This window comes from Pseudomonas indica NBRC 103045 (assembly GCF_002091635.1).
Lineage (GTDB): Bacteria > Pseudomonadota > Gammaproteobacteria > Pseudomonadales > Pseudomonadaceae > Pseudomonas_M > Pseudomonas_M indica.
Genome location: NZ_BDAC01000020.1, coordinates 1 through 115343 on the forward strand (window position 1 = coordinate 1; position 115343 = coordinate 115343).

At 63.7% G+C, this 115343-nt stretch carries 94 protein-coding genes and 1 pseudogene (1 of these 95 running past the window's edge); 45 read left to right on the forward strand and 50 right to left on the reverse strand.

Annotated elements, in window-relative coordinates; all coding sequences use genetic code 11:
• On the forward strand, positions 1-267 hold a 267-nt coding region (locus PIN01S_RS27040), incomplete at its 5' end, for a hypothetical protein (RefSeq protein ID WP_218024720.1).
• Between the two features lie 124 nt (positions 268-391).
• On the opposite strand, the gene PIN01S_RS26525 is transcribed toward PIN01S_RS27040, so the two are convergent.
• The 3 genes from PIN01S_RS26525 to PIN01S_RS20285 all read right to left on the reverse strand — a co-directional run bounded on the left by PIN01S_RS26525 (position 392) and on the right by PIN01S_RS20285 (position 3324).
• Complete coding sequence (locus tag PIN01S_RS26525; protein ID WP_090257299.1) at positions 392-610, reverse strand: hypothetical protein; 219 nt, start codon at positions 608-610, stop codon at positions 392-394.
• Positions 611-671: 61 nt separating this feature from the next.
• Positions 672-1667, reverse strand: a complete 996-nt coding sequence (locus PIN01S_RS20280) for a sigma 54-interacting transcriptional regulator (protein WP_255251461.1) — start codon at positions 1665-1667, stop codon at positions 672-674.
• Between the two features lie 565 nt (positions 1668-2232).
• Positions 2233-3324 (reverse strand): extracellular solute-binding protein, encoded by a 1092-nt coding sequence (locus PIN01S_RS20285; protein ID WP_084338347.1) that lies wholly within the window; start codon positions 3322-3324, stop codon positions 2233-2235.
• 592 nt (positions 3325-3916) lie between these two features.
• Between PIN01S_RS20285 and PIN01S_RS27370 the strand changes: the two genes are divergently transcribed.
• Positions 3917-5794, forward strand: coding sequence for a cellulase family glycosylhydrolase (locus PIN01S_RS27370; RefSeq protein ID WP_084338349.1), 1878 nt, complete (start codon positions 3917-3919; stop codon positions 5792-5794).
• A gap of 61 nt (positions 5795-5855) precedes the next feature.
• On the opposite strand, the gene PIN01S_RS20295 is transcribed toward PIN01S_RS27370, so the two are convergent.
• The 21 genes from PIN01S_RS20295 to PIN01S_RS20395 all read right to left on the reverse strand — a co-directional run bounded on the left by PIN01S_RS20295 (position 5856) and on the right by PIN01S_RS20395 (position 41320).
• Positions 5856-6554 (reverse strand): chromo domain-containing protein, encoded by a 699-nt coding sequence (locus tag PIN01S_RS20295; protein ID WP_139198602.1) that lies wholly within the window; start codon positions 6552-6554, stop codon positions 5856-5858.
• 81 nt (positions 6555-6635) lie between these two features.
• Complete coding sequence (locus PIN01S_RS20300; RefSeq protein ID WP_139198601.1) at positions 6636-9017, reverse strand: protein kinase domain-containing protein; 2382 nt, start codon at positions 9015-9017, stop codon at positions 6636-6638.
• 162 nt (positions 9018-9179) lie between these two features.
• Positions 9180-10451: an OmpP1/FadL family transporter gene (locus PIN01S_RS20305; protein ID WP_084338355.1), complete on the reverse strand. Its 1272-nt coding sequence runs from the start codon at positions 10449-10451 to the stop codon at positions 9180-9182.
• A 19-nt stretch (positions 10452-10470) separates the two neighbouring features.
• Positions 10471-11742 (reverse strand): OmpP1/FadL family transporter, encoded by a 1272-nt coding sequence (locus tag PIN01S_RS20310; protein ID WP_084338357.1) that lies wholly within the window; start codon positions 11740-11742, stop codon positions 10471-10473.
• Positions 11743-11772: 30 nt separating this feature from the next.
• Complete coding sequence (locus tag PIN01S_RS20315) at positions 11773-13038, reverse strand: OmpP1/FadL family transporter (RefSeq protein ID WP_084338359.1); 1266 nt, start codon at positions 13036-13038, stop codon at positions 11773-11775.
• 31 nt (positions 13039-13069) lie between these two features.
• Positions 13070-14329 (reverse strand): OmpP1/FadL family transporter, encoded by a 1260-nt coding sequence (locus tag PIN01S_RS20320; RefSeq protein ID WP_084338361.1) that lies wholly within the window; start codon positions 14327-14329, stop codon positions 13070-13072.
• A 49-nt stretch (positions 14330-14378) separates the two neighbouring features.
• Positions 14379-15347, reverse strand: coding sequence for a response regulator (locus tag PIN01S_RS20325; RefSeq protein WP_084338363.1), 969 nt, complete (start codon positions 15345-15347; stop codon positions 14379-14381).
• Positions 15348-15349: 2 nt separating this feature from the next.
• Positions 15350-17095: a DAHL domain-containing sensor histidine kinase gene (locus PIN01S_RS20330; protein WP_169715857.1), complete on the reverse strand. Its 1746-nt coding sequence runs from the start codon at positions 17093-17095 to the stop codon at positions 15350-15352.
• A 693-nt stretch (positions 17096-17788) separates the two neighbouring features.
• Positions 17789-21460 carry a hypothetical protein gene (locus tag PIN01S_RS20335; RefSeq protein ID WP_084338368.1) on the reverse strand — a complete coding sequence of 1224 codons (3672 nt, stop codon included), beginning with the start codon at positions 21458-21460 and terminating at the stop codon, positions 17789-17791.
• Positions 21457-25695, reverse strand: a complete 4239-nt coding sequence (locus PIN01S_RS20340; protein ID WP_169715858.1) for an OmpA family protein — start codon at positions 25693-25695, stop codon at positions 21457-21459. Before PIN01S_RS20340 ends, PIN01S_RS20335 begins: the two co-directional genes overlap by 4 nt.
• A 468-nt stretch (positions 25696-26163) precedes the next feature.
• Positions 26164-27183 (reverse strand): HTH-type transcriptional regulator GntR, encoded by a 1020-nt coding sequence (gene gntR, locus PIN01S_RS20345; protein ID WP_084338372.1) that lies wholly within the window; start codon positions 27181-27183, stop codon positions 26164-26166.
• A 100-nt stretch (positions 27184-27283) separates the two neighbouring features.
• On the reverse strand, positions 27284-28297 hold the full coding sequence (locus PIN01S_RS20350) for a TRAP transporter substrate-binding protein (protein WP_084338375.1): 1014 nt from the start codon (positions 28295-28297) through the stop codon (positions 27284-27286).
• Between the two features lie 106 nt (positions 28298-28403).
• Complete coding sequence (locus tag PIN01S_RS20355) at positions 28404-29681, reverse strand: TRAP transporter large permease (protein WP_084338377.1); 1278 nt, start codon at positions 29679-29681, stop codon at positions 28404-28406.
• Between the two features lie 48 nt (positions 29682-29729).
• On the reverse strand, positions 29730-30878 hold the full coding sequence (locus tag PIN01S_RS20360; RefSeq protein WP_244506014.1) for a gluconokinase, GntK/IdnK-type: 1149 nt from the start codon (positions 30876-30878) through the stop codon (positions 29730-29732).
• 434 nt (positions 30879-31312) lie between these two features.
• A complete protein-coding gene (locus tag PIN01S_RS20365) occupies positions 31313-32989 on the reverse strand; it encodes an RICIN domain-containing protein (RefSeq protein WP_084338379.1) in 1677 nt (558 codons plus the stop codon).
• A gap of 663 nt (positions 32990-33652) precedes the next feature.
• Positions 33653-34780, reverse strand: coding sequence for an acyl-CoA dehydrogenase (locus PIN01S_RS20370; protein ID WP_084338382.1), 1128 nt, complete (start codon positions 34778-34780; stop codon positions 33653-33655).
• Between the two features lie 11 nt (positions 34781-34791).
• Positions 34792-35973 (reverse strand): acetyl-CoA C-acyltransferase, encoded by a 1182-nt coding sequence (locus PIN01S_RS20375; protein ID WP_084338384.1) that lies wholly within the window; start codon positions 35971-35973, stop codon positions 34792-34794.
• Positions 35974-35985: 12 nt separating this feature from the next.
• Positions 35986-36753 (reverse strand): 3-hydroxyacyl-CoA dehydrogenase, encoded by a 768-nt coding sequence (locus tag PIN01S_RS20380; protein ID WP_084338386.1) that lies wholly within the window; start codon positions 36751-36753, stop codon positions 35986-35988.
• 24 nt (positions 36754-36777) lie between these two features.
• Complete coding sequence (locus PIN01S_RS20385) at positions 36778-38439, reverse strand: acyl-CoA synthetase (RefSeq protein ID WP_084338388.1); 1662 nt, start codon at positions 38437-38439, stop codon at positions 36778-36780.
• Between the two features lie 117 nt (positions 38440-38556).
• Positions 38557-39579: an AraC family transcriptional regulator gene (locus PIN01S_RS20390; protein WP_084338390.1), complete on the reverse strand. Its 1023-nt coding sequence runs from the start codon at positions 39577-39579 to the stop codon at positions 38557-38559.
• A gap of 58 nt (positions 39580-39637) precedes the next feature.
• Positions 39638-41320, reverse strand: coding sequence for an AMP-binding protein (locus PIN01S_RS20395; RefSeq protein ID WP_084338392.1), 1683 nt, complete (start codon positions 41318-41320; stop codon positions 39638-39640).
• A 216-nt stretch (positions 41321-41536) separates the two neighbouring features.
• Here PIN01S_RS20395 and PIN01S_RS20400 point away from each other — a divergent pair, with 216 nt between their 5' ends.
• From PIN01S_RS20400 to PIN01S_RS20440, 9 genes are all read left to right on the forward strand, one after another.
• Complete coding sequence (locus PIN01S_RS20400) at positions 41537-41932, forward strand: MerR family transcriptional regulator (RefSeq protein WP_084338393.1); 396 nt, start codon at positions 41537-41539, stop codon at positions 41930-41932.
• A gap of 31 nt (positions 41933-41963) precedes the next feature.
• The gene (locus PIN01S_RS20405) at positions 41964-43127 is read left to right on the forward strand and encodes an isovaleryl-CoA dehydrogenase (protein ID WP_084338395.1); all 1164 of its coding nucleotides are present in this window, start codon (positions 41964-41966) and stop codon (positions 43125-43127) included.
• A 96-nt stretch (positions 43128-43223) separates the two neighbouring features.
• On the forward strand, positions 43224-44828 hold the full coding sequence (locus PIN01S_RS20410) for a carboxyl transferase domain-containing protein (RefSeq protein ID WP_084338397.1): 1605 nt from the start codon (positions 43224-43226) through the stop codon (positions 44826-44828).
• 5 nt (positions 44829-44833) lie between these two features.
• The gene (locus PIN01S_RS20415; RefSeq protein ID WP_084338526.1) at positions 44834-45631 is read left to right on the forward strand and encodes a gamma-carboxygeranoyl-CoA hydratase; all 798 of its coding nucleotides are present in this window, start codon (positions 44834-44836) and stop codon (positions 45629-45631) included.
• Between the two features lie 163 nt (positions 45632-45794).
• On the forward strand, positions 45795-47741 hold the full coding sequence (locus tag PIN01S_RS20420) for an acetyl/propionyl/methylcrotonyl-CoA carboxylase subunit alpha (RefSeq protein WP_084338399.1): 1947 nt from the start codon (positions 45795-45797) through the stop codon (positions 47739-47741).
• A 267-nt stretch (positions 47742-48008) separates the two neighbouring features.
• Positions 48009-48911, forward strand: a complete 903-nt coding sequence (locus PIN01S_RS20425; RefSeq protein ID WP_084338401.1) for a hydroxymethylglutaryl-CoA lyase — start codon at positions 48009-48011, stop codon at positions 48909-48911.
• Between the two features lie 111 nt (positions 48912-49022).
• Positions 49023-50363 (forward strand): short-chain fatty acid transporter, encoded by a 1341-nt coding sequence (locus PIN01S_RS20430; RefSeq protein WP_084338403.1) that lies wholly within the window; start codon positions 49023-49025, stop codon positions 50361-50363.
• A gap of 91 nt (positions 50364-50454) precedes the next feature.
• Positions 50455-52410 (forward strand): acetoacetate--CoA ligase, encoded by a 1956-nt coding sequence (locus tag PIN01S_RS20435; RefSeq protein WP_084338405.1) that lies wholly within the window; start codon positions 50455-50457, stop codon positions 52408-52410.
• A gap of 86 nt (positions 52411-52496) precedes the next feature.
• Positions 52497-53240 carry a substrate-binding periplasmic protein gene (locus tag PIN01S_RS20440; RefSeq protein WP_090257296.1) on the forward strand — a complete coding sequence of 248 codons (744 nt, stop codon included), beginning with the start codon at positions 52497-52499 and terminating at the stop codon, positions 53238-53240.
• Between the two features lie 221 nt (positions 53241-53461).
• Here the strand turns inward: PIN01S_RS20440 and ligD are convergent, their stop codons facing one another.
• The gene (ligD, locus tag PIN01S_RS20445) at positions 53462-56041 is read right to left on the reverse strand and encodes a DNA ligase D (protein ID WP_084338407.1); all 2580 of its coding nucleotides are present in this window, start codon (positions 56039-56041) and stop codon (positions 53462-53464) included.
• A gap of 70 nt (positions 56042-56111) precedes the next feature.
• Complete coding sequence (locus PIN01S_RS20450; protein ID WP_170837215.1) at positions 56112-57311, reverse strand: PilT/PilU family type 4a pilus ATPase; 1200 nt, start codon at positions 57309-57311, stop codon at positions 56112-56114.
• A gap of 134 nt (positions 57312-57445) precedes the next feature.
• On the opposite strand from PIN01S_RS20450, the gene PIN01S_RS20455 reads away from it, so the two are divergent.
• Both PIN01S_RS20455 and PIN01S_RS20460 read left to right on the forward strand, forming a co-directional pair.
• On the forward strand, positions 57446-57724 hold the full coding sequence (locus tag PIN01S_RS20455) for a peptidylprolyl isomerase (protein WP_084338409.1): 279 nt from the start codon (positions 57446-57448) through the stop codon (positions 57722-57724).
• A 200-nt stretch (positions 57725-57924) separates the two neighbouring features.
• Positions 57925-59952 carry a hybrid sensor histidine kinase/response regulator gene (locus PIN01S_RS20460; RefSeq protein WP_244506013.1) on the forward strand — a complete coding sequence of 676 codons (2028 nt, stop codon included), beginning with the start codon at positions 57925-57927 and terminating at the stop codon, positions 59950-59952.
• A 664-nt stretch (positions 59953-60616) separates the two neighbouring features.
• Here the strand turns inward: PIN01S_RS20460 and PIN01S_RS20465 are convergent.
• The 15 genes from PIN01S_RS20465 to PIN01S_RS20535 form a co-directional block, all read right to left on the reverse strand.
• Positions 60617-61165: a cytochrome b gene (locus tag PIN01S_RS20465; protein ID WP_084338411.1), complete on the reverse strand. Its 549-nt coding sequence runs from the start codon at positions 61163-61165 to the stop codon at positions 60617-60619.
• Positions 61166-61233: 68 nt separating this feature from the next.
• Entirely contained in the window at positions 61234-62640 is a 1407-nt protein-coding gene (locus tag PIN01S_RS20470; RefSeq protein WP_084338413.1) for an ATP-binding protein, read from the reverse strand.
• Positions 62640-63299, reverse strand: a complete 660-nt coding sequence (locus PIN01S_RS20475; protein WP_084338415.1) for a response regulator — start codon at positions 63297-63299, stop codon at positions 62640-62642. Before PIN01S_RS20475 ends, PIN01S_RS20470 begins: the two co-directional genes overlap by 1 nt.
• A gap of 60 nt (positions 63300-63359) precedes the next feature.
• Positions 63360-64010 (reverse strand): TRAP transporter TatT component family protein, encoded by a 651-nt coding sequence (locus PIN01S_RS20480; protein WP_084338417.1) that lies wholly within the window; start codon positions 64008-64010, stop codon positions 63360-63362.
• A gap of 13 nt (positions 64011-64023) precedes the next feature.
• Positions 64024-64815 (reverse strand): SDR family oxidoreductase, encoded by a 792-nt coding sequence (locus PIN01S_RS20485; RefSeq protein ID WP_084338419.1) that lies wholly within the window; start codon positions 64813-64815, stop codon positions 64024-64026.
• A 10-nt stretch (positions 64816-64825) separates the two neighbouring features.
• Positions 64826-65476 (reverse strand): iron-containing redox enzyme family protein, encoded by a 651-nt coding sequence (locus PIN01S_RS20490; RefSeq protein ID WP_084338421.1) that lies wholly within the window; start codon positions 65474-65476, stop codon positions 64826-64828.
• On the reverse strand, positions 65473-66933 hold the full coding sequence (locus PIN01S_RS20495) for an AMP-binding protein (RefSeq protein ID WP_084338423.1): 1461 nt from the start codon (positions 66931-66933) through the stop codon (positions 65473-65475). Before PIN01S_RS20495 ends, PIN01S_RS20490 begins: the two co-directional genes overlap by 4 nt.
• On the reverse strand, positions 66917-67606 hold the full coding sequence (locus tag PIN01S_RS20500; protein WP_084338425.1) for a thermostable hemolysin: 690 nt from the start codon (positions 67604-67606) through the stop codon (positions 66917-66919). The genes PIN01S_RS20495 and PIN01S_RS20500 overlap by 17 nt, the downstream gene beginning before the upstream one ends.
• Positions 67607-68034: 428 nt before the next feature.
• Entirely contained in the window at positions 68035-69174 is a 1140-nt protein-coding gene (gene zapE, locus PIN01S_RS20505; protein WP_084338426.1) for a cell division protein ZapE, read from the reverse strand.
• A gap of 1089 nt (positions 69175-70263) precedes the next feature.
• Positions 70264-70842, reverse strand: coding sequence for a toll/interleukin-1 receptor domain-containing protein (locus PIN01S_RS20510; protein ID WP_084338428.1), 579 nt, complete (start codon positions 70840-70842; stop codon positions 70264-70266).
• 4 nt (positions 70843-70846) lie between these two features.
• On the reverse strand, positions 70847-71326 hold the full coding sequence (locus PIN01S_RS20515; protein WP_084338430.1) for a TIR domain-containing protein: 480 nt from the start codon (positions 71324-71326) through the stop codon (positions 70847-70849).
• Positions 71327-71328: 2 nt separating this feature from the next.
• Positions 71329-72774 carry an SIR2 family protein gene (locus tag PIN01S_RS20520; RefSeq protein WP_084338432.1) on the reverse strand — a complete coding sequence of 482 codons (1446 nt, stop codon included), beginning with the start codon at positions 72772-72774 and terminating at the stop codon, positions 71329-71331.
• Between the two features lie 40 nt (positions 72775-72814).
• The gene (locus tag PIN01S_RS20525; protein WP_084338434.1) at positions 72815-73171 is read right to left on the reverse strand and encodes a hypothetical protein; all 357 of its coding nucleotides are present in this window, start codon (positions 73169-73171) and stop codon (positions 72815-72817) included.
• A 149-nt stretch (positions 73172-73320) separates the two neighbouring features.
• Positions 73321-74220: a hypothetical protein gene (locus PIN01S_RS20530; RefSeq protein ID WP_084338436.1), complete on the reverse strand. Its 900-nt coding sequence runs from the start codon at positions 74218-74220 to the stop codon at positions 73321-73323.
• 14 nt (positions 74221-74234) lie between these two features.
• The gene (locus PIN01S_RS20535; RefSeq protein ID WP_084338438.1) at positions 74235-74684 is read right to left on the reverse strand and encodes a CesT family type III secretion system chaperone; all 450 of its coding nucleotides are present in this window, start codon (positions 74682-74684) and stop codon (positions 74235-74237) included.
• 381 nt (positions 74685-75065) lie between these two features.
• On the opposite strand from PIN01S_RS20535, the gene PIN01S_RS20540 reads away from it, so the two are divergent.
• The 3 genes from PIN01S_RS20540 (at position 75066) to PIN01S_RS20550 (ending at position 78927) form a co-directional block, all read left to right on the forward strand.
• Positions 75066-75566 carry a BRO-N domain-containing protein gene (locus PIN01S_RS20540; RefSeq protein ID WP_084338440.1) on the forward strand — a complete coding sequence of 167 codons (501 nt, stop codon included), beginning with the start codon at positions 75066-75068 and terminating at the stop codon, positions 75564-75566.
• Positions 75567-76464: 898 nt separating this feature from the next.
• Complete coding sequence (locus PIN01S_RS26805) at positions 76465-76980, forward strand: putative pterin-binding protein (RefSeq protein ID WP_084338442.1); 516 nt, start codon at positions 76465-76467, stop codon at positions 76978-76980.
• 6 nt (positions 76981-76986) lie between these two features.
• Positions 76987-78927, forward strand: coding sequence for a putative bifunctional diguanylate cyclase/phosphodiesterase (locus tag PIN01S_RS20550; RefSeq protein WP_084338444.1), 1941 nt, complete (start codon positions 76987-76989; stop codon positions 78925-78927).
• Positions 78928-78966: 39 nt separating this feature from the next.
• Here the strand turns inward: PIN01S_RS20550 and PIN01S_RS20555 are convergent, their stop codons facing one another.
• Positions 78967-80172, reverse strand: a complete 1206-nt coding sequence (locus PIN01S_RS20555; protein ID WP_084338447.1) for a type II toxin-antitoxin system HipA family toxin — start codon at positions 80170-80172, stop codon at positions 78967-78969.
• Entirely contained in the window at positions 80169-80420 is a 252-nt protein-coding gene (locus PIN01S_RS20560) for a helix-turn-helix domain-containing protein (protein ID WP_084338449.1), read from the reverse strand. Before PIN01S_RS20560 ends, PIN01S_RS20555 begins: the two co-directional genes overlap by 4 nt.
• Positions 80421-80644: 224 nt before the next feature.
• Between PIN01S_RS20560 and PIN01S_RS20565 the strand changes: the two genes are divergently transcribed.
• Positions 80645-82234: an ABC-F family ATPase gene (locus tag PIN01S_RS20565; protein ID WP_084338452.1), complete on the forward strand. Its 1590-nt coding sequence runs from the start codon at positions 80645-80647 to the stop codon at positions 82232-82234.
• A 72-nt stretch (positions 82235-82306) separates the two neighbouring features.
• On the opposite strand, the gene PIN01S_RS20570 is transcribed toward PIN01S_RS20565, so the two are convergent.
• Together PIN01S_RS20570 and PIN01S_RS20575 are read right to left on the reverse strand one after the other, a co-directional pair.
• Positions 82307-82816, reverse strand: a complete 510-nt coding sequence (locus PIN01S_RS20570) for a DUF1993 domain-containing protein (protein ID WP_084338453.1) — start codon at positions 82814-82816, stop codon at positions 82307-82309.
• Positions 82817-82854: 38 nt separating this feature from the next.
• Entirely contained in the window at positions 82855-83298 is a 444-nt protein-coding gene (locus tag PIN01S_RS20575) for a DUF1294 domain-containing protein (RefSeq protein WP_084338455.1), read from the reverse strand.
• Between the two features lie 81 nt (positions 83299-83379).
• On the opposite strand from PIN01S_RS20575, the gene PIN01S_RS20580 reads away from it, so the two are divergent.
• Positions 83380-83727, forward strand: coding sequence for an MmcQ/YjbR family DNA-binding protein (locus PIN01S_RS20580; protein ID WP_084338457.1), 348 nt, complete (start codon positions 83380-83382; stop codon positions 83725-83727).
• A gap of 43 nt (positions 83728-83770) precedes the next feature.
• Here the strand turns inward: PIN01S_RS20580 and PIN01S_RS20585 are convergent, their stop codons facing one another.
• Positions 83771-84601: an undecaprenyl-diphosphate phosphatase gene (locus tag PIN01S_RS20585; RefSeq protein WP_084338459.1), complete on the reverse strand. Its 831-nt coding sequence runs from the start codon at positions 84599-84601 to the stop codon at positions 83771-83773.
• Between the two features lie 320 nt (positions 84602-84921).
• Between PIN01S_RS20585 and PIN01S_RS27655 the strand changes: the two are divergent.
• The 5 genes and pseudogenes from PIN01S_RS27655 to PIN01S_RS20605 form a co-directional block, all read left to right on the forward strand.
• A pseudogene (locus tag PIN01S_RS27655) lies at positions 84922-85608 on the forward strand (cache domain-containing protein); the annotation flags it as partial.
• Between the two features lie 123 nt (positions 85609-85731).
• Positions 85732-86466, forward strand: coding sequence for a methyl-accepting chemotaxis protein (locus PIN01S_RS27660; RefSeq protein ID WP_371916558.1), 735 nt, complete (start codon positions 85732-85734; stop codon positions 86464-86466).
• A 126-nt stretch (positions 86467-86592) separates the two neighbouring features.
• A complete protein-coding gene (locus PIN01S_RS20595; RefSeq protein ID WP_084338463.1) occupies positions 86593-87207 on the forward strand; it encodes a hypothetical protein in 615 nt (204 codons plus the stop codon).
• Between the two features lie 103 nt (positions 87208-87310).
• On the forward strand, positions 87311-87877 hold the full coding sequence (gene pnuC / locus PIN01S_RS20600) for a nicotinamide riboside transporter PnuC (RefSeq protein ID WP_084338465.1): 567 nt from the start codon (positions 87311-87313) through the stop codon (positions 87875-87877).
• A complete protein-coding gene (locus PIN01S_RS20605) occupies positions 87874-88401 on the forward strand; it encodes an AAA family ATPase (protein WP_084338467.1) in 528 nt (175 codons plus the stop codon). Before pnuC ends, PIN01S_RS20605 begins: the two co-directional genes overlap by 4 nt.
• Here the strand turns inward: PIN01S_RS20605 and PIN01S_RS20610 are convergent.
• The 3 genes from PIN01S_RS20610 to PIN01S_RS20620 form a co-directional block, all read right to left on the reverse strand.
• Entirely contained in the window at positions 88387-88860 is a 474-nt protein-coding gene (locus PIN01S_RS20610; protein ID WP_084338469.1) for a DUF3429 domain-containing protein, read from the reverse strand. The genes PIN01S_RS20605 and PIN01S_RS20610 overlap by 15 nt on opposite strands.
• Before the next feature lie 354 nt (positions 88861-89214).
• Positions 89215-90480, reverse strand: coding sequence for a sigma-54 dependent transcriptional regulator (locus tag PIN01S_RS20615; RefSeq protein ID WP_084338471.1), 1266 nt, complete (start codon positions 90478-90480; stop codon positions 89215-89217).
• Between the two features lie 105 nt (positions 90481-90585).
• Entirely contained in the window at positions 90586-92103 is a 1518-nt protein-coding gene (locus PIN01S_RS20620; protein ID WP_090257374.1) for a RimK family ATP-grasp domain-containing protein, read from the reverse strand.
• Positions 92104-92247: 144 nt separating this feature from the next.
• Between PIN01S_RS20620 and PIN01S_RS20625 the strand changes: the two genes are divergently transcribed.
• The 10 genes from PIN01S_RS20625 (at position 92248) to PIN01S_RS20665 (ending at position 99927) form a co-directional block, all read left to right on the forward strand.
• A complete protein-coding gene (locus PIN01S_RS20625; protein WP_084338475.1) occupies positions 92248-93375 on the forward strand; it encodes a GNAT family N-acetyltransferase/peptidase C39 family protein in 1128 nt (375 codons plus the stop codon).
• Positions 93376-93469: 94 nt separating this feature from the next.
• Entirely contained in the window at positions 93470-95344 is a 1875-nt protein-coding gene (locus tag PIN01S_RS20630) for a di-heme-cytochrome C peroxidase (protein WP_084338477.1), read from the forward strand.
• A 52-nt stretch (positions 95345-95396) separates the two neighbouring features.
• Positions 95397-96545: a catalase family protein gene (locus tag PIN01S_RS20635; protein WP_084338479.1), complete on the forward strand. Its 1149-nt coding sequence runs from the start codon at positions 95397-95399 to the stop codon at positions 96543-96545.
• A gap of 37 nt (positions 96546-96582) precedes the next feature.
• Positions 96583-96786, forward strand: coding sequence for a hypothetical protein (locus PIN01S_RS26535; RefSeq protein ID WP_139198635.1), 204 nt, complete (start codon positions 96583-96585; stop codon positions 96784-96786).
• Positions 96787-96932: 146 nt separating this feature from the next.
• Positions 96933-97157 (forward strand): DUF1652 domain-containing protein, encoded by a 225-nt coding sequence (locus PIN01S_RS20640; protein WP_497006645.1) that lies wholly within the window; start codon positions 96933-96935, stop codon positions 97155-97157.
• 190 nt (positions 97158-97347) lie between these two features.
• Positions 97348-97617 (forward strand): hypothetical protein, encoded by a 270-nt coding sequence (locus tag PIN01S_RS20645; protein WP_084338483.1) that lies wholly within the window; start codon positions 97348-97350, stop codon positions 97615-97617.
• Positions 97618-97747: 130 nt separating this feature from the next.
• The gene (locus PIN01S_RS20650; protein WP_084338485.1) at positions 97748-98032 is read left to right on the forward strand and encodes a hypothetical protein; all 285 of its coding nucleotides are present in this window, start codon (positions 97748-97750) and stop codon (positions 98030-98032) included.
• Between the two features lie 87 nt (positions 98033-98119).
• Positions 98120-98416 carry a DUF1652 domain-containing protein gene (locus tag PIN01S_RS20655; protein ID WP_084338487.1) on the forward strand — a complete coding sequence of 99 codons (297 nt, stop codon included), beginning with the start codon at positions 98120-98122 and terminating at the stop codon, positions 98414-98416.
• A 144-nt stretch (positions 98417-98560) separates the two neighbouring features.
• Positions 98561-98770 (forward strand): hypothetical protein, encoded by a 210-nt coding sequence (locus PIN01S_RS20660; RefSeq protein WP_084338489.1) that lies wholly within the window; start codon positions 98561-98563, stop codon positions 98768-98770.
• 59 nt (positions 98771-98829) lie between these two features.
• The gene (locus PIN01S_RS20665; protein WP_084338491.1) at positions 98830-99927 is read left to right on the forward strand and encodes a DNA topoisomerase IB; all 1098 of its coding nucleotides are present in this window, start codon (positions 98830-98832) and stop codon (positions 99925-99927) included.
• On the opposite strand, the gene PIN01S_RS20670 is transcribed toward PIN01S_RS20665, so the two are convergent.
• Positions 99915-101315, reverse strand: coding sequence for a pectin acetylesterase-family hydrolase (locus tag PIN01S_RS20670; protein WP_084338493.1), 1401 nt, complete (start codon positions 101313-101315; stop codon positions 99915-99917). The genes PIN01S_RS20665 and PIN01S_RS20670 overlap by 13 nt on opposite strands.
• A 407-nt stretch (positions 101316-101722) precedes the next feature.
• Here PIN01S_RS20670 and PIN01S_RS20675 point away from each other — a divergent pair, with 407 nt between their 5' ends.
• The 12 genes from PIN01S_RS20675 to nuoM all read left to right on the forward strand — a co-directional run.
• On the forward strand, positions 101723-102133 hold the full coding sequence (locus PIN01S_RS20675; RefSeq protein ID WP_084338494.1) for an NADH-quinone oxidoreductase subunit A: 411 nt from the start codon (positions 101723-101725) through the stop codon (positions 102131-102133).
• A 10-nt stretch (positions 102134-102143) separates the two neighbouring features.
• Complete coding sequence (locus tag PIN01S_RS20680) at positions 102144-102818, forward strand: NuoB/complex I 20 kDa subunit family protein (protein ID WP_084338496.1); 675 nt, start codon at positions 102144-102146, stop codon at positions 102816-102818.
• 43 nt (positions 102819-102861) lie between these two features.
• Positions 102862-104643 carry an NADH-quinone oxidoreductase subunit C/D gene (nuoC, locus tag PIN01S_RS20685; protein WP_084338498.1) on the forward strand — a complete coding sequence of 594 codons (1782 nt, stop codon included), beginning with the start codon at positions 102862-102864 and terminating at the stop codon, positions 104641-104643.
• A 2-nt stretch (positions 104644-104645) separates the two neighbouring features.
• A complete protein-coding gene (gene nuoE, locus PIN01S_RS20690; protein ID WP_084338500.1) occupies positions 104646-105146 on the forward strand; it encodes an NADH-quinone oxidoreductase subunit NuoE in 501 nt (166 codons plus the stop codon).
• Entirely contained in the window at positions 105143-106468 is a 1326-nt protein-coding gene (nuoF, locus tag PIN01S_RS20695) for an NADH-quinone oxidoreductase subunit NuoF (RefSeq protein ID WP_084338502.1), read from the forward strand. The genes nuoE and nuoF overlap by 4 nt, the downstream gene beginning before the upstream one ends.
• Positions 106469-106541: 73 nt before the next feature.
• Complete coding sequence (gene nuoG, locus PIN01S_RS20700; protein ID WP_084338504.1) at positions 106542-109247, forward strand: NADH-quinone oxidoreductase subunit NuoG; 2706 nt, start codon at positions 106542-106544, stop codon at positions 109245-109247.
• Positions 109244-110233 (forward strand): NADH-quinone oxidoreductase subunit NuoH, encoded by a 990-nt coding sequence (gene nuoH / locus PIN01S_RS20705; RefSeq protein WP_084338506.1) that lies wholly within the window; start codon positions 109244-109246, stop codon positions 110231-110233. Before nuoG ends, nuoH begins: the two co-directional genes overlap by 4 nt.
• Positions 110234-110243: 10 nt before the next feature.
• Entirely contained in the window at positions 110244-110789 is a 546-nt protein-coding gene (gene nuoI, locus PIN01S_RS20710; RefSeq protein WP_084338508.1) for an NADH-quinone oxidoreductase subunit NuoI, read from the forward strand.
• A 415-nt stretch (positions 110790-111204) separates the two neighbouring features.
• Positions 111205-111705 (forward strand): NADH-quinone oxidoreductase subunit J, encoded by a 501-nt coding sequence (gene nuoJ, locus PIN01S_RS20715; protein ID WP_084338510.1) that lies wholly within the window; start codon positions 111205-111207, stop codon positions 111703-111705.
• A 3-nt stretch (positions 111706-111708) separates the two neighbouring features.
• A complete protein-coding gene (gene nuoK, locus PIN01S_RS20720; RefSeq protein WP_084338512.1) occupies positions 111709-112017 on the forward strand; it encodes an NADH-quinone oxidoreductase subunit NuoK in 309 nt (102 codons plus the stop codon).
• Positions 112014-113855, forward strand: coding sequence for an NADH-quinone oxidoreductase subunit L (gene nuoL / locus PIN01S_RS20725; RefSeq protein ID WP_084338514.1), 1842 nt, complete (start codon positions 112014-112016; stop codon positions 113853-113855). The genes nuoK and nuoL overlap by 4 nt, the downstream gene beginning before the upstream one ends.
• Positions 113856-113920: 65 nt before the next feature.
• Positions 113921-115343, forward strand: the 5' portion of a protein-coding gene (gene nuoM / locus PIN01S_RS20730) for an NADH-quinone oxidoreductase subunit M (protein ID WP_084338516.1). It continues 110 nt past the right edge of the window; the window shows 1423 of its 1533 coding nt (coding positions 1-1423); its start codon is at positions 113921-113923; its stop codon lies beyond the right edge, outside the window.

Consider the following 115343-nt stretch of genomic DNA (forward strand, 5'->3'; position numbering starts at 1 on the left):
ACTTTTATTCTGCTCATTCACCATGGTTTGGTTGGCAGTGCTAGCAGTAGAGTTGATAGCCATGATTCGTCTCCGATGGTCAAAATTATGACATCTCGTTTGATGTCAGTTATTGAGTGGCGAACCCGCTCAATCAGTTCCACCCTCAGTGAAGAAATTTGCTGCGAAAACCAGGGCCAGAAAAAACAAAAAGCCACATGCCATTACCTCAAGAAAAAGGGAATGCGCAGCAGCATCAAGGAATATTCAGAAAATCAGCATTGCTGATTTTAGACAATGCAACTCCCGCAACCTTCACGGCATGGGCAGGATTGCTCAGGGTTGTTTGGCTACAAGCCGCGATTAACCATATTGCACCCCGCCCATCGGCGGGGTGCACAAGCATGACCGGTCAGTACTGAACACCTTTGGCGCCGTTGATCTGGGAGTTCAACGCCGTCTTGGTGTTCTCGGAAGCGACGGAGGCCATCGCACTCTTGTTCTGCGCATCCTGGGATTCACGGGTGAACTGGCCCATGTCCTTGAAATTCTGGGTCATGTTTTCCAGACTTTTATTCTGCTCATTCACCATGGTTTGGTTGGCAGTGCTAGCAGTAGAGTTGATAGCCATGATTCGTCTCCGATTATTGAGGAATTAAACATCATGTTGATGTTCGATTAATGAGTGGAAGCTACTGCAAAAAGGTTCCTTCCCCTCCCTGGATATTCAACACTTTCATGCGGTGATACAGCGTCCGCTTGGGAATACCCAGCTCGCAAACCATGGAATCGATGCACTTGGCGTGACGGTGCATACAATCCTGAATCAGAATCTTCTCGATATGGCGCAATTGGTCCTTGAGCAACATCCGTCCATCCCTGCCGCCCTGTCCGCCTCCCAAGGGAGGCAGGCCGAGCACGAAGCGTTCGGCGGCAGCGCGCAGCTCGCGGACGTTACCCGGCCAGCGATAGCTGAGCAGTTCCCCCATGCAGCCCGGATCGGCTTCGGGTGCGACCATTTTCATCCGCTTGGCCGCATCCTGGACAAACTGGCGGAACAAGGGAGCGATCAATTGCGGGCGGGAGCGCAGTGAGGGCAACTCCATCTTCACCACGTTCAGGCGGAAGAACAGATCGCGCCGGAATTTCCCCTGCTCGACCAATTGTTCCAACGGCGTCTGACAGGCCGCGATGATGCGCAAATCCAGCGGCAGGAACTCGGTCGAACCAAGCCGTTCGACGCCCCGCCCTTCGAGGACACGCAGGAGTTTCGCCTGCAGAGACAACGGCATGCTGTCGATCTCGTCGAGATACAGGGTGCCCTTGTCGGCCGCCTCGATGTAGCCAGCCCGGGCCCGGGTAGCGCTGGTGTAGGCGCCCGGCATGACGCCGAACAGTTCGCTTTCCGCCAGCGACTCGGGTACTGCCGCGCAGTTGACGGCGACCAACCGCCCTTTGCAACCCGACAATTCGTGGATGCGGCGGGCCAGCGTGTCCTTGCCGGTACCGGTCTCGCCGACCAGAACCATATCGATTCTCAACGGGGCTGCTGTTCGAATGAACGGCTCCAGTGACCCGAACAAATCCAATCCCTCTGGCTGGCCTTTGGGCAACTGACCAGTCGAGCACGGTTGGCTGCGTTCCAGAAAGCCAGAGGCAACTGTCGCTCCTTTCATCCCGTCACTCATATGCACTCCTGCCATCGCAAAACACGGTGTTTGTAATTGGACTGAAACAACTTGCTACGTGTTTTATCACGCTGCTGGAGCCATAACTTTCCGTCAACTGGATCGTTCAAGAAGCGGAAACATGTCACGTGAAGGCTTTATTTTGTGAAATTTGTTGCACTTGTTGAGCGCACGAATGTGACACTAAGTGGCCATCTGCGGCATAAGGAACAAGATGTAAATTTTCCGCTACGTACAAGTAAGAAAAACCAGACTTTCCTTACTTGCAACTCATCCGCCCCCGATAAGACCAGACAAAAATAATGGGAAATACAAATAGCCAATTAGACATTGGTATATATCCAATTGGTTATCTTGATAATAAAAAAACATCCGACCGCGGAACTATGCACACTCACGAATTGACCAACGCATCTCACGATGCTCATAAGCAGACTTCTGCCGGATGAGGCAATCACAAACGGTCAGATCGGGGAGGCAGGCCGAAGGAATGAGGAGAGGCGCAGCGGCAGATGAGACGGATGTCTCGGGAAGGAGGCGGGACCCGCCTCCTGACGGTGGTGATTCAGTCCTGGAAATGTTCCAGTTCGTGGGGCCCAATAGGGGGCAGTCCATCCCGGAAGTGCTCCCAAACCTTGTCGCGGTAGCCGGCTACCTTCTCCGGCAATGGGTCCAGCATGGAGAGTCGGCGCCTGGTGCTCCGGTCCGGATACAAGCCGGGCTGTGCCCGTAGTGCCTCATCGATGAACTCTCTGGAAGAGGCATTGCCGTTGGGATAGAAGGTCTCCGTAGTGATCAGCGCGGCGACCTTGGGCTCCAGGATGTAGTTGATGAACTGATGGGCCAAGGCCGAACGACCACCCGCCGGTATCACCATGCTGTCGATGAACGAGAACGAGCCCTCTTCGGGAATCATGAACACCACGGGCTGCCCGGCGTCTGCCGCGGCCAGCGCATCGCCCACCCAAGCCATGGCGACACAGATCTCCCCCGATTTCAGATCTTCGATGTAGCGTTCGCTGTCGACATAACGCAGGTTGGGACGCAGTAGGCCGAGTATCTCGGCGGCGCGCCCCAGTTGATGAGCGCCGCTGCGCGAAAGTGTCCGGCCGCGGTAGCTCATCAGGATCGACAGCGTTTCGTCGGGAGCATCGAGCACACTCATGCCGCATGTGCTCAACCGGTCGCTCTGCTCCGGGTCGAACAACAGGCTCCAACTGTTCGGCAGCGGCCCGCCGAATGCCTGCTCCGCTCTCGGCGTATTGATGGCCAGTCCCGCGGCCCCCCATAGATAGGGCACCGCATAACGGTTACCGGAATCGTAGGCAGCCAGCTTCTGTTGCAGCGTCCGATCGAGGTGCACGGCATTTGGCAAAAGCGTTTCATCGAGACGCTGCAGGCGTCCAGCCCCGATCAGGCCGGGCAATGAGTCATGGGAAGGCACCGCTACATCTATCGGCTCCCCGCTTTCGAGCAGCCTCTCCAGCTCTTCCGTCGAATCGTAGGTATGGTAGTCGACATGAACGCCCGTCAGCCGTTCGAAATCTTCCAGTACCTGGGGAGCGATGTAATCGTTCCAGTTATAGACATGCACGACCTCAGCCTGTGCAAACAACGGACTTGAACCAACCAACAGACCGAACAATAAACGACGCATCCAGGACACCCACACATTAGTTACAGCTTCATGAAGCGGGACGGCAGACTATTCGGAAGGGCATATAGCCACAATCGGGATAATCTGAATTAGCCGTAAGCGTGGATGACCCCACCATAAGAAACCCCTCATGGTGCGCTTCGTCAGGACATTATCGACTTCACCCCTTCTCCTTTCGAAGGATATGAGTCCGACGATAAAAATAAGAATATCCCTACCTTTACCAAGCCAATCCCCAGACTGGCTTACTGAATACCTCAAACTTGAACACTCGCCTTGTTAAGGCTGGTGAGGCTGAATTGGAAAACAACAGGAAAGATGAATGAACCGCTCGTCCGAATAGGCAAATGAATTTGCGACTGATATCGCAAGGCGGCGCCTAACCACCGATTACCTCATATATGTGGCAGAGAACTTTTCCGTATTACAACAATGCGTGCGGTGTACCACAGCAGATTGAAAACCTCGCTTGTTAAGGTCCGCCCCGCAAAATTCCGCGCTGCTCTTCTCCAGCGCCAGCGGGTCGCAGCTACGTCATCTGGCATGGACGAACAACAGCTCTCCATCGGGAAATTCAAAGGAGCTTTACCACATGAATCCCATCACCTTGCCAATCGGCTCCAGGCTGGCGCAATGGTCGCTCGCCGGCCTGGCCGGTCTCTATGCCATGAGCAGCCTTGCGGGCCCGATCGCCTCCGGCGAATACATGATCAAGTCGGTCCAGAGCAACAAATGCATCGACGTCGCCGGCGAACACAACGGCGCCAACGTCCAGCAGTACAACTGCTGGTCCGGAGCGAACAACCAACGTTTCCTGGTCACCGACCTGGGCAACGACGCCTATAGCATCCAGCCCCGCCACACCATGATGTCGCTGAGCGCTGCCGGTGCCGGCACGGTCAAGGGCACCAACCTGGAACAGGCATCCTGGTCCGGCGCTGCGCACCAGCAGTGGGAAGTCCGTTCTGTCAGCGGCGGCCATGAAATCCGCCCGCGACATGCCACGGGGCTCTGCGTGGACGTTGCCGGCGCCAGCATGAATGACGGGGCCAACCTGCTCCTCTGGACCTGCCACGGCGGCAATAACCAGAAGTGGGTCTTCACCCGCATGGATGACGGCGCCTCCACTGGCGGCACGGCGACCGGAGAAGGCCAGACGACCACGGTCAATGGCATCAGCTTCGCCAGCAAATCCACAGGCGGCGCCGGTGCGGAAGATAGCTGGAACATCTGGTCGGATGGCTACATCGAGCAGAGCTTCGCCTTCAGTAACCCCAGCAGCCTGAGCGTCATGGCCAGAGGTGAAGTGGCCGGCGGCGTCTGGCCGGCCATGACCGTCAGCGTCGGCGGCACCCAGGTAGCCAGCTTCACGGTCAACAGCAGCGAGTGGAAGAGCTACAACTTCGACGTCACCGGCAAGACCGGCAGCCAGGCGGTACGCGTCGCCTTTACCAATGACGCGATCGTCAATGGCGAAGACCGCAACCTGCTGGTCAAGTCAGTGAGCGTCACCACGTCGGGCGACACCGGAAGCGATGAAACCACCGAGACCACTACTCCGACCGCCAATGCACTGGTCGCCCAGAATGGCCAACTGCGGGTCAGCGGCGTCAATCTGGTCAACGCTGCCGGGCAACCGATCCAGTTGGCCGGCATGAGTTCCCATGGTCTGCAGTGGTTCGGTCATCTGATGAACGCCAGCAGCATCAAGTGGCTGCGCGACGACTGGAAAGCCAACGTCGTCCGGGCGGCGATGTACACCGCCGATGGCGGCTACATTTCCAACCCGTCGGTGAAGGACAAAGTGGTCGAAATCGTCGACGCGGCCATCCAGAACGACATGTACGTGATCATCGACTGGCACATCCTCAACGACAACGATCCCAACATCTACAAGACCCAGGCGATCGAGTTCTTCCGCGAAATGGCCACCCGCTATGGAAATCGTCCGAACGTGATCTATGAGATCGCCAACGAACCCAACGGCTACGCCAACTGGAACGACCATATCCGCCCCTATGCCGTGGACGTGATCAACGCGATCCGTCAGATCGATCCGGACAATGTGGTCCTGGTCGGCACCGGAACCTGGAGCCAGGATATCCATCAGGCGGCCGACAATCCGTTGAAGGACCCGAACGTCATGTACACGCTGCACTTCTATGCCGGCACGCACGGCCAGGAACTGCGTGACCGCATCGACTATGCCCGCAACAAAGGGGCCGCCATCCTCGTCAGCGAATGGGGCACCTCCCAGGCCAGCGGTGGCGGCGGCGTCTATGCCAACGAAACCCGTACCTGGATCAACTTCCTCAATCAGCGTGCCATCAGCTGGGTCAACTGGAACCTTTCCGACAAAGGTGAAAGCTCCGCAGCCCTGGCACCTGGCGCCAGCGCCACTGGCGGCTGGACGAGCCAGCAGCTCAGCGACTCGGGCCGCCTGGTTCGTGAACTGATGCGTAATCGCTAAATGAGTGAGCCCCCTGCTCCGTCACGCAGACAGGGGGCTATCTCACGAAAGGACTGCTCGTTCAGCGAACGACGCCCTGATCCATCAACTTGAGGAACTTGGGAGAGAACTGGTTTCGATCGATAACCAGGTTGGGGTCCGAAGAACGTGCGTTCGCCAGGCTGCTACGTACATCGGACAGGCTCTTTCCATTAGCCTCCCCGCCCAGGACATACAGGGTGTACTGGCTGGCTGCGCGATAGATCCAGGCTTGGCCACGGGAAGCCGGATCACCCAGCGTCATGGGGTCGAAATGAGCGACCTGTTCGTAAGAGCCATTGAAGAATGCATTGACGACTTCACGCAAAGCCGCGTCGTTCGTGTTGCCGTTGTCGGCGACACTCGCGCCAGGAACAGGCAGCTCCTTTCCGGCCTGAACCAATCGGGTCTCGCAATCCGCCTTGCCGCTGGCCATGTTCTCTGCGTTTTCGCCGGACAACACCTGGAAACGCGCCTCATCCGCCCAACTACTCAAGGCCTCTTCGCAGTTCCCCAACCGATAGTGCGCCAGCCCGAGGTAGTAATGCGGCGTATAGGAAGCGAAGCGCATGCCGTACAGGCGAATGCGGGGTAACGAAGCCGGTACTTCGCTGATCACTTCTTTCAGTAGCGGGATCGCCTTTTCATAGTTCTCCCGCTCGATCTGCAGAATGGCAGTGTCGTAGTCCTTTCCCAACGAAGCCCACACAGGGCTCGTGGCCGTCAGGGCCAGCAGAAACAACCATCGACGCCCGGCGTGCGGAGCACAGACAACAGCTCTCCTTCTCGCTCGTACAGTCATGCCAAACTCATCTCCAAACCGTTATCGATCGCCGCGCAGGTTCACGCTGACGTTGGTGCCCTGCCCAGACTGTACCCTGGCACGGATTTCACGCAACTGGCCATCATCCGGATTGCGGAGTTCGATCAAATAATCTCCTGCTGGAACCTTCAAGCGGAGCGGAGTCGTGGCATCGTCTTCGAGCGCGATTCGCTGGCGGCTCCCTACCCGCTTGACCGAATGGATATGCGCCCACGGAATGGCGTTGATCGCCAGGAATCCATCGGCAACCGCACTGTTGGTCGAGCGTTGCTCGAGTATGGAGGCCAGGGTCAGCTTGCGCCGTCCCAGTTCGGCATCGTTGGCAATGTGCTGGCGGGCACGCTCGACCAACGTCCCGGCGTCATCATAGCGACGCTGCGCCATCAGGCTGTCCACTTCCTTCAGTACGGCGGCCCGCAACCTGCGCAGGCCGTCGCGTACCTCCTCCTCCGCCTGCGGATAGGCCCCCGCCCTCTGGTAAAGATCCCAGGCGTTCCGGCTCTCAGGAGTGAAATAGTTACCGCGACGCAAAGCCAGGTCGGCCTGATCGAGCAATTTGCGTACTTCGGCGGACTGTTCCCGGGCTCCCTCGGCGATCCGTGCGTCCAGCGCCGCCAGGTCACTGTTCCTGGGCAGAGCACGGTAGCCCAGTGCGAGATAATTTCTCGCCTGCTCCCAGTCCTCCCTCTCGACCGCTCTGCGCGTACCGTTCAGGGCAACCTCACCCAACCCCTGCACGCGTTCCTTGGCCGTGGCATCGTCCGGCTCCAGCCGCAACGCCTGCAGATAGGCCTCCAGCGCGCGTCGCAATCCCGCCGGTCTGTCGACGCCAGCCTTTTCTGCCTCCGCCGCGTCCTTCAACAGCCTGGCCAGTTGCTTGCGGTGTGCTTCGGCTCCCAACAACCTGCGATATTGCGCCTCCAGCATGGCCAGGGAGGTGCTGGCGGGTGCCAGTTCGCGCAGTCGGTCCATGCTCTCCTTGGCCTGTTCCAGATGCTCGCCCTTCAGCTCGGCCCTGGCCTGCTCGGCAAGAACTTCTTCCAGCCGCAACCTGCGCTCTGCCACGCCAATGTTCTCGCCGGCCAAATCCTGCGCCCGCCGTAAAAGGGCGATAACCGAATCGGTTTTTTCGGGGGTATCCAGGTGCCCTGCCAGACGATCGTCGATCTTGGCGAAGAGACGATTCAGACGATCCCGCTCCTCTGTTTCTCGTCGTGCCTGCGCCAGGGTTCCCGACAAGGCCACCAGTTTCGGATCGTCGGGAAACGCCCGGATCGCACGGCTCAACGCCAGATCCGCCTCATCCAACCGGCCCTGGCGAAGCGCCTCCAGCACGGACTGGCCAGCCCCCTCCTCGACTCGCTCCGACAGCGCCGACAGTTTCGCGTTATCCGGATCGGCGATGCGCAAGGTGCGCAAGGTGTCCAGCGCGTTGTCCTCGGCGGGGAGCAACAACTTGCCCTCCTTGAGCTGGGTATCGGCGCGCAGCACCAGCTTCTCGATCAGACCCAACTCCTCCTCCGGCCGGGTCTGCAACCAGAACAGCAAGGCCACGCCGCAAATCACCGGAATGCCCAGGCCCAGCGACCACAGACTCCAGCGGGAGGTGCCGACGGAAACATCCCAGCGACTGGCCTCGATGCTGTCTACCTGCGCTCCCGCGCTAGCCGCCAGAGCAGGACGTTGCGACAAGGCGGACAGCGGGGTCAGCAAGCGCTCGAACGGCAATTCGCCGATATCCCGGTCGGCCTCCAGCCTTGCGGCCAGACGTGACGAACGCATCACCAGGGCATTGAGCTGGTCCAGCAACATGGTCACGCTGCTCGGCCGCTGCGTCGGCTGGTCCACCAGCATCAACGTCAGGAGCGGCTGCAGGTCGGCGAGACTGTCGGGCAAGACCGACAGCCGCGCAGCCTGTCCGACCCGGCTCCGGGCCGGCGGCGGCTCGCCCGTCAGCAGGTAATGCAGCAGGAGACCGAGGCTATAGATATCCGCCCGCGCATCCGGAACACGGTTGGAAAAACACTCCGGCGCACAGTAATCGAGCGCGTCCCCTCCTCCTCGAACCGAGCCCACCATCCAGGTCATGCCAAGGTCCAGCAGGACGGCCTCGCCATTGGCCCGGATGCCAATGCGGTCCGGATGCAGGACGCTGTACACGACACCGGCACGATGCAAACCGCCAACCGCCGAGGCGATTTCCGCGAACAGCCGCAAACGCTGGCGAAGCGACAACGTGGACAACCACCCTGCATCGCCAGGCCAGCAACCGCTCAAGGGTTCGGCTTTCCGATTGTGTTCGGCCCCCTCCTGAACGCCACGCAGCAGATTGGGGTGCCGGGCCTGGTGCAACAGTTCGGTTTCCCGGACGAAACGGGCCATGACGGTTCCCTTGCCCCGTCCGTAGGGAGAGAGCACGAACAACGAGCCGTCCGGTTCGTGTTGCAGGCTCACCAGGCGGCTGATGGATCGTTTCTCCAGGGATTGTTCAGTCACGGCGACACTCCAGAATCGGGGTGAGGAACGGCCATTCGTTCGGACGCGCTAGAAACGCGCTACCGCGGCCAGGGAGAAGGTGTCGTAGTACTTCGAGAAGTCCGCGCCGAAGTCGACGGAGAATTGTTCGAAAGCCAGGCCCAGACCGAAGGTGTAGTGGGTCTGGTCGCCCGTTCTGGCGGAGAAGACCAAGGCGTTCGCGTCTTCCAGGTTTTTGTCGCGGTAATGCAGGGTGTGCTCCGGATCCCGCCAGACGCCCGCACGCAAACTGACGGGCACAGGGAGTTCGAAGAAGACGTATTCGCCCCCGAAGCGGATTTCCGTCCCGTCGCGAAGCTTCAACTGCGAAAGGTCTCCATCCGAGTTCTGATCGTCGCCTTCGGCCGCGAATGCAGAGCTGATGTTGTGGGTCAGTTGCGAATACAGCACACGATTGACGTCGAGGCTCAACGTGAGGGCATCGTTGACGCGGTAGCTGAGGCCAACCCCCATCACATCGGGAATGTCGAAATCACTTCGCTTGCGCAACCAGGCGACCTGCTGCCCCGGGGTTTCGAAGTCGTCGCTGGCAACGACATCGTAATAGAGCCGTGGCGAGCGACGGTACACTGCGCCGAAGGCAAGTCGATCCGAGAGCAGGTAACGCAGACCCAGGGTATAGCCGAAGCCATGGTCCTTGCCTTTCTGCGATTGCCGGGTGACGGCACCGCCGCCCACGTCCCGAGTCGTTGCGGAGTCGATCTCGAATTCGTGCCAGGCGATACCCGCTCCCAAGCGTAAACGCTCGCCGATGACAAAACCCACGGAGGTGCCATAGCTGACGTCGCTCAGCTTGATGCGACTGGAGAAAGGGAACAACGCAAAGTCATCGGAGATGAAATCGAACCGGGTGTTGAAATCCATCTGCTCGTGACGGTAGAAGGCCACCGTCGCGGCTTCGAAAGGAAACACCGCCGAAAGGAAAGAGACGCCACGCGCACTGGAGTCCGATGTGTCATGAGAGAGTTGGTAGTTGGGCTCGAAGAAGTTCCCTCCGTCAGCAAATGACAGATCGCGCAGATAAGGCGTGGAATAGCGGTAATAACGCCCCTCGGCGGAAAACTCCCGACGTGTCAGTTGCACCAGGCCTGCCGGGTTGGCGTAGGCTGCTGTCGCATCGTCCGCCAGGGCCACGAAAGCGCCGCCCATCGACAGGCTACGCGCTCCCGGATTAGAAAAATTGAACTGGATGCCCGAGGTCCCTTCCTCATCCGTAATGGCATGAGCACTTCCCGAACTGCTCAATACCAGTGCAATGGCCAAGCGCAAGCGATTATTCATAATGGGCAGAGGTCATCGATCAGAAGCGGGCAACCGCAGCCAATGAGAAGGTGTCGTAGTACCTCGAGAAGTCCGCACCGAAGTCGACGGAGAACTGTTCGAAGGCCATCCCCATGCCGAAGGTGTAGTGGGTCTGGTCACCCGTTCTGGCGGAGAAAATCATGACATTCGGGCCCCGGGAGCCATCGTCGCGGTAGTGTATGGTGTGCTCCGGGTCCCGCCAGACACCCGCACGTAGACTGACGGGTACGGGGAGATTGAAGAAAACGTATTCACCCCCGAAGCGGATTTCCGTACCGTCGCGAAGCTTCATCCGCGAAAAGTCATCCCCTAATGAGCTCTGATCGACGTCCTCGGGCAAGAATGCAGAGCTGAGGTTGCGGGTCAGCTGCGAATACAGGATGCGATTGACATCGAGGTTCAACGTGAGGGCCTCGTTGACGCGATAGCTGAGGCCAACCCCCAACACATCGGGAATGTCGAAGTCGCTTTGCTTGCGCATCTGGACGACTTGTTCCCCCAAGTCATCCAAATTGTTGGAAAAAGTGGCCTCATAACGAAGCCGCGGTGAACGACGGTACACCGCACCAAGGGCCAGCTGATCCGAAAGCAGATAACGCAGCCCCAGGGTATAGCCGACGCCATGATCCTTGCCCTTTTGAGTTTGGCGGTTGAGCAGCCCGGGATTAGTTTGGCCGAAGTCCCGAGTCGTTACGGAGTCGATCTCGAATTCGTGCCAGGCGATCCCCGCGCCCAGGCGCAGACGCTCGCCGATGGCGAAGCCCACGGAGGCGCCATAGCTGACGTCGCTCAGGTCGATGCGGCTGGAGAAGGGACGCGCAACGTTACTATCGTCGGTAAAGAAATCGAACCGCGTATTGAAGTCCATCTGTTCGTGCCGATAGAGCGCCAGTGTCGCGAACTCGAACGGAAAGACCGCCGATAGGAACGACACACCACTGGCGCTGGACTCGGCAGTGTCATGCTCGAGCTGGTAATCCGCCATGAAGTCTCCATGCGCGTCACTCAAATGCGGCGTGGAATACCGGTAGTGGCGCCCTTCCACGGACAACTCCCGGCGCGATAACTGAGTCAACCCCGCCGGATTGGCATAAGCGGCGGTGGCATCGTCCGCCAGCGCCAAGAAAGCGCCGCCCATTGAAAGGCTACGTGCGCCAGGATTGGAGAAGTTGAACTGAATGCCCGAGGTACCTTCCTCATCAGTGAGGGCAAAGGCGCTGTTCGAACTCATCAATGCCAGCGCAATGGCCACGCGCAAACGAATAGTCATACCGGTACTGCCTATGTTTGAGTTTAAGGGTCAGAATCTGGCCACCGCAGCCAATGAGAAGGTGTCGTAGTACTTCGAGAGATCGGCGCCGAAGTCGACAGAGAACTGTTCGAAGGCAAGGCCGAGACCGAAGGTGTAGTGGGTCTGATCGCCCGTTCTCGCCGAGAACACTTCGGCGTTACCGTCGAACGGATCGTCGCCGCGGTAATGGAGCGTGTGCTCGGGGTCGCGCCAGACCCCGGCTCGGAGGCTCAGGGGGACCGGCATGTCGATGAAGACGTATTCGCCTCCGAAACGAACCTCGGTTCCGTCGCGCAGTTTGAGCAATGCCGGATCGCCATCCTCGGTCTGATCGGCACCTTCCGGTGCGAAGCGGGAACTGATGTTGTCGGTCAGTTGCGAATATCGAACCCTGTTCACATCGAAATTGAGTGTGAAAGCCGGGGTGATCCGATAGCTGACTCCCACGCCCAGTACGTCCGGGATGTCGAAATCGCTTTGCTTGTTCACGAACGCGACCTGTTCGCCGCCGGGGTTGGCTTCATCGGTGCTCGCGCTCACCTTGTAGTGGAAGCGTGGCGACCTCCGGTAAACCATGCCCAAGGACAGGTCGTCGGTGATGAGATAACGAAGGCCAAGGGTATAGCCGAAGCCATGATCCGACCCATTCTGGCGCTGCCGGGTCGTGACCCCGTTGTCGGCGTCGCGTGTGGTCAGCGAGTCGAGTTCGAAGTCATGCCAGGCAATGCCGGCGCCCAGACGCAAGCGCTCTCCCACGGCCCAGCCGACCGAAGCGCCATAGGCCACATCCTTCAGCTCGGCACGGCTGTGGAATGGGAACAGAAAGGCGTTTTCCGGCTGATAATCGAACCGCGTCTTGAAGTTCATCAGCTCATGACGGTACAGGGCGACCGTTGCGTGTTCGAACGGGAAGACGGCAGACAGGAAGGAGGCGCCGCTGGTGGACGACCGGGCCTCGTCGTGAAAGGACGTGGTTTCGAAGCTCCCGTCCGTGGACTCCTCGACATCGCTGAGGTGCGGCGTGGAATACCGGTTGTAGCGCCCCTCCACGGACAGCTCGCGACGCGATAGCTGCGTCAGGCCCGCAGGATTCGCATACGCAGCGGTGGCATCGTCCGCCAGAGCCACGAACGCGCCCCCCATCGACAGACTACGCGCGCCCGGATTGGCGAAATTGAACTGGACCGCCGAGGTACCCTCATCATCGGTGAGGGCGAAAGCGCTGTTCGAACTCATCAATGCCAGCGCAATGGCCAGGCGCAAACGAATAGTCATACCGGTACTGCTCACGTTTGAAGTTTAAAGATCAGAATCTGGCCACCGCAGCCAGGGAGTAGGTGTCGTAATACTTCGAAAGATCGGCGCCAAAATCGATGGAAAATTGCTCGAAGGCCAATCCCATGCCGAAGGTGTAGTGGGTCTGGTCACCCGTACTGGCGGAAAAGATCCTCGACTCGATGCTGCTGGGATCGTCGCCGTGGTAATGGATGATGTGTTCCGGATCGCGCCAGACGCCGGCACGGATGCTCAGGGGTACCGGAAGATCGACGAACACGTATTCGCCGCCGAGGCGGATTTCCGTACCGTCCGACAGTTTCAGCGTGGAAAGCAGAGCATCGCTTGCTGTGGTCGAATCGAACGCCGAAGTGATGTTCCGTGTCAGTTGCGAATAGAGGACCCGGTTGATATCCAGGTTGACCGTGAGGGCCTCGTTGAAGCGGTAGCTCACTCCGACACCCCAGACATCCGGTATGTCGAAATCGCTGTGCTTCCTCATGACCTCGATAGGTTCCGGCCCTTGGGAAACGGGGTCGAGGGAAAGGCTTCTCGCCTGGTAACGCAGACGTGGTGAACGTCGGTAGACAGCCCCCACCGACAGGTCGTCGGTAATCAGATAACGCATCCCCAGGATATAGCCGAGGCCACTATCCTTGCCTTTCTGCGTCTGGATGCTCGCGGTACCGAAATTGGTATCCCGTACAGTTTCCGAGTCGATAGAGAATTCGTGCCAGACGAGGCCCGCTCCCAGGCGCAAGCGCTCACCCAGCGCGACACCGGCCGATACGCCGTAACTCACATCCTTCAAATCTATATCGCTCTTGAACGCAGCGGGATTGACCCCCTCCGTTTCGAAAGCGAACTGCGTGTTGAAATCCATGACCTCGTGCCGATAGATCGCCAGGGTCGCCTGCTCGAAGGGGAAGACCATCGACAGGAAGGCCGCCCCGCTGGAGGAAGACTCGCTCGTACCGTAGGACAGCACGTCCATGAAGCTCCCGTCGGTGGGCAACCGACCATCGCTCAGGTGCGGCGTGGAGTAGTCGTAGTAGCGCCCTTCGGCCGAAAACTCCCGGCGGGACAATTGAGTAAGCCCGGCCGGGTTGGCATAGGCGGCCGTAGCATCGTCCGCCAACGCCACGAACGCGCCGGCCATGGACAGGCTCCGTGCCCCGGGATTGGAGAAATTGAACTGCATGCCGGCCGTGCCCTCCTCGTCGGTGATCGCGAAGGAAAGCGGGCTGAACAGAGCCATGGCGATGGCAAGGCGCAAACGAGGCGAAGACATAGGAAACCCCGGCAGGAAAGGTAATCGGTCTTATCGGAGGAAAGCTCCCTCAGGCGTCGGGAGCATCGCCTTTGCGGAACGGCCAATAGCGCGTGACCAGGCGTCTGAAGAGGCTCTGATCGCGAATCTGGCCGATGTCCTCGACCACATGTCGCTGTTGCAGCTCGGGTACGGCGCGCACGTTGCTGACATGGCGAGCGGCCGACATCAGGCTCAGCCGCATCATGCCTTTCTGCACGGGGCGTTTGAGGTAGCGATAGATCTGCCCCTCGTTGATGAGATTGATCGCGACGTTGGAGTCCAGATTGCGCGACGTGACGATGGTGGAAATCGCCGGGTGCATAGCCTTGAGCACTTTGACGAAATCGCTGACGTCCTGGCCTGCCACGCTGACGTCGGAAACCACCACATCGACGTTTTCCCGGTCCAGCACCCGCAAGGCGCTGTCCAGGTCGCGTACGACGAAACAGCGGGAGGAGTTTTCCATGACGTCTCGGCAGACGTCCGCCAGGTCTCCTTCGTCGTCGATCACCAGCACGCCCGCATCGATCGGCGAGACCTTTACCGGTGCAGCCTCGGCCAGCTCCTCTTCACCTTCCAGCGGTATGACGTTGACGGTGTTGCGCGCTATCTGGACGGCGCTGGCCACCAGCGTGCGCATTTCGTCGTTGGACCAGGGCTTGTTGATGAAGCGGAACACCTCGCCATCGTTGATGGAGCTGATGACGGAGGACATATCGGAATAGCCGGTCAGCAGGATGCGCATGGTCCCGGGAGACACCCGGCGAACCCGGCGCAGCAGCTCCGCACCGAGCATCTGGGGCATGCGCTGGTCGCTGACGATGACATCGACCTTTTCCCTGCGGACGATTTCCAGGGCCTCGTTCGGGTCCGTGGTACTCAGCACCCGGTAACTGCTGCGGAACAACGACGACAGGCTCATCAGGATGTAGCGCTCATCGTCGACGAACAGTACGGTCGCCCGTTCGGGAATTTCATACGCTGGGATGGCTGACATGTTCAGGTTACCGGCAAGCTGAGAGTGAAACAGGTTCCCGTGCCGGGCGTCGACTCAACCGTCAACGCGCCGCCATGGTCCTGGACGATCTGGTAAGCAATGGACAATCCCAGTCCGGTCCCCTTGCCTATTTCCTTGGTCGTGACGAATGGATCGAAGATTCTCGGCAACAGGTCGGCCGGGATACCGTGACCATCGTCTTCCACAGTGATCTCGATGAAACGCCCATTGACCCGCGTACCGATGGCGATGTTTCCCCCCTGTTCCGGGAGCGCCTGCGCCGCATTGACGATGAGGTTGAGCAGGACCTGGTTGATCTGCGAGGGAGCGCATTCCACCAGGGGGAGTTCGGCGTAATCGCGGTGCACCTGGGCATTGCGCTTGCGCAAGGTGTTGTTGGCGATACGCAGCACATCGTCGATCCCCTTGTTGAGATCGACGCGGTCGTTCTTGCTGCGGTCGAGGCGACTGAAGTCGCGCAGGCTCTTCACCAGCTCGCTGATCTGATTCAGCCCTTCCCCGGTAGCCAGAAGCAGCTCTTCCATTTCCTCCCGGCAATGCTCTTCCTGCAGTTGGCGGGCATGGTGAGCCGTTTCCGGATCGGTTGCCGCCAAGGTATCCGCCGTCACCTCGACGAAGCGATCGAAGACCTGCCCCATTTCGCCGAGGCGCTCCCGCACGATCTCGACGTTGCTGCGCGAGAAGCCGAGCGGTGTGTTGATCTCGTGGGCGACCCCGGCGACCATCTGCCCCAGCGATGCCATTTTCTCGGTCTGCATCATCTGCAGCTGAGACTGTTTCAGCTCGTCGTAGGCTTTCGCCAACTGCTGGGTGCGCTCGCCTACCTGATGTTCGAGGGTCGCATAGCTGTGGCGCAGGCGCAGCGCCAGGACCAGCAGCACGAGCAGCAGCATGGCCGCATAGGCGATCAGCGCCAGCCGGTAGGTCTCGGCACGCCGGAAGATGTCGGAGTAGCGTTGGGTATAGGCGTTGAGGATATCGCTGAGCGTGGACGTGGGCGCATTGACGATACCGAGCAGCGCGGCGTCCCGGTTGGGAAGTTGCTGGAGGATATAAAGGATATTGGTACCGAGCGCCTCGACCAGCTTGAAGGTGTCGCTGTCCGCACGTGCGGCCGAGTCCTGCAACAGGCCATCCAGGCGATCCTGCAACTTTTTCGCGGAATCCTCGCTGCCATCGTGCAGGTAGAGGAACAGCAACAGGCGCAGGGCATTGGCCTGGGTCTCCATCGCGGCCGAATGACCGGAGAGACGGTTCAGCTCGAAGACGGCCTGGTCCACCGTGTCCTTGAGCGTCGTGTTCAGGGAAAGGAACTGTTCGATGAGTTCCTGCTTCTTGCTCTTGGCGCCGTAATATTCCAGAACCAGTGCAGCCTCGTCGCCATGGCCGAGGCGAGCCGGGTCCGCCGGGCTGGTACCGCTGGCCTTGATGTCGCCGAACACGCGGTCTTCGGTCTCGCGGATACGGGCCTGGACGCCAGCGATCGCGTGCTCCTCCTGGGGGAGATCCTGGCGCGCCATGAGCAAGCGGACATTCAGTTGCATGTCCAGTTCCTGCAGTTCACGAATCGCGTCACGCATTTCATAGTGCTCACGCCAGTTGACCGCCTGGACCTGCGAAAGCAGGAAGACCAGTACTGCAACAGCCGCCGCGGCCAGCAATCCTCCCCATACGAGAGAAGAGCCGACCACCCCACGCATCAAGCGCCCGAACCCGTACTGCTGCATCTGAACTCCCGAACGGAACCCCACACTCCGCCAAGACCGCGTGATCAGCCGCATCCGGCGAAGACCGTGGCAGACATGAATATCCGGGCTTGGATTGCGATTAAAAGCGTACAGATCGTCGGGACAAGCAGTCGATCAGCCATACCCTATTTATCTCTCAACCTTTCCCTACCCCGAGTAGGGCAAAAATCAGACGAATCGTCCTCACCTCGGGCGGAATGCGCCCGCCACGTTGCCCACAGCGCCGCTCGCAATCTGGCGAGGCGTGGCAAGAAATGGGATGGTCGGCCTTAACACGGGGGAAAAACGGATTGCCGACCTCGTCGGCGAAACGGATGAACGGAGGCGAAGGGCCCCCGTGAAGCGGAAAAAATCAGGATATCCCTACCCTGAAGTAGTCCTTACCGGTCGATATTCACGATGGCATCGGGCCAGGAAGATGAAGAATGTCGCAAAACTCAGCGAAAGAAAGCAGCCAGGACGGCTCAACAGACGCTCTCGGCAAGAGACGATACTAACTTTCAGTTAAACAACCCGTTCGCAGTTCACAGAATGGCCAGTCAGCCGAAATCCCCGGTAATCCAGACCTCTGAACCCGGATGACAGCAGCAGAGAGACTCGCCTGAGCGACGGGGCGGAGGGTCGGTTACCCGCCTCCGCCCCGTTTCCAGTGCAGCGAACCGTGCTCGTGCCTCAATAGAAGCCGACGAAGTTGAGGAACCAGCCCTGGTAGCGATAATCCAGCCGGGTCAGGTCGTCACTGAAGTCGGTGAAGTTGTAGCCGGCACCAACCCGGAAGTTCTCGCCGACATCGCGATCGACGCCAACCAGCCAGCCCTGACGTGCCCCACCATCCTTCACCTCCAGCACCCGGTATTCGCCAAGGGCGCTCCAGGCGCCTTGCAGGCGGTAACGCATCTGAGCCGCCGCCAGGCTCGCCCGGCTGTCGAACCATTCGCCCTCCAACCGTCCCGCCCGGGCCTGCCCCAGCCGCTCGGCGAGCTTTCCGGCGAACTCCCAGCGCTGGTCGAAGCGGTAGGTGCCTTCCAGCGCGAGTACATGGGAGCGCTGGTCGAAACGGGACACATCGCCCTCCTGACCCAGGGTGGACAGGTCATAGAGGTAGGTGTACTTGCCGAGCAAGCCCCACCGCGTGTTGTCCGCCGGACGCCAGGAGAAGCCCAGGTTCGACTCGACGAAACGTGCGCCGGCCCGGGTGTCGATCTGGTCGCGGGTATCGGAGATATTCAGGCGACCGGCGATGCGCCAGGACTCGTCGAGCTTGTGCAGCATGCGATGGGTCGTCAGCCATTGACGGCGTTCCTCCGCGCCAGTGTCGCGACGGTACTCCAAGGCACTGCTCCAAGTGGTCTTCGCCGAGACATGGCCGCCGCGCACGCTGAGCGCATGGCGGTCGACGACACCGCTGACGGCCTCCAACTCGCCTTCCTGCACCGTGAAGCCGTAGTTCCAGCCTTCGACCGGGTAGAAGTCCATGCCGAAAGTGTGGGCGATGCCCTGCTCCTCTCCGGACTTGAGCCACTGGCTTTCGTTGAACAGGCTGGCCTGGTTCGACAGCCGCCAGCGCTGACCAAGGGTCAGCCCACCCGGTTTGCCGCCGAACAGCGGGTCGGTTTCCGCGCTGGAGTCAGTGGTCACCGTGTAACCGCCATACAGGCTGTGGTCCGCGGCAACCCGGTATTCGCCGTTGATGCTGGCGGCATTGCCGCGATCGCCGCCGGTCACTTCCGCGCCGACACTGGAGAGATCGCCGAACAGGTATTTGCCGCCGAGCGTCAGCGCATCGTTGTCGCGGTAACGGCCATTGTCATTGTCGAGGGTGAGCTGGCCGACGCCGTAGACCTCCAGCGATGGAGTGATCCGCCGGGTATAGCGCAGGGCGCCCAGCGTTCCCTCCACCGCATCCGATGAGCGCGTCTCGGTGGTCTGGCGCAGCTCGGCATCCAGTTGGTCGTCTTCGCTCAGTTGCCAGCCCGCGCCGATCTGGGCCTGGTCGAAGCGATCGATACCGCGCTCGGCACGGCTCGCCCGTCCGGATAGCTCCAGCGTCTCGCTCAGCTCGCCGGAGAACTCCGCCCCCTTCTCCATCACCGGCATGCCGATGTCGAAGCGGCTGATGGAATAGCCGGAATCCACCAGCCGGTACCAGCCGGCCAGCGCCCACTCGTTGTCGAGCAGCCCCAGCTCCTTCAGATTGGCCCTTGCTTCGAGTGCCTGTGCATCGCCTTCGCGGCGGCCGTTCGGGTTGAGCCGGGCGAAGCTCAGGCCGCCGTTGTCCGAATAGAACACCGGTGCGGAGGTGGACTCGCTGTGGGCCTGCTCCAGCTTGAGGTAGGTGCCGCGCCCCGCCTGCAGGGTGGTATCGACACCCATCAGGCGATAGTCGTCGCCGGCCCGGTTCTCATCGACGTAGGTGCCACCCAGAGCCAGGTGCTCGCCGAACCATTGCTTGCCACGCAGGCCACCGGTGACTTCGCCATAGCGGATGCCGCGGCTGATGTATTCGTAATCGACCAGCAGGACATTGGTGTAACCGCCCAGCGGCGTGTCGCGGGTCAGCGTCGGCGCATTCTCCCGGCTGATCTGCAGCAGCGGCCGGGTCAGGATCATGCGCCCCTGTAGCTCGTCCAGTTGGTAATCGACGTCGCGGACCAACACGGTGCGCGCCTCCACCCGGCCGGTGGTCGGGTCGCGCAGTTCCAGCACCACCTGCTCGGAGCCTCGGAGAATATCGGTATGCCGCAGGTAATAGAGGCTACCCCCGGTGCCGAGGAATTCGCTGTGCCCCAGCGACGTCTGCGCTTCCGAGCCGAACACCCGCACTTCGCTGCGTGCCTCGCCCAGCTCCGTGCTGTCGCGGCTACGCCATTTCAGCGCGGCACCATACAGGCTGCGCACGTACTGGGCGTACTCGGTGCCGGTCAGGCCGGTCTGGAAGTTGCCCCAGAGCGCCTGGTTCCGGTCCCAGTCGACCCGGACGTAGAGCTTGCCCTGGGTGTCGACGTCGCGTCGGGTGGTCGAGTCGTCGCCGTAGACCGGGTAATAGGCATCCGGGTCCAGGCGCCGGAAGACGTCCTGGGCATCGGCCCGGAAGAAGCCGCTGAACAGGTCGCCGGCCCGTTGCTCGCGGGTATCGGCCTGGGCCGTGATCAGATATTTGCCACGGATCTTGCCCTTCAGATAGAAGCCTAGCCGGCCATCCACCAGGAAGTCCTCATAGCGGTCGTCCGCGGACAACGCTTCCACCGCACCGCTGACGCGGTTTTCCGAGGCGGTGACATCGGCGATCGCTACCAGGAACAGATAGCGGCCGGTGACGTCCACCTGCAATTGCCGGTCGATTTCCTTGTCGCGGTTACGCAGACGCAGATCGAAGGTGTGGCTGCCCACCGGCAGCAGGTACTCCGCGACGAATTTGCGCTCCAGATCGACCGGCACCGGCTGGCCATTGATGCTCAGCTGGTAGCCGTCCGGAATGTCCTGGCCGGACACACGGACCCGCGAGCCATGGATCGGAATGTTCTGCTGGCGCAACGCACTGCCGCGCCCGTAGCTTTCGGACAGCAGTCGGCGGCTCTCCAGCGCCTCGGCGGAAAGGTCGCGCAATTCGCTGCCCGCCGAGAGGCGCTGCTGCTCGAGGCTGCGACGGCGATCTTCGGGGCGCACCAGTCGTATGCGCTGCGCCCAGGTCTCGTCGACGCTGCCGTCCGCACCGTAGGCCCGCAACACGTATTGCAACTCATCGCCCTGACGCAGGTGGGTACCTTCCGGCAGGTCGATGTTCCAGGCCAGCTCACGGGAAACACCCGGCTCTATGGCCTGCGTCGCCAGCGGCGTGACCCGGTCGATATCGCTGCCGCGATAGAGCACCAGCTCCATCCGCTCGATGAACCCGGCGTAGTTGCTGTAGACGTGGAAGCGCACCGGTTCGGTCAGTCGCCCTTGGGCGAACGCCGCCTGCGGGCTGCCCTGGACGTTCAGCACCGGCTCGGTCAGCGCCGGGTCCTCGGTGGCCCAGATCGAGCCGCCACCCGGCAACTCCAGGGTGAGCCGTGCCGACGCCTTCCCAGGCGGTAGCTGCTGCAGATCGACCGTTGCCCGGCGCTCGCGCGCCAAGCCGTCGGCATCCGGCAAGGAGCCGGCGGACAGGGGTTCGCTTTCCCCCTTGCTGATCACCCGGACCACCGGTTGACCATCGCTGGCGCAACCTTGCGCGTCGCAATCCAACGGGCCGCGGGTTTCCGCCTGCGCAGCGCCCATCGCCAGGGCGAAGAGGATCGCCGCATCCAATGGTTTCAACGGCAGGCCATGGGAGACACGGGATTTGCGAATGAGCTGGCTCATAGCGCGCCCTCCCGTACCGGATCGAGGCTTCCGTGATCCACCTCCACCCTGAGCCTCGCCCTCTCCCCGGGCGGCAGGCGTTCGGCGAGCGCGGCGAACAAGGCCTTCGCCCGGCGCAGACCCAGGGCCTGGTTGTAGGCCTGGGAACCGCGACGATCGGCATGCCCGACGATCACCAGGCGGCTGCCCATCCCGGCGGCCTGGCGGGCCAGCCATTGCTGCGCGAGCTGATCCAGCAGCGCCTGGTAGCGCGGGCGGACCTCGGCCTTGTCCGTTTCGAACAGCACTTCGCCCAGGCGCACCTGTTCACCGCTCAGCCGCAGAAGGCTGCGGGTTTCCGGCCGCACACGGATGCCAAGGCGTTCGCGCACCGTCGGAGAGACCCTGGCGAACAAGGCATCGCGCAACGCCTCGGCCCGGCGCAAGGCGAGCGCCGGTTGTTCGGCGTGCCCCACCACGTCCACATCGCCGCCCTGGTGTTCGCCAAGGATGCGCACCATGGTGTCGATGGCCGGCGTGTACTCGGGACGGATTTCCGCGCTGCCCGGCGCGAAGACCACCTCACCCAGCTCCAGCTCGACCCGCTCGGGTGCGTGCCAGGGTTGCTCCGGGGCCTGCACAGCGAAATCGAAACGGACCGGCATGCCCTGGGTGATGCGCTTGACCTTCGGATTGCCATCGACGAAGTGGCTGCCGGCCGGCAAGGTCGCCGTGTCCACCTTCATGATGAAGTTACGGCCCCGACCGATATGCTCGACGTCCAACCCTTCCAGATGGAAACGGCCGCGCGAATCGGTTTCCACCAGCAGCCCTTCTACCGTTCCCAGGCGCACGCCCGGCAGACCCGGCTCGTCGACGCCCGCGTTGACGATTTCGTAGGTCACCCAGTACTCGCCGCCGTCGGTCACAGCGACATGACGCGTTACGCGCAGATCCTGGGTTCCAAGCCCACGTGCGGCATCGCCCTCACGCGTCACCGTCTCACTGCCGTCGGCGCGCATCCGCAGCAGCGTGCCTTCGGCGCTGCGCAATTCGAAGTCATCGGTGAAGGTCGGACTGCGCAAGCGCTGGCTGATGGTGATCCGCCGCTGCCCTGCCGACTCGTCCGGCGAACGGCGCCCGAGCAGATCGCCCAGCACGATGCCATGCAGCAACGGTGCACTGGCATCCGGCTCCGGGTGCGGCCCGTCGCCACGGTCCACCAGGGTCGAACCGGGCACATAGGCGTCCGCTGCGAAACCGCCATGGACCTTCAGCCCGGTGGCCTTGGCGCTGTCCTGCCAGCCATCGCCGTCGCGATCCAAGAAGACCGTGCCGAGCACGCGGGCATCTTCGAACAGCGGATCGGCCTCGCGCTGGACCGAAGCCCGCGCCACGTTGCTGATGACGCTGCCGGCGAGCATCAGGCGGGCGCTGTTGACGTACTCGCCACGGGCGGCGACGCCGGCCCCGACGCGCAGGAAATAGCTGATGGTCAAGCGACCACCGGCGGCCATGGACAGGCCTTCGACCCGCAGCGGATCGAGGCCGGCGAGATGGGCGACGCCATCGCGGTCGCTCACGGCCAGCGAACCGTCGACATAGCTGAAGCCCGCCGGCGGTGTATCCACCAGCGATACGCCGGCCAGGTCGGTGCTGCCGGTGTTTTCCGCCACCAGGGTGTAGCGCACCAGATCGCCGATCTTCACCTTCTGCGGGCTGGCCTGCTTGCTCAGGCGCACAGGCATGCTGCCGGCCACCGCCACCGTTGCCCGGGCGGTGTCGCAGATGCTCGGATTGAGCGCATCGCAGATGCGGTAGTCGAGCGTGTAGGTTCCCGGCGAAGCGCTCGCGGCCACACGGATTGCCCCGGTCGCCGGATCGAGGCTGACATCCGGGCTGGAACTACCGATCTGCTCCAGGGTCACAGCGCCTTGTGCCAGCGCGATACCGTTCAGGGAGTCGTTGCCCAGGACGTTGCCCACCGCGCCGCCAGTCAGCGCTTCGATGGTCGAAGTGCTGTAGTCGTCGTCCAGCGCATCGATGATCGGCGGCGCGACCCGCACGGTGATGGTGGCGGTCGCGCAGTTATCCGGCACGGCGCGCTCGCAGATGCGGTAATCGACGCTGTAGTCGCCCGCCGGGGTGCCGGGATTGATTCCGACGACACCGGTCTGGGTATCGACCAGCAATGGCGACGGCGGCGTGCCGACCAGTGACAGGATGACCGTGGACGGATCGGCCACGGTTCCGTTCAGGCTGTCGTTATCGAACAGATTGCCCAGCGACGGATCGCCGGAGGCACCCGAACCGGTGACGAAGGTATCGTCCGTGGCAGTGATTTCCAGGGCCGTCACCACCACGGTCACGGTGGCCTCGTCACAGTTGACCGTGCTCGCCGATTCGCACAGCCGGTAGACGAAGCTGTAGGAACCCGCCGGGCTGTCCGGCTGCACGCCGACCTCGCCGGTCGCCGGGTCGAAGGTCAGCTCCGGCGGCAGATCGCCGACCAGGGTCGCGGTGACATCGGCCGGAGCCACCGTCCGGCTGTTCAGGCTGTCGTTGTCGAAGACATTGCCGGCACGGGTTTCACCGCGCGTCGGGGTATAGCGGTCGTCCACCGCATCGACGGTCGGCTCGCTGACCGTCACCGTTACGCTGCTCTGGTTGTCGTCCTGGCGCGATGTGGGCTCGCCAACGGTGGAGTCGTCCGTGGACAGCGCCACCGAGGCGTTGTTGGTGATATTCCCGGCGCTCGTCGGCGCAGTGGCCTGGACGGTCACGGTCACCGCACTGCCCGCCGAGCCGGCGCTGTTGGTGCCGGGCAACGACTGGATACGGCCGCTGAGCACGAACCCGCTCGTCGCATCGCCGCTGATGGTGATGCCCAGGTCACCACACACCGCTCCGCCGCTGGCACTGCCGCAAGTCACGCCGGCCGCGCTCAGGCCGCTGATGCCCACGGGCAGCCGGTCGGTGAAGGTCGCGTTGGTCGCGTCGTGGGTGCCGCGGTTGCCGATCCGCAGGCTGTAAGTGAACGCTTGCCCTGCCCTCACGGCAGTGGCGGAGGCACTCTTGGCGATAGACAGATCGACCAGGCGCGGTACGTTGCTGATCGTGCAATCCACCGTGTCGGCGAGTTGCAGCTCCAGGCTGGGCGGATCGGCCGGATCGTAGGTGCCGCTCGGCAACGGCGTGGTAGAGCCCGTATTGGTGTTGACACAAGCGATGCTGCGATCGTACTGGCGCAGCGTCGAAGCACTGCCGGGAGCCATCTCTTCGATCAGGCTCAGGGTGTTGCCGGGCATTACCTGGCCGCTGATATAGGGATAGTTGCCGGACGCGCTGCCGCTGGTGGTGCGGCTGGAAATGGTCGCGCCCACCACGTTCTCGATGCGGTAGACGAACTGGTCGGCCGGCTCCAGACGCCCGGCCGGCAGACGCTTGCGCAGGCGCGCACCACCCCAGCGCAGCCCATAGGCAAAACCCTGGGACGCCATGGAATGGATCTGCCCGACGATGCTGAATGGCTGGCTGCCAGCCACGTCCTTACGGGTGGCCAGTACCACGGCATTCGCGTCGCTACGGGTTTCGCCGCGGAAACGCACGCAGTCGATGGCCCCTTCGCAGACCGAGGTCGGGCCGCCGTCCTCCGGCAACGACAGCCGCGTCACCGCGCTTGCCGGCGCGTCGCCGAGAAACTCCACCGTCTGCCAGGCGGTACCGCCGGACACCACACCGAAGTCCAGACGTTCGCCACGGGTGAAACCGGGCAACCCGTTGCTGTTCAGGCGCTCGGCGTCCGCCACCACGATCTCGTAGGGCTCGATCACCTCGGCGCCGGCCGGGTTGAACAAGCGGATGTTCGTCAGGGTGACCACGGTCCCATTGGCGCTGCCGTTGGTTTCCGTGTAGAGCGCCGCGGCATTCGGCGTCAGCAGGCGATAGAAGTCGGTGTCGCCGCTGAAGTTCGAGCCGGTCCATGTCGGTGCCTGGGAGACCTGCAGCGTCCCGCCGTTGCTCACCGCCATGTGCAGGCGCAGGGTGGAGCCGTCCGGCAGGGTGAACAGGTAGTCGTCGTTGTAGCCGGACGCGAGCAGTTGCCCGGCACTGCCGAACTGCAGCCAGCAGATTTCATCGGTGTGCTCGCCCCGGGAGTTGGGGTCGGACAAGCGGCATTCACCCAGTACTTCCGCCGATGCCTGAGGCACGTGCGACAGGGCGAGCATCAACGAAAACAGCCAGGCGAATCCCATCCGCCGCCTGGAGAACCACCGATCGAACGACCATCCGAATCTGCGCCGATGCGCCCTGCTGTTTCGCTGCACCACAAACCCTCGCATGTCGAGCATGTGATACCCGCCGCCCTGGGGGCTGGCCGGTATCGGTTGAGAATGCGAATGCGGGGCGAAAGAAAAGGGAGGCTGGAGTCCGATCGGACCCATGCGCCCTCGACCGCCAGCACTCGCTGTCAGGCGGGGCGCAAATTGTCAGAGGGGCTGAGGTGCCACTATCAGACGATCTTGATTTGGTAGTAAGGCGCAGCCAGCGAGGCTCGGAAAATTCTGATATTTCCGGGCAATTCAGTCGTCTTTATGGCGAATTGCTCCATTGCCGAAGCCAATGTGCCAGCCAGGTCGCTAGGGAAAATCCTAAGTCGCGCCCGGCCGGCGTCGACCAACAATTTGTCTGACCTGTGCACCAATACGCTTTTGTCGAAACGCTCAGGCGCTGTCGCGCAGGACGACTTCGAACCCCACGTCGATCCGCCGTTGCGTGGGCGGCTCGCCGCGCATCAGGCCGAGCAGCATTTCCGCCGCCAGTTGCCCGATGCGGCCGCGTGCCGTACGCACGGTGGTCAGCGCCGGATGCACCCAGGCGGCGGCCGGCAGGTCGTTGAAGCCGGCGATGGCCAGCCGCTGCGGAACGGCGATCTCGAGCTGGCGCGCACGGAACAGTGCTCCCAGGGCCACGTCGTCGTTGTTGAAGAAGATCGCGTCGACCTGGGGATGCCGGGCCAACAGGCGATCCAGGAGATCGGCACCAAGGCCGATGGAGGACAACTCCGACGTCAGCAGCTCCATATTCGGGTCGTGGCGCCCCTGCTCGCGCATGGCCTGGCGATAGCCTTCGGCACGCTGCAGGGTACGCGGGTCGAGCTGCGTCGCGGCGAAGGCGATGTGCCGATAACCCCGCTCGATGAGTGCACGGGTCATGGCCGCACCCGCCTCCACCTGGGAGAAGCCGACGCAGTAGTCGTCCTCGGTGTCGCTCAATTCCATCAGGGTGACGACGGGGCCCCGGCAACTGCCGAGGATTTCCCGGGCCGCGTCGCTGCGCTCGAAGCCGGTGACCAGCAACCCGGCCGGCTGGTGCGCCAGGAAAGCCCGCAGCAGCCGCTCGTCCTCCTCGACGCGGTAGTGGCTGACGCCGATCATCATCTCGAAACCGGCCGGCATCAGGACCCGCTGGATGGCCTCGACGGTATCGACGAACACCGAGTTGGACAGCGACGGAATCACCACTGCCACCAGGTTCGACTTGGAACTGGCCAGCGCCCGTGCCGCCGGGTGCGGCACATAGCCGAGTGCCTTGACCGCCTTCATCACCTGCTCGCGCAACGCATCCGATACCCGCTCCGGCTGCGACAGCGCCCGCGAGGCGGACATCAGCGAACAACCGGCGGCCTGGGCCACATCGGACAGGGTGACACGTTCGGCGGAGCGGCGACGACGTTGGCTCATGACGGTTCCATGGCAAAAAGGCCCGCGATTCTAGCGCGACCGGCACACCGGCGGGCAGCGGTGGACGCCCGCCCCACCAAGGGCAGACGTCCATCGGGCATCACTGCGGTGCTTTCTCCAGCTCGGCCTGGACCTGCTGGAACAGCTCCTGGCCCACGGTGTCGATCACCTTCTGGATCGCCGGCTGCGCCTGCTCGCGCATGCGCTGGACTTCCTCGGCACTGATCTCGTTGACCTGCATGCCTTTCTCCTTGAGTTGGGCCAGGGCCTTGGCCGCTTCCTCGCGGGTGTCCTGGCGCTCGAAGTCACGGGCCTTCTTCGCCGCCTCCATGAGGATGTCCTTCTCGGTCTGCGACAAGCCGTCCCACCAGCGCTTGGACACGGTGACGATCCACGGGCTGTACACGTGGTTGGTCACGGTGAGGTACTTCTGCACCTCATAGAACTTCGACGAGAGGATGGTGTTGTAGGGGTTTTCCTGGCCATCCACGGCCTTGGTCTCCAGCGCGGTGAACAGCTCGGAGAACGGCAGCGGCACCGCGTTGGCGCCCATCCGGTTGAAGGTGTCGAGGAACACCGGGTTCTGCATCACGCGCAGCTTGATGCCCTGGAAGTCTTCCATCTTCGCGATCGGCCGCACGTTGTTGGTCATGTTGCGGAAGCCGTTTTCCCAATAGACCAGGCCGACCAGGCCCTTTTCTTCCAGCTTGTCCATGATCTGCCGGCCGACCGGACCATCGAGCACGGCGTCGGCCTGCTTCTCGCTGCTGAACAGGAACGGCGTGTCCCACACCGCCATTTCCTTGGTGATGCCCACCAGGGTGGCGGTGGAACCCACCATCATTTCCTGGGCGCCACCGATCAGCGCGTTCTGCATCTGGTCATCGGAACCCAGGCTGGCCGCGCCGAAGGTACGCACCTTCAGCTTGCCGTCGGAGGCCTTGGCCACTTCCTCGGCGAACAGCTTGGCCGCCCTGCCCTGGTTACTGTTCTCGTTAAGGCCGTAGCCGAAGCGGATCATGCGCGGACGGATGTCGTCGGCCTGCGCCGACAGGCTGGCGAGGGGGCTGAGCAGCACGGCGGCAGCCAGGGCAGCGATCAGTGAACGTCTCATGGGGCGATACCTTTGTTGTTGTGAGATGAGGACGGGTTGGGCCTTGCCGGAGCAAAGCGAGGGTTTACCCCGGCGCCGGAGCGCCGGGCGGAACAAGCGATGGCGATCAGCGCAGCCATGCCAGCGGCACCGTGACGATCTGCGGGAAGGCGATCAGCAACGCGACGATGGCCATGTACACCAGGAAGAACGGCATCACCCCACGCACCAGCACCTCCATGCGCAGGCGGCCGATGCCGCCGACCACGTTGAGCACCGTACCCACCGGCGGGGTGATCAGGCCGATGGAGCCGATCAGCACGAACATCACGCCGAAGTACACCGGGTCGACGCCGGCCTTGACCACGATGGGCGACAGCACCGGGGCGAGGATCAGGATGGTCGGGGTCAGGTCGAGCACCATGCCCACCGCGATCATCAACACCATGATCGCCAGCACTAGCAGCTGCGGATGATTGGCCAGCGGGCCGAGCATGGCGCCGATCTCGTCCGGCAGTTGCGCCAGGGTCACCATATAGGCGGACACCGTGGCGGCAGCGCAGAGGAACATCACCGAGGCCGTGGTGCGGCTAGCGCGGGTCAGCGCCTCCACCAGGGTGGTCCAGTTCAGCTCGCGATAGAGCAAGGTGGACACCGCCAGCGCGTAGACCGCCGCCACCACCGCCGCCTCGGTCGGGGTGAAGATGCCGAAGCGCAGGCCGCCGACGATGATCACCGGCAGCATCAGCGCCGCCGCGCCGTCCACCAGCGCGCGCCGTCGTTCGGCGGCGCTGGCCTTGGGCGGGGTCGGCTCAGTGAAGCCACGGGCGATCAGCGACCAGGCGATGATCAGGCCGACGCCCATGATCAGGCCAGGCACCAGGCCGGCCATGAACAACTGGCTGATCGAGGTGTTGGTCACCACCCCGTAGATCACGAAGGGCATCGACGGCGGAATGATCGGCGCGATGATCCCGCCGGCCGCGACCAGGCCCGACGAGGCATGCAGCGGGTAGCCGCGCTGGCGCATCATCGGCAGCAGCAAGGTGGCCAGCGCCGCGGTGTCCGCCAGCGCCGAGCCGGACATGCTGGCCAGCAGCACGGCGGCGGCGATGGCGACGAAGCCCAGCCCGCCGCGCAAATGGCCGACATAGGCCTGGGCCATGGCGATGATCCGCCGGGAAATCCCGCCGGCATTCATCAGCTCGCCGGCCAGGATGAAGAACGGCACGGCCAGCAGTGGGAAGCTGTCGGCACCGGCCAGCAGGTTCTGCGCCAGCAGTTGCACATCCCAGAAGTCCAGGTACCACATCAGCACCACGCCGGTGAGGATCAGGGCGAAGGCGATGGGCATCCCGAAGGCCATGAAACCCAGTAGTGAAGAAAGGAAGACGGCGACAGTCATCAGGTCCTCGTGGGCAATGCCCGATTCTTATTGGAGGTAAAGCGCGACTCAGTCGGCCGTGACATTGGCCAGCGGGCTGGCCAGCTCTTCGGGACGGCGCCAGACGTTGACCAGTTGGACCAGGGCCAGCAGCACCAGCACCGCCATGCAGGCCAGCACCGGGACCATCGCCAGCACCACCGGGTAGCCCACCACTGGGCTCGAATTGCTCCAGCCGAACTGCACCTGGTTCCAGGCGCCGAGGGTCGACAAGGCACTGGCGATCGCCACCAGCAGCCAACTGGCGGAATCCACCAGGCGCCGCGCCAGATGCGGGAAGCGGTCGCGGATCATGCTGAAGCGCATCAGTTCGCCGCGCCGCATGCTCGATGCGACGCCGACGAACACCAGCCAGACGAAGGCCAGCCGCGACAGTTCCTCGGCCCCGGCCCAGCCGGTACCAAAGGCATAGCGCGCCACCACGTTGCCGAATACCACCACCACCATGAAGGCCATCAGTACCGCCATCATCCCGTCGGTGAGACGGTCGAACAGCCGCGCCACACCGCCGGTGTAGATGGGCTCGCCGGTCAACTGGGGTTGCACGCCGGGGATATGGTTAGCGCTATCACCGGATTGCGCGGAAAAACCCACGCGCTCCTGAATCGCCTCACCCACGGTGACGTGGCGCACCCAGGCACACACCTCGGCGACCACCGCCTGGCGGGCCTGGGAGGCATCCACGCACAGCACGCCGGGCTCGCCTTCCGGCGACTCGAGGGTGGCGAACTGGCTGTCGACCAGGGAGGTCGGCATGAAGTGACCGGGACGGGCCCCAACCCGTTGCAACGCGGTGGGGTGATCGATGCTCAAGTGGGCGAAACGCAAGCCGGGAACGGCTGCACGCAGACGGTCGCGGTAGGCGCGCTTGAGCGCCGAACAGGCCAGCACGAAGCCTTCGCCAGACGCCAGCGCGGCCTGCATCTCGACGATCAGCGCGTCCAGCCAGTGGATGCGGTCTTCGTCGCCGAGGGGAATGCCGGCGCGCATGCGCTCGACGTTTTCGCGGGGGTGGAAATGATCGGCCTCGATATGCCGCCAGCCGAGTTCGGCGGCGACGGCCTGGCTGATGTCGCTCTTGCCGGAACCACTGACGCCCATCACCACCAGGGTGCGGCGTGCCGGCTCTTCGACGCGGGCAGGATGGACAGTAGACATGCGCTCTCCAGGGACCCCATCGGTGTGAGGTCGTTCATTGTTTGGCGCGATGGTAGCGCTAACAATTCTATCCGGCAAGCCAGCGAAAAGAGAGGTTTGGAAAAAGACGACGAATGAAATACCCACCCGCCAGCCCACAGGGGTAGCTCGAAAGGTGGCTGCAGAGTGGATTTATCGGCGAGTGAAAGGCATGCGCTCATACCGCGTCGGGCGTGTGAGCCGATGCCCACAACGATCCGTAGAGCGAGCTCTGCTCGCGAAGCAGAATATCGCCGAACGCACGAATAGCCAGCAGAGCTGGCTCGAAGAGCGCGCCTGCTCTGGGGCGTGTGACTGGCGGGATAGAAGAAAAGCAAATCCGCGGTCATCGATACAACCGCGGATAAAAACCGCTCGACAACGCGGAGAACGCGTTGCCGAGCGGGCGAAGTCAATCAGCGCAGCGATACGCCGCCCGACTTCCAATAGTTGTTGGTCTTCCTGATCAAGTTACCGCCATCGGTTTCCGGGTTGGTCTGTGGGTAATCTCCAGGACCGAACAGCAGGGCAACAACGTGTGCATTCGCGACATCGTTCATGCGCGAGAAGAAATAATCCACCTTGTTGTCTTTGTAGTGCTGGAACGTATTGTTCATGGCCATGTTACCCAGCGGAATCTGCCAGATGATCATGGGCTTGCCGATGGTCTCGGTGAGCGTCTTGATCTGATTCATGTAGGTGGCGAAGCCTTTGTCGTCCCACCAGTGGTAAGACTTCCCTTGCTCCTGGTACCAGCCCGCATCACGGTCCGAAGCATCGGTCACGAGGAAATCGCCTTTGCCGGCGCCGAGATCCTTAAAGAACTTGGCACATTCCTGCGATTTCCCCTCCATGGTGTAGTCCCAGCAGGAAACGTGGATGCCTACGGTGGAATTGCGCGCGTACTTGTGCGCCATCGAGATCAAGCAGCTTGCCAATCCGGCAGCATTGTTCTCGTCGTTGGCACAATCGGTCGAGTTAGCTGCCTTGACTTGCGCAGGGACAGCCCGGGGGTTGCTATTGATCGACCGCACGTAGCCCCAGAAGTCCGGCTCCAGGTGGATTGTGGTCTTCTCATCTCCGACCTGCTGGAGGAAGAAACGGTAGTCATCCATGTAGCGCTTGAGCAGCTTGGCGTCGTTGACGGCATTGACTTCGCCCGGGCCATCGGAATAGCCCGCCGCGTCCCCGAGATCCCTCAGCGAATACCATGTCCAGTGCTTCATCTGTGCGAGATTCTTCTGCCCAGCTACAAAGTTTTTACGCTCGCGCCACATCGAAACGAACAGGCCGGGCTTGGTGTTCCATTGCGACCGCGACCAGCAGGCCCACCAGCCAGTCAAATTGCCGCAGGCATTATCGCAGTTGTTATAACAAGCCTGGTTGGTCGCTGGCTGGCTATGCACATAGTGGTAACGTATATGGAACGGCGCCGCGTCAGAGGTTTTATCCTCCATCGCTCCGCCGATCAGTATTTTGTCGCTGCCCATGAAAGACTTGCTGAACGAGCCACCCTTCGAGACCGAAGCCCCACAATCGCCATCCACCGGGTTGAAATACCAACGCTGACTCGCCGACGACGTATCGGCATTCTGGTAGATCGCCGAACCACGGTCTTTATTGGCTACCGTCACGAGCTTTTTCGAATTTTCGCCAATGATCTTGAAGGCGCCGCTGCTGGTGCTAACCAATTGCCACTGCTGATTCGCGTAGCCGTAGTAGTCCCATTGCTTGATCGCGCCACCATCCACGGTGTACCAACCGTAGACGTCCATGGACTTATTGCTGTGCACGGGGCGAATCGACCATTCCTTATTACCCAGGTCGGTAACCAGCCAGCGCTGGTTGGCTGCCCCGTTCGCCGGCCACTGGATAATGCTTGCATTGTTTTCTTTGGAGCCTTTTGCGACATCCAGATACAGGCCGCTGGCTTCATTGACGATGTTATAGACCTTGCCGCTCACCGGCATATAGGTGCAGTTCGCCGCTTGCGCGGCGAATGACAGAAAACCACCGGCGACCACCGCTGCGACTTGTCCCGCAATGATGGCCGTCGATTTAACGAAGGAAAAACCATTTCCTAACATATCCATCGCCTTCCCAATTAGTTGTCGTAGGCATCAGAAAAAAATGCCGGCTGGCATTACCGAGTCTGGAACATGCATTGTCGGGGGGGTTCGTCTCGATCTACTTGGATTTGCCGACTCCCAATGAGGAAGGCCATCCGCCAGAAAGCAAGCGCAAGCGTTGCCCCGGCAGGTGACTGCCAAGCAATCCAAGTCAAACACGATTAGAACAGTGGCGAACCCCATACAATTGCCACTCGGCGACGCACTGAGGATTTATATTTCCCCAGCCCTCTTCAAATATATTCCGGCACTGCTGTCAGATATAAATCCAGATCACAGTCCCTATTATCGAGAGGTTTGGCGATTATATGTTTCGGAGATTGTTAGACAATTGGGCAAATCCCTACAAAGGCATCGGATTTCTCGGGAAATTCCGAATCTGCCAAGTCATAGTGCTCACGATCGCAAACCAGGTCTCATTTCACCGCGTACAAGCCGGGGGGACATTCACCGCGAATATGACTTCGGCCCATCGAGAATGAATTCGCTCCCGCGGCAAGGGCCGAACACGGCCCTTGTAGGAGCGAGCGAAGGGAGGCCACCTGTAGAGGCGAATTTATTCGCCCGAATCCGGCCTCGTCGGGCGAATGAATTCACCCCTACAAAAGCGAGGACGACAGCCTTCTTCTACAACCCGCGCGCAATCACCATCCGCTGCACGTCACTGGTGCCTTCGTAGATCTGACAGACCCGCACGTCGCGGTAGATGCGCTCCACCGGGAAGTCGCTCAGGTAGCCGTAGCCGCCCAGGGTCTGGATGGCAGCCGAACAGACCTTCTCGGCCATCTCCGAAGCGAACAGTTTGGCCATGGAGGCTTCGGTCAGGCAGGCCAGGCCAGCTTCGCGCAGGTTGGCGGCGTGGTGGACCATCTGCCGGGCCACGGCGATCTGCGTGGCCATGTCAGCCAGGCGGAAGGCCACGGCCTGGTGCTCGATCAGCGGCTTGCCGAAGGCGCTGCGCTCATGGGCGTAGTCGCGGGCGGCTTCGAAGGCGGCACGGGCCATGCCCACCGATTGAGCGGCGATGCCGATACGCCCACCCTCCAGGTTGGCCAAAGCGATTCGATAGCCCTCGCCCTCCTCGCCCAGGCGCAGCTCCGCCGGCACTCGCACATCGTTGAGGACGATCTGGCAGGTGTCCGACGCATGCTGGCCGAGCTTGTCCTCCACCCGCGCCACCTGATAGCCGGGGCTGTCGGTGGGCACGATGAAGGCGCTGATGCCCTTCTTGCCGGCCGCCGGATCGGTCACAGCGAAGACGATCACCATTCCGGCATGGGCACCCGAGGTGATGAACTGCTTGGTGCCGTTCAGTACGTAGTGCTCCCCGTCGCGCCTTGCGCGGGTTTTCAGCGCGCTGGCATCCGACCCGGCCTGGGGTTCGGTCAGGGCGAAGGCACCGAGCATCTCGCCACGTGCCAGCGGGATGAGAAAGTTGCGCTTCTGCGCCTCGCTGCCGAACTTGAGGATCGGCATGCAGCCCACCGAGTTGTGCACGCTCATGATGGTGGAACAGGCGCCGTCGCCAGCGGCGATTTCTTCCAACGCCATGGCATAGGCCAGATGACCGGTCTGGGCCCCACCCCACTCTTCCGGCACCAGCATGCCGAGAAAGCCGAGGTCGGCCATCTCGTGAATCGCCTCCGCGGGAAATCGGTGCTCGCGATCCCATTCGGCGGCGTTGGGTTTCAGCCGTTCCTGGGCGAACTGGCGAGCGACGTCGCGGATTTGCAGGGCTTCTTCGCTGGGTAGCATGACTTTTCTCCTTACAGTCGCTCGACCGCCACAGCCGTCGCCTCACCACCACCGATGCAGATGGCCGCGACGCCGCGTTTCAGGTCGTACTGCTTCAGCGCCGACAGAAGCGTGACCAGGATTCGCGCCCCGGACGCCCCGATGGGATGGCCGAGGGCGCAGGCGCCACCGTGTACGTTGAGCTTGTCGTGGGGCAGATCGAGGTCGCGCATGGCCGCCATGGCCACCACGGCGAAGGCTTCGTTGACTTCGAACAGATCGACCCCGCCCAGGGACCAGCCGGTGCGCTCCATCAGCCGCCGCACGGCGCCGATGGGCGCGGTGGGGTACAGGTTCGGCGCGTCGGCGAAAGAAGCATGTCCACGGATCGCCGCCAGCGGCATCAGCCCGCGCTTCTCCGCCTCCGACAGGCGCATCAGCACCAGGGCGGCGGCGCCGTCGGAAATGGAGCTGGAATTCGCCGCGGTGACGCTGCCACCCTCGCGGAAGGCCGGCTTGAGGGTCGGAATCTTGTCCAGTTTCGCCTTGGGCGGCTGCTCGTCGTGCTCGACGGTACGCAGTTCCCGACCGGCCTTGGCCTGTACCGGGACGATTTCGTCGGCGAAGCGGCCGGTGGCAATGGCCTGCTGCGCCCGGGTCAAGGAAGCGATGGCGAAACGGTCCTGGGCCTCGCGGCTGAAACCGTAGGCTTCGGCACAGTCCTCGGCGAACGCCCCCATCAGGCGGCCCTTGTCGTAGGCATCTTCCAGGCCGTCGAGGAACATGTGATCGAGCACCCGGCCATGCCCCATGCGATAGCCGGAACGCGCCCGCTCCAGCAGATAGGGGGCGTTGGACATGCTCTCCATACCACCGGCAATCACCACGTCGGCGCTGCCGGCGAGCAGCAGGTCATGCCCCAGCATCGCGGCCTTCATGCCCGATCCGCACATCTTGTTCAGGGTCGAGCAGACGGTCCCGCGCACCAGCCCGGCGCCCAGGGCGGCCTGGCGTGCCGGTGCCTGCCCCTGACCGGCGGGCAGCACGCAGCCCATCACCACTTCGTCCACCGCGTCGGCGGCCAGCCCCGCTCGCTCCACGGCGGCCCGGATGGCGGCGGCACCCAGTTCCGCCGCAGTGACGTCCTTGAAGTCGCCCAGGAAGCCACCCATTGGGGTGCGGGCGGCGCTGACGATGACGATTGAATCGTTCATGGCATTCACCTCTTATTTCGCGGCCATGCGGATGGCGCCGTCGAGACGGATCACCTCGCCGTTGAGCATGGGGTTCTCGATGATGTGGCGGACCAGCGCGGCGTACTCGGCCGGCCGGCCCAGGCGCGGCGGGAACGGCACGCTGGCGCCCAGGCCGTCGCGCACTTCCTGGGGCATCGCGGCCATCATCGGCGTCTCGAAGATGCCGGGGGCGATGCACATCACGCGGATGCCGGAGCGCGCCAGTTCGCGGGCGATCGGCAGGGTCATACCGACCACGCCGCTCTTCGACGCCGAATAGGCGGCCTGGCCGATCTGCCCGTCGAAGGCAGCCACCGAGGCCGTATTGACGATCACCCCGCGCTCGCCCTCCTCATTCGGCTCGCCGCGCGCCATGGCCTCGGCCGCCAGGCGCAGCATGTTGAAGGTGCCGATCAGGTTGATGGCGATCACCCGGTTGAAGCTCTCCAGGCCGTGTACGCCGTTGCGTCCGATGACCTTCTCCGCCGGCGCCACGCCAGCGCAATTGACCAGCCCGTGCAGCGCCCCGAAGGCATCGAGGGCCTGCTCCACCGCCTGGCGGCCGTCTTCTTCCTGGGTGATGTCGGCGCGCACGAAACGCGCGGCCGCACCCAGCTCCGTCGCCAAGGCCTGGCCGGCTTCGACGTTGACGTCCACCAGCACCACCTTGCCGCCGTTTTCCACCAGCAGGCGCGCGGTGGCGGCACCGAGGCCGGAGCCACCGCCGGTGATCAGGAATACGCGGTTGTCGATACGCACGTCGTCTCTCTCCTCAGTACTGATTCAATTCGCCGCCGCTTGCGGCATGGCCGCCTGCTGGCGGGCGATTTCCTGGTTGCGCAGCAGAAAGCGCTGGATCTTGCCGCTCGGGGTCTTCGGCAGTTCAGCGACGAATTCGATCTCCCGTGGGTAAGCATGGGCCGAAAGTCGCTTGCGTACATGCTGCTGCAGTTCCGTCGCCAGCTCCGGGGTGCCGGCGTAGCGGCCACCGAGCACCACGAACGCCTTGACGATCTCGGTGCGCTCAGGGTCCGGCTTGCCGATCACCGCCGCCTCCACCACCGCCGGGTGCTCGATCAGCGCGCTTTCCACGTCGAACGGACCGACCCGGTAGCCGGAGGTGGTGATGATGTCGTCCGAGCGGCCGACGAAGCTGATGCTGCCGTCCTCGTTCAATTCGACCGTATCGCCGCTCAGGTAGTAGTCGCCGACGAAGGCGCCGGTCGCCATGCCCTGATAGCCGGGGAACCAGAACAGCGGCGAGCGCGCGCGGTCCACCGCGAGGATGCCGGGTACGCCGGGCGGCAATTCCCGCGCCTGTTCGTCGATCACCACGACCCGATGGCCAGGCACCGGGAATCCGGCCGCGCCGAGGCGTACCGGATGCGCCAGCGCATGGTGATTGCACACCACCATGCCCAGTTCGGTCTGGCCGTAGTGATCGTGAATGGTCGTGTCCAGCCGGTCGGCGAACCAGCGGATCACCTCCGGCGTGAGCGGTTCACCGGCACTGCTCACCGCGCGCAGGCGGCCCTTGAGCGCCGGCTCCACCTCCTCCGCCGCTGCCAGTAGCAGCCGGTAGGCCGTGGGCGAGCCGGCAAGGTTGGTGATGGCGTATTTGTCGATGATCCGGCAGGTGCTCTCCACCGTGAACGGCCCTTCGTAGAAGGTGGTGGCATGGCCGAGGGCGAGCGGCCCGGTGACGGCGTAATAGAGCCCGTAGGCCCAGCCCGGGTCGGCGAGGTTCCAGAAGGCGTCGTCGGGACGCAGGCCAATGGCGTCGCGCATGTAGCCGACAAAGGCGAGGATCGCCTTGAGCGGGACCGGCACCGGCTTGGCCAGACCGGTGGTGCCCGAGGTGAACATCATCAGGAACGGGTCTTCGCCGCTGCGCAGCACCGGCTCGCAGTCGGCGGGCTGAAGCGCCACCTCGGCCCAGAAATCGAAGTCGCCGGGGCGCGCCGCCTCCCCCTCCGGCATGACGCAGACCACCGGCGGACAACCACTCACCTCGTCCAGCTTGGCCCGGTTCGCCGGGTCGGTGACCACCAGGCGCGTGCCGGCGGTGGCGACCCGATGCTCGATGGCCTTCGGCCCGAACGCGGTGAACAACGGTTGATAGACCGCACCGAGCCGCCAAGCGGCGAGGATGGTCACCAGCAGCGCCGGCGTGCGCGGCAGCATCCCGGCCACACAATCGCCAGGCTGGACGCCCTGCTGGCGCAGGAAATTGGCGAAGCGGGCGGACAGTTCGCGAAGCTGGCTGAAACGGTAGACGGCGCTGCTGCCGTCGCGGCCTTCCCAATGCAGGGCAATGGCGTCGCTGTCGGCGTGGCGGTCGCAGCATTCGACGCAGGCGTTCAGGGCGTCCAGGGAACCGGCCAGGGTGTCCCGGGCGGCGGCGGCAAGATCGAATCCGGCAACGGCGGCGGCATGGTCGCGCATGGCATGACTCCTCGGCTTGTTGTTATCGGAGCTGCCGGGATATTCGCGCCGTGGCCGGAATGGGGCAATGTCGAAAGGAATCGATCTGCCTGAGCGTTTTTGACAATCGGCCGCCTGCTAGGCGCTGTCATCCGGCCGCATCAGCCGGCGATACTGCCCTGGCGTCGAGCCGGTCCACTTCTTGAACGCCTTGTAGAAGGCGCTGATATCGGCGAAGCCCAGTTCGGCGGCCAGCGCGTCGAACTGGCTGTACCCATCCTGGTTCAGCCGGGCGATGGCCAGGTCGCGGCGCACCTGGTCCTTGAGCGACTGGTAGGACTGCCCCTCCTGGGCCAACTTGCGCCGCAATGTCGAGGCGGCCATGAAATAGTGCCCGGCGAGCGCTTCCAGGTCCGGCCAGCGGTCCGGCCGCAGGCTGCGCAGGTAGGCCTTGATCCGCGCCGCCAGGCTCTTCGGGTCGCGGTACTTGACCAGGATGTTGGCCGGCGCGCCGGCGAGGAACCGCTTCAGTTCCAGCTCGCTGCGGCGCACCGGCAGGTCGAGGCTCTCGGCGTTGAACAGCAGGCGCGACACCGGCTGGTCGAAGCGCAGGTTGTCGCTGAACATCACCCGGTAGTCCTCGATGTAGTCCGGCTTCGGGCAGCGCAGGTCGACCGCGAGAATCGGGATGCGCCGCCCCACCAGCCAGCAGGCCAGGCCGTGGATGATCATCCAGCAGGTGAAATAGCTGAAGGCGCGACGCGGCGCAGCCTGTTCGAGCAACTGGATTTCCGCCATGCCGCCCTGGCGCACCAGCTTCGGCTGCAGGTCGTCGAAGACCAGGTCGAGGAACCTCGAGGCCAACCCCAGCGCCCTCTCCAGGTCCGGCTCCCCCACGGCGCAGCGGCACAGGAAGGCGAAGCTGCCGACCTTCATCCGCCGTGGGTTCATACCGAAGAACTCATCGTCCATGCACGCGGCAATGGATAGCCAGAGCCGCCCGTAGGCTTTCGCCGGCACCCGGGCGTATGGCTTGTCCAGCCACTCGGCGGCGATCCCGGCGCGGGCCAGCAGCCCGCGTTCGTCGTGCCCCTGCCGGCGCAGTTCGAGCAGCGCCTCGTTGACCAGCCGAATGGAAATGGTGCCCTTTTCTACCGACATGCCCGCCGTGCTTCCTCTGCGTCAGGCTGGAGAGTCTGCACGGCAGCCCGGCCGGCTTTCAACCGGCCACAGGCAATCGCAACGCTTCCACGCTGATCTCGCGCATGCGGAACTTCTGGATCTTGCCGGTCACGGTCATGGGAAATTCGTCGACGAAGCGGTAGTAGCGCGGCACCTTGAAATGGGCGATGCGGCCCTGGCAGAACGCACGCAGGTCCTGCTCGGTGGCGCTGTGCCCCGGATGCAGCTTGACCCAGGCGACGATCTCCTCGCCGTACTTGTCGTCGGGAATACCGATCACCTGCACGTCGGCCACTGCCGGGTGGGTATAGAAGAACTCCTCGATCTCCCGCGGATAGATGTTCTCGCCGCCGCGAATGATCATGTCCTTGTTGCGCCCGACGATCTTCAGGTAGCCGTCGTCGTCCATCACCGCCAGGTCGCCGGTGTGCATCCAGCGCGCCCCGTCGATGGCCTCGCGGGTCGCCTCCGGGTTGTTCCAGTAGCCGAGCATCACGCTGTAGCCACGGGTGCACAATTCGCCGATCTGCCCGCGCGGGACGATACGGCCGTGCTCGTCGATGATCTTGCTCTCCAGATGCGGCTGGGTGCGGCCCACGCTGCAGGTACGGCGCTCCAGGTCATCGTCGGGCGCGGTCTGGGTGGACACCGGGCTGGTCTCGGTCATGCCGTAGGCGATCTGCACCTCGCTCATGTGCATCTCGCCGATCACCCGTTTCATCACCTCGATCGGACAGGTGGCCCCGGCCATGATCCCGGTGCGCAGGCTGGAGAGGTCGAAGCGCGGGCGTTCCGGGTGATCCAGCTCGGCGATGAACATGGTCGGCACGCCGTACAGCGCGGTGGCCTTCTCCTCCGCCACCGCTTCCAGCACCGCCAGCGGCTCGAAGGCGGCACTCGGGTAGATCAGGGTCGAGCCATGGGTCAGGCAGCCGAGATTGGCCATCACCATGCCGAAGCAGTGGTACAGCGGCACCGGCACCACCAGGCGGTCCTGCTCGGTGAGTCTCAGGCTCTCGCCGACCATGAAGCCGTTGTTGAGGATGTTGTAGTGGCTGAGGGTGGCACCCTTGGGGAAGCCGGTGGTGCCGGAGGTGTACTGGATGTTGATCGGGTCGTCGAACTGCAGCAGTTCTCCGCGTGCCGCCAAGGCGTCGGCGGGGATTTGCTCGGCCCCGACCTGCAGCGCCTGCCAGCCGAGCATGCCGGGGGCCGGTTCGGCACCGAGGCTGACGATGCCGCGCAGCTCGGGCAAGCGCACGCAATCCAGCTGGCCCGGCGTCGAACCGGGCAGTTCCGGCAGCAGCTCGGCGAGCATGGCGTGGTAGTCGGACGTCTTGAAGGCATCGGCGCAGATCAGCCAACGGCAACCGGATTGCTTGAGCGCATACTCCAGCTCGTTGAGCCGATAGGCCGGGTTGATGTTGACCAGGATGGCGCCGACCTTGGCGCTGGCGAACTGGGTGATGCACCACTCCGCGCAATTCGGTGCCCAGATGCCCAGCCGGTCGCCCGGTTGCAGCCCCAGCGCCATCAGGCCACGTGCGCACCTGTCGACCGCCTCGGATAGCTCGGCCCAGCTGAACCTCAGCCCCTGGTGACGCACCACCAGGGCTTCGCGTTGCGGGAAGCGGCGCACGGTATCGTCGAACGCGGCACCGATGGTCATCGCCAGCAGGGGCTTGTCCTGCGGGCCACGGGTATAGCTGAGGTGGGTCATTGGCTTTCCCTTCTTGTGATTGTCGATGGGGATAGACAAGCGCTGGCCGGCTACCGCATCGGCCCATTACCTTTACGTAAACGTAAAACACCTGCGGTTGTCCAGTGACGCTTTGGTCTGATGGCGAATGAGCAGTACGGGTTCCCTGTTCTTCCCGATTGACAGCCGTTCAGCGCAAGTTTACGTTTACGTAAAGGTAATCCACACAGGCCCGCCATGACGACCTACTCCATCTCCGATCTCGCCCGCGAACTGGATGTCACCACCCGCGCCATCCGCTTCTACGAGGAGCAAGGCATGCTCAGCCCGGAGCGCCGTGGCCAGGAGCGCATCTACAGCCCGAAGGACCTGGTGGCCCTGAAACTGATCCTGCGCGGCAAGCGCATCGGCTTTTCGCTGGCCGAATGCAAGGAACTGATCGACCTCTACGACCCCAGCAGCGGCAACCGCAAGCAACTGGAGACCTTCATGGAGAAGATCGCCGCCCGCCGCGCCCAGCTCGAACAGCAGTTGCTGGACATCGAGCAGATGAAGCTGGAACTGGACACTGCCGAGGAGCGCTGCCTCGCCGCCCTCGCCGAAACCAAGCAGAAACAGGGCGCCAGCGCCTGATCCCCGACAACGACAATCACAGGTGGACCCCATGAGCTACCCGAGCCTCAACTTCGCCCTCGGCGAAACCATCGACATGCTGCGCGAGCAGATCCAGGCCTTCGTCGCCAGCGAGCTGACCCCGCGCGCCGCCGCCATCGACCAGGAAAACCAGTTCCCCATGGACATGTGGCGCAAGTTCGGCGACATGGGCCTGCTCGGCATTACCGTCGAGGAAGAGTACGGCGGCTCGGGCCTGGGCTATCTGGCCCATGTCATCGCCATGGAAGAAATCAGCCGCGGCTCGGCCTCGGTCGCCCTCTCCTACGGCGCCCATTCCAACCTGTGCGTCAACCAGATCAAGCGCAACGGCAATGCCGAGCAGAAAGCCAAGTACCTGCCCAAGCTGGTCTCCGGCGAGCACGTCGGCGCCCTGGCGATGAGCGAACCCAACGCCGGCTCCGACGTGGTTTCCATGAAGCTGCGCGCCGACCGCAAAGGCGACCGCTTCGTCCTCAACGGCAGCAAGACCTGGATCACCAACGGCCCGGATGCCAACACCTACGTGATCTATGCCAAGACCGACCTGGACAAGGGCCCGCACGGCATCACCGCGTTCATCGTCGAGCGCGACTGGAAGGGTTTCTCCCGCAGCCAGAAGTTCGACAAGCTCGGCATGCGCGGCTCCAACACCTGCGAGCTGTTCTTCGATGACGTCGAGGTCCCGGAAGAGAACGTCCTCGGCGCGGTCAACGGCGGTGTCAAGGTGCTGATGAGCGGGCTCGACTACGAGCGCGTGGTTCTCTCCGGCGGCCCGGTGGGCATCATGCAGGCGTGCATGGACGTGATCGTCCCCTACATCCACGACCGCAAGCAGTTCGGCCAGAGCATCGGCGAGTTCCAGCTGATCCAGGGCAAGGTGGCGGACATGTACACCCAGCTCAACGCCAGCCGCGCCTACCTCTATGCCGTGGCCCAGGCTTGCGACCGTGGCGAGACCACCCGCAAGGACGCCGCCGGGGTGATCCTCTATACCGCCGAGCGCGCCACCCAGATGGCCCTGGAAGCGATCCAGATCCTCGGCGGCAACGGCTACATCAACGAATTCCCCACCGGCCGCCTGCTGCGCGACGCCAAGCTCTACGAGATCGGCGCCGGCACCAGCGAAATCCGCCGCATGCTGATCGGCCGCGAGCTGTTCAACGAGACGAAATAACGGCAGCTACAAGCTGCAAGCTTCAAGCGGCAAGCACATGCGCCCGGCGCTCTTCTTGCAGCTTATAGCTTGAGGCTTGCCGCTCATGGAGAAGCCATGATCCTGAACACACAAATCAATCCCCGCTCGCCGGAGTTCGCCGCCAACCGCGAATCGATGCTGGCCCAGGTCAATGAGCTGCGCACGCTGCTCGGGCGCGTCCATGAAGGCGGCGGCGAGAAGGCGCAACTGCGCCACACGTCGCGCGGCAAGCTGCTGCCCCGCGAACGCATCAACCGCCTGCTCGACGCCGGCTCGCCGTTCCTCGAGGTCGGCCAGCTCGCCGCCCATGAGGTGTACGGCGAGGACGTGCCGGCCGCAGGCGTGGTGGCCGGTATCGGCCGGGTCGAAGGCGTCGAATGCATGATCATCGCCAACGACGCGACCGTGAAAGGCGGTAGCTACTACCCGCTCACCGTGAAGAAGCACCTGCGCGCCCAGGCCATCGCCCGGGAAAACCGCCTGCCCTGCATCTATCTGGTGGATTCCGGCGGCGCCAACCTGCCGCGCCAGGACGAGGTATTCCCCGACCGCGAGCACTTCGGCCGCATCTTCTTCAACCAGGCCACTATGAGCGCCATGGGCATCCCTCAGATCGCCGTGGTGATGGGCTCCTGCACCGCCGGCGGCGCCTACGTGCCGGCCATGGCCGACGAGACCATCATGGTGCGCAACCAGGCGACCATCTTCCTCGCCGGCCCGCCGCTGGTGAAGGCCGCCACCGGCGAGGTGGTGAGCGCCGAGGACCTGGGCGGCGCCGACGTGCACTGCAAGACCAGCGGCGTGGCCGACCACTACGCGGAGAGCGACGAACACGCCTTGGCCCTGGCCCGGCGATGCGTGGCCAACCTCAACTGGCGCAAGTTGGGCGAGCTGCAGAGCCTGCCGCCGAAGCCGCCGCGCTATGACGCCGAAGAGCTGTACGGTGTGATCCCGGCCGACAGCAAGCAGCCGTTCGATGTGCGCGAAGTGATCGCCCGCCTGGTGGACGACTCGGCCTTCGATGAATTCAAGGCGCTGTTCGGCACCACCCTGGTCTGCGGCTTCGCCCATCTGCATGGTTATCCCGTGGCGATCCTGGCGAACAACGGCATCCTCTTCGCCGAAGCCGCGCAGAAAGGCGCCCACTTCATCGAACTGGCCTGCCAGCGCGGCATCCCGCTGCTGTTCCTGCAGAACATCACCGGCTTCATGGTCGGCCAGAAATACGAAGCCGGCGGCATCGCCAAGCATGGCGCCAAGCTGGTTACCGCGGTGGCCTGCGCCCGTGTGCCGAAGTTCACCGTGATCATCGGCGGCAGCTTCGGCGCCGGCAACTACGGCATGTGCGGCCGCGCCTACGACCCGCGCTTCCTGTGGATGTGGCCGAACGCGCGAATCGGCGTGATGGGCGCACAGCAGGCGGCCGGCGTACTGGTGCAGGTCAAGCGCGAGCAGGCCGAGCGCAGCGGCCAGGCGTTCTCCGACGAGGACGAGGCGCGCCTCAAGCAGCCCATCGTCGAGCAGTACGAGCGCCAGGCCCATGCCTTCTACTCCAGCGCACGGCTGTGGGACGACGGCGTGATCGACCCGGCGCAGACCCGCGAGGTGTTGGCCCTGGCGATCTCCGCCAGCCTCAATGCCCCGATCGAGAAGACCACCTTTGGCGTATTCCGGATGTAATGGCCATGACCGACTTCACCACCGTCCAACTGGAAAAAGACCCGCGCGGTTTCGCCACCCTCTGGCTCAACCGTCCCGAGAAGAACAACGCCTTCAACGCCGAGATGATCCGCGAGCTGATCCTCGCCCTGGACGCGGTGCAGGACGACAAGTCGCTGCGCTTCCTGGTGGTGCGTGGACGTGGCAAGCACTTCTCGGCGGGCGCCGACCTGGCCTGGATGCAGCAGTCCGCCGCCCTCGACTACAACGCCAACCTCAACGATGCGCGTGAGCTGGCCGAGCTGATGTACAACCTCTACCACCTGAAAGTCCCGACGCTGGCAGTGGTCCAGGGCGCGGCTTTCGGCGGTGCCCTGGGCCTGATCGCCTGCTGCGACATGGCCATCGGCGCGGGCGATGCCCAGCTCAGCCTGTCCGAGGTGCGCATCGGCCTCGCCCCGGCGGTGATCAGCCCCTTCGTGGTCCAGGCCATCGGCGAACGCGCCGCGCGCCGCTATGCGCTGACCGCCGAACGCTTCAGCGGCGAACGCGCCCGCGAACTGGGCCTGCTCGCCGAAACCTACCCGGCCGACAGCCTGGACGAAGCCCTTGCCGGCTGGATCGACAACCTGCTGCTGAACAGCCCGCAGGCGATGCAGACCAGCAAGGAACTGTTCAAGGAAGTCGGCAGCGGCGTCCTCACCCCGGCGTTGCGCCGCTACACCGAAACCGCCATCGCCCGCATCCGCGTGAGCGCCGAAGGCCAGGAAGGGCTCCGCGCCTTCCTGGAGAAGCGTAAACCGGCCTGGCAGGAGCAAGCATGATGTCCGCCCGCATCTCCGCCCTCTCACCCCAGCCCTCTTCCCAAGGGAGAGAGGGTGTCGTTCGTGCCCGATTCTCAATTCCGAGTCTTCGCCCCATCTCGTCATCCCCTCGCCCCTCTAGGGTGAGGGGAGCGATCCGCCAGGCACCGCAGGAGCCAACGCCATGATCACCACCCTCCTCGTCGCCAACCGCGGCGAAATCGCCTGCCGAGTCATGCGTACCGCTCGGGCGCTGGGCCTGCGTACGGTCGCCGTGCACAGCGCCATCGACCGCAACGCCCGGCACGTCCAGGAAGCCGACATTGCCTATGACCTCGGCGGCGCCAAGCCGGCGGACAGCTACCTGCGTGCCGACCGGATCATCGCCGCCGCCAAGGCCTGCGGCGCCCAAGCGATCCACCCTGGCTACGGCTTCCTTTCGGAAAACGCCGGTTTCGCCCGCGCCATCGAAGAGGCCGGGCTGATCTTCCTCGGCCCGCCCGCGTCGGCCATCGACGCCATGGGCAGCAAGTCCGCCGCCAAGGCCCTGATGGAAGCGGCCGGCGTGCCCCTGGTGCCGGGCTACCACGGCGAAGCCCAGGACCTGGACACCTTCCGCCAGGCCGCCGAGCGGATCGGCTACCCGGTGCTGCTCAAGGCCGCTGCCGGTGGCGGTGGCAAGGGTATGAAGGTGGTGGAGCGCGAGACCGATCTCGCCGAAGCCCTGGCCTCGGCCCAGCGCGAAGCGCAATCCGCCTTCGGTGATGCGCGCATGCTGGTGGAAAAGTACGTACTCAAGCCGCGCCACGTGGAAATTCAGGTGTTCGCCGACCGCCACGGCAACTGCCTGTACCTCAACGAGCGCGACTGCTCGATCCAACGCCGTCACCAGAAAGTGGTGGAAGAAGCCCCCGCCCCCGGCCTGACGCCCGCGTTGCGCAAGGCCATGGGCGAAGCGGCGGTGAAGGCTGCCCAAGCCATCGGCTACGTCGGTGCCGGCACCGTGGAGTTCCTGCTCGACGAGCGCGGCGATTTCTTCTTCATGGAGATGAATACCCGCTTGCAGGTGGAGCATCCGGTCACCGAAGCCATCACCGGGCTCGACCTGGTGGCCTGGCAGATCCGCGTGGCCCGTGGCGAGCCGCTGCCGATCGGCCAGGAGCAGGTGCCGCTGAACGGCCACGCCATCGAGGTGCGGCTGTACGCGGAAGACCCGGACAACGACTTCCTGCCGGCCACCGGCACCCTCGACCTCTACCGCGAACCGGCCGCCGGGCCGGGCCGCCGCGTGGACACCGGCGTGCGCGAGGGCGATACGGTGTCGCCGTTCTACGACCCCATGCTCGGCAAGCTGATCGCCTGGGGCGAGAACCGCGAGGAAGCCCGCCAGCGCCTGCTGGCGATGCTCGACGAAACGCTGGTCGGCGGGGTGAAGACCAACCTCGCCTTCCTCCGCCGCGTGCTGGCCCACCCGGCCTTCGCCCGGGCCGAGCTGGACACCGGCTTCATCCCCCGCCACCAGGCGGACCTGCAACCGGTCGCCACGCCGCTCTCCGCCGAGTTCTGGCTGATCGCCGGGGAAGCCTTCCGCCAGAGCGAAGCCCAAGCCGCGCGCGATGACGACCCGCATTCGCCGTGGCGCCTGAACAGCGGCTGGCGCAGCGCCCTGCCCTATCAGACCGATCTGCACCTGAGCTGCGACGACGAGCGCCACGTGGTGCGCCTGCGCAGCACCAACGCCGCTTCGCCGGTGCGCCTGGAAGGCGAGCGCCTGTGTATCGAGCAGGACGGCAGCACGCACCGGGTCGCGGCGATCCGCCGTGGCGATGCCCTCCACCTGCATTGGAACGGCGAGCTGCGCAGCGTCCGACGGGTCGACCCGATCGCCGACGTCGAGGCCAGTCATCACCACCACGGCGGCTTGACCGCACCGATGAACGGCAGCATCGTCCGCGTGCTGGCGGAAACCGGGCAACGGGTCGAGGCCGGCGCCACCCTGGTGGTACTGGAAGCCATGAAGATGGAACACAGCATCCGCGCGCCCCATGCCGGTGTGGTCAAGGCGCTGTATTGCAACGAAGGCGAGCTGGTCAGCGAAGGCACCGCGCTGGTGGAGCTGGATGAGGCGTGATCACCGGGGCGATCCCTGTAGGGACGAATTCATTCGCCCGGCGAGGCTGAATTGGGCGAATGAATTCGCCCCTACAGGTGTGCTATCCGGACCTTGTAGGAGCGAGCTCTGCTCGCGAAAAGGCCTATCGGCCATCGCGAATGAATTCGCTCCCACACCAAAGGCTGAGGCTTTGTAGGGGCGAATTCATTCGCCCGCCAAGGTAACGTCGGGCAGACGACTCCGCCTACACGAATGCCCCTCCCGGCTGGAATGAGAGAGAAGACGATGGATATTCCGCAACAGGTCCGCCTGGTCGAAGTCGGTCCCCGCGATGGTTTGCAGAACGAGAAACAGCCCATCGAGGTGGCGGACAAGGTACGCCTGGTCGATGACCTCACCGAGGCCGGCCTGGGCTATATCGAGGTGGGCAGCTTCGTGTCGCCCAAATGGGTGCCGCAGATGGCGGGCAGCGCCGAGGTCTTCGCCGGCATCCGCCAGAAGCCCGGCGTCACCTACGCCGCGTTGGCGCCCAACCTGAAAGGCTTTGAAGCGGCACTGGAAAGCGGGGTGAAAGAAGTCGCAGTGTTCGCCGCCGCCTCGGAAGCCTTTTCCCAGCGCAACATCAACTGCTCCATCGCCGAAAGCCTGGAACGCTTCGTCCCGGTGATGGACGCGGCGCGCCAACACGGTATCCGTGTCCGCGGCTATGTCTCCTGCGTGCTCGGCTGCCCCTACGACGGCTTCATCGCCCCGGAACAGGTGGCCGGCGTCGCCCGCGAGCTGCATGCCATGGGTTGCTACGAAGTCTCCCTCGGCGACACCATCGGCACCGGCACCGCCGGCGACACGCGCCGGTTGTTCGAGGTGGTCGGCAAGGACATCCCCCGCGACAAGCTGGCCGGCCATTTCCACGACACCTACGGCCAGGCCCTGGCCAACATCTATGCGAGCCTGCTGGAAGGCATCGCCGTGTTCGACAGCTCGGTCGCCGGTCTCGGCGGCTGCCCCTACGCCAAGGGCGCGACGGGCAACGTCGCCAGCGAGGACGTGCTCTACCTGCTCGAGGGCCTGGGTATCCGCACCGGCATCGACATGGACAAGCTGATCGATGCCGGCCAGCGCATCTGCCAGGTGCTCGGCAAGGCCAACGGCTCGCGCGTCGCCCGAGCCCGCCTGGCACAACGCTGACAACCGAGGAACCTTCGGCGGAGCGCGGCGCTCTTACCATCGAGCGCCGCCGCTCCGCTTGCCCTCCGGGGTATCGCGACTTCACGAACAATAACGACAGAGGTTGAAGTCATGCTCACCCGTATCACCGAGCTCAGCGTCAAGCTGGTGCAACGCTACCTCCCCTCACCGTTCGTCTTCGCCCTGCTGCTGAGCTTCATCGTGCTGGTCGCCAGCATGCTCGGCACCGGGCAGAGCCTGCCGCAGATGGCCAAGCACTGGGGCACCGGCTTCTGGAACCTGCTGATGTTCGCCATGCAGATGGCGCTGATCCTGGTCACCGGCCATGCGCTGGCCCGCGCGCCCCTGGTCAACCGCCTGCTTGACCGGCTCGCCCGGATTCCCACCACACCGGGTCAGGCCATCGTCACCGTGACCCTGGTCGGACTGGCCGGCGCCTGGCTCAACTGGGGCTTCGGCCTGGTCATCGGCGCAGTGTTCGCCCGCGCCCTGGCGCGCCAGGTGAAGGGGGTCGACTATCCGCTGCTGGTGGCCTCGGCGTACTCCGGCTTCCTCATCTGGCACGGCGGGCTATCCGGCTCGATCCCGCTGTCCCTGGCCACCGGCGGGGCGGACACCGAGCGCATGAGCGGCGGCGTGGTCACCGCCGCCATCGGCGTCGGCCAGACGCTCTTCACCCCGCTCAACCTCACCCTCATCGCCCTGCTGGTGATCGGCCTGCCGCTGCTCAACCGGGCCATGCAGCCGAAGCTGCCGAAGGTGGCCGATCCGGCCCTGCTGCACGAGCCCGAGCCGCAATCGCTGCCCCGGGAAACCCCGGCCCAGCGCATCGACGACAGCCGCCTGCTCGGTCTGGCCACGGTGGCGCTGGCCGCGGTGTTCTTCATCGGCTACTTCGCCGCCAATGGCTTCGCCCTGAGCCTGAACATCGTCATCGCCCTGTTCCTGTTCGCCGGCCTGCTCCTGCACGGCACTCCGGAGCGCTACATGAACGCGGTGCAGGACAGCATCGGCGGCATCAGCGGCATCGTCATCCAGTTCCCCTTCTATGCCGGGATCATGGGCATGATGGTCGGCGCCAACGCCGAAGGCGCGTCGCTGGGCAAGCAGATCACCGATGCCTTCGTCGCCTGGTCGTCGGCCGATACCTTCCCGGTGCTCGCCTTCCTCAGCGCCGGACTGGTGAACGTCTTCGTGCCGTCCGGCGGCGGCCAGTGGGCCGTACAAGGGCCGATCATGCTGCCCGCCGGCCAGGCCCTGGGCGTGGCGCCCGAAGTGACGGCCATGGCCATTGCCTGGGGCGATGCCTGGACCAACATGATCCAGCCGTTCTGGGCCCTGCCGCTGCTCGGCATCGCCGGCCTCGGCGCGCGCGACATCATGGGCTACTGCCTGCTGATGCTGCTGTACTCGGGCATCGTCATCAGCGCGGGGTTCTATCTGTTGGCATGACCTGCCGGACATGCGAGGGCGTGCCATGCTTGAAGAGCTGGTGCATCCTCTAGCGATCACAACGAGTCGCTGGACAGTATGAGGACCTCACATGCAGACACCTCTCTGGACCCCCTCCGCCGAGCGTATCGCCGCCACCCGCCTGGAAGCCTTCCGCAACTTCGCCAACCAGCGCCATGCCCTGGCGCTGGCCGACTACCCCGCCCTGCACGCCTGGAGCATCGAAGATCGGCCCGCCTTCTGGCAGGCCATCGTCGATTTCTTCGACGTACGCTTCCACCAGCCGCCGCGCAGTGTGCTCGAAGAAGGCGAGACGATGCCCAGCGCACACTGGTTCCCCGGCGCCACCCTGAATTTCGCCGAACACCTGCTGCGCCGCCGTGACGACCACCCGGCCCTGGTGGCCATCGGCGAGGACGGCTCGCGCGAGCAGTTGAGCTACGCCGAACTGGCCGCCCATGTCGCCGGCCTGCAGCGCAGCCTGGAAGCTGCCGGTATCGGCCCCGGCGACCGGGTCGCGGCCTTTATGCCGAACACCTGGCAGACCGCGGTCGGCATGCTCGCCACCACCAGCCTCGGTGCCACCTGGTCGTCCTGCTCGCCGGACTTCGGCACCCAGGGCGTGGTCGACCGCTTCGGCCAGATCGAACCCAAGGTGCTGATCGCCGCCGCCGGCTTCCGCTACGCCGGCAACAACACCGACCTCACCGGCAAGCTCAACGAAATCCTCGAACGCCTGCCGTCGCTGCAACAGTTGATCGTCGTCCCCTACTCCAACCCGGCTGTCACCGCCGAAGTATTCCAGACCTCGGCCCGGGTCACGCTCTGGCAGGATAGCTACCGGCCCGGGGGTGAACCGCACTTCCAGCCGGTGCCGTTCGAACAGCCGCTGTACATCCTCTACTCCAGCGGCACCACCGGCGTGCCCAAGTGCATCGTCCACGGCACCGGCGGCGTGTTGCTCCAGCACCTCAAGGAACTGGGCCTGCACACCGACCTGCGCGCAGACGACTGCCTGTTCTACTACACCACCTGTGGCTGGATGATGTGGAACTGGCTGGTCTCCGGCCTGGCCCTGGGCGCCACCCTGGTGCTGTTCGATGGCTCACCGTTCCAACCCGGCCCGGAGCGGCTGATGGACCTGATCGACGCCGAAGGCATTTCCATCTTCGGCACCAGCGCCAAATTCCTCGCCGCCCTGGAGAAGGCCGGCGTGCGGCCCGGCGCCAGCCATCGCCTGGAGCGCCTGCGGACGATTCTTTCCACTGGCTCGCCGCTGTCCCACGAGAGCTTCGAATTCGTCTACCGCGAGATCAAGGCGGACCTGTGCCTGTCGTCGATCTCCGGCGGCACCGACATCGTTTCCTGCTTCGCCCTCGGCAACCCGGTGTTGCCGGTCTGGCGCGGCGAGTTGCAGTGCAAGGGGCTCGGCATGGCCGTCGAGGTCTGGAACGACGCGGGCCAGCCGGTACACGGGGAAAAAGGCGAACTGGTCTGCACCCGGCATTTCCCGTCGATGCCGGTGGGATTCTGGAACGACCCTGACGGCGCCAAATTCCACGCGGCCTACTTCGAGACCTTCCCCGGCATCTGGGCCCATGGCGACTATGCCGAAGAGACCGGGCACGGCGGCCTGGTCATCCATGGCCGCTCGGATGCCGTGCTCAACCCCGGCGGCGTGCGCATCGGCACCGCGGAAATCTACCGGCAGGTGGAAAAGGTCCCCGAGGTGCTGGAATCCATCGCCATCGGCCAGGATTGGGCCGGCGACGTGCGGGTGGTGCTGTTCGTACGGCTGCGCGACGGCGTGGCCCTCGATGAGCCCCTGCAGGAGCGCATCCGCGAGGTCATCCGCCGCAACACCACCTCGCGCCACGTGCCGGCGAAGATCGTCGCGGTGTCGGACATCCCGCGCACCATCAGCGGCAAGATCGTCGAGCTGGCGGTGCGCAACGTGGTCCATGGCCGGCCGGTGAAGAACACCGATGCGCTGGCCAACCCGGAGGCGCTGGAGCATTTCCGCAACCGTCGCGAACTGGCCGATTGAGTCAATGGACCGCCGAACGGCGGTCCTTGACTCTCGGAAACCTCATCTATACTCGGATCATTTCAGCAGTCGGCGAGTCCTCCGTCGTGAATATTCGAGCCCTTTGGCTATCTGCCCTCGTCCTGTCGTGCCTCGATGCCCCCGCCCAAGCCAGGGAACTCGAGCTTTACCTGATCGATGCACCGCCGCTGACCTTCGTCGAAGACCCGCAAGGCTATGGCCTGGTCGGCGACGTGGCCATCGCCGCCATCGAGCGGGCGGGCTACCAGGCCAAACTCAGCGTGTTGCCCTGGGCACGGGCACAGCGCTTCGTCAGCCTGGGCAGCGACCTGCTGATCATCCCGCTCTCGCGGATTCCCGAACGGGAAGACCAGTACACCTGGATCGCACCGATCCTCACCATGGATCGCGCCTTCTTCAGCCTGGAGCACAAGGTCGATAGCTACGACGAGGCGAAGCAGCGCTTCCGCAAGATCGGCGTCGGTCTCGGCAGCGCCCAGGAAGCGACGCTGCTGTCGGAGGGTTTCCCGCCGAACCAGATCTACTCCATGAAGATCGGCGAAAACCCGGCCCACATGCTCGACCTCGGCCGTATCGACGCCTGGTTCAACGGCGTGCCGGAAAGCCTCTACATCTGGAAGAACACCGGCATCCAGCGCCGCCTGCGGATGGGCAAGGCCGTCACCTCCTCCGACCTCTACGTCGCCTGCTCGAAAAAATGCGACCCGGAATTGGTTCGGCAGTTGCGCGAAGCCATGGAAGCCATCCAGGCCGACGGCACCGCCCAACGCCTGCAGGACGCCTATCAGCTTCAGTTGCCGAAGCATTGAAAAACCAGCCCACGGAACACTCCCACACTCCGCGTCTTGCAACGAGCGGACGCGGAGCGTGCTGACAGGGGTTCCCACGCAGAGCATGGGAACCATCAAAGCGGTTCCGATCGTTCCCACGCTGGAGCGTGGGAATGCAGCCCCGGACGCTCCGCGTCCATAGCAACGGCGGACGCGGACCACCTTCTGCAGCTCTGTTTCGTGTCCAGCGCCCCCAACCGCTACTTCATCCCCAACCGCCGACGCATGTCCGCCGTGATCGCCTGCCGAGTGTCGGCCATGTCCGCCCAGGGGTCGTCGTCGCCCAGTTCGTCCAGGCGCTCGAACAGGTTGCGGATGTTCCACAGGTTCGCGCCCTTGAGGTCGGCCAGCTCTTCCCGGTGGATCGGCACCGACACCGGCAACCCCTCCCGCGCCCGTACCGAGTAGGCTGCCACCGAGGTGGCGCCGCGACCATTTCGCAGGTAGTCGATGAAGATCTTCCCGACGCGGTTCTTCGGCCCGCTGATGGCGGAGAAACGATCCGGCATCAGCTTGGCCATATGCCGAGCGATGGCCTGGCTGAAATCCTTCACCGCGTCCCAGCCCAGGCGGCGGGTCAACGGCACCACCACGTGGATTCCCTTGCCGCCGCTGGTCTTGAGGAAGGAGCGCAACCCCAGCTCGTCGAGCAGGGTCAGGGTCAACTGGGTCGCCTCGATCATGCGCTTCCAGGGCAATGCCGGGTCCGGGTCGAGGTCGAGGATGAAGCGGTCCGGACGCTCCAGCTTCGGCGCGGTGGCGTTCCAGGTATGCAGCTCGATGGTGCCCATCTGCGCCGCGCCCACCAGCCCCTCGGGCGTGTCCACCAGCAGCACCGGTTGCGGGTCTTCCGGGTCCTCGGTCTGGTTGACATGGGGCAGGCTCAGCTTGCCGGCGTGCTTCTGGAAGAACAGTTCGCCGTCGATACCCTCCGGCGCCCGCACCAGCGCCACCGGGCGTCCTTGCAGGTCGGGCAGGATCCAGGGGGCGACCCGCCCGTAGTATTGCGCCAGCTCCAGCTTGGTGGCGCCGATGGTCTTGTCGATGATGCGATCCGGGTGGCTGATCTTGATCTGCCCGACACCGTCCGCGTTCGCCTTGGCCTGCCCGCTGCGTCGTTTCGGCACCGCCTTCTCCTCGACCTTCTCCGCCGGCTGCGCCCGTTCGCGGCTGATCGCCTTGGCCGGCTTGTCGGAACGCAAGCCGTGAAACACCGAATGCCGGATCACTCCGTCCCGGGTCATTTCCGCGTAGGCCACTTCGCACATCAGCTCGGGCTTCAGCCAGTGGGCGCCGCGAGCGTCCGCACCGGTAGGCGGGTTGACCACCGCCGGCCGGTCGATTTCCCGCGCCTTGAGCTGCTTGTACACCGTGCGCAGGGTGGCCTCGTTGAAGCCGGTGCCCACCTTGCCTGCGTAGCGTAGCTGGCCGCTGTCCTCGTCGTGCAGACCGAGCAGAAGCGCGCCGAAGGCATTGCGCGCGCCCTTCGGGTCGGTATAACCGACGATGATGAATTCCTGGCGGTTCTGGCACTTCACCTTGATCCAGCTGGAACTGCGACGGGACACGTAAGGGCTGCCGGCGCGCTTGCCGATCAGGCCCTCCAGGCGCATCTGGCAGGCACTCTCCAGCACCGCGTCGGGGTCCTCGGCGAAGTCCTCGGAGAAGCGCAGCAGCGGGCTCTCGTTGTCCGCCATCAGCGCCGCCAGTGCGGCACGACGCTGTTCCACCGCCACCTCGCGCAGGTCCATGCCGTTCAGGTACGGCACGTCGAACAGGTAATAGACGATGCGCTCGCTGCCGCCGAGATCGAAGGCGTTCTGCAGGGCCTGGAAGTCCGGCAGCCCTTCCTCGTTCAGCACCACCACCTCACCGTCCAGCCAAGCCGACTCCAGTCCCAGCGCGGCCAACGCCTCGGCCTGACGCGGCATTTTCGCCGTCCAGTCATGGCCGTTGCGGGTAATCAGGCGCACCTTGCCCCGTTCGATACGGGCCATGATGCGGTAGCCGTCGAACTTGATCTCGTAGCGCCAGTCGCCATCCGGGACGGACTCGACCAGGGTCGCCAGTTGCGGCGTCAGCTTCTCCGGCATGGGCGCCTCGCGCGCGTTGGCCAGCCGCTGCCCCTCCTCCTTCTGGCCGCGCCGCCGCGCCGGCGTCTTGATCGGCCGGCGTGCTTCGGTCGCCTTGGCGCCGCGCTGGCGCGGGATGATGGTGCGGTCGCTGATGACGCTGTCCGGCTGGTCTTCGACGATGTCGTATTCGCTTTCCGGGCGCGCCGCTTCGTCGTTGGACTTGATCAGGAACCACTGCTCCTTGCTGCCCTGCATGTGCGTGCGCACCAGGTTCCAGCTACCGCTGAGCTTCTCGCCCTCGAGGCTGAACTTGAGCTTGCCCTTGCGGTAGCCTTCGCGGGGATCGCCCTCCGGCGTCCAGACGCCCCGGTCCCAGACGATCACATCGCCGGCGCCGTAATGCCCCTCGGGGATATGCCCCTCGAAGTCCGCGTAGTCCAGCGGGTGATCCTCGACATGCACCGCCAGCCGCCGCACCTTGGGATCGAGGCAGGGCCCCTTGGGCACCGCCCAGCTCTTCAGGGTGCCGTCCAGTTCCAGGCGGAAGTCGTAGTGCAGGCGGGTCGCATCGTGTTTCTGGATGCAGTATTGCAGCGCATGCTCCGCCGCCGCGGCCTTGCGACGGGTTCGCCGGGCCGCGCCGGAAGGCTCTGGGGTGGCGGAGAAATCGCGCTTGCGGTTGTATTCTTCCAGCGGCTTGGCCATGGGGTCGCCTCTCGCTTGGTCTAGAAGCTTAGAGACGCGCGACCCCTGGGGGTTCTATAAGAATGACCGGTTATTGCGGACGCCCTGGCTCCTCCGGCCCGCCGTCCTCCTCGATATCCTCCAGCTTCAATTCCAGCCCCCAGGCCGGGGCTTCCGCCGGTCTGGCCGGTTCGGGAGCACTGGGCGCCGCGGGCTGGGCAGCGGCCGGGGAGTCCTTGTAGAGCTTCAGCTTGAGGCGGACGTTGTTGGCCGAGTCGGCGTTCTTGATCGCTTCCTCTTCGCTGATGGCGCCCTCGTTGGCCAGGTCGATCAGCGCCTGGTCGAAGGTCTGCATGCCCAGGTTCTTCGACTTCTCCATCACTTCCTTGATCGAGCTGAGTTCGCTGCGCTTGATCAGGTCGCGCACAGTGGGCGTGCCGAGCAGCACCTCCACGGCGGCGCGGCGCTTGCCGTCGACCGTCTTGACCAGCCGCTGGGAGACGAATGCCTTGAGGTTGTTGCCCAGGTCGTTGAGCAACTGCGGGCGGCGGTCTTCCGGGAAGAAGTTGATGATGCGGTCGAGCGCCTGGTTGGCGTTGTTGGCGTGCAGGGTGGAAATCGCCAGGTGGCCGGTGTCGGCGAACGCCAGGGCGTGCTCCATGGTCTCGCGGTCGCGGATCTCGCCGATCAGGATTACGTCCGGCGCCTGGCGTAGGGTGTTCTTCAGCGCGGCGTGGAAGCTGCGGGTGTCCACGCCGACCTCGCGCTGGTTGATGATGGATTTCTTGTGCCGGTGCACGTACTCCACCGGGTCCTCGATGGTGATGATGTGCCCGCCGCTGTTGCGGTTGCGGTAGTCGATCAGCGCCGCCAGGGAGGTCGACTTGCCGGAACCGGTGCCGCCGACGAAAAGCACCAGGCCGCGCTTCTCCATCACTACCTTGAGCAGCACTTCCGGCAGCTTGAGGTCCTCGAACCTGGGGATTTCCATCTTGATGTTGCGCGCGACGATGGACACCTCGTTGCGCTGCTTGAAGATGTTGATGCGGAAGCGGCCGATGTGCGGCAGCGAGATCGCCAGGTTCATCTCCAGCTCGCGTTCGAATTCGGCCCGTTGCTCGGCATCCATGACCGACTCGGCGATCTTCGCCACCTCCCCCGGCTTCAGCGGTTCGGCGCTGAGCGGCTTGAGCACGCCGTTGAACTTGGCACAGGGCGGCGCGCCCGTGGAGAGGTAGAGGTCGGAACCGTCCTGGCTGGCCAGGATTTTCAGCATCGATTGGATATCCATGGAGCAATCTCTTATGGCGAAGAGGCGCACTGCCGGATGAAAACCGGCAAAAATCTGGCGCCAACGAACCGGCGACTGTATGGTCTGGGGTGTTCAGGCACAATGCCTAGCCCATCACAGAATCGGACTCCCACATGCCCAAAGCCATGGCCCGCCACATCTTGGTCAAGACCGAGGCCGAAGCCGAGCAATTGAAAAAACGCCTCGCCAACGGCGAAGCCTTCGATGTCCTGGCGAAGAAACACTCGCTCTGCCCGTCCGGCAAACGCGGCGGCGATCTCGGCGAGGTCCGCCCCGGCCAGATGGTGCGGGCCATCGACCAAGTGATCTTCAAGAAGCCCCTGCGCACCGTGCACGGTCCGATCAAGAGCGCCTTCGGCTATCACCTAGTACAAGTGTTCTATCGAGAATGACAGCGGAAACCGGAAAATAGCCGGTTTCCGCCCGTCGGCCGCTGCCGTTCGGCGAATTGTGGCGAGAGCGACGGATAGGTTGCGCGGTTTGGTGGTCTGTCACTCATGCATCGTAGCGACAGTCCCCGCCCGAAGGAGTATGCAGGATGCAACCGGAGCGAATAGTCACCGGCCCCATGAACCTGATAACGGCCCCGCGGATGCCCCGCTTCCCCTTCGACGGCGGAGAGATGGGGCAGAAGGTCCGCACCTTCGATTGGAGTGCCACTCCGCTCGGCCCGATCCAGGACTGGCCGAGCGTGTTGCGCGTCACCGTGGAGTTCGTCCTCAACTCCAAATTTCCCAAGTGCCTGGTGTGGGGCTCCTCCCTCACCATGATCTACAACGATGCCTTCAAGCCGATCCTCGGCAACAAATCGGAAGCACTGGGGCGGCCGTTCAGCGAGGTCTGGAGCGAAGCCTGGGATGCCATCGGCCCGATCGCCGAACGCGCGTTTTCCGGCGAGGCGACCTATATCGAGGATTTCCCGCTCGCCATCAACCGCCACGGCCATCTGGAGCAGGCCTTCTTCACCTTCTGCTACAGCCCGGTACGGGACGAGAACGGCGTGGTCGTCGGTATGATGGATACCGTTATCGAAATGACAGGCAAGTACCTCGCCGAACGCCAGTTGCGCGAACTCGCCAACTCGCTGGAAAAGCAGGTCGCCGAACGCACCGCCGACCGCAACCGCCTCTGGCAGTTGTCCACCGACATCATGCTGGTGACCCATTTCGACAGCGTGATTACCGCCGCCAACCCGGCCTGGCAGCGCATGCTCGGCTGGAGCGAGCAGGAACTGGTCGGCCAGCGGGCGCTGAGCCTCATCCACCGCGAGGACCTGCATCGCACCATCCGCACCATCCGCCTGTTGTCCCGCGGTACGCCGATCTCCGGCCTGGACAACCGCGTCCGCCACAAGGACGGCAGTTACCGCTGGATCAGTTGGAACGCGGTGCCCGGCGATGGCCTGATCAATGCCGTGGGGAGGGATTTCACCGCTGAAAAGGAACAGGCCGAAGCCCTCCAGCAGGCCGAGGAAAACCTTCGCCACAGCCAGAAGATGGAAGCGGTCGGCCAGCTCACCGGCGGCCTGGCGCACGACTTCAACAACCTGCTGCTGAGTATCGGCGGCAGCCTGGAATTGCTGGGCGAACGGCTCCGCCAAGGGCGCACCCAGGACCTCGAGCGCTACATCGAGGCGGCCCAGGGCGCGACCCAGCGCGCGGCCTCCCTGACCCACCGCCTGCTGGCCTTTTCCCGGCGCCAGACCCTCGATCCGCGGCCGACCCGGGTCAACCACCTGATCGCCGACATGGAAGAACTGGTCCGCCATACCATGGGGCCGACCATCCGGGTGGACATCATCCGCTCCACGGATTCCTGGACCGTCCTGGTGGATCGCAATCAGTTGGAAAACTCCCTGCTCAACCTTTGCATCAACGCCCGCGATGCGATGCCGGAAGGTGGCCGGCTGGTCATCGAGACGGCCAACGTCGAGCTGGATGCCAAAACCGCGGGCGCGCTGGAACTGGCACCCGGCGAATACCTGTCGCTGAGGGTCAGCGATACCGGCATGGGCATGTCGGCGGAAGTCGCCAAACGGGCCTGCGAACCCTTCTTCACCACCAAACCCACCGGCCAGGGCACCGGGCTGGGGCTTTCCATGGTGTACGGCTTCGCCCAGCAATCCGGCGGCCAGGTGCGAATCCACTCGGAAACCGACCGGGGGACCTCCGTCATGCTCTACCTGCCGCGCCACGCGGATGAGCCGGACGCCCCCAGCGAGACGGCACAGCCCTCCGACATGCCGGTGACCAGCCAGGGCGAAACCGTGCTGGTGATCGATGACGAGGCGACCCTGCGCATGCTGGTGACCGAAGTGCTGGAAGACCTCGGCTACGCCACCCTCGAAGCCGCGGAAGGCCCGTCCGGCCTGGCGTTGCTGGAATCGGGCCGGCCCGTGGACCTGCTGATCACCGACATCGGCCTGCCCGGTGGCATGAACGGCCGCCAGGTCGCCGACGCCGCGCGCCGTGTCCGACCGGGGCTGAAAGTGCTGTTCATCACCGGCTATGCCGAGACCACCGTGGTCGGCAACGACCGCCTGGAGCCGGATATGCAGATTCTGACCAAGCCCTTCACCCTGGATGCCCTGGCCAACCGGATCAAAGGCCTGCTCGGCTGACGGGCTGTCGGGCACACGAACCCGCCCCAACATCCGAACCCGCTCTTGTAGGGGCGAATTCATTCGCCCAACGAAGCATCGCCAGGCGAATAAATTCGCCTCTACAACACTTTGCTTTTCGTAGGAACCAGCTCTGCTGGCGAGGCTTTTGTGTCACCTGTTCGCTCGTTCTTACAAAGGGCTGCATCCGAACCTCAGCGTGGGAGCGAATTCATTCGCAATGCTGTTTGCATCCCAATCCAGCACACTGCCGACGGATTCGCGTCACCCCCGCCCCCTCACCCCAGCCCTCTCCCCAAAGGGGCGAGGGAGCAGTCCGTGCCGGCCCAACAGCACGTGTGGCGAATAAATTCGCCCCAACACCGTCTGCTTTCGTAGGAACCAGCTCTGCTGGCGAGGCTTTTGTGTCACCTGTTCGCTCGTTCTTACAAAGAGCTGCATCCGAACCTCAGCGTGGGAGCGAATTCATTCGCGAATGCTGTTTGCATCCCAATTCAGCACTGCCGACGGGTTCGCGTCATCCTTACCCCAGCCCTCTCCCCAAAGGGGCGAGGGAGCAGTCCGTGCCGGCCCAACAGCACGTGTGGCGAATAAATTCGCCTCTACACCGTCCGCTTTTCGTAGGAGCCAGCTCTGCTGGCGAAGCCCCACGAACGCTGGAGATTCAGCGCCCACCACCCAGCGGCAACATGCGCAGCAGCACCCCGTCGCGCTTCACGTAATGGTGGAACAGCGCCGCCGCCGCGTGCAGGCCGATCAGCCAGTAGCCGGCCTGGCCGAGCGCTTCGTGCAATTCCTTCAGCTCACCCGCGAGCCCCTTGTCCGGGGCCACCAGGGCCGGCAATTCCAGGCCGAAGAACGGAATCGGCTTGCCGGCCGCGCTGAGGATCAGCCAACCCACGAAGGGCAGGCCGATCATCAGCCCATACAACGCCAGGTGCATGGCCTTCGCCAGCCAATCCTGCCAGGCCGGGGTGGCGGGTTCGTCACGCAGCGAGGGACCCAGAATGCGCGCCAGCAGACGCAGCCAGACCAGGGCGAACACCGCCAGGCCCAGCATGAAGTGCCATTGCTTGAGCAACTCGCGAGTCTCACTGCCCTTGGGAAAGTTGCCTTTCAGCTCGATGCAGGCATACACACCGGCGATCAGCAGCAGCATCAGCCAGTGCAGGCCGATGGAAAGGCGGCTGTAGCGTTGAGAAAGATAGGTCATGGGGAGACGCTCCTTGTATGAGGAAGTGATGCGATCCTAAGGCTGGACACTTAAGGAAACCTTAGCCCTCACACCTCGCGCGGAAAACGCACCCGGACTTCCAGTCCGCCCAGCGGCGATTCGAGCAGTTCGACATCCGCCCGGTGCAGTTCCGCCACCCGCGCGACGATGGACAAGCCCAGCCCGGCGCCCTGCCCTTCGCCCTCGCGGAAGAAGCGCTCGAACACCTTGGCACGCATGTCCAGCGGCACGCCGGGGCCGCTGTCCAAGACGCGCAGCAACACGGCATCCTCGGCGCTTTCCAGGCACACCTGGATCTGCCCACCGGCCGGGGTGTATTGCAGGGCGTTGCCGACCAGGTTCTGCAACAGGGTCTCCAGGCTGGCCGCATCGCCCGTCAGGCGGTAATCGCCGCCGTCTGCCGCTTCCAGGGTCAGTTCCTGGCGGCGACTCAGCGCCAAGGGCGTCAGCTCCGCCAGGGCACCACGGGCCAGCGCACACAGGTCGAGACGGGTCATGGCCAGTTGCACCGCATTCGGCTCCAGCCGGGCCAGGGTCAGCATCTGCGCCACCACGCGGGTGGTCCGGTCCACGCCGGCGATGAGCTGCGCCAATGCACCGGCACGATCATGCTCATCGACCGCCTCCATCGCGTTCTGCGCATGGATGCGCAGCACCGCCAGGGGCGTGCGCAGCTCGTGGGCGGCATCGGCGATGAAGCGCTTCTCCCGCTCGATCAGTTGGGTGACCTGCAGCAACAGGCGATTCAACGACGCCACCACCGGCTCCAGCTCCCTCGGCAAGGGTTGCAGGATCAGCGGAGACAGATCGTCCGGGCCGCGGGTCTTGAGCGATTGGGTCATGCGCACCAGCGGGCGCAGCCCCCAGCCCACCGCCAGCCAGACCAGCAGGGCCAGCACCGGCAGCCCCACCAGATCGGGCAACAGGCTGCGCGCGGCGATCTTGCCCACCAGTTCGCCACGCACGCTGTCGCGCTCGCCGACCAGCAGCCAGGCGCGATCCTCCCGGTCGTGCAGGAGGAACAGTCGCCAGCCGTGCCCGGCCATGCGCAGGTCGTGGTAACCCTCCAGGGCGGTGCTCGGGGCGGCCGCCCCGACGCTGCTCAGCAAAACCTGCAAGGCATCCGCCGGGATACTCGCCGAATGCAGCAGCGGGCGGCCCTGCTCGTCGGCAACCTGGAAACCGAGCTTGCCCTCGTAGCGGTGACCCGCCTTGCGCTCCTGGCCGCCCATCAGCGCGGCATCCAGGGCAGCCTGCAGTTCGCTGCGGTTGGCGTCGCTCATGTCGCGTCCGACCAACCCCTGCAGCAGACGCGCGCTCTGCGCCAACTGGGCGTCGAACAGTTCCTCGATCTCGTGGTGGGCGTCGCGGTAGCTCTTCCAGGAGATCAACCCCAGCGACATGCCGAGCAGACCGAGCACCAGCAGCAGGGTACGGGCACGGATCGAACGCATCAGAGCTTGTCCACCAGATAGCCGACGCCCCGGACGGTGCGGATCAGCTCGGGGAAGAACTTGCGCCGCAGGTGGTGCACGTGCACCTCCAGGGCGTTGCTCTCCACCTCCTCGTCCCAGCCGTAGAGCACCTGCTGCAACTTGTCGCGGGTCAGCACCCGGCCCGGATGGGCGAGCAGTTCGTGGAGCAGCATGAATTCCTTCCGCGAGAGGTTCACCGCCTCGCCCCGGTAGGTGACCTGCTGGTCCACCGGGTCGAGGCGGATGTCCTGGTACTCCAGCGCCGGCTGCGGGCGGTTGAGGCTGCGCCGGACCAGCGCCCGCAAACGAGCCTTGAGTTCGGCGACATCGAACGGCTTGACCAGGTAATCGTCCGCCCCGGCATCGAGCCCGGCGACCCGGTCGCCGGTGGCGTCGCGGGCGGTGAGCACCAGCACCGGCACCGGGTTGGCCGCCGCGCGCAGGCGCCGCAGCACTTCCAGGCCATCCAGGCGCGGCAGGCCGAGGTCGAGGACGGCCACGTCGAAGTCCTCGTGGCTCAGCGCATGCAGCGCGCTGGCGCCGTCCTGCAACCAGTCGACGGTGTAGCCCTCCGGCTTGAGCGCCGTGCGGATGCCCTCGCCCAGCGCCCCGTCATCTTCAACCAGCAACAATCGCATGGAGACATCCCGTATCGCCCGGCCCCGCCGGATGGCGCCATTCAACCGCAGTGCGTGCCATCATTCCAGCTTCTTGCGGACCTCAGCCAGCAGCGCGCGCGCCTCTTCGCGGCGGCCCTTGTCGGCCAGCTCGCGGCCGGGGCGGTCCGGTGCCTGCAACGCCGTTTCCAGGGCGGCACGGGCTTCCGCATAGCGCTTCTGGCGCAACAGGTAGTCGCCGTAGAAATAGTTCGGGTCGATGCCCTTGGGGTTGAGCGCCAGCGCCTGCTTCAGCATCGCCTCGGCCTTCTCGTCGTCGCCGAAGCCGATCGGCCAGCCGGGCACCTGGTAGTAGAGGCTGCCCAGGCTGGTATAGGCGGAGCCGTCGAGGGCCTTGGGGTCCATTGCCAGGGCCTGCTCCAGGCTGGCACGGGCCTGCTTGACCAGGTCCAGCGCGCCGAGCCCGCCCTTGGCGCCGGCCCAGGTGCTGAGGATGATGCCGCGCCAGATCAGCAGCTCGGCCGCCTTCGGCTCGCTGGCGAGCGCCTGGTCGGCCTCCTTGGCGAGCCCGGCGAACGCCGCTTCGCGCTGTTTTTCCGGCAACTCGTAGCGGATTTCCGCCCAGCGCGTTTGCAATTGACCCAGGGCCTGCTGGCCGCTGTCGCTGAGGGCGAACGCCGGCAGGCTGAGCAGGCCGCCCAGGGCCAGGCAAAGGGAAATCAGGATTCTCATGGGGTTCTCCAGATCAGGAACGATGACGGGCAAAGCGTTGGATGACCGGCAGTTGCTTGCGCAGCGCCTGGTCCACCACACGCGGCAACAGGCTGTTGAGGCGCACGAAGAGTTTTTCCGGCCAGCCGAGGTAGCTCTCCTCGCGCTCGCGGAGGATCGCCTCGACGATCCGCGCGGCCACTGCCTGTGGCGCGTCCATGCTCACGTTCAGCTCGTCGTTCATGGCCACCACGTGGTCGCCGTTCATGGCCGTGCGAGTGGCGCGCGGGGCGATGTAGAGCACCTTCACGCAGGTGTCCGCCAGCTCGCGACGCAGGGCCTCGGAGAAGCCGCGCACGGCGAACTTGCTGGCGCAATAGGCGGTGAAACCGGCGTAGCCGATGGAGCCGAAGGTGGAACCGACATTCACCACCAGCGCGCGCGGCGCATGGCGCATCAGCGGCAGCAGGCGATGGGTGAGTTGCAGCGGTGCGGTGAGGTTGACCTCGACCAGCGCGGCGATGGCGTCCTCGTCCTGGGATTCCAGCAGGCAGAACTGGTTGACCCCGGCCGCGTTGATCAAGCAATTGACCCCGCCGAAACGCCGTGCGGCACCCAGCACCGCATCGCGCCCGACGCTCTGGCGCAGGTCGGCCTGGACCACCTCGACCTGCCCGGGATAGCGCTGCGCCAGGGCCCGCAGGGTATCGCCCTGGCGCCCCACCAGCAGCACCTTGGCACCGCCGGCGCAAAGCCGTTCGACCAGTGCCTGGCCGATTCCACCACTGGCGCCGGTGAGCACGGCGCGGCATTCGGAGAGTTTCATGGTCGGGTCCTCAGGACAGCGGCAAGCTGCGGAACATATCGCCGTATAGGCGGTACACCACCCGCGCGGTGTGCACCACGGCGGCCTGGTCGCGCGGATCGTCGAGGCGGTTCATCAGGCCCTTGAACAACTCGATGTGTTCCAGATCCAGGCTGCCGTGGGAAGTCAGGTAGCTGAACGCCTGGGCCGGCAGGCCGAGCTGGCCCTGGATGATGCCGGCGGCCTGGGTGGCGAGCATGACGCTGGTGCCCTCCAGCACGTTGACCATGCCGAAGAAACCCACCGGATTGTCCCGGGCGATGCGGTCGTAGACGTAGGCGACCATCAGCTCCGTAGGCAGGCCCGGCGTGCCATTGCGCACCGCCTCGGCGTCGCCGTCACAGGCACGGATATCGTTGAGAATCCATTCGTGGTGGCCGTATTCCTCCTCGATGTATTCGGCGATTGCCTCGCGCAGCCACTCCAGCCGCTCCGGCAGGCGCGCACCGCAGGCCATCAGCAGCGGCACCGTGTGCTTGACGTGGTGGTAGGCCTCGATGAGGAACGCCTTGTAGCTGGCCAGGCTGACCTGGCCGGCCATGGTCTGCTGGATGATCGGTGCGCCGAGCAGGTAGTCGCGCTCGGCGGCGGTCTGTTGTTGCAAAGCCTCGTAGAAACTCATGGTCTGTCCTCGGGGGAAAGGGCCGCGAAGGCCGACTGGTAGTGATGGAGCAAGGCGGCGCGGCGCAACCGGCCGTTGGCGGTGGCCAGGCCGTTGGCCTCGTTGAAGGGGTGTTCGGCCCGCAGCCAGCGATGGACACGGGCGTAGTCGGGCAGCGAGCGGTTGGCCGCCTGCACCGCCTCGGCCAGCTCGGCATCGCTGCAAGAGGGGAAACGCGGCACCAGCACGGCGATGTTTTCCGCCAGCGCCTCGCCATGCAGCCAGGCCTGGGCGATGGGCAGTTGCTGGACCAGCTCGGCCTCCACCCATTCCGGATTGACGTTGCGGCCGTAGGCGGTGATGAACTGGTGCTTGCGGCGGCCGTGCAGAACGAGAAAACCGTCGTCGAAATGCCCAAGGTCGCCGGTGGCCAGCCATTCGTCCTGCGGCGCCGGCTCACCGAGGTAACCGAGCATCCGGGCGCCGTGCACCAGCACTTCGCCCTCCTCGCTCAAACGTACCTGCAGATGAGCCAGCGGCTTGCCGACCGTGCCGATGCGCCGTGCTTCCGGGGTGTTCAGGCAGACCACCGAGGCGCACTCGGACAACCCGTAGCCTTCGAACACCGGCAGGCCGAGCGCATCGGCGCGTTGCAGCAACTGCTCCGCCACTCGCCCGCCGCCCACCGCGACGAAGCGCAGCGAATCGGGCAGCGGCATCCCGCGTTCGGCGGCGGTCACCAGGGCCAACAACAGTTGCGGCAGGAGAATCAGGCTGTGCGGCCGACTCTGCGCCAGCATGGTGAGAAAGCGCGGCAGGTCGAGACCGCTGCCGCCCTTGATTCCCACATCGGTCAGCGACGGCAGGTCGATCTCAGCACCGGCCAGCAGCGGCGCGTAGATTCCGGCGATGTTCTCCAGCAGCACCGCCAGCGGCAGGATGCACAGGTGCCGTTCCACCTCGCGGGAACGACTGGCCTGCCAGAGGCTTTCCGCCACCCGCAGTTGCACCTCGGCATCCAGGCAGACGCCCTTCGGCTGGCCGGTGGTGCCGGAGGTATAGGTGATTTTCAGACTACCGGTTGGCAACGCCGCGACCTCCCCCGGATCGCGCTGCCACAGGCCCGGCTGGCGCTCCTCGAAGCCGAGGGCGCGAGTCGTTTCGTCGGCGGCGCCGATCAGGGTGTCGATGCCGGCGCTGTCCAGCACATGGCGCCGCTGTCCCGGCGAAAAGAACCCCGGCAGCGGCACGCAGACCTTGCCGGCACGCAGCAGCGCTAAGTCCCACAGCACCCACTCGGGGCCGTTATCCAACGCCAATGCGACACGCCGGGCACCGAGCGCCTCCAGTTGCCCGGCACGCTCTTCGGCCTCCCGGCGTAGCGCGGCATAACTCAGCGACAGCGCGCCCTGGCGCAGAGCAGTCCGCTCGCCGTGCGCCACCAGCGCGGCCCACAGCCGGTCAATGGCAGGCTGCATGGGGCAAGGCTCCTTCGTTGCAGAGGGCTTGATAGCCCAGCCGCGGGTAGACGCCCATCTGCACCAAGCGCTGGTGACCGCCCAGGATTTCCCCGGCCATGACCTGCGGGTTATTGGCGTAGTAACTGCCCCAGTCGGCCTGCTCGTCGCCCAGGCAGGCCGGATCGGCCGCGCCCAGGGACAACGGCGAAAGCTCCAAGCGCTGGAAGCTGTTCAGCAACGCGGGCGTGCCGGTGAACGTGACCCAGCGGAAGCCGCAGGCCACCAGCAGGTCGGTCAGCGCCACGATCAGCAGCCGCGCCGAACCGGCGCCCAGCGCCGCCAGGTTGCCCACCTCGACGATGTCGCGGCGCGCAATCGGTTGGCCGCCGTACCCGGCGATCACCTGCTCGATCGGCCGGTCCAGATAGCGCTCGAGAAACAACGGCGCCTCGCCGGCGGAACGCAGCCCCACCGCGCCCTGTATGCGCCCGTCCGCCCCTTCCAGCCCCAGCAGGCACGGCATGAAATGGCGGATGCGCGCCGCGTAATGCGCCGCGAAACGCTCGCGGATGAACGCCTCCAGCAACGCCCGTCGCGCCCCGTCGCAAGGCCGGGCACAGCGAAGGCTCAGCGCCGGCTCGCGGCCGATCCGGGCGAGCAAGCCGTCGGCATGAATCCCAGGCAGTTCCATGACCGGAACCTCTCATGATTAACCTGGGACGGATTGTTGGCAGACAGGCTTAAGGGAGTCTTAAGCCTCGGGAAAGAGGCAGGTGCGGACTTGTAGGGGCGAATTTATTCGCCCGCTTTACACCGCGCCGGACAAAAGCTTCGCCAACAGAGCTGGCTCCACGAAAAACAGGTCTGAGTGGCACGCAACCTGTGGGAGCGGATTTATCCGCGAATGCGGCCTTTCGGTCCATCGCGAATGAATTCACTCCCACCCCGAGGTCCGGACACCTCCATGTGTAGGAGCGAGCTCTGCTCGCGAAACGGACCTGCGCAAAAGCCTAGCTGTAGGGGCGAATTCATTCGCCCAGCCTACCCTCGCCGGGCGAATGAATTCGCCCCTACACAACGAAGAAAAGCTGCACAAAAGCCTCGCCAGCAAGCGGGCGCCTACAGGACCGAGCTGGCCGCCGCCCCGAACCGCGCCAACTGCATCTCGCGCAGGCGACTCAGGGTCCGGCGGAACGGAAACGCCAGATAGCCCTCGGTATACAACGCCTCCAGCGGCACCTGCGCCTCCAGATAAAGCGGCACGCCCCGGTCATAGCACTCATCCACCAGGGCGATGAAGCGACGCACACCGTTGTCATGGGCGGACAGCCTCGGAAGCCGTCGATCCCCCGCCGTCACCCGCTCCACCCCGTCCTCGGTGCCGCGGGCGATGTAGGCCTCGCGCTGGGAACCGCCCAGGCTGGGCACCTCGCCCAGCAGAATGGCCGGGAAGCGGTCGCACAGCTCGATGAAATCCGAAACCGCGCGCGGCCCCTCGCAAAGATCGGCATAACGGCACCAGACCGCCGTATCGCAGGCATTCACCACCGGCAGGCTGCGTCGGCCGATCAGCAGCGCCTCGTCGCTGCCTGCCCGCCCGTCCGCCAGCCGCGCGAACACCTCGGCCAGAGCGCTGGGCTCGCCGGGCTGCGCCACCCAGTAGCGTTGCTGCGCCTGCCCCGGATGGAGGCGGTGATCCTGGCCGCCATCGACATCCACCACCTGCATATGCCGCTGGATCGCCGCGATGGCCGGCAGGAAGCGGTCACGGTTGAAGCCATCGGCATAAAGCTGTTCCGGCGGCTGGTTGGACGTGGCCACCAGCACCACGCCCTGCTCGAACATCGCCTGCATCAGCCGGCCAAGGATCATGGCATCGCCGATATCGCTGACGAACAGCTCGTCGAAACACAACACCCGCACCTCCCGCCCCAGCTCGCCGGCCAGGGCCAGCAGCGGATCGGCCGTGCCGGTCAACTGGAACAGGCGCTGATGCACCCAACGCATGAAGTGATGAAAGTGCAGCCGCCGCGCCGGCACTCGCAGGCTCTGGTGAAAGCGATCCATCAGCCAGGTCTTGCCGCGCCCCACCGGCCCCCAGAGATACACCCCACCCATCGCCCCGGCCCGCTCGGCATGCAGCGCCCAATGGCAACGCTCCAGCACCTCCGCCGCCTGCCGCTGGGCGGCGTCCGGCAGAAAGCCTGACTGGGCAATGGCCTGCTCGTAGGCAGCCAGCGGGGACAGAGGAACGGACATAACGAAAGCCGACAGAGAAACCAGCCGGCGACGCTACGGACCCGACGGGCCGTTGTCCAGCCACCGCGCGCAAAAGCGCCGGTGCCGAGCGCAGTACCGGTGCGGGTGATAAGCGACAGCGCATACCGAGAAAACCACAGCCCCGGATTGCGCCAAGGCTTATTGGGCTACACGTATGAAGGCAGGACTCAAGGCCAACCTCGGGCAAATCAACTCGCCCCGCCGACCTCCCCACCAACACGCCCCATGGACACCAGCTTGATGGCAAAGACTTCTCGCGGGCACCAACGACCACCCAGGAAGCCGCCCCCGCGTCAGTGCCCATTCCTCACCCAGCCCTGAAACGGCCAGCCCCAACACAACACCCTGAACCCACACCGTTACAACCCCCTCGCTCCTCTGGGGAGAGGGCTGGGGGCGCCCGGCGGAGGGTGAGGGGGCGGAGCCTGATCCCCCGACGTGGGCAAGCGGATGCCATGCGACCCGACAAGCTGATTGATACTCCGACACTGCATGGGCGAACACCTGGCTCCTCTTCTCGCCAATACAGCCGATCAACAGTCATCGACGGAGTACACCCAGCCGCTGCCCCGCCAGAGTAGGCGGACCGATAGCTCAGGGAATTCGACAATGGGGGAACATGGCGGTGGGTGGTAAGCGAACGGTTTGTGGATGGAGCGGTGCCCAGTGGGGAATGTGATCGCTGCGTTGAAGGCTTCAAAACGGTGACGATAGAAACGTTCCCCGTCTTAGGGTCTGTACGAAAAGTCGCCGAGCGAAGGTCAGGCTAGGCAAAAATCGGTGAGGAAGCGGAGTTTACGTGCTGTAAATGAGCATTCCGAGCCGATTTTTAACGACGCATCACCGAGCGCAGGCACTTTTCGTACAGAGCCTAATTTTTATCAAGGCCAGACTGCAGTCTTTTATAGCTGGACGATTTCGACCCGAAGCTGCTGGTGAGAACCGGCAGCAATCGGCCAGAACTGGGCATTAGAGTAAAAAATAAATCTGTCCCCTTTTCTCTGTCCCCTTTTCGCTTTTCGGAAAGTTGGTTGTGATGTAGCTAGGTGGAATGATTCGGGTGTAGGGCTATCGGCTGTAACGTTGCCACGACGGAGCACCGCTCGCAAAGCTCTTGAGATTGCTCCACTGATTGCCTCGGTCCTCCACGAAATGGTACGTGACATAGTTCTCCAGTTTCTTGGTGACAACCGGATACAACCCTAAGTATTCCTGTCCCTCGAAACTCTGGTTCTCCGAGTCCAGCAGCGGAAGGATCGCGACTTGGCCAGGTTTGTGACCATCAAAGAAGCCCAGCTCCCAGGGCATCCACTTTGATCCGGAGGAGTTACCGGTGGCGATATACATCATAGAGCGGGAAGACTTCATGCGCTCCCGCAGGACTGCAGCGGTTTCTTTGCCCACCGAATTTCGGTCCAATTTCTTGTCGACGACCCAATCCACATAGACTTTCAGGCCCTGTTTCTGTAGAAGCAGCATCATTCCCAGAACGAGATCGGAGTCATCAAGGGAGTGAGACAAAAAAATGTCGAACTCCTCGCGAGGTTTGTAGCTTTCCATTGTTGCGGTCAGAACAGCTTGTGCGGTGCGATAACCACGAGCGCCGACCGCAGCAGCACGCGCCTCGCTTTTAGTGAAGAAGGCCATAGTGTTACTTCCAATTAACTAAATTGATGGCGTTTTCGATCCAAGTCGCCAAGTTTTCTTTGATATCACCATAAGCATCGCTGGCCTTTGGCTCATACACCAGTGGTTTGACGACTATGCCGCCACGTCTAAAGGTGAAATTATCGAAGGGATTGGAACCTTTCGAGCTATAGCCATTCCGGGGGCAATTCAGCCGATGGATGTAGACACCTACGACCGGCTTATTGAGTTCCCAAGCACGCTTAATTTCATACTGGACCCATCGGCGTTCGGCTGTCTGACTACCGATCAATACAACGAGGCAGGATTTCCCATTTAGATTTTGGTCAATCCAGTCCTTCACACCTTTCTCAGTACGTTTAATCTGCTCCCAGGTATTGGGACTGACGGGCTCGTCTCCTTCCAATGCCCCCATCTGGCGAATCTGTTGCACTCGCATCACATCGTTTTCGAAGTGAAAGCTATAAAAGACCTTGCGCTTCATCCCTAACCTCCAAGCTTCTTGATGATGGACAGAACTTGCTTCTCGATAGTGTCCCGATCAACTGAAAGATCTGCGAGCTTTGCCACTTCCTTCTCCAGCCAAGGATGCTGGGAAAAGTACTCGGCCGGACTGGCCAACATTTCGTTAGCCAGCTCCTTGGCCATGTAACCGGTGACTCCAATAGGTAACGCAACGACCCCTTTTTCTTGAGCAATAGAAAACTCACTGCGTACGCCATCTGCATTAACGATGGTGCCATCTTTAACCTTATTGCCGAAGACAAATAGGGCAATACCAGAAAGCCCGATCATGCGACTCCTGTATTCTTGCCACAGTTCTCGCAGGTCTTGGCCATTCGAGGCCACCTGCGGAAACGGCCGCATAATAAGTTGATCCTCCGAGTATTTTTCAGGCTTGGAATAGATTGCATCAAGCGCACCATTGATGACTGCGCTACCAATACCCCAGCCAAATCCATTGACAACTCGATAACCTCCTTTCACTAGGGAGGCGGATATGGAATGCATGAAATCCAGGGCATCTTGCTTGCCCCAGGTGCCGTACTCTTCTGCGCTGCCTGATATGAATATGGTTTTCTTGAGAAAGCGACTCTCGATCTCCCTCAGGATGATCGGAATGTCCTCATAGTTGTCAACCAGTAGCGCTTGGATTCCAAATCGCAGCAGTTCGCGAACGTGGTGCTCCTGCCGACGCTGTCGGTACCTCGCAGAGTCAGCGTCTTCCTTCCCTTGTGGCTCTGCAGGCTCCTTGCGAAGAAAGCAGTAATGGGTCCGACGAAAATCATCCGGCACATGTAACCGGCTCAGTACATAGTCAAGGTTAGGGTCCGTGAAGCTGAAGCCGATAAACAGAAATGTCTTAGAAACCAAATCTCCACTGAGGGCCGTTACGAAGGCTTCGTGGGATTTGTGGTATTTCTCATACTGAGCTTTATAAAGGATGGCTGCACCTGGCGAGTACACGTCACCGTGCATTTTGTAGACAACGGCGTCTCGCTTAGGGCGAGTGGTCACGAGATCATCGGTCTTGCGCTTGATATCAGCAACACGGTAGTTCGCTTTGAGGCTGTCCTCAATCAGGGTGTCGTAGTTAGTCGTCCAATATGTCCTGATGGGAAGCCGCGAAACGATATTGTGAGCTTCCGAGGGTTCCGCCTGCTCCGAGAACTCCTCAAGAATTTTCCGAGCTAGGCCGGTCGAGCTGTTCTTCTTGTTGACGTGGTACTGCGCGACAGAAATCAGGTCGTGCTCCAACTCAACCTTGAGACCAAGTTCTTCAACAATCTCGCTGAGCAGCTCGCTCCAATTCACGAAGCCGCAACTTTTAGAAAATCCGGCACCGGCAAATATAGCGGCCACTCCATCATCAAGATCTTTTACGTACGCTCTGATGAACGCTTCAATTTCAGGTGAGAATTGCGCACTCATGATCTACAACCTCCATGTTAAGAAGACTTGGCCACCCACCTCACCAGAAAGGCTTCACCAACCAGTTGTTCAAACTGCTGCCAACTACCCATCCAGGGTCTTGCCGAGTTAGGTGGTGTTGGTACACGGCAAGAGCGGCCGATAACGGAGGCACGGAACCAATCAGCAAGATGGACGGCAACAGCAACTGCCCGAGCTGGGCAAAGGCACAGAAAACCTGCCCGCTCACGAGCGAACTGAATTCATGGAGATCGGTAATCGCGGCCGGTTGGCTGTTGGTGATGGGTTGGAGGGCGAACCAAGCAGCAGCGGCAATCAGCATACTGGCCCACCAGGGCAGGCGGCTGGCGAGATGGAAAAAGTTTTCGGTGGGTGTTGTACTGCGGCGTCTCATCATCCCTGCATCCCTGACTGGCCATCCATTAATTGGCATAGTGCCACTACAGGGACTATAGACGCTGATCTCGATCAGTAAAGTGCCGTTTAGCTGATCGAGCAAAAGCCCCGTGGCGTAAGCCAGTTCGGGGCACAGTGCAGTGGGTGATGTTAACGATCTTCTCTGGGGGGAAGCGCATACTGCATTTCGTCCCGGGCCTGAAGGTAACGATTGAGGTAAACCGAAGGAACGCTGTTGAACGCAGATTTATTCCCATCCGGGTCCTTATAGGTGGTGTACATATTCCGTGTACCCGTTACCTGGTCCCAGACGCTTTCATTGCTCCTGAGCCCTTGGATCAACTTCTGGGCGGCCTCCGGGCCCGCGGCTACTCGCAGCCGCATCTTGGTGAAGCGATTCATCTTGGCGTCATCGAACGGTGGGGTGGAGAGCGCATCGGCCAATTCCTCGGTCATGGGCCGGGGGCCTCCCGGTGGGGTGGTTATCAAACGAATCGGCTCGGTCGGATTGGTCCGCTCTCCGTAGGTGTAGATTTTTTTTAGTCCCTGCCAAGCGTCCACAACCACCGCCTTGTCACCAACCGTCCGGTCCCGCCAATCGCCGGCGATCACGTAATTATGGTCTTCGTTGGACTCTTTAACCTGAAACACCGGCAAGTGCCGGGTTATGTTCTGGAACTCGGCTCCAACCATCCTGCGATGCTCCCCGCAACTTCCTCCCCCGGCCTGTTTGACCCCCTTCAACTCTTCCTCCTCCGAACTCGCACTGCCAACAAGATCCCGCGACATTTTCATACGTGTCCAACTGCGCCCGCCGCTCATCCAAATAGCCGCTTCCTGATTTCCCGGACCATCAGGAAAGGTTTCGTGCCCGGTTTTGAGCAGAATGTCATGGGCGGCTTGCATTGTTTCGAATATTCGAGTCGATACTTTGATGGCTTCACCATTCCGCCTTCCAATCAAAGCATCGAGGCGAGAATCGTTGATATGAGATAGGGGCACGTATTCATTGACGATACCGGATCGGCTCGACGAACCATGAGTGTTCATTCTCTTACCTCCTGTTAACGAGAATTAGTAGATGCCGTCACTGGAGCATGACGAGCATTGCTTTGAAACTTCAACCACTCCCGCATACCTCGAGCCTTTTCAATAAAGGTCTCCACGAGTTTGTAGGCGGTTGCCATATCCAACTCTGGCAAGGCTTGGCGAGTTGAAAGCACGATTTTGTTCGGCGCCTGAGTCATGCCGATTGCAAAGACGGGGTGGGATAAATCGAATACGTTCACCCTCAACAGAGTGCGCAATATTTCAGTAGAACAGTCCTCTGCGACTTCACCCAGCACACTGACCAGGTTCAGATAACCTCGCTGCATTCCAATAAGATGGACCTCCAAATCCTCATTCAACGTCAACACATAGGCCTCATTGTCTTTAGCCTCGATCTGCGAATCGATCCCATATTGTTTGAGCACATGGGATACGAGCAGGTGAAAGGAGCGTTCCGCTTGCATGGCAGCATCCTGTATTTGCGTTTGAGTTGGGCTATCCAAGAGGCTTCTTGTGAGATGAAGTCTGATGGTTAACCACAGACTCTCCGTGGCTTCTGTAGCGGTGTAGTTCCAAACGAATAGGCCCTACCTGCGCCTGTTTTGGCCACGGGACGTGCCTCAAGGAGCGCGCGTGACGGAGTTACCGCTAGCCGGCTCCATGCCTGAATGCCCCTTGTCCTTCCCCCTGCCCCGACCTATCCTGCGCCGGCCACGGTTGTCCGTGGCCGGGTTTGACAGCCCGAACAGTTAGGCGCGATCCGCGCCGAGTAACCGCATATCACTACAGCGCTCTATGGCCGGAATCGCGTGGGTCTTCGTCGAACTACGCAGGAGTCTTTTGCCATGGAAAACGCTTTCTCTCCCCTCACCCTTCACCGCTACGACCGCCCCTTGCGCGGTGTGATGATCGACGGCCAGCCCTGGTTCGCCGCCTGGGATTTCGCCCGGCTGATCGGCCATCGCCACCCCGAGCGCATCGGCCGGATGATGGAGGACGACCAGATTCGCAGCGTGCGTTTCGCCCTGGCCAGCGGCGAGACGGAAGACGTCGAGGTGATCAGCGAGTCCGGCGCCTACCGGGCGCTGTGGCGCTACAACCACCCGGAAAACCGCAGCCTGCGCCGCTGGCTGACGCTGGAGGCGGTGCCGCTGTTGCGCGATGCCCGCGGCACGGGCCCTGCCTGCCCCAAGCGCACGTTGTTGCAGTGGGGTACGCAGCAGATCGGGTTGCTGGAGTGGCAAGGGGTGTTGTGGGTGCCGTTCGATGCGCTGCCGAGGTTCGCGGCGCCGGCTGTGGAGCGGCGGTCGATGCGGCGCGGTTTGCTGGGGCGTTGGGGAAGATGACACGTTCTCGGCAGTAAGGGCGCCCAAGGGCTGGAATCCACGAATTCCGGCCCTTGGAGGGTCATGTAGGGGCGAATTTATTCGCCCAGCCTGCCCTCGACGGGCGAATGAATTCGCCCCTACGAGAGTTCGGCTTTGCCTTTGTGGGGCAGGCTCTGCTCGCGAATGGGCCACGCAAAAGCTTCGCCAGCAGAGCTGGCTCCTACGAAAAGCCACTGTGCCTCAGTCCGTTGTAGGGGCGAATTTATTCGCCCAGCCTGCCCTCGCCGGGCGAATGAATTCGCCCCTACGGGAGTTCGGCTTTGCTTTTGTGGGGCGGGCTCTGCTCGCGAATGGGCCACGCAAAAACTTCGCCAGCAGAGCTGGCTCCTACGAAAAGCCGCTGTGCCTCAGTCCGTTGTAGGGGCGAATTTATTCGCCCAGCCTGCCCTCGACGGGCGAATGAATTCGCCCCTACGAGAGTTCGGCTTTGCCTTTGTGGGGCGGGCTCTGCTCGCGAATGGGCCACGCAAAAGCTTCGCCAGCAGAGCTGGCTCCTACGAAAAGCCACTGTGCCTCAGTCCGTTGTAGGGGCGAATTTATTCGCCCAGCCTGCCCTCGCCGGGCGAATGAATTCGCCCCTACGGGAGTTCGACTTTGCTTTTATAGAGCGAGCTCTGCTCGCGATTTGGCCTCCCCGCAAAAGCTTCGCCAGCAGAGCTGGCTCCTACAGGAGGCCCGGGCGGCCGGGGGTGATTTCCGCCCTTGGATGTATGGAAATTCATACTTCGGCAGGGTAGCCGACGAGCGCGCTCACGTTAATATCATCAAGCCAGTATTATCGAAATGTGACAGGGCTGACCCACTGCCCCGTTACCCGGCCCACCTTCCAGCCCATGCACCCAGCGACGGTCCCCGTATGAGCGCCCTGCCCCGTGTTTTCGCGTGCCTGCTTTTGTTGCCTGCCTTCGTTTCCGCCGCGTTGGCCGATGATCGCTGGCAGAGCCAGCCGGAGGGTCCGGTGATTCTGACGGTGACGGGCCCGTTGGGCTGTTGCCCGGAGGGGGTGGCGTTGTTCGACCAGGCGCGGCTGGATGCGTTGCCGCAGACCCAGGTCAAGACGCTCACACCCTGGACGGAGCAGGTGGATACCTTTGAGGGCGTATCGATCCGCGATCTGCTCGTGCAGCTGCAGGCCAGTGGCCGGTTCATCGAGGCGAAGGCGCTGAACGACTACCACACCCGCTTCGAGGTGCAGACGGTGCTGGATTACCCGGTGATCCTGGCGACGCGGAAGAACGGCGAGCCGATGCCGGTGCGCAACAAGGGGCCGATCTGGATCATCTATCCGCTCAGCGACTTTCCGCCGCTGCGCAAGGAGCTGCATCACCAGGCGATGGTCTGGCAGCTCAAGTCGCTGACTATCGTCGAGTAACCGCCCATGCTGCGTTTGCGCTATCTGTTCCTGACGCTGGTCACCCTCGGCTTCGCCGGTGGGATCGTGGCGTCGCTGGTGCACAATCAGCGCAGCGCGGAGATGAATACGGCACGCATCCAGCTCTCGGCCTGGTCGCTGGCGCAGTTGGAGTTCGAGTACCTGCGGTTCTACGACACGCTGCGCCTGTACCGGGCCGGAGCAGCCAATGCGGAGCGGCTGCGGATGACGTTCGATCTGCTGTGGAATCGCCTGGATGTGTTCCTAACAGGCGAGGAGAACCGCGCGATTCGCCAGCGTTTCGGCGGCGAGGATACGGCGAAGGCGCTGCTCGCGCAGTTGCAGGCGGACGAGACGTTGATCTTCGCGACCGACCTGAAGCCGGGCGCGGGCCTCGATGCGGTGATCGCCCGTTATGCCGGGTTCCAGACGCCGATCCGCGACCTGATGATCCATAACTTCACCGGGCCGGACGCGGCGCACATCGCCGATGAGATCAACCGCCATCATTACCTGACGCAGGTGTTCCTGCTCGGCCTGCTGTTCTGCGGCGGCGCGCTGGCGCTGATGCTGTTCTACGAGGCGCGGCGCAATCACCACATGGCGCGCAACGACGTGTTGACGCAACTGCCCAACCGCTTCCACTTCAAGACCTTGCAGAAGTCCCTCTCCCACCGCCATTGCTGTGCCCTGGCGGTGATCGAGCTGAGCAATTTCCGCGCGGTGAACGAGAACATCAGCCACGATGCGGGGGATCTACTGCTGACGCGGATCGGCGAGATTCTCAACAGCCTGAAGCCGGAAGGCAGCTTCATTGCCCGGGTGGATGGGGACGAGTTCGTGATGACGTTTCCGGATGGCTTCTCCGAGGAGTTGGTGAAGTCGACGCTGAACGGCCTGGCCATCGCCCTGAGTTTCGACTTCCAGAACGACAAGCACCTGTTCCAGGTCGGCACCCGCATCGGGCTCTGTTTCAACCCGGACCGGGCGTTCGATCTGCAGAAGCTCTACCAGTTCGCGACGCTGGCCGTGCGCGAGCAGCGGCTGAGCAAGCGCAACGGGCTGGCGCTGTTCACCGAGGAGATCAACAACCGCTATCTGCGTAGTCAGAGCCTGTTGAGCGACCTCAAGCGCGCCCTGGCGCCGGGGAGCAAGACCGGCAGCGACCTGCTGCTGCACTACCAGCCGATCGTCGCCTGCCATGGCGGGCAGACGGGGGTGGAGGTTCTGCTGCGCTGGCTGCACCCGCAGTTGGGCTACATCTCGCCGCTGGAGGTGGTGGAGCTGGCGGAGAACAACCAGATGGGGCCGCAGCTGGGGCGCTGGGTGCTGCAACGGCTCAAGCGCGACCTGCTGAATATCCCGCCTTCCGTGCGCAATGCGCTGTTCTACTCGGTGAACATCGCGTCGTCGCAGTTCACCCGTGAGTTGCCGGAGCAGCTGCGGGCGTGGCTGGCGGATACGCCGATCCGCGCGGACCAGTTGCAGGTGGAGATGACCGAGTCGATCTCGGTGGCCAATTTCGTCGATGGCTCGCTGATCCTTCGGCGGCTCAACCAACTGGGTATCCAGGTGGCGTTGGACGACTTCGGCACGGGTTATTCGTCGCTCTCGTACCTGAAGGAGCTGAATATCCAGCGGGTGAAGATCGACAAGTCGTTCATCCAGGGCATCGGCCGCAATGCGCAGCAGCAACAGGTAGTGCGCAGCATCATCGATCTCTGCCACACCTTCCATTTCAAGGTGGTGTGCGAAGGCATCGAGGACGAGCGGGATGCCCAGCAGGTGTCCAGCCTGGGCAGCGATTTCGCCCAGGGCTACTGGTATGGCAAGCCGATGCCGATGCAGGCGCTGCTGGTGTGGCTCACCGTTGCGCAGGAGGCGGCAACGCCGAGCTACCCACGTCATGCGCCGGTCGAGGTGCAGCCCGTTCCCCCGGTCGAGTGAGTGTCGGACGAATGACTTCGCCCTATGGGCAGCCGTGTTTCAGCGGGTGAAGGTCTGGGCGAAGCGTTCGGCGCTGCTGCGGATGGCGGCGGTTACCTGAGGGACCTGTTCCGCCAGTGCGATCTGGTCTCGCAGAACGGTTTCGACGGCGAGGAGAAGCCGCTCGATGCGTTCCTGTGGATGGCGGATGTCGCAACGGACGGCGAACTCGAGGATGCCCAGGCGGGAGGCGAACAGGCTCTTGCTGCCGCCGAGTTCCAGTGCCAGGGCGTCGTCCGGAAGGTAGGCGGTGGTGTTGACGATATCGAAAGCCGGGGCCAGCCGCGCGTCCCGTGCCGATGGCTGGCTGTAGAGCAACCCGAAGTTCTTCAGGTGGGCGTCGCCATTGCCGACGATGCAACTCAGGGCGACGCTGTCGAAAAGCTCGCTCAGGGAACGTGCCTGGCTCTCGCCGAAGCAGAACAACCGGACGGCCTTGGCGATCAGCTCATAGCTTTTGCTGTACTTCATGGCCGCCGGCAGCCCCATGAGGGCGGCCATGTCTTCGAAACCGATCGGCTGGCCGCTGTCGTCCCGGTCGAAGCGGCGCATGACGAACATCTGCAGATTGCGCGACAGATAGAACTCAGGCACCGGCAACCCGGCCTGCCTGGCCATGCTCATGCAGAGGAACTCATTGATGGCCAACCCGGGAAATTCGTCGCGCCCGCTCTTGACGATGAGGTCGGAAGTCCGTGCCGTGGCCTTGTCCCGGCTACCCGCCTCCGGCACCAGGACCTTGGGTTGAACCCCGGAAATGCCAGCCCGCAGGATGTAGCGATCGACCAGCTCGGCGAACAGGTTTTCAGTGCCATCCCAGGCGAGGATATCCTCCAGTCGCTCCCCCGGCCCCATGCGCTCCTGCCGTTTCAGCAAGGCATCGACCTGTTCCGATTGCACGGCCAACCGACCGATAGGAGCACTGCTACCGCTCAAGGCAAGCAGCAGCATGGGATCGAGCGGGGTGATCTTGGCCAGGCGATTGCGCAGTTGCTCCAGCAGATAGCCTTCCGGCAGGTTCATCTGGAATACCGGATGCAATTCGCGGGACCGGTATTCCGCCGTTCGCACGGGCATCAGCAAGCTGATGGCACAGTCGCGATGGGCATCGTCGGCGTAGCGGAACAGGTAGTCGTCGCGGTCGAGCAGCACGCTACCGCTCGGCCCCTGGGGCGTCGAGACCGAAAGACGGCCGATGGTACTCATTCGAAGAAGCCCCGGATGTCGTCAAGGGTCGGTAGTTGCGCCGGCACGACCTGCAGCTCGCCCTCCAGGCTGGCGATTACCCGTGTGTAGAAATTCAGCGCCACCGTGCCGTGGCCCTTTTCGATCTCGATCAGCTTCTGGCGGGTAATACCGGCCATTCCAGCCAATTCAGCCTGGGTCAACCCACGCTTGAGGCGTAGCTGGCGGATTTCAGCACCGAAGCGTTCGTTGATGAGCTGATAATCCATGTCATGCAAACCTTACATTCAATCTTCAATGTAATGTATGTGCGACATCGTGGATTTGTCAAAGATCGGGTCGGGCCGTGCCCATGGGAGGAAGGTCGCGGACCGCTCCCGTCGGAGACTGGGGCGAAACGCTGTCGATCTGCCGTCATCCGCACTACAATGCGCGGCTCTTTTTGCCTCGTGCCGGCCGTTCCAGGCCGCGCCCTCTTCCGCAGGACACGCTTTTGATTTCCACCGCCAATATCACCATGCAGTTCGGCGCCAAGCCGCTGTTCGAGAACGTTTCCGTCAAATTCGGCAACGGCAACCGCTACGGCCTGATCGGCGCCAATGGCTGCGGCAAGTCGACCTTCATGAAGATTCTCGGCGGCGAGCTGGAGCCGTCCGGCGGCCAAGTGATGCTGGAGCCGAACGTGCGCCTCGGCAAGCTGCGCCAGGATCAGTTCGCCTATGAAGACTTTTCGGTGATCGACACCGTGATCATGGGCCACACCGAGCTGTGGGAGGTGAAGGCCGAGCGCGACCGCATCTACTCGCTGCCGGAGATGAGCGAGGACGACGGCATGAAGGTCGCCGAGCTGGAGGTGCAGTTCGCCGAGTACGACGGCTACACCGCCGAGTCCCGCGCCGGCGAGCTGCTGCTCGGCCTGGGCATTCCGCTGGAGCAGCATTTCGGCCCGATGAGCGCGGTGGCGCCCGGCTGGAAGCTGCGCGTGCTGCTGGCCCAGGCACTGTTTTCCGACCCGGAAGTGCTGTTGCTGGACGAACCGACCAACCACCTGGACATCAATACCATCCGCTGGCTGGAGTCGGTGCTCACGGCGCGCAACAGCACCATGATCATCATTTCCCACGACCGCCACTTCCTGAACAGTGTGTGCACGCACATGGCGGACCTGGATTACGGCGAGCTGCGCCTGTTCCCCGGCAACTACGACGAGTACATGACCGCGGCGACCCAGGCCCGCGAGCGCCTGCTGGCGGACAACGCCAAGAAGAAGGCGCAGATCGCCGAGCTGCAGACCTTCGTCAGCCGCTTCTCGGCCAACGCCTCCAAGGCCAAGCAGGCCACCAGCCGCGCCCGGCAGATCGACAAGATCCAGTTGGAAGAAGTGAAGCCCTCCAGCCGGGTCAGTCCGTTCATCCGCTTCGAGCAGTACAAGAAGCTGCATCGCCAGGCGGTGACGCTGGAGCGCATCAGCCAGGGCTATGACGGAACTCCGCTGTTCAAGAACCTCAGCCTGCAGATCGAGGCCGGCGAGCGCGTGGCGATCATCGGCCCCAACGGGATCGGCAAGACCACCCTGCTGCGCACCCTGGTCGACGAGATGCCGCCGCTGGCCGGCGAGGTGAAGTGGACCGAGAGCGCCGACGTGGGCTATTTCGCCCAGGACCACGCCGAGGATTTCGCCGACGACATGACCCTGTTCGACTGGATGGCCCAGTGGACTCAGGGCGGCGAGCAACTGGTGCGCGGCACGCTGGGCCGCATGCTGTTCTCCAACGACGAAATCAAGAAGTCGGTAAAGGTGATTTCCGGTGGCGAGCAGGGCCGGATGCTGTTCGGCAAGCTGATTTTGAAGAAGCCCAACGTGCTGGTGATGGACGAGCCGACCAACCACTTGGACATGGAGTCCATCGAGGCGCTGAACCTGGCGCTGGAGAACTATCCGGGCACGCTAATCTTCGTCAGCCACGACCGCGAGTTCGTCAGTTCCCTGGCGACGCGCATCATCGAGCTGTCGGAAAACGGCGTGACCGACTTCAGCGGTACCTATGACGACTACCTGCGCAGCCAGGGCGTGATTGTCTGAGGTTCGCCCCCGCTATGCGGGGCTTTTTGTTTGGCCAGGCGAAGGGCGAATTTCGCCCTTACGCGCCCCGGCTCAGGACGGCCTGCCGAGGAAGTCCATCTTGCCAATGTCCAGGCCGTTGTGGCGGAGGATGGCGTAGGCGGTGGTGACGTGGAACATGAAGTTGGGCAAGGCGAAGGCGAGCAGGTAGTTCTGGCCGTCGAATTTCAGTTCGATGCTGGGGAACGTCAGGGTGATCGGCTTGCCCTCGCTGCCGTCGATCTGTTCGGCCGTCACGCTCTTGAGGAAGCTCTGGGTCTTGTCCAGGCGGGCCTGGAGCTCAGCGAAAGTGGTCTCGGTATCCGGGTAGCTAGGGTTCTCGACGCCAGCCAGGCGCGCGGCGCAGCCCTTGGCGGTGTCGGTGGCGATCTGCACCTGGCGCGCCAGCGGCAGCATGTCCGGCGCCAGGCGGGCGTTGATCAGTACGTTCGGGTCGATCTTCTTCGCCTCGGCGTAGGCAACCGCCTTGTCGAGAATCTGCGCAAGGTTGCCCAGCATCCGCTGGAACACCGGAATCGAGGCTTGGTACATGGAGAGTGGCATGGACGTGCTCCAAGGTTGAGGGGAAGTGCGACAGGAGACTAGCCGATAAATCGCTGGACGAAAGTGCTGCCAAACACGGCGCGTAAGTAGAGGTAGTCGATCCAGATGGCCTGGTGCAACGCGACGATGATCCAGAACGGAACCTGGAAGGACGGTTTGCGGGTCTTGTGGCGGAACGCCTGTTGGGCGAGCAAGGCGCCCGGCCAGCCGCCGAGCAGTTCGGCGAGGTGCAGGGTGCTTTCCGGGGTGCGCCAGTGGCCGTTGCGGGCACTGTGCTTGTCGCGCCAGTAGAGGAAGAAAGCGACCGGGCTGGCGAGCCCATAGAGCAGCGCGGGCCAAAATGTACCCTTGGCCAGCCAGAGTTGCAGACAACCCCAGAGCGGCAACGTGCAGAGTACCGCCAGGGCCAGCAGCTTGAGGCGGGCGTTGCGGATGCCTTCGTTGCGCGTGGAGCGTCGTGGCCGTTGGTTGCGGTCGATCATGAATCCGTCCCTCTTTCGAGTCCGTCCCTGTGGCATGCTTGGCGCCGGTCCAACGCCCCACCGCGAGAAAGGAGACCCGCCATGAATGCCGACGACGTTGCCGCTTTCTGCCTGAGCCTGCCCGGCGCCCGGGAAGACCTGAAATGGGGCGGTGTCCGGGTGTTTTCCGTGGCCGGGAACAAGATGTTCGCCGTGCTCGACTTCATGGGCGAAGGACTGGGCTTCAAAGTGGACAAGGAGCTTTTCCTCGGTTTCTGCGACCGTCCGGGTATCCATCCCGCGCCTTACCTGGCACGGGCCCAGTGGGTCCGGATGGAACCGCCCTACCCGCTCGGCGATCAGGAGCTGCGCGAGTTGCTGACCTGCTCCCACCAGTTGGTGGTGGGCAAATTGCCCAAGCGCCAGCGCATGGGGTTGTTGTTGGATTAGCGCGGTACCGGGCGAATGAATTCGCCCGCCTCTCCCCTTGCGATCAATCCACCGCCGTGGACCAGTCGATCACACCCAACTGCCAGGTCGCCAGGATCAGCAGGCCGAAGGCGATCCGGTACCAGGCGAAGGTCGCGTAGCTGTGGCTGCCGATGAACTTGAGCAGGGCCCGCACCGCCAGCATGGCGAAGATGAAGGCAGTGACGAAGCCGATGGCGAACACGCCGAAGTCGCCCGGCTGGAACAGTTCACGGTGCTTGTAGCCGGAATAGACCGCCGCGCCGACCATGGTCGGCATTGCCAGGAAGAAGGAAAACTCGGTGGCCGCCTTGCGCGACAGGCCGAACAGCAGCCCACCGATGATGGTCGCGCCGGAGCGCGAAGTGCCGGGGATCAGCGCCAGGCACTGGGCACAGCCGACCTTCAGGGCGTCCTGCCAGCGCATGTCGTCCACCGTTTCGGCACGGACGCGGTGCTCCCGGCGCTCGGCCCAGAGCATGATCACGCCACCGACCACCAGCGCCGCCGCCACGGTGATGGGGTTGAACAGGTAGTGCTGGATCAGATCGGCGAAGGTGACGCCCAGCACCACCGCCGGGAAGAACGCGACCATCAGGTTGACCGTGAAGCGCTGCGCCTGGCGCTCGGTGGGCAGGCCGATCACCACGTCGAGAATCTTGCGGCGGTATTCCCAGATCACCGCGAGGATGGCGCCGAGCTGGATGATGATGTTGAAGGCCTTGGCCCGCTCGCCGCCGAAGCCGATGAGATCAGCGACGATGATCTGGTGGCCGGTGCTGGAGACCGGCAGGAATTCGGTCAGTCCCTCGACGATGCCCAGAATCAGCGCCTGAGCGGCAGTCCAAAGATCCATCAATCCTCCCATGGGGGTGCAAAACATCATCGAAACGCGTGAGCGTGCTTCAGGGGGCGGGCCCGGCGAACGCATCGCCTGGCCGACAGGCGGCAAAAACGGCAGGAAAAATAACCGGCGGGCGCTCAGGTTTACCGTTTTGCGGCCGAAATGCTAACAGACAGGCGTCCGCGCCGCAGCTCTCCCGTCGAACCTCGACGGGATTACGCATAAGAATGATCGGAGCCCCCATGAGTAGTCTTCGCAACCTGCCCATCAACCGCCGCCTGTGGCTGATCCTGGCGCTCGCCATCCTGATGCTGTTCATTCTCGGCGTGATGATGCTGCGGCAGATCCACACCGATCTGTACCTGGCCAAGGAGGAAAAGACCCAGCACGTGGTGGAAAGCGCGGCGGGCATCCTCCGTTACTACCACGGCCTCGAGCAGGCCGGCGGCCTGAGCCGGGAGGACGCGCAGAAGCAGGCGATGGAGTTGATCCGTGGGCTGCGCTACGACAAGGACGATTATTTCTGGATCAACGACCTCGCCCCGCGCATGGTCATGCACCCGACCAATCCGAAGCTGGAAGGCCAGGACCTCTCGGGCATCAAGGACCCGGACGGCAAGGCGTTGTTCAATGAGATGGTGCGGGTCGCCAAGAGCCAGGGCGCCGGCATGGTCGACTACCGCTGGCCGAAGCCGGGCAGCAGCGATCCGGTGCCGAAGATTTCCTATGTCGAGCTGTTCCAGCCGTGGGGTTGGATCATCGGTTCGGGCGTGTATGTGGATGACCTGCAAGCCGAGTTCCGCCAGCAGGCACTGAAGGCGACCGGTGTCGGCATCGCCATCGTGGTGGTGATGGCGCTGCTGCTCGGCGTCATCGTACGCAGCATCACCCGCCCCTTGCAGGAGGCGGTGCACGCCATGGCCGACATCGCCAGCGGCGAAGGCGACCTGACCCGCAACCTCGACCCGCAGGGCCAGGACGAACTGAGTGCCCTGGCCAGCCACTTCAATGCCTTCACCGACAAACTGCGCCGGGTGATCCAGCAATCCCTGCAAGCAGCCGGTACGCTCGACCAGGCCGCCCGCTCGCTGGGCGGGGTCGCCGGCGACGCGCTGCAGCACAGCCAGCAGCAATCGCAGCAGATGGAGCTGGTGGCCACGGCGATCAACGAGGTCACCTACGGCGTGCAGGACGTGGCGAAAAACGCCGAGCACGCGGCCAGTGAGGTCCGTGCCGCCGAGGAACAGGCACGGCACGGCCAGCAGAACATCGACACCAGCCTGCGGCAGATCGACCAGTTGTCCGCCACCATCGACCAGGCCGTGCAGGTGATCCAGTCCCTCGCCCAGGAAAGCACCCAGATCGGCAGCGTCCTGGAAGTGATCCGCTCCATCGCCGAACAGACCAACCTGCTCGCCCTGAACGCGGCCATCGAGGCGGCACGGGCCGGCGAGCAGGGACGCGGCTTCGCCGTGGTGGCCGACGAGGTACGCCTGCTGGCCCAACGTACCCAGCAGTCCACCGCGGAAATCCACTCGATGATCGAACGCCTGCAAACCAACTCCGAAGCGGCGGTGAAAGTGATCCACGACAGCAGCCGCGCATCCCAGGCCACGGTCGAGCAGGCCAGCCAGGCCGGCGAGAGCCTGACGCAGATCGCCCAGGCGCTGCGCAACCTCAGCGGGCTGAACGCTTCCATTGCCAGTGCTACGCTGCAACAAGCGCATGTGGTCGAAGACATCAACCAGAACGTGACCCAGGCCGCCGGGCTGGCGCACAACAACGCACTGGCGGCCGAGCAGTCCAGTTCGGCCAGCCAGAACCTCAATCAACTGGCCGAACAACTGAATCGGCTCTTGGGTCAATTCCGCGTATGAGATAGGCTCTGCCGGCATTTTCCCCCGAGGGGGCGAAAGTGCCGGTGAAGCAGGTGGGACGGGTATTCCGGCTCGTGATATCCGTCACAAAAGACGGATGAAGCGTATCAACAGAAAGAGCCCTGAATGAGCAGTATGGAACATCAGGAAGTCGACCTCAGCCGGCCTCAGAATCAGGACCTGGTCTGGGACCTGGACAGCATCGCCCGTCGCGAACTCGCCGAGCGCTTCATCCGGCTGTTCGAGAATCGCCTGTGCGTCTACTCCGAATCGGTGCGCCAGCTCTATACCAATTACAACCTGCACTTTCCGTCCGACCTCGGTCGCAAGATGGTGGTGCTGCCCAACCCCTATGCCTTCCATGACACCCTGCACGGCATCGAGTCCTCCGCCGTGCGCCAGACCGGCCTGTGCGTGCTGCCCGGCCAGGTCGCGGGCAAACCGGGCCTGCTGCTGACCACCCAGGCCAAGGCAGGCGGACCGACCCCGAAGACCATGCCGTTCAAGCAGGCCCTGGCACAGATCATCAGCAACCAGAAGAAGATCGGCGACGTGTTCCTGCCGATCCTGATGAAGGGCGACCTGCGCGAATTCGACCAACGCACGCCCTACCTGCACCTGCACCGCCTGCAGGTGCACAAGCTCACCCACCTGTCCGAATTCGAACGCGACGACATCCAGGACACCATCACCCGCAAGCTGTTGCTGCTCTATCGCCAGGCCGACAGCCTGGTGTGCTGAGGCGCGATCCGGGCGGGGCGCGCTCGAAGGATTCGCGCCTGTAGAGGCTGATCGTTACAATCGCGTGTTTTTCCGCCCTCCCCGCCGAACCTGGATTTTCCGTATGTCCGCACTCGAACTCTTCGCTGCCGCCCTCGGCGTGCTGGCCGTCTGGCTTACCGTCCGGCAGAACCCCTGGTGCTGGCCGATCGGGCTGGTGATGGTGCTGCTGTATAGCTGGATCTTCTTCGAGGTGAAGCTGTATTCGGACATGCTGTTGCAACTGGTCTACGCCGTGCTGCAACTCTACGGCTGGTGGCAATGGACCCGAGGCGGCGACGCGCACCGGGGCCGCGAGGTCAGCCGCTTGAGCGCTGGCGGGCTTGCCTTCAGCCTTGCTCTTGGTGCCGTCGGCAGCCTGGGCCTGGGTTACCTGATGGCCACCTACACCGACGCAGCCCAGCCCTGGCTGGATGCCACCCTGACCGCCTTCAGCCTGGTGGCCCAGGCCTGGATGGCGCAGAAGCGCCTGGAATGCTGGCCGCTGTGGCTGGTGCTGGATGTGCTGTTCGTCGGCCTGTTCGTCTACAAGGCGCTGTACCTGACCGCCGGGCTCTATGCCCTCTTCACGCTGCTGGCGGTCCAAGGCTGGCTGGCTTGGCGACGTGACCCGGCGCTGGCGACGGCATGAAGGTCCTGGTGCTCACCGGGCCGGAGTCCAGCGGCAAAAGCTGGTTGGCCGGGGAACTGCAGGACGCCTTTGGCGGCGTGGTGGTCGGTGAGTACGTGCGCCATTTCATCGAGCGCGAGGCTCGCGATACCTGCTACGCGGATATCCCCGCCATCGCCCGGGGCCAACTGGAGTGGGAAGACCACGCCCGCCTGGCCGCCCCGCCGCTGCTGATCCTGGATACCCATCTGCTCAGCAACCTGCTGTGGAGCCAGGCGCTGTTCGGCGACTGCCCGGCCTGGATCGAGGAAGCCCTGCTGACGCGCCGCTACGACTTGCACCTGCTGCTCGCCGCCGATGGCGTGCCCTGGGTCGCCGACGGCCAGCGCTGCCAGCCGGATCTCGACGCCCGCCGGGCTTTCCAGCAGGCCTGCCGGGACTGGCTGGAGCAACGCCGCCAGCCCTTCGTCGAAATCGGCGGGGATTGGGAGGAACGCCGGCAGTGTGCGCTGCGCGTTGTCGGGGATTGGTTAGTCGCCCGGTAGCAACACACTGGCCCAGGCCAGTAACAGACACAGCACCACGATGATGGTCAGTGGCTTGCGTAGGGCCGGATACCAGCGCGGCGCCAAGCCAATGGACACGGCATGGACATCCGCCAGGTAGAGTCCGACGAAGGCCACCAGGAACACCGGCAGGGCCAGCGCCACCGGTAAGCCGCTGGCCACCGCGGCCCAGCCGAGCATCGGCGGGATGACCGATAGCCCGAGCTGTATCCGGGCATGCTCGTCGGTTTCCCTGGCACGCATCGCCAGCCCCCAGTGGATCGCCCCCATGAAGGCCAGGGTCACGGCCGAGTAATCCAACAAGGCAGCCATCACCATCGGCCGCCAGCCGACCGGAATCACCCAGATGCCGAGGGCGCCGCTGACGAAGGGGATCAACCCGGCATAGCCGAGCAGGAGGGCCAGTTGGTGGGGATCTTTGGCTTCGAATGGATGCATTGCGAACTCCTGAACCATCTAGTCCGCAGGTTAGCAGGCGCGGTGGTATCCGCCCATGCGCCGAAAGGTGTGTTTCAGTGGAAACATGACTTTGGAGCGCTACGCGGGGTGACGGCCCAAGTTTCGCCTAGGACGCCAATGGGCGAATGAATTCGCCCCTACGCACGGTCCGCTTGCAGGCGAAGCCTCTCCGCGGTTCCATTTCGCGAGCAGAGCTCGCTCCTACAAGTGCCCGGACCTCCGCGAAGGCCTGCGACGTGCCGAATCGTAGGAGCCAGCTCTGCTGGCGAAGCCAGGTCACGCCTCATCCGTGATCAAAACCCTTACAAAGGCAACACCCCCATGGATGGCCCCTCAAAGCAACTGATGCTTGTGCAACAACCGATAGAACGTCGGCCGGGATATCCCCAGCATGCGCGCGGCTAGGCTGAGGTTGTTGCTGTAGCGGGTCAGCGCATCGCAGAGGGCCTGGTATTCCGCGCGCCGCTTGTAGTCTTCCAGGGTGCCGAGCAGGCCGATGCCAGGCAGGCCGCCCTCCAGGCCGAGGTCGTTGGCCTCGATGGTGTCGTCGGCCAGGGCGAAGCCGCGGCGTACCCGCGTGGCCAGTTCGCGCACATTGCCCGGCCAGTGGTAGCGGGCCATGGCAGCCAGTGCCCGATCGCTGAACGTCGGCGGATGCCGTCCGCTGTCCGCCCCGTAGAGCGCCAGGAAATGCGTGGCGAGCAAGGCGATGTCGCCCTGACGCTTGCGCAAGGGTGCGATGTCGACCGTCTGCTGCCCCAGCCAGCCGAACAGCCCGGCATCGAACCGACCCTGGGTCACGGCCTCGTGCAGGCTGCTCCGCGTCGTCGCCAGGATACGGACATCGGCCCGCCCGCGGCGCGGCATGCTCAGCCGCTCGAACAGGGCCTGCTGGACGGCCAAAGGCATCGCGCCGATGTCGTCGAGCAGCAGCGTTCCACTCCGGGCGGCGAAGAGCCGGCCCTGGTCGTCACCGCTACCGAACAGGATCTGGTCCAGGCGCTCTTGCGGGAAGGCCGCGCAATCGACCACCACGAAAGGTCCACCCACCCGGCGGGAGTGGCGATGCAGGACACGGGCGGCCAATGTCTTGCCGGTGCCGCTCTCGCCCTGGATCAGCACCGGTACATCGCCCGGTCCGAGCTTGGCGAGCTGCTTGCGCAAGCCACGCAATGCCCGGCTATGGCCGATCAGTTCCTGCTCGTGCAGGCGGCTGAGCCCTCGTAACCGGACCAGGCTCATGGCATGGCCCAGGCTCTGCTGGAACAGCAGCGGATCGCCCGGCAGGGCATAGCCGTCGAAGAACCATTCGCCAATGAAGTCGTTGACGCCGGGGGCCGGCAGCAACTCGGGATCGAACACCGTCATCCATTCCGTGCCGCTCTGGCTGATCAGCGCCCTGATGCTGCCCAGGTGGGAAAGGTGCTCCGGGCGCAGGCAGAGCAGGCCGATTTCGTAGCCCGCCGTAGGCGCCGAATCCAGCTCGCAGCGCTCGATGCCCCAGGCACAAGCGCCCAGTGCTTCCAGCAGCGGCTCGCACTCATCGTCCGGATCGACTACCAGTACGCGTCGAGAGGTAGGGGTTACTGCTTCCAACATGCTCCATCCTTGACGCCATTTTTTTGAAACTTTCAATAAAAACAAACGCTTGGCGTGGCTGGATGTAACACTAGCAATATTTTTGACGCGTTATGAATCAATTCGCTATAGGGTCAATGCCGTTTGGTTCTCGGACCAGGGCTGCCCCTGGCGCTTGAGTTCCAGGCGGCGGACGAACTCCATCAGGATGATGGCGTAGAGTTCGTCCTGCAGGTGGGCGTCTTCGATGCCGGCATCGACGTTGGGGTTGTCGTTCACTTCGATGACCACCACCTTGCCATTTGCCTGCTTGAGGTCGACGCCGTAGAGGCCGTCGCCGATCAGGTTGGCGGTTTCCACGGCCAGCTCGATCACCTCCGGCGGCACCTGTTCCACCGGCAGCGTGGTGAAGTCCCCGCTGGACTCCTCAGCATCTGGGCTATGGTCGTAGATCTGCCAGTGCCCCTTGGACATAAAGTACTTGCAGGCGAAGATCGGCTTGCGGTTGAGAATGCCGATGCGCCAGTCGTACTCGGTGTAGAAGAACTCCTGGGCCAGCAGCAATACCGAATGCTCGAACAGCTCTTCGCTGACCTTGAGCAAGGCGGCCTGGTCCTCCACCTTGATCACCCCGCGCGAAAAGCTGCCATCGGGAATCTTCAGCACCAGAGGGAAGCCCAGGCGCTCACCGACGCGTTCCAGCTCCAGCGGGCGGTCCTTATAGAGAATCTCGGTCGCCGGCATCCCCAGCTTGTGTGCCCGCAACAGGTCAGTGAGATAGACCTTGTTGGTGCAGCGCAGGATCGATGCGGGGTCGTCGATCACCACCAGCCCTTCGCTTTCCGCCTTCTTGGCGAAACGGTAGGTATGATCGCCGACACTGGTGGTTTCGCGGATGAACAGCGCGTCGTATTCGGCCAGGCGGGCATAGTCCTTCTTCTCGATCAGGTCGACTTCGATGCCCAGGCGTTTGCCGACGCGGATGAAGTTCTTCAGGGCCTTGGTGTTGGAAGGCGGCAGCTCTTCCTCGGGGTTGTGCAGGATCGCCAGATCGAAACGCACCAGGCGCCGCGACCGGGGTTTGCGCCAGATCTTCCGGCTGAAGTTGTCCAGCGCATTGGCGAACAGGTCCTCTTGGTCCTCGCGCAGCTTGTGCAAGGCGCCCGGTTTGATTCCGGTGATGTGCCAACTGTCGTTGCGGCGGAACTCCACCAGCAGCAGCGGACAGGGGAAGGCCTCGAACAACTGTCGCGCCAGTTCCTGCAGCGGCTCGATGTCGGTGCGGCCGAAATAGAGCGTCAGGGTGAAGCCGTCGGTGCTGCCGAACGGGTGATCGGCCAGAGCCTTGTCCAACGTCCGGTCCAGATCCTCCAGGGCCAGGCTGTAAAGCGCCTTGCGCGCCAGTTCGCTGATGGTGCGTACCGAGGGGATGACCCGGTGACCGCGCGCCTCGGCCAGCAGCGAGCAGTAGTAACCGTGGCCGAGGTACTTGTAGTTGCGGCACAGGTTGATCACCTGCACACGCTTGCCGCTATCGTCTTCGTTGGGTTGCTCCAGGTATTCCTGGACGGTGATGACATCTTCGCTGGGGTAATAGGAGGTCCAGTCCTCTTTGCGTTCGACGACGATGGCCAGTCTGCTCACGATGTTTTCCCACTCCCCGCAGGCACGCCTGCCGTCCACCTCAATCATAGTGCGGCCTTGCTGAGTCGGCCCTCAGCGCCAATACTCGGCCTTAGGGTCGATCGACATGGCCCGTCCTTTCCGGATGCAGGTGCAGTCCCGTCCATGAAACTCGATTTGCGCCCCGCCACCAGCGAGGATCTGTCCGCATTGGTGGAGTTGGAAAACCGCTGCTTTGAAATAGACCGACTGTCACGGCGAAATTTCCAATGGATGATCAACCGCGCCCACGCCAGCCTCATCGTCGCGGAAGGCGATGCCGGGGTGCTCGGCTACGCCCTGGTGTTGTTCCACCAGGGCACGTCGCTGGCGCGGCTCTACTCCATCGCCGCCGATCCCCGTGCGCGCGGCATCGGACTCGGCCAGCGCCTGCTGGATGCCGCCGAGAACGCCGCCCGCGAACACGATTGCGCCTATCTGCGACTCGAGGTGCGGCCGGACAACCGTACTGCCATCGCCCTCTACGAGCGCAACGGTTACCGTCCCTTCGCCACGGTCAGCGATTACTACGAGGATCACAGCGAAGCCCTGCGCTTCGAGAAACGCATCCACCAGCTCAGCGCGAGCAGGCGGCGGCTCGCACCCTTTTACCGGCAAACCACCGAGTTCACCTGCGGCCCGGCCTGCCTGATGATGGCCATGGCGGCGCTCGACTCCAGCTATCGGATGACACGCCGTGACGAATTGCGCCTCTGGCGCGAGGCCACCACCATCTATATGACTGCCGGACACGGCGGCTGCAGCCCGCACGGCCTTGCCCTGGCCGCCTGGCGACGGGGCTTCCGGGTCGGCCTGCAAGTGAATGTGAGAGGGCCGCTGTTCCTCGACGGCGTACGCAGCGAGGAGAAACGCGCGGTGATGCGGGTGGTACACGAGGACTTCTGCTCCGAGCTGGAGCAAAGCGGCGTCGAGGACCTGCGCGGCGGTCCGCTGGACATCCCCGCCCTCCTCGCCGCCGGCGGCAAGCCGCTGGTCTTGATCAGCAGCTACCGCCTGACCCGCTCGAAAGCCCCGCATTGGATTCTGGTCACGGATTGCGACGAGGATTTCATTTATCTACATGACCCCGACGTCGACCACAGCCTGCACCGCCAACCCCTGGATTGCCAGCACGTGCCTGTCAGCCACGGGGAATTCGAAAAAATGAGCCGCTTCGGCCGCAGCAAACTGCGCGCGGCCGTCGTGCTCTACAAGGGCGAACAGGAGCGTGACCAATCGCCCACTAAGAAATAGAGATATGTCACACTGATAGCATATTGCCAATCACTCTAAAGCTTGGCATAAACGTTCGCCATTGAATCCAAGAAGGCTACAAGGAAGTAATCTGATGCGTATTCTTCGTCGCGCCCTTCTGTCGATCCTTCTGATCGCGCTGGCCGTGCTGGCCGTCGTGCTGTACTACGTCGCCAACCCCAATCTGCCCACCTACCAGCGCCCCGAGCAGCTTCACTATCTGGACCAGTGGAGCCCGCAAGCCCGTCAGACCTACTACTACACGCCCCAGGGCACCCAGGTGAAAGGCCTGCGCTACGAGTGGTTCACCGCGCTCGAACTGCCCTTCTCCCGCGAGCGCTTCGCTACCCCGGAATACCTGGCGCGTTTCGGCTTCCTGATCGATCCCCAGCAGAAGCCCAGCGAAATGAACCCCGGCAACCTGCCGGTCGGTTTCGCCCGTCATCAGGATGACGAAACCGGGATCAATTACCTGGATGTCACCTGCTCGGCCTGCCATACCGGCGAGCTGCGCTACAACGGCCAGGCCGTGCGTATCGACGGCGGCTCCGCGCTGCACTCGCTGGCCTCCACCGTTCCGACCCTGCGCGGCGGCAGCTTCGGCCAGGCGCTGGGCATGAGCATGGCCTTCACCTACTACAACCCGCTGAAATTCAGGCGTTTCGCCGAGACGGTACTCGGCGATGAGTATCCCGAGGGCAAGGACCAGCTGCGCACCGACTTCAAGGCCGTGCTGGACCGCCTGCTCGGCCAGGCCTGGAACGATACCCATCGGGGGCTCTACCCCACCGAGGAAGGCTTCGGCCGCACCGACGCCTTCGGCCGTATCGCCAATACCGTGTTCGGCGACGCCATCGATCCCGCCAACTATCGGGTGGCCAATGCACCGGTGAGCTACCCGCAGGTCTGGGATATCTGGAAATTCGACTGGGTGCAGTGGAACGGTTCGGCCATGCAGCCGATGGCACGCAACATCGGCGAGGCCCTGGGTGTCGGGGCCCCTCTGCGTCTGTTCGAAGAGAACGGCCACACCCTACCGGTCGACCAGCGCTACCCGTCCGGGGTGCGTCTGAACGATCTCTACACCGTGGAAGAGACCCTCAAGCAGCTCAAGCCGCCGACCTGGCCGGAAGAGGTGCTCGGCAAGGTCGATCTGCGCCTGGCCAGCCAGGGCCGTGCCCTGTTCACGGAAAACTGCGCCTATTGCCACGCTCCCGATCCCAAGCCGGTCGAGGAGCGCCTCGCGCCGAGCCGCGACCCGGAATGGAAGATGCGCATCGTGCCGACACGCATCGTCGGCACCGACCCGACCACCGCCGACAACATCGCCGATCACCGTTTCGACATCCGCAAGCTGGGCTGGACCAAGGCCGAGCTGAGCAAGCTGGACGTCCATCTGTACGGCTCCAGCCTCGACGAAGTCGACTTCTCGAACATCTCCAGCGCCAAGGGCCTGGCCTATCTCACCGCCTACGTGGAAGACCGGGCCTACCGGGATGCCGGTATTTCCCCCGCGCGCCAGCAGGTCATGAACGGCTTCGGCATGGATATCGGCGTACAGGAAAAACGCGGCTACAAGGCGCGTCCCCTGCATGGCATCTGGGCAACGCCGCCATTCCTGCACAACGGCTCGGTGCCCAACCTGTTCCAGCTCCTCTCCCCGGTTTCCGAGCGCGCCAGCGAATTCTGGGTCGGCAGCTTCGAGTTCGATCCCAAGCAGGTGGGCTTCCGTACCGAGAAATTCGACGGCGGCTTCCTGTTCCGCACTTCGGTCACCGGCAATGGCAACGGCGGCCACGAATTCCGCGACGGCTGCCGCCAGGACGGGGTGATCGGACGCGCCTTGGCGCCCGAAGAGCGCTGGGCGCTGATCGAGTACCTCAAGGTGCTGGGTGACGAGCGCCTGGAGAATCAGTTGGAGTCGATCGAGCCGAAACCCTGGAGCCCGGGACCGAACTGCCCGGGCTGACCCACCCCATCAACCGATTCGACGGAACGATAACGACAAGAGGGATCGCCCCATGCTCACACGCTTCTGGCTCTGGCTCGGCCGCCTGCTCGGCAAACTCTTGCTGGTCCTGCTGCTCGTCGGCCTGCTCGGCTGGGGAGTCGGCGAAGCCTATTACAGTTGGAAATTCTCCGGCCCGGTGTCCGCCGAAGAACAGATTCCGCCGGGCGAAGCGGCCATGACCCGGGGCATCATCGAAGACGCCATCCGCATCGTCGAACAGCACCGCGACAATACCCGCGTCCTGCGCGATGCCCATGCCAAGGCTCATGGCTGCGTCAAGGCCGAGGTCCGGGTGCTGGACAATCTCGACCCGGATCTGCGCCACGGCGTACTGGCCGAACCCGGGAAGACCTGGCAGGCGTGGATGCGCCTGTCCAACGGCAACGCCTACCCGCAGTTCGACAACTTGCGCGACGCCCGCGGCATGGCCATCAAGCTGCTCGACGTACCCGGCGAGAAACTACTGCCGCTCTCCGCCCACGCCGGCGAACAGGACTTCGTGATGTTCAACCATCCAGTGTTCTTCGTGCGCGACGTGGCCGAATACAAGCAGAACTTCGCCGCCCAGGCCGACGGCAAGAAGGTCCTGGCGTTCTTCCCCGGCTGGGACCCGCGCACCTGGGAAATCCGCCACCTGATCATCGCCCTGAAGACCCTGGCACCGCCGCCGGACAGCCCGACCCTGGCGACCTACAACTCCATCGCCCCGTTCAAGCTCGGCCCGCACAACATCAAGTACCGTGTGGTTCCCGCACCGGAGAACTGCCCGGCCTATGAGCTGCCGAAGCAGAACACGGACTTGCCCAACTTCCTGCGCAACGCGCTCTACCAGCAACTCTCGCTGGACCGGGTGCCGGCCTGTTTCGCCCTCCAGATCCAGCGACAGAAGCCTGAGCACTACATGCCCATCGAAGACACCAGCGTGGAATGGGACGAAGCCCTTTCGCCCTTCGAGACCGTCGCCACCCTCCAGGTGCCGGCGCAGGACTTCGATAGCCGCGAGCAGAACCTGTTCTGCGACAATCTCTCGTTCAACCCCTGGCACGCCTTGCCGGAGCATCGCCCGATCGGGGGCATCAACCGCCTGCGCAAGGCGGTGTACCAGGCCGTCAGTGTCTATCGGCACCAGCGGAACCAAGCCATCCCCAACCCGCCGTGAACCCCTGCTCGCTCCGCCTGAATGGAGCGAGCAGGCGGTGCCCCTGGTCAGCTCGTTCAGCAAGCCGAGCGGCGGATTAGACGGTGCCGAAGCCTTCCAGCCCCAGGCACCTCGTAAACGGTCGTTTTACGCCACCATTTCGCCATACAGCCACAGCTTCCAGCCCATGCAGGCTGTGGCTTTAGGCCATCTTTCCGCCAAAAAAATTTCGTCAGAAAAGCGCGAAAAACGTCTCACGTAAAGCGGCACAATGCTACAGTCACCCAAACCAGTGGTCAGGCTAGCTCCCTCTCCCTGAACATACTGGGCCGAGGAACCGCGGTCCTTTCTTTGCGTTGCCCATAGGACTGCCCGTTGAACAGACTCCCTTTCGCCAAAGCGCTCGAGTTGATGAAGCTTCATTTCCATCCGTTCGGATTCGAAGCTACCCTTGAAACCCCCACCAGCCTCCTCGTCCGCGTCTTCGATCTGACTACCGGCGACACCCTGCTGACCGTGACGGGCATTCGCTGCTCGACGACACCCAGCCTGGATGACGTGGAACGCATCATCCGCACCGTCGAATCCGATCTCGAAGTCATTCTCGAAGACCGCTTCCCCCGCGCCATGTAAGGCGGGCCGACCTGTTCCGCGCGCGGCCTCGTCGCGCGCTAACAGTTCGATCTTTCAGCAATACGACAAGCACGATTATTTTTGCGACGCCCTGTGACTTTGGGGTCAGGTCTCTCCATCCATATGCGTAACTGGCCGCCGATGACGGCGGCCCGTCCATGATTGGGCACACCTACGGAGAATCCGACCCATGAACGCCCCGCTCCGTGTCAACGAAGCACTCTTGATTGCAGGCCGCGCTTTCCAACCGTTCCAGTGCGTGGCCTGGGCGCCGCAAGACGGCAACGGCGAACTCAACCTGAGCGTCATCGACCGCACCTGCAACCGCTTGCTGGGCCGCAACCGGATCTCCCGCAGCATCTATTCCGACCCGCAACGCCTGGCCGAAATCCTTCGGGAAGCCCGCCAGGAGCTGTGCCAGGAAGGCTTCAGCCTCGCTCCCTGGCAGATGCCCGAGTGAAGCGTCTACGCTGACAGGAGAAAGGCCGGGGATTGGTCACCCGGCCTGCTCTCGATGGCTCCACTTCGGCAATACCGACCGATCCGTCCGATTCGGGGTCTATCGAAAAGACGCTGAAAAGGAGACCGTCATGAAAGGTGCCGAAGCCTATGTGAACGACCAGTGGCAGACTTGCGGCCTGAACGATCTGCCTCAAGGCCCCGGACCGCTGGACGTCACCCTGCATTTCGCCATTCCTGGCGACACTCAGTTCACCGGCCTGCTCAACCACATCTGCGAAGTCGCCGAGCGCCACCTGTGCGAGGCCTATCCGGGACGCAGCGTGCATCACCAACCCATTGTCGGCTCGGTCGTCGGCGATGGCAGTGGCAACGGCATCGTGCTCCATTACCGGATCGGCCCTGCCGCCGAGTGACATCGAGCCGAGCGACGACGAACTCCAAGCGCGCCCGCTGTCTACTTTTGGAGAGCGCTCCGATCTCGCCGCGCACAGGAGAACAGCATGGCAACCCCTTCTTTCACCCTCGACGAGGCCATGAGCATCGCCAGCCAGGCATTCCTGCCGTATCGCTGCGTGACGTTGCCGCATGCCGAGGATGCGAGTTTCGCCATGCGCATTCACGATGATGCCGACCGGGAAATCCTCTCGGTTCCGCACGTGGCCCGCTCGCAGTACTCCGACCCGGTTCGCCTGGCCGGCATGCTGGAGCAGGCGCGACTCGACCTGAGCAAGGACGGCTACAGCCTGCTGCCCTGGTCCATGCCCTTCCAGCCGGACCTGGTCTTCGTCAACCACTGACGGTTGCGTGCTGACAATCGGGTCGAACTGGTGCCCGCCCGTATCGGTCATTAGCAATGACGCCGGACATCCTGGCGCCGCGTGAGCCGAGGTCACGTTGTCCATATGGCCACGTTGTCCATATCCAGCGCAAAGGAGAACAGAATGCTTGGTGATCACTCCGAACTGCTGCAGCACCTCAACACCGCACGCAAGCATGCCGATCAGGCGGAAACCCAGAACAATCCCGCGCTGTATCGGGAAGCCATCGATGAACTGGTAGTGGCTGTAGAGCTGTTGGCGCGCAACACGCCGGAACTGGAGGGCGAAATCCGCAAGGCCGCTTCCGAGCCGGAACTGCCCGCCTTCAAATAGCACCGGAGCCCGGCGCCGTCCCCGGCGCACCGGGCTCGCCCCATTCGCAGGGAGACCGCATGCGCTTCGACAGCGATGCTGCGACACCGGCCCTCCGCAGCCCTCTTCCCACTGCAACGGAAGAACCGGAGGCCCCCTCCGATCCCCTCTTGCCACCGGACCTCCACTACGTCGACGACAGCCAGCCCGGCATTCGCCGGCGTTCGTTGCGCGGCCGGTTCATCTATGTCGATGCTCGAGGAGAGCGCATCCGCGATGCCGACGAGATCCGCCGGATCGAGCGCTTGGCGATTCCCCCGGCCTATCGCGACGTCTGGATCTGCAGCGATCCGCAAGGCCACCTGCAAGCCACCGGCCGCGATGCACGCGGCCGCAAGCAGTACCGCTACCACCCGCGCTGGCGGGAAATCCGCGACGCCAACAAGTATGGGCGGATGCTCCAGTTCGGCCACAGCCTGCCGGCCCTGCGCGCGCAGATCGAAAAGCACCTGGCCCTGCGCAGCCTGTGCCGGGAAAAAATCATGGCCACAGTGGTCGCGCTGCTCGATGCCACGTTGATCCGCATCGGCAATCCGCAGTACGCCCGCGACAACCGTTCCTACGGCCTGACCACCCTGCGCAACCGCCATGTCGAGGTGAAAGGCGCCTCCATTCACTTCCGCTTCCGCGGCAAGAGCGGCGTCGAACACCGCCTCCGCCTCGATCACCCGCGACTGGCGCGGGTCATGCGGCGCTGTCGGGAGCTGCCCGGCCAGCACCTGTTCCAGTACCTGGACGATCAGGGAGAGCGCCGCGCGGTGACGTCCACCGACGTCAACGCCTACCTGCGGGAAATCAGCGGCGCCGACTTCACCGCCAAGGATTACCGAACCTGGGCCGGCAGCGCCCTCGCACTGGCCCGGCTCCGTGAGCAACCCTGGGAGCCTGAAAGCGAGGCGCGGAAGAATCTGGTGGAGACGGTCAAGGTGGTGGCCAAGACCCTCGGCAACACCCCGGCCGTCTGCCGCAAATGCTATATCCATCCCAACCTGCTGGACGCCTTCGGCCGAGGCGAACTGGCCCGTCTGCCGAAAGCGCGCAAGCGCAAATGGCTGAGCACCGAGGAAGTCGCCCTGCTGCGCTTCCTCGAACGGCACGTTGAGGCTCAGAGCAACTGATCCAGCACGTAATACAGCAGGTTGAACGGCTTCTGCCGGTCGGCCTGGTCGCTGGTTTCGGAAGCATCCAACACCGGGCCGCTGCCATCGAGCACGCTGCTGACGAAATCGTCCAGCTCCAGGTTCTGCTCCTGGATATCCGCATTGGCGAACTCGATGATGCTGGTGCAGTGGCTTTCGTTGACCGCCCGGTACTGCGGGAAGTAGCCGCCGAAGTTGCTCAGGTTGGCCAGTTCGTTGCGCAGCCGACCGGTGTCCACGTCCCAGCGGCCATGGATCAGCGCGTGCTTCGTTGCCTGGTCCGGCGCGTTGATGATGTCGGGATAGAAGCGCTCGTAGGAGTAGGACGAGTAGTTCAGGTCCTTCCAGAAATGGGTGTGCCCCATGCGGTCCCCCGGCAGGTTGGCTGACAGCGCTGGATACAGGGTGCCGAGGTCATTGGGGTTCAACCCCGGCAGGCGACTCTGCAAGTAGGGCAGCGGTCCGGCGTCCAGTCCCCAGGCCTGGCGAATGAAGCCCTGCAGCGGCAGCGATGGATAGTCCTGTGGATTGCTGCCGGCGATGGCGCTGAACACCGGACCGGAATCGTCGATGAGAAAGCCGCGGTCCGGCGCGATGTCCTGGCGGATCGCCGCATGGTTGGTCAGGCTGCCCGCTCCGCCGGCGCTGCAGCCGGTGGTGAGCATCTGGGTCGGACGCTGCAGGTTGTCCTTCAGCCAGCCGACCACCGCGCGCACGTTGCGCAACCCGTTGTGATGCCAGACCAGAGGCTGCTGCTCCGGGTTCTGCGGGTCCTGGTAGATCGCCACGCGGTCGCCGGAATAGATGTCCCCGGTGCAGTAAGGCACATAGACCATGTTCCAGTTCTGTGTCTTTACCCGGGTCCAGGGATGCAGGCGCACGACGAAGGGGCTGACCAGGCTGGCGCCCGGATTCAGCAGGGCCATGTAGTCGTCGGGAATGCCGTTCGGGTTGCGCGCACCGCGGATACCGCCCTGCCCGCTGCAGCTGGGGTAGTCCCAGCAGGCACCGCCGCCCTCCAGATAGATGATGGTGTTGCGTGTGTTCGGCACGCGGTTGACGAAGAACTTGTAGGGTGAGCCGTTGCCGCAGACCGCGCCGGTCTGCGGCGCCAGTTGGACGGTCTGCCAGGCGTAGTAGCTGCCCGGGCGGAAGCCGCTGTCGAAACCGGCGGGGTTGGCCAGCAGCGGATACGGCCCGAGCCGTTGCGCCGGCGTGACCGGGCTGTCCGCCGCCGGGGGCGAGACCAGGTTGATCATCGTTTGCCAGACGCTGTAGTCCCCCGGTTCGGCGCGTAGCGACGCAAATGGAAGCAGCAGCAACGGCAGAACGAAAGCGGACAAGCGGAACGGCTTGGCAGCAGGCATGGCGAATCCCTCATCTTGTCGTTATGCAGGGTCGACATGCCACAGGCAGCGGCTACCGCGCAGACCCGGGTTTCTCTCCTTGGAAGGCAAATGGCAGGCCGGAGATTTTAGTACGTTAGTACAGCTTAAAAGTCGAAAAATACCGTTTGGCTATAGCGCACCACCTCCCGGGAAACACCGGGTTATGGCGGTGGCAGCCCATGCGAGCCCCGCAAAACCATGCTGCAACGCCTCGCAACCGCTCTATATCAGGGGCCTCGCGGGCATAGACCCGAGCAAATTTTTCTCGGCAAAAAATTTCCTTACCCGGAAAGGCCCGCCTACACTCGAATTGACTCAACCGTTAAGAAACCGATTAGCGTCACCACGATCAAAGAAAAACCGTCCGTTGCCCAAGGAGCATCGGCATGCCTGATGTGGCCAGTTTGTCCCATCACTGGGGCTTTGCAGTTTTTCTTCTGGGGGTCTTCGGCCTCTGTGCGTTCATGCTCGGCGTCTCCAGCCTGCTGGGCAGCAAGGCCTTCGGCCGCAGCAAGAACGCCCCCTTCGAATCCGGGATCGTTCCCACCGGCGGCGCCCGCCTGCGCCTGTCGGCCAAGTTCTACCTGGTCGCGATGTTGTTCGTGATCTTCGACGTGGAAGCCCTGTTTCTCTTCGCCTGGGCCGTTTCCGTACGGGAAAGCGGCTGGGCCGGCCTCATCGAGGCAAGCATTTTCATAGCCATTCTGCTGGCGGGTCTTGTCTATCTCTGGCGCATCGGAGCCCTCGACTGGTCTCCCGAGTCGCGCCGCAGACGGCAGGCGAAGCTCAAACCTTGAGGCGTGGGTAATGCAATACAAACTCACCAGGATCGATCCGAACGCAGCCAACGCGCAGTACCCGATCGGTGAACGGGAGACCGTGCCCGACCCGCTGGAAAGCCAGGTCCACCGCAACGTGTTCATGGGCAAGCTGGAAGAGGTGCTGCACGGCGCGGTGAACTGGGGGCGCAAGAATTCCCTGTGGCCGTACAACTTCGGCCTGTCCTGCTGCTACGTGGAAATGACCACGGCGTTCACCGCTCCCCACGATATCGCCCGCTTCGGCGCCGAGGTGATCCGCGCCTCACCGCGCCAGGCCGATTTCATGGTCATCGCCGGCACCTGCTTCATCAAGATGGCGCCGGTCATCCAGCGCCTCTACGAGCAAATGCTGGAACCCAAGTGGGTGATTTCCATGGGCTCGTGCGCCAACTCCGGCGGCATGTACGACATCTACTCGGTGGTCCAAGGAGTCGACAAGTTCCTCCCGGTGGATGTTTACGTGCCCGGCTGCCCGCCCCGCCCGGAAGCCTTCCTGCAGGGCCTTATGCTGCTCCAGGAATCGATCGGCGAGGAACGCCGGCCGCTGTCCTGGGTGGTCGGGGACCAGGGCATCTACCGCGCCGAAATGCCGTCGCAACGCGAGCAGCGGCGCGAGCAGAGGATCAAGGTCACCCAGTTGCGCAGCCCCGACGAAGTCTGAGCCGGGACCGGCTCCTCACGACGCTGACCGGAAGCAGGTATCCATGACGTCTAGCAGCGCATTGCACACACCGCCGTACCCAGCCTCACCGCCCGACGTGGTGGCCGAGTTGAGCGCCCGTTTCGGCGCCGAGACTTTCATCGTCCAGGCCACCCGCACCGGCATGCCGGTGCTCTGGGTGCCGCGCGAGCAGTTGATCGAGGTACTGCGCTTCCTCCGCCAATTGCCGCAGCCCTACGTCATGCTCTACGACCTGCACGGTGTCGACGAGCGCCTGCGCACCCAGCGCCGGGGGCTGCCCGAGGCGGACTTCAGCGTCTTCTACCACCTGCTCTCGGTGGAACGGAACAGTGACGTGATGATCAAGGTCGCCCTCGCCGAGAACGACCTGTCGCTGCCCAGCGCCATGGCCATCTGGCCCAACGCCAACTGGTACGAGCGGGAAGTCTGGGACATGTACGGCATCCGCTTCGACGGCCATCCGCACCTAGTCCGCATGCTGATGCCGCCGACCTGGGAAGGCCACCCGCTGCGCAAGGACTACCCGGCGCGCGCCACCGAGTTCGATCCCTACAGCCTGTCCGCCGCCAAGCAGGACCTGGAGCAGGAAGCCCTGCGCTTCAAGCCGGAAGACTGGGGCATGCAGCGCCATGGCGAGCACGAGGACTTCATGTTCCTCAACCTGGGCCCGAACCACCCCTCCGCCCACGGCGCCTTCCGCATCATCCTGCAACTGGACGGCGAGGAGATCGTCGATTGCGTGCCGGAAATCGGCTACCACCATCGCGGCGCCGAGAAAATGGCCGAGCGCCAGTCCTGGCACAGCTTCATCCCCTACACCGACCGCATCGACTACCTCGGCGGGGTGATGAACAACCTGCCCTACGTGCTGGCAGTGGAGAAGCTCGCCGGCATCAAGGTGCCGAGCCGGGTCGACTTCGTCCGCGTGATGATGGCCGAATTCTTCCGCATCCTGAATCACCTGCTGTACCTGGGTACCTACATCCAGGACGTCGGCGCCATGACGCCGGTGTTCTTCACCTTCACCGATCGCCAGCGCGCCTACCAGGTGGTCGAGGCCATTACTGGCTTCCGCATGCACCCGGCCTGGTTCCGCATCGGCGGCGTGGCCCACGACCTGCCGCGCGGCTGGGACCGGCTGGTGCGCGAGTTCCTCGACTGGATGCCCAAGCGCCTGGCCGAGTATGAGAAGGCCGCGCTGAAGAACAGCATCCTGCGCGGCCGGACCATCGGTGTGGCCCGCTACAACACCCAGCAGGCCCTGGAATGGGGCGTCACCGGCGCCGGCCTGCGCGCCACCGGCTTCGACTATGACATCCGCAAGGTCCGCCCCTACTCCGGTTACGAGCACTTCGAATTCGAGGTGCCCCTGGCCGCCAATGGCGATGCCTACGACCGCTGCCTGGTGAAAGTCGGCGAGATGCGCGAAAGCCTGCGCATCATCGAGCAGTGCCTGAACAACATGCCCGAGGGCCCGTTCAAGGCCGACCACCCGCTGACCACTCCGCCGCCGCGCGAACGCATGCTGGAGCACATCGAGACCCTGATCACCCACTTCCTGCAGGTCTCCTGGGGTCCGGTGATGCCAGCCAACGAAGCCTTCCAGATGATCGAGGCGACCAAGGGCATCAACAGCTACTACCTGATCAGCGACGGCAGCACCATGAGCTACCGCACGCGCATCCGCACGCCCAGCTTCCCGCACCTGCAACAGATTCCTGCGGTGATCCGCGGCAGCATGGTGTCGGATCTTATCGCCTACCTGGGCAGCATCGATTTCGTAATGGCCGACGTGGACCGCTGACCATGAGCCAGAACAGCCTGATCCAGACCGACCGCTTCACCCTCAGCACCGCCGAGCGCGCGGCCATCGAGGCCGAGATGCACCACTACGAGGATGCCCGCGCGGCGTCCATCGAGGCGCTGAAGATCGTCCAGCAGCAGCGCGGCTGGGTGCCGGATGGCGCCATTCCGGCCGTGGCCGAGGTGCTGGGTATCCCGGCCAGCGACGTCGAGGGCGTCGCCACCTTCTACAGCCAGATCTTCCGCCAGCCGGTGGGCCGCCACGTCATCCGCCTGTGCGACAGCATGGTCTGCTACATCAACGGCCACGAGACGATCCAGGCCGCGCTGGAGAAAGAGCTTGGCATCGGCCTCGGCCAGACCACGCCCGACGGCCGCTTCACCCTGCTGCCGGTGTGCTGCCTGGGCAACTGCGACAAGAGCCCGACGCTGATGGTGGACGACGACACCCACAGCCATCTGGACGCCTCGGCCATCGCCCGGCTGCTGGAGGCCTACCCATGAGCTGCGTGTCGTTCTCCACGGCCAACCGGGTGCCGCGAAGCGCGGAAACCCATCCGCTGACCTGGCGCCTGCGCGACGACGGCGAACCGGTCTGGCTGGACGAGTACCAGGCGCGGGACGGCTACAGTGCCGCGCGCAAGGCGCTGACCACTCAGAGCCCGGACGAGATCGTCCAGCAGGTCAAGGACGCGGGGCTCAAGGGCCGGGGCGGCGCCGGCTTCCCCACCGGGGTGAAGTGGGGGCTGATGCCCAAGGACGAATCGCTGAACCTGCGTTACCTGCTGTGCAACGCCGACGAAATGGAGCCGAACACCTACAAGGACCGGCTGCTGATGGAGCAACTGCCGCACCTGCTGATCGAGGGCATGCTGATCAGCGCGCGGGCGCTCAAGGCCTACCGTGGCTACATCTTCCTGCGTGGCGAATACGTCGACGCGGCGCGCACCCTCCGCCGGGCGGTGGAAGAAGCCCGGGCGGCGGGGTTGATCGGGCGCAACATTCTCGGCTCGGGTTTCGACTTCGAGCTGTTCGTGCACACCGGAGCCGGACGCTACATCTGTGGCGAAGAAACCGCGCTGATCAACTCCCTCGAAGGACGCCGCGCCAATCCGCGCTCCAAGCCGCCGTTCCCCGCCGCCGTCGGCGTCTGGGGCAAGCCGACCTGCGTGAACAACGTGGAAACCCTGTGCAACGTGCCGGCGATCATCGGCAACGGGGTGGACTGGTACAAGGCCCTCGCCCGGCCCGGCAGCGAAGACATGGGCACCAAGCTGATGGGATTCTCCGGCAAGGTGAAGAACCCCGGCCTGTGGGAGCTGCCGTTCGGCATCAGCGCCCGCGAACTGTTCGAGGAATACGCCGGCGGCATGCGCGACGGCTATCGCCTGAAAACCTGGCAACCCGGCGGGGCCGGCACCGGCTTCCTGCTGCCGGGACATCTGGACACTCCGCTCTACGCAGCCGGCGTCGCCAAGGTCGGCACCCGCATGGGTACCGGGCTGGCCATGGCGGTGGACGAGACGGTCAACATGGTCGGCCTGCTGCGCAACATGGAGGAATTCTTCTCCCGTGAGTCCTGCGGCTTCTGCACGCCCTGCCGCGACGGGCTGCCGTGGAGCGTGAAGCTGTTGCGCGCACTGGAGCGCGGCGAAGGCCAGCCCGGCGACATCGAGATTCTGGAGCAGCTGTGCGACTTCCTCGGCCCCGGCAAGACCTTTTGCGCCCACGCACCGGGCGCGGTGGAGCCGCTGGCCAGTGCGATCAAGTATTTCCGACCGGAGTTCGAAGCCGGCATCGCCCGGCTGGAGGCGGTCGGCGTGTAAAGCGGGGCCCCTCCGCACGGAGGGAATACGAATGACGGCCCGCGATGCGGGCCCTACGACGAAACCGGGAACCATGGCCACGATCCACGTAGACGGTAAATCGTTCGAAGTCGACGGAGCGGACAACCTGCTGCAGGCCTGCCTGTCGCTGGGGCTGGACATCCCCTACTTCTGCTGGCACCCGGCGCTGGGCAGCGTGGGCGCCTGCCGTCAGTGCGCGGTCAAGCAGTTCAGCGACGAGAACGACAAGCGCGGCCGCCTGGTGATGTCCTGCATGACCCCGGCCAGCGACAACACCTGGATCTCCATCGACGACGAAGAGGCCAAGGCCTTCCGCGCCAGCGTGGTGGAGTGGCTGATGACCAACCACCCACACGACTGTCCGGTATGCGAGGAAGGCGGCCACTGCCACCTGCAGGACGTCACCGTGATGACCGGCCACAACCGCCGGCGCTACCGCTTCGCCAAGCGCACCCACGAGAACCAGGACCTCGGCCCCTTCATCGCCCACGAGATGAACCGCTGCATCGCCTGCTACCGCTGCGTGCGCTACTACAAGGACTACGCCGGCGGCACCGACCTCGGTGTGTTCGGCGCCCACGAGAACGTCTACTTCGGCCGGATCGAGGATGGCGTGCTGGAAAGCGAGTTCTCCGGCAACCTCACCGAGGTCTGCCCGACCGGTGTGTTCACCGACAAGACCCATTCCGAACGCTACAACCGCAAGTGGGACATGCAGTTCGCCCCGAGTATCTGCCACGGCTGCTCGTCCGGCTGCAACATCAGTCCCGGCGAGCGCTACGGCGAGCTGCGCCGCATCGAGAACCGCTACAACGGCTCGGTGAACCACTACTTCCTCTGTGACCGCGGCCGCTTCGGCTACGGCTACGTCAACCGCCCCGACCGTCCGCGGCAGCCGCTGATCGATGGCCGCACCCTGGGTCTCGACGCGGCGGTGGACAAGGCTGCCGAGCTGCTTGCCGGCAAGCGGGTGATTGGCATCGGCTCGCCACGCGCCAGCCTGGAAAGCAACTTCGCCCTACGCGAACTGGTCGGCGAAGCGAATTTCTCCTGTGGTATCGGCGCCGCCGAACTTGAACTCCTGCGACTGACCCTCGACGTCCAGCGCAACAGCCCGCTGCCCATCGCCTCGATCCGCGAGATGGAGGACCACGACGCCGTCTTCGTGCTCGGTGAGGACCTGACCCAGACCGCCGCGCGTATCGCCCTGGCCCTGCGTCAGACAGTCAAGGGCAAGGCCGAAGCCATGGCCGCCGCGATGAAACTGCAGCCCTGGCTGAACGCGGCGGTGCAGAACATCGGCCAGCACGCCTTGTACCCGTTGTTCATCGCCAGCCTGGCCGCAACCCGCCTCGACGACGTGGCCGAGGAATGCGTGCACGCCGCGCCGGAGGACCTCGCCCGCCTCGGCTTCGCCGTGGCCCATGCGCTGGACGATCAGGCTCCGGTAGTGACTGGCCTGGAGCCGGAAGCCGAAGCGCTGGCCCGACGTATCGCCGATACCTTGCTGGCGGCGCAACGGCCGCTGCTGGTCTCGGGCATGTCCCTCGGCAGTGCGGCGCTCATCGAGGCTACCGCCAACATCGCCAAAGCCCTGCACCGGCGCGGCAAGGCGGGCTCGATCAGCCTGGTCGTCCCGGAAGCCAACAGCCTGGGGCTGGCCCTGCTCGGTGGCGTCTCGCTGGACGAAGCCTTGCAACGTTTGAGCGATGGCCATGTCGATGCCTTGGTGGTGCTGGAAAACGACCTGTACCGGCGTGCCGGTCAGGCCCAGGTGGACGCTGCCCTGCAAGCGACTCGCTCGCTGATCGTGGCCGATCACCAGCGCACCGCCACCGCCGAGCGCGCCCACCTGCTGCTACCGGCCGCCAGCTTCGCCGAAGGCGATGGCACCCTGGTTAGCCAGGAAGGCCGCGCACAACGCTTTTTCCAGGTATTCGACCCGGCCTACTACGACGCCGGTAATCTGATCCGGGAAAGCTGGCGCTGGCTGCACGCCGTGCACAGCACGCTGCAAGGCAAACCAGTGGACTGGACCCAGCTCGACCAGGTCACCGATGCTTGCGCCAATGCGCTACCGGCCCTGGCCGGCATCCGCGACGCAGCACCCAAGGCCAGCTTCCGCATCCGCGGCCTCAAGCTGGCGCGCGAACCGCACCGCTACAGCGGCCGCACCGCCATGCGCGCCAATATCAGCGTGCACGAGCCACGCACACCGCAGGACAGCGACACGCCCTTCGCCTTCTCCATGGAGGGCTACGCCGGCGCCGCGCTGCCGCGCCAGCAGATCCCGTTTGCCTGGGCGCCGGGCTGGAACTCGCCGCAGGCCTGGAACAAGTTCCAGGACGAGGTGGGCGGCCACCTGCGCGCCGGCGATCCGGGGATACGCCTGATCGAGCCCCAGGGCGATGGCATTGGCTGGTTCACCGCGCCGGCCGCCTTCGAACCCCAGCCCGGCCGCTGGCGGGTGGTCCCGCTCCATCACCTGTTCGGCAGCGAGGAAACCTCCGCGCGTGCCGCGCCGATCCAGGAGCGCATGTGCGCAGCCTATGTGGCGTTGTCCGAAGCCGATGCAGCCCGCCTTGGCGTGAACGACGGCACCTGGCTCAGCCTGACCCTCGACGGCCGGACGCTGCGCCTGCCGCTGCGCATCACCCAGGAACTGAGCGAGGGGCTGGTCGGACTGCCTGCCGGCTTCGACGGCATTCCGCCTCTCGCCGGCCAATGGGCAGCCGACCTGCAGGAGGCTGCGCAATGAGCTGGCTGACTGCTGATGTCGTCGCCGTGCTGGTGGCCGCGCTCAAGGCCATCGCCATCCTGCTGGTGGTGGTGGTCACCGGCGCTCTACTGAGCTGGGTGGAGCGACGCCTGCTCGGGCTCTGGCAGGACCGCTATGGGCCCAACCGGGTGGGTCCGTTCGGTGCCTTCCAACTCGGTGCGGACATGATCAAGATGTTCTTCAAGGAAGACTGGACACCGCCGTTCGCCGACCGACTGATCTTCACCCTGGCCCCTATCGTCGCCATGAGCGCGCTGCTGATCGCCTTCGCCGTGGTACCGGTGACGCCGACCTGGGGCGTCGCCGACCTGAACATCGGTCTGCTGTTCTTCTTCGGCATGGCCGGACTGGCGGTCTACGCGGTGCTCTTCGCCGGCTGGTCGAGCAACAACAAGTTCGCCCTGCTCGGCGCCCTGCGCGCTTCGGCGCAGACACTCTCCTACGAGGTATTCATGGGCCTGGCGCTGATGGGCGTGGTGGCCCAGGCCGGCTCCTTCAATATGCGCGACATCGTCCAGGCCCAGGCGGATGGCGTGTGGTTCATCATTCCGCAGTTCCTCGGCTTCGCCACCTTCTTCATCGCCGGCGTCGCGGTGACGCACCGTCATCCGTTCGACCAGCCGGAAGCGGAGCAGGAGCTGGCCGACGGGTATCACATCGAATACGCCGGCATGAAATGGGGCATGTTTTTCGTCGGCGAGTACATCGGCATCATGCTCATCTCGGCGCTGCTGGTGACCTTGTTCTTCGGCGGCTGGCACGGACCGTTCGGCCTCCTGCCCTCGCTGTCCTTCGTCTGGTTCGCGCTGAAGACGGCGTTCTTCATCATGCTGTTCATCCTGCTGCGTGCTTCGGTGCCGCGGCCGCGCTACGACCAAGTGATGGCGTTCAGCTGGAAGGTTTGCCTGCCGCTGACCCTGATCAACCTGCTGGTGACCGGCGCCTTCGTGCTGGCTGCCCGCTGAGGAGACGGAGATGAAAGAAATCCTGCATGTTCTCCACGGCACCTACACCCAGTTGCGCAGCCTAGTGATGATCTTTTCCCACGCCTTTCGCAAGCGCGACACCCTGCAGTACCCGGAAGAGCCGGTGTACCTGCCTCCCCGCTACCGTGGCCGCATAGTGCTGACCCGCGACCCCGACGGCGAGGAGCGCTGCGTGGCCTGCAACCTCTGCGCGGTAGCCTGCCCGGTGGCCTGCATCTCCCTGCAGAAAGCGGAAAAGCCCGACGGCCGCTGGTACCCGGAGTTCTTCCGCATCAACTTCTCCCGCTGCATCTTCTGCGGCCTGTGCGAGGAAGCCTGCCCGACCAGCGCTATCCAGCTCACCCCTGACTTCGAGATGTGCGAGTACGACCGGCAGCAACTGGTGTACGAGAAGGAAGACCTGCTGATCTCCGGGCCGGGCAAGGACCACGGCTACAACTTCTACCGCGTGGCCGGCATGGCCATTGCCGGCAAGCCCAAGGGAGCGGCGAAGAGCGAGGCGGAGCCGGTGAATGTGAAGGGGTTGATGCCATGAGGCGGGCGATGGGTCTTGGTGTTTTGAGGTGGATAGTTGGATCGCGCGTGGCCGGGGCGATGCCGGGGTTCGTTCGAGGTAAGTCAGAGGTTCTTCGTATGCCGAAAGTCCGCCCCCTCACCCCAACCCTCTCCCCAGAGGGGCGAGGGGGTTGGTATGAGCACCCCGATAGCCCGATGTATGGCTTTTTTTGCACCTTCGGGCCCAACCAAGCAAAAGCCAGGTACAGATGGAACACCCCTACTCGGATACTCCCTCGCCCCTTTGGGGAGAGGGCTGGGGGCGCCCGGCGTAGGGTGAGGGGGCGGAGCATCGCCTTACACATAACCGAAGCCCCCATCCACCCACTACCCTGCTCATACCTGCAGGCGAGCGCCCATAAGCCCCACCCCGCCTCCACACCAAGGAGCGCCTGATGCAATTCGCCTTCTACTTCTCGGCCGGCATCGCCTTCCTCGCTACCTTACGGGTGATCACCCACACCAATCCGGTACATGCCCTGCTCTACCTGATCGTCTCGCTGCTGGCGGTGTCCATGTGCTTCTTCGCACTCGGCGCACCTTTCGCCGGGGTGCTGGAGATCATCGTCTACGCCGGGGCGATCATGGTGCTATTCGTCTTCGTAGTGATGATGCTCAACCTCGGCCAGGCGGCCATCGAGCAGGAACGCCGCTGGCTCCGTCCGGGTATGTGGGTCGGCCCGGCGCTGCTCTCCCTGCTGCTGTTCGGCGAGCTGGCCTGGGTATTGGCGAAAGGCTACCTGGGCACGCCGGCCGGACTGGAAACCGTCGATGCCAAGGCTGTCGGGATCAGCCTGTACGGCCCCTACCTGCTGGCGGTAGAGCTGGCCTCCATGCTGCTGCTCGCCGCACTGGTCGCGGCCTACCACCTCGGACGCCACGAGGCGAAGGAGTAAGCCATGCCTGGACTGCCCATGGAACACGGCCTCGCCGTCGCCGGTCTGCTCTTCAGCCTGGGGCTGGTCGGCCTGCTGGTACGGCGCAACATTCTGTTCGTACTGATGAGCCTGGAAATCATGATGAATGCCGCCGCCCTCGCCTTCGTCGTGGCCGGTAGTCGTTGGGCCCAGGCCGACGGCCAGATCATGTTCATCCTGGTGCTCAGCCTGGCTGCCGCCGAGGCCAGCATCGGGCTGGCGATCCTGCTTCAGCTCTATCGCCGTTTCGACACCCTGGATATCGACGCTGCCAGTGAGATGCGCGGATGAACCTGCTCTTTCTGACCATTGCCTTTCCCCTGCTCGGCTTCGTCGTCCTGGCGCTATCCCGTGGGCGTCTGCCGGAAAACCTCGCGGCGCTGATCGGCGTTGGTTCGGTGGGGCTGTCTGCGCTGGTAGCACTGTATGCCGGCTGGCAGTTCCTCGCAGCGGGTGGAGCGCCCCATGTCCAGATGCTCTGGCAATGGCTGGCGGTGGAAGGCTTCCGCCCGGCCGTCTCCCTGCACCTCGACGGGCTGTCGCTGACCATGCTCGGCGTGGTGACCGGCGTCGGCTTCCTGATCCACCTGTTCGCCTCCTGGTACATGCGCGGCGAGGAAGGCTATTCGCGCTTCTTCGCCTACATGAACCTGTTCGTCGCCAGCATGCTGTTCCTGGTTCTGGCCGATAACCTGCTGCTGCTTTATCTCGGCTGGGAGGGCGTGGGCCTATGCAGCTACCTGCTGATCGGCTTTTACTACCGCACCCCGGCCAACGGCGCGGCGGCGCTGAAGGCGTTCATCGTCACGCGGGTCGGCGATGTGTTCATGGCTATCGGCCTGTTCATCCTCTTCCACGCCCTCGGTACGCTGCACATCCAGGAACTGCTCAGCCTGGCGCCGCAACGTTTCGCCAGCGGCGATCCGCAACTCACCCTGGCGACCCTGCTGCTGCTCGGCGGCGCAGTCGGCAAGTCCGCGCAATTGCCGTTGCAGACCTGGCTGGCCGATGCCATGGCCGGTCCGACGCCGGTTTCCGCACTGATCCACGCGGCGACCATGGTGACCGCCGGCGTCTATCTGATCGCCCGCTGCCATGGCCTGTTCAGCCTGACGCCGACGACGTTGGAACTGGTCGGCATCGTCGGCGCAGTAACGCTGCTGCTGGCCGGCTTCGCCGCCTTGGTACAGACCGACATCAAGCGCATTCTCGCCTACTCCACCATGAGCCAGATTGGCTATATGTTCCTCGCCCTTGGCGTCGGCGCCTGGAGCGGCGCGATCTTCCATCTGATGACCCATGCCTTTTTCAAGGCCCTGCTGTTCCTCGCCTCCGGCGCGGTGATCGTTGCCTGCCACCATGAACAGAACATCTTCAAGATGGGCGGTCTGCGCCGGCCGCTGCCGCTGGCCTACGCCTGTTTCCTGGTCGGCGGCTCGGCACTGGCGGCGCTGCCGTTCATTACCGCCGGTTTTTACTCGAAGGATGAAATCCTCTGGGAAGCCTTCGCCAGCGGCCATCGGCCCCTGCTGTTGGCGGGCCTGATAGGCGCCTTCCTCACCTCGCTGTACACCTTCCGTCTGATCTTCATCGCCTTTCACGGCGAGGCGAAGACCGAGGCCCATGCCGGCCACGGCGTCAGCCACTGGCTGCCGCTGGGTGTGCTGCTGGTGCTGTCCACCTTCATGGGTGCGCTGATCCACCCACCGCTGGCCACGGTGCTGCCAGCCAGTGCGGGGGAAGCCGGCGGCGAGGCCAAGCACAGTCTGGAACTACTGTCCGGGGTGGTCGCGGTATCCGGCATCGTGTTGGCCGCCCTGCTCTTCCTCGGCCAACGGCGGTTCGTCGTGCGCCTCGCGGAGAGTGCGCCGGGCCGTTTATTCGCCGCCTGGTGGTATGCCGCCTGGGGCTTCGACTGGCTCTACGACAAGCTGTTCGTGCGGCCTTACTTACTGCTCTGCCGACTGCTCGGACGCGATCCGTTCGACCGTGGCATCACCCAGATCCCGAAGCTGGCAAAAGGCGGCAACCGGCTGATGAGCCAGACCGAAAGCGGTCGCTTGCGCTGGTATGCAGCCTCCCTCGCCGGCGGCGCGGTACTGCTGCTCGGCGCCCTGGCATTGGTGTAGGTACGAACATGGACCGGCGAGCGACCGCCATCGGCGACACGGACTGAATGGAGAACGAGCCCGAGATGATTCTGCCCTGGCTGATCCTGATCCCCTTCATCGGCGGCCTGCTCTGTTGGCAGGCCGAACGCTTCAGCCTCACCCTGCCGCGCTGGCTGGCACTGGCCACCATGGCCCTGGTGCTGCTGCTCGGCCTCTGGCTGTGGAGCCAGGGCGAATTCCACCTGGCGCCCACACCCGGCAGCGAGCAAGTCTGGGAGCTGGAGTTCAAGTACCCATGGATTCAGCGCTTCGGCATTAACCTGCATCTGGCCCTGGACGGCCTGTCGCTGCTGATGATCCTGCTTACTGGTCTGCTCGGTGTGCTCTCTGTGCTCTGCTCCTGGAAGGAAATCCAGAAGCACGTCGGCTTCTTTCACCTAAACCTGATGTGGATTCTCGGCGGCGTGATCGGCGTGTTCCTCGCCCTCGACCTGTTCCTGTTCTTTTTCTTCTGGGAAATGATGTTGGTGCCGATGTACTTCCTCATCGCGCTCTGGGGGCACAGTGCCGAGGATGGCCGCAGTTCTCGGATCAACGCGGCGACCAAGTTCTTCATCTTCACCCAGGCCAGCGGCCTGGTGATGCTAGTGGCGATCCTTGGGCTGGTGTTCGTCAACTTCAACGAAACCGGCGTGCTCACCTTCGATTATTCGCTGCTGCTGCAGGCCAATCTCGCTCCCGGTACCGAATACCTGCTGATGCTCGGCTTCTTCGTCGCCTTCGCGGTGAAGCTGCCGGTAGTACCGGTGCACTCCTGGCTGCCCGACGCCCACGCCCAGGCACCCACCGCCGGCTCGGTGGACCTCGCCGGCATCCTCCTGAAGACCGCCGCCTACGGCCTGTTGCGCTTCGCCGTGCCGCTGTTTCCCAACGCCTCGGCGGAATTCGCCCCGATCGCCATGTGGCTCGGTTTGCTCGGCATCGTCTACGGCGCCCTGCTGGCCTTCGCCCAGACCGACATCAAGCGGCTGGTGGCCTACACCAGCGTGTCGCACATGGGCTTCGTGCTGATCGGCATCTATTCCGGCAACCCGCTGGCGTTGCAGGGCGTGGTGGTGCAGATGGTCGCTCACGGTCTGTCCGCCGCCGCGCTGTTCATCCTCTGCGGCCAGCTCTACGAGCGCCTGCATACCCGCGACATGCGCCAGATGGGCGGGCTCTGGGGCCGGCTGAACTACCTGCCCGGGGTGATGCTGTTCTTCTCCGCCGCCTCCCTCGGCTTACCCGGCACAGGCAACTTCATCGGAGAGTTTCTCATCCTGCTGGGCAGTTTCCAGGTGGTTCCCTTGATCGCCGTCCTCGCCACCGGCGGGCTGGTATTGGCTTCGATCTACTCGCTGATCGTGATGCAGCGGGCTTTCTATGGCCCCGCCCACGACGAGACAACACTGGCCGGCCTCAACGGCCGCGAGTTGACCATGATGTTCAGCTTGATCGGACTGCTGG

Excerpts from the sequence above, each read along its gene's own strand:
- PIN01S_RS26525 (WP_090257299.1), bottom strand. The coding sequence starts at position 610 with ATGGCTATCAACTCTACTGCTAGCACTGCCAACCAAACCATGGTGAAT.
- PIN01S_RS20280 (WP_255251461.1), bottom strand. The coding sequence starts at position 1,667 with ATGAGTGACGGGATGAAAGGAGCGACAGTTGCCTCTGGCTTTCTGGAA.
- PIN01S_RS20285 (WP_084338347.1), bottom strand. The coding sequence starts at position 3,324 with ATGCGTCGTTTATTGTTCGGTCTGTTGGTTGGTTCAAGTCCGTTGTTT.
- PIN01S_RS27370 (WP_084338349.1), top strand. The coding sequence starts at position 3,917 with ATGAATCCCATCACCTTGCCAATCGGCTCCAGGCTGGCGCAATGGTCG.
- PIN01S_RS20300 (WP_139198601.1), bottom strand. The coding sequence starts at position 9,017 with ATGGCCCGTTTCGTCCGGGAAACCGAACTGTTGCACCAGGCCCGGCAC.
- PIN01S_RS20305 (WP_084338355.1), bottom strand. The coding sequence starts at position 10,451 with ATGAATAATCGCTTGCGCTTGGCCATTGCACTGGTATTGAGCAGTTCG.
- PIN01S_RS20310 (WP_084338357.1), bottom strand. The coding sequence starts at position 11,742 with ATGACTATTCGTTTGCGCGTGGCCATTGCGCTGGCATTGATGAGTTCG.
- PIN01S_RS20315 (WP_084338359.1), bottom strand. The coding sequence starts at position 13,038 with ATGACTATTCGTTTGCGCCTGGCCATTGCGCTGGCATTGATGAGTTCG.
- PIN01S_RS20320 (WP_084338361.1), bottom strand. The coding sequence starts at position 14,329 with ATGTCTTCGCCTCGTTTGCGCCTTGCCATCGCCATGGCTCTGTTCAGC.
- PIN01S_RS20325 (WP_084338363.1), bottom strand. The coding sequence starts at position 15,347 with ATGTCAGCCATCCCAGCGTATGAAATTCCCGAACGGGCGACCGTACTG.
- PIN01S_RS20330 (WP_169715857.1), bottom strand. The coding sequence starts at position 17,095 with ATGCAGCAGTACGGGTTCGGGCGCTTGATGCGTGGGGTGGTCGGCTCT.
- PIN01S_RS20335 (WP_084338368.1), bottom strand. The coding sequence starts at position 21,460 with ATGAGCCAGCTCATTCGCAAATCCCGTGTCTCCCATGGCCTGCCGTTG.
- PIN01S_RS20340 (WP_169715858.1), bottom strand. The coding sequence starts at position 25,695 with ATGGGATTCGCCTGGCTGTTTTCGTTGATGCTCGCCCTGTCGCACGTG.
- gntR (WP_084338372.1), bottom strand. The coding sequence starts at position 27,183 with ATGAGCCAACGTCGTCGCCGCTCCGCCGAACGTGTCACCCTGTCCGAT.
- PIN01S_RS20350 (WP_084338375.1), bottom strand. The coding sequence starts at position 28,297 with ATGAGACGTTCACTGATCGCTGCCCTGGCTGCCGCCGTGCTGCTCAGC.
- PIN01S_RS20355 (WP_084338377.1), bottom strand. The coding sequence starts at position 29,681 with ATGACTGTCGCCGTCTTCCTTTCTTCACTACTGGGTTTCATGGCCTTC.
- PIN01S_RS20360 (WP_244506014.1), bottom strand. The coding sequence starts at position 30,878 with ATGTCTACTGTCCATCCTGCCCGCGTCGAAGAGCCGGCACGCCGCACC.
- PIN01S_RS20365 (WP_084338379.1), bottom strand. The coding sequence starts at position 32,989 with ATGGATATGTTAGGAAATGGTTTTTCCTTCGTTAAATCGACGGCCATC.
- PIN01S_RS20370 (WP_084338382.1), bottom strand. The coding sequence starts at position 34,780 with ATGCTACCCAGCGAAGAAGCCCTGCAAATCCGCGACGTCGCTCGCCAG.
- PIN01S_RS20375 (WP_084338384.1), bottom strand. The coding sequence starts at position 35,973 with ATGAACGATTCAATCGTCATCGTCAGCGCCGCCCGCACCCCAATGGGT.
- PIN01S_RS20385 (WP_084338388.1), bottom strand. The coding sequence starts at position 38,439 with ATGCGCGACCATGCCGCCGCCGTTGCCGGATTCGATCTTGCCGCCGCC.
- PIN01S_RS20390 (WP_084338390.1), bottom strand. The coding sequence starts at position 39,579 with ATGTCGGTAGAAAAGGGCACCATTTCCATTCGGCTGGTCAACGAGGCG.
- PIN01S_RS20395 (WP_084338392.1), bottom strand. The coding sequence starts at position 41,320 with ATGACCCACCTCAGCTATACCCGTGGCCCGCAGGACAAGCCCCTGCTG.
- PIN01S_RS20400 (WP_084338393.1), top strand. The coding sequence starts at position 41,537 with ATGACGACCTACTCCATCTCCGATCTCGCCCGCGAACTGGATGTCACC.
- PIN01S_RS20405 (WP_084338395.1), top strand. The coding sequence starts at position 41,964 with ATGAGCTACCCGAGCCTCAACTTCGCCCTCGGCGAAACCATCGACATG.
- PIN01S_RS20410 (WP_084338397.1), top strand. The coding sequence starts at position 43,224 with ATGATCCTGAACACACAAATCAATCCCCGCTCGCCGGAGTTCGCCGCC.
- PIN01S_RS20415 (WP_084338526.1), top strand. The coding sequence starts at position 44,834 with ATGACCGACTTCACCACCGTCCAACTGGAAAAAGACCCGCGCGGTTTC.
- PIN01S_RS20420 (WP_084338399.1), top strand. The coding sequence starts at position 45,795 with ATGATCACCACCCTCCTCGTCGCCAACCGCGGCGAAATCGCCTGCCGA.
- PIN01S_RS20425 (WP_084338401.1), top strand. The coding sequence starts at position 48,009 with ATGGATATTCCGCAACAGGTCCGCCTGGTCGAAGTCGGTCCCCGCGAT.
- PIN01S_RS20430 (WP_084338403.1), top strand. The coding sequence starts at position 49,023 with ATGCTCACCCGTATCACCGAGCTCAGCGTCAAGCTGGTGCAACGCTAC.
- PIN01S_RS20435 (WP_084338405.1), top strand. The coding sequence starts at position 50,455 with ATGCAGACACCTCTCTGGACCCCCTCCGCCGAGCGTATCGCCGCCACC.
- ligD (WP_084338407.1), bottom strand. The coding sequence starts at position 56,041 with ATGGCCAAGCCGCTGGAAGAATACAACCGCAAGCGCGATTTCTCCGCC.
- PIN01S_RS20450 (WP_170837215.1), bottom strand. The coding sequence starts at position 57,311 with ATGGATATCCAATCGATGCTGAAAATCCTGGCCAGCCAGGACGGTTCC.
- PIN01S_RS20455 (WP_084338409.1), top strand. The coding sequence starts at position 57,446 with ATGCCCAAAGCCATGGCCCGCCACATCTTGGTCAAGACCGAGGCCGAA.
- PIN01S_RS20460 (WP_244506013.1), top strand. The coding sequence starts at position 57,925 with ATGCCCCGCTTCCCCTTCGACGGCGGAGAGATGGGGCAGAAGGTCCGC.
- PIN01S_RS20465 (WP_084338411.1), bottom strand. The coding sequence starts at position 61,165 with ATGACCTATCTTTCTCAACGCTACAGCCGCCTTTCCATCGGCCTGCAC.
- PIN01S_RS20470 (WP_084338413.1), bottom strand. The coding sequence starts at position 62,640 with ATGCGTTCGATCCGTGCCCGTACCCTGCTGCTGGTGCTCGGTCTGCTC.
- PIN01S_RS20475 (WP_084338415.1), bottom strand. The coding sequence starts at position 63,299 with ATGCGATTGTTGCTGGTTGAAGATGACGGGGCGCTGGGCGAGGGCATC.
- PIN01S_RS20480 (WP_084338417.1), bottom strand. The coding sequence starts at position 64,010 with ATGAGAATCCTGATTTCCCTTTGCCTGGCCCTGGGCGGCCTGCTCAGC.
- PIN01S_RS20485 (WP_084338419.1), bottom strand. The coding sequence starts at position 64,815 with ATGAAACTCTCCGAATGCCGCGCCGTGCTCACCGGCGCCAGTGGTGGA.
- PIN01S_RS20490 (WP_084338421.1), bottom strand. The coding sequence starts at position 65,476 with ATGAGTTTCTACGAGGCTTTGCAACAACAGACCGCCGCCGAGCGCGAC.
- PIN01S_RS20495 (WP_084338423.1), bottom strand. The coding sequence starts at position 66,933 with ATGCAGCCTGCCATTGACCGGCTGTGGGCCGCGCTGGTGGCGCACGGC.
- PIN01S_RS20500 (WP_084338425.1), bottom strand. The coding sequence starts at position 67,606 with ATGGAACTGCCTGGGATTCATGCCGACGGCTTGCTCGCCCGGATCGGC.
- zapE (WP_084338426.1), bottom strand. The coding sequence starts at position 69,174 with ATGTCCGTTCCTCTGTCCCCGCTGGCTGCCTACGAGCAGGCCATTGCC.
- PIN01S_RS20510 (WP_084338428.1), bottom strand. The coding sequence starts at position 70,842 with ATGGCCTTCTTCACTAAAAGCGAGGCGCGTGCTGCTGCGGTCGGCGCT.
- PIN01S_RS20515 (WP_084338430.1), bottom strand. The coding sequence starts at position 71,326 with ATGAAGCGCAAGGTCTTTTATAGCTTTCACTTCGAAAACGATGTGATG.
- PIN01S_RS20520 (WP_084338432.1), bottom strand. The coding sequence starts at position 72,774 with ATGAGTGCGCAATTCTCACCTGAAATTGAAGCGTTCATCAGAGCGTAC.
- PIN01S_RS20525 (WP_084338434.1), bottom strand. The coding sequence starts at position 73,171 with ATGATGAGACGCCGCAGTACAACACCCACCGAAAACTTTTTCCATCTC.
- PIN01S_RS20530 (WP_084338436.1), bottom strand. The coding sequence starts at position 74,220 with ATGAACACTCATGGTTCGTCGAGCCGATCCGGTATCGTCAATGAATAC.
- PIN01S_RS20535 (WP_084338438.1), bottom strand. The coding sequence starts at position 74,684 with ATGCAAGCGGAACGCTCCTTTCACCTGCTCGTATCCCATGTGCTCAAA.
- PIN01S_RS20540 (WP_084338440.1), top strand. The coding sequence starts at position 75,066 with ATGGAAAACGCTTTCTCTCCCCTCACCCTTCACCGCTACGACCGCCCC.
- PIN01S_RS26805 (WP_084338442.1), top strand. The coding sequence starts at position 76,465 with ATGAGCGCCCTGCCCCGTGTTTTCGCGTGCCTGCTTTTGTTGCCTGCC.
- PIN01S_RS20550 (WP_084338444.1), top strand. The coding sequence starts at position 76,987 with ATGCTGCGTTTGCGCTATCTGTTCCTGACGCTGGTCACCCTCGGCTTC.
- PIN01S_RS20555 (WP_084338447.1), bottom strand. The coding sequence starts at position 80,172 with ATGAGTACCATCGGCCGTCTTTCGGTCTCGACGCCCCAGGGGCCGAGC.
- PIN01S_RS20560 (WP_084338449.1), bottom strand. The coding sequence starts at position 80,420 with ATGGATTATCAGCTCATCAACGAACGCTTCGGTGCTGAAATCCGCCAG.
- PIN01S_RS20570 (WP_084338453.1), bottom strand. The coding sequence starts at position 82,816 with ATGCCACTCTCCATGTACCAAGCCTCGATTCCGGTGTTCCAGCGGATG.
- PIN01S_RS20575 (WP_084338455.1), bottom strand. The coding sequence starts at position 83,298 with ATGATCGACCGCAACCAACGGCCACGACGCTCCACGCGCAACGAAGGC.
- PIN01S_RS20580 (WP_084338457.1), top strand. The coding sequence starts at position 83,380 with ATGAATGCCGACGACGTTGCCGCTTTCTGCCTGAGCCTGCCCGGCGCC.
- PIN01S_RS20585 (WP_084338459.1), bottom strand. The coding sequence starts at position 84,601 with ATGGATCTTTGGACTGCCGCTCAGGCGCTGATTCTGGGCATCGTCGAG.
- PIN01S_RS27660 (WP_371916558.1), top strand. The coding sequence starts at position 85,732 with ATGGAGCTGGTGGCCACGGCGATCAACGAGGTCACCTACGGCGTGCAG.
- PIN01S_RS20595 (WP_084338463.1), top strand. The coding sequence starts at position 86,593 with ATGAGCAGTATGGAACATCAGGAAGTCGACCTCAGCCGGCCTCAGAAT.
- pnuC (WP_084338465.1), top strand. The coding sequence starts at position 87,311 with ATGTCCGCACTCGAACTCTTCGCTGCCGCCCTCGGCGTGCTGGCCGTC.
- PIN01S_RS20605 (WP_084338467.1), top strand. The coding sequence starts at position 87,874 with ATGAAGGTCCTGGTGCTCACCGGGCCGGAGTCCAGCGGCAAAAGCTGG.
- PIN01S_RS20610 (WP_084338469.1), bottom strand. The coding sequence starts at position 88,860 with ATGCATCCATTCGAAGCCAAAGATCCCCACCAACTGGCCCTCCTGCTC.
- PIN01S_RS20615 (WP_084338471.1), bottom strand. The coding sequence starts at position 90,480 with ATGTTGGAAGCAGTAACCCCTACCTCTCGACGCGTACTGGTAGTCGAT.
- PIN01S_RS20625 (WP_084338475.1), top strand. The coding sequence starts at position 92,248 with ATGAAACTCGATTTGCGCCCCGCCACCAGCGAGGATCTGTCCGCATTG.
- PIN01S_RS20630 (WP_084338477.1), top strand. The coding sequence starts at position 93,470 with ATGCGTATTCTTCGTCGCGCCCTTCTGTCGATCCTTCTGATCGCGCTG.
- PIN01S_RS20635 (WP_084338479.1), top strand. The coding sequence starts at position 95,397 with ATGCTCACACGCTTCTGGCTCTGGCTCGGCCGCCTGCTCGGCAAACTC.
- PIN01S_RS20645 (WP_084338483.1), top strand. The coding sequence starts at position 97,348 with ATGAACGCCCCGCTCCGTGTCAACGAAGCACTCTTGATTGCAGGCCGC.
- PIN01S_RS20650 (WP_084338485.1), top strand. The coding sequence starts at position 97,748 with ATGAAAGGTGCCGAAGCCTATGTGAACGACCAGTGGCAGACTTGCGGC.
- PIN01S_RS20655 (WP_084338487.1), top strand. The coding sequence starts at position 98,120 with ATGGCAACCCCTTCTTTCACCCTCGACGAGGCCATGAGCATCGCCAGC.
- PIN01S_RS20660 (WP_084338489.1), top strand. The coding sequence starts at position 98,561 with ATGCTTGGTGATCACTCCGAACTGCTGCAGCACCTCAACACCGCACGC.
- PIN01S_RS20665 (WP_084338491.1), top strand. The coding sequence starts at position 98,830 with ATGCGCTTCGACAGCGATGCTGCGACACCGGCCCTCCGCAGCCCTCTT.
- PIN01S_RS20670 (WP_084338493.1), bottom strand. The coding sequence starts at position 101,315 with ATGCCTGCTGCCAAGCCGTTCCGCTTGTCCGCTTTCGTTCTGCCGTTG.
- PIN01S_RS20675 (WP_084338494.1), top strand. The coding sequence starts at position 101,723 with ATGCCTGATGTGGCCAGTTTGTCCCATCACTGGGGCTTTGCAGTTTTT.
- PIN01S_RS20680 (WP_084338496.1), top strand. The coding sequence starts at position 102,144 with ATGCAATACAAACTCACCAGGATCGATCCGAACGCAGCCAACGCGCAG.
- nuoC (WP_084338498.1), top strand. The coding sequence starts at position 102,862 with ATGACGTCTAGCAGCGCATTGCACACACCGCCGTACCCAGCCTCACCG.
- nuoE (WP_084338500.1), top strand. The coding sequence starts at position 104,646 with ATGAGCCAGAACAGCCTGATCCAGACCGACCGCTTCACCCTCAGCACC.
- nuoF (WP_084338502.1), top strand. The coding sequence starts at position 105,143 with ATGAGCTGCGTGTCGTTCTCCACGGCCAACCGGGTGCCGCGAAGCGCG.
- nuoG (WP_084338504.1), top strand. The coding sequence starts at position 106,542 with ATGGCCACGATCCACGTAGACGGTAAATCGTTCGAAGTCGACGGAGCG.
- nuoH (WP_084338506.1), top strand. The coding sequence starts at position 109,244 with ATGAGCTGGCTGACTGCTGATGTCGTCGCCGTGCTGGTGGCCGCGCTC.
- nuoI (WP_084338508.1), top strand. The coding sequence starts at position 110,244 with ATGAAAGAAATCCTGCATGTTCTCCACGGCACCTACACCCAGTTGCGC.
- nuoJ (WP_084338510.1), top strand. The coding sequence starts at position 111,205 with ATGCAATTCGCCTTCTACTTCTCGGCCGGCATCGCCTTCCTCGCTACC.
- nuoK (WP_084338512.1), top strand. The coding sequence starts at position 111,709 with ATGCCTGGACTGCCCATGGAACACGGCCTCGCCGTCGCCGGTCTGCTC.
- nuoL (WP_084338514.1), top strand. The coding sequence starts at position 112,014 with ATGAACCTGCTCTTTCTGACCATTGCCTTTCCCCTGCTCGGCTTCGTC.